This is a genomic window from Streptomyces sp. NPDC041108, from assembly GCF_055592645.1.
Genome location: NZ_JBVIYK010000002.1, coordinates 280,634 through 395,976, shown reverse-complemented (window position 1 = coordinate 395,976; position 115,343 = coordinate 280,634). Strand labels below are relative to the sequence as shown.

Annotated in this window: 88 protein-coding genes and 4 pseudogenes (2 of these 92 running past the window's edge); 56 read left to right on the top strand and 36 right to left on the bottom strand. The window is 71.4% G+C overall.

Annotated elements, in window-relative coordinates; genetic code table 11:
- The 3 genes from ACZ6BB_RS07685 to ACZ6BB_RS07675 form a co-directional block, all read left to right on the top strand.
- Positions 1–470 carry the 3' portion of a sugar phosphate isomerase/epimerase family protein gene (locus ACZ6BB_RS07685; RefSeq protein WP_471614397.1) on the top strand. It extends 448 nt beyond the left edge of the window, so 470 of the gene's 918 nt are visible here — the last part of the coding sequence; the start codon falls outside the window, past its left edge; its stop codon occupies positions 468–470.
- 352 nt (positions 471–822) lie between these two features.
- Positions 823–1,023, top strand: a complete 201-nt coding sequence (locus ACZ6BB_RS07680) for a helix-turn-helix transcriptional regulator (protein ID WP_037729589.1) — start codon at positions 823–825, stop codon at positions 1,021–1,023.
- 76 nt (positions 1,024–1,099) lie between these two features.
- Complete coding sequence (locus tag ACZ6BB_RS07675; RefSeq protein ID WP_471614396.1) at positions 1,100–1,714, top strand: GNAT family N-acetyltransferase; 615 nt, start codon at positions 1,100–1,102, stop codon at positions 1,712–1,714.
- Here ACZ6BB_RS07675 and ACZ6BB_RS07670 read toward each other — a convergent pair.
- Together ACZ6BB_RS07670 and ACZ6BB_RS07665 are read right to left on the bottom strand one after the other, a co-directional pair.
- Positions 1,695–2,792 (bottom strand): zinc-dependent alcohol dehydrogenase family protein, encoded by a 1,098-nt coding sequence (locus ACZ6BB_RS07670; RefSeq protein ID WP_471614395.1) that lies wholly within the window; start codon positions 2,790–2,792, stop codon positions 1,695–1,697. The genes ACZ6BB_RS07675 and ACZ6BB_RS07670 overlap by 20 nt on opposite strands.
- A gap of 380 nt (positions 2,793–3,172) precedes the next feature.
- Positions 3,173–5,416 carry an MMPL family transporter gene (locus tag ACZ6BB_RS07665; RefSeq protein WP_471614394.1) on the bottom strand — a complete coding sequence of 748 codons (2,244 nt, stop codon included), beginning with the start codon at positions 5,414–5,416 and terminating at the stop codon, positions 3,173–3,175.
- 188 nt (positions 5,417–5,604) lie between these two features.
- On the opposite strand from ACZ6BB_RS07665, the gene ACZ6BB_RS07660 reads away from it, so the two are divergent.
- The 3 genes from ACZ6BB_RS07660 (at position 5,605) to ACZ6BB_RS07650 (ending at position 8,959) form a co-directional block, all read left to right on the top strand.
- On the top strand, positions 5,605–6,273 hold the full coding sequence (locus tag ACZ6BB_RS07660; protein ID WP_471614393.1) for a TetR family transcriptional regulator: 669 nt from the start codon (positions 5,605–5,607) through the stop codon (positions 6,271–6,273).
- 116 nt (positions 6,274–6,389) lie between these two features.
- The gene (locus ACZ6BB_RS07655) at positions 6,390–6,629 is read left to right on the top strand and encodes a heavy-metal-associated domain-containing protein (RefSeq protein WP_471614392.1); all 240 of its coding nucleotides are present in this window, start codon (positions 6,390–6,392) and stop codon (positions 6,627–6,629) included.
- Positions 6,630–6,670: 41 nt separating this feature from the next.
- The gene (locus ACZ6BB_RS07650) at positions 6,671–8,959 is read left to right on the top strand and encodes a heavy metal translocating P-type ATPase (protein ID WP_471614391.1); all 2,289 of its coding nucleotides are present in this window, start codon (positions 6,671–6,673) and stop codon (positions 8,957–8,959) included.
- 771 nt (positions 8,960–9,730) lie between these two features.
- Here ACZ6BB_RS07650 and ACZ6BB_RS07645 read toward each other — a convergent pair.
- A complete protein-coding gene (locus ACZ6BB_RS07645; protein ID WP_390804141.1) occupies positions 9,731–11,020 on the bottom strand; it encodes a citrate synthase in 1,290 nt (429 codons plus the stop codon).
- Between the two features lie 258 nt (positions 11,021–11,278).
- Positions 11,279–13,537: an SF1B family DNA helicase RecD2 gene (gene recD2, locus ACZ6BB_RS07640; RefSeq protein ID WP_471614390.1), complete on the bottom strand. Its 2,259-nt coding sequence runs from the start codon at positions 13,535–13,537 to the stop codon at positions 11,279–11,281.
- 311 nt (positions 13,538–13,848) lie between these two features.
- Between recD2 and ACZ6BB_RS07635 the strand changes: the two genes are divergently transcribed.
- Positions 13,849–14,487, top strand: coding sequence for a calcium-binding protein (locus ACZ6BB_RS07635; RefSeq protein ID WP_471614389.1), 639 nt, complete (start codon positions 13,849–13,851; stop codon positions 14,485–14,487).
- On the opposite strand, the pseudogene ACZ6BB_RS07630 reads toward ACZ6BB_RS07635, so the two are convergent.
- Positions 14,397–15,292: pseudogene (locus ACZ6BB_RS07630) on the bottom strand (Scr1 family TA system antitoxin-like transcriptional regulator). The gene ACZ6BB_RS07635 and the pseudogene ACZ6BB_RS07630 overlap by 91 nt on opposite strands.
- A gap of 15 nt (positions 15,293–15,307) precedes the next feature.
- Between ACZ6BB_RS07630 and ACZ6BB_RS07625 the strand changes: the two are divergent.
- Positions 15,308–15,739, top strand: a pseudogene (locus tag ACZ6BB_RS07625) (ATP-binding protein).
- Positions 15,740–15,762: 23 nt separating this feature from the next.
- Here ACZ6BB_RS07625 and ACZ6BB_RS07620 read toward each other — a convergent pair.
- On the bottom strand, positions 15,763–16,326 hold the full coding sequence (locus tag ACZ6BB_RS07620) for a dihydrofolate reductase family protein (protein WP_471614388.1): 564 nt from the start codon (positions 16,324–16,326) through the stop codon (positions 15,763–15,765).
- 261 nt (positions 16,327–16,587) lie between these two features.
- On the opposite strand from ACZ6BB_RS07620, the gene ACZ6BB_RS07615 reads away from it, so the two are divergent.
- The 15 genes from ACZ6BB_RS07615 to ACZ6BB_RS07545 all read left to right on the top strand — a co-directional run bounded on the left by ACZ6BB_RS07615 (position 16,588) and on the right by ACZ6BB_RS07545 (position 36,948).
- The gene (locus tag ACZ6BB_RS07615) at positions 16,588–17,622 is read left to right on the top strand and encodes a LacI family DNA-binding transcriptional regulator (RefSeq protein ID WP_471614387.1); all 1,035 of its coding nucleotides are present in this window, start codon (positions 16,588–16,590) and stop codon (positions 17,620–17,622) included.
- Complete coding sequence (locus ACZ6BB_RS07610; protein ID WP_471614386.1) at positions 17,619–19,148, top strand: sugar ABC transporter ATP-binding protein; 1,530 nt, start codon at positions 17,619–17,621, stop codon at positions 19,146–19,148. The genes ACZ6BB_RS07615 and ACZ6BB_RS07610 overlap by 4 nt, the downstream gene beginning before the upstream one ends.
- The gene (locus tag ACZ6BB_RS07605; RefSeq protein WP_471614385.1) at positions 19,138–21,099 is read left to right on the top strand and encodes an ABC transporter permease/substrate-binding protein; all 1,962 of its coding nucleotides are present in this window, start codon (positions 19,138–19,140) and stop codon (positions 21,097–21,099) included. The genes ACZ6BB_RS07610 and ACZ6BB_RS07605 overlap by 11 nt, the downstream gene beginning before the upstream one ends.
- 154 nt (positions 21,100–21,253) lie before the next feature.
- Positions 21,254–22,159, top strand: a complete 906-nt coding sequence (locus tag ACZ6BB_RS07600; RefSeq protein WP_471614384.1) for a ribokinase — start codon at positions 21,254–21,256, stop codon at positions 22,157–22,159.
- A complete protein-coding gene (rbsD, locus tag ACZ6BB_RS07595) occupies positions 22,156–22,545 on the top strand; it encodes a D-ribose pyranase (RefSeq protein WP_471614383.1) in 390 nt (129 codons plus the stop codon). The genes ACZ6BB_RS07600 and rbsD overlap by 4 nt, the downstream gene beginning before the upstream one ends.
- Before the next feature lie 401 nt (positions 22,546–22,946).
- Positions 22,947–23,279: a hypothetical protein gene (locus tag ACZ6BB_RS07590; RefSeq protein ID WP_013003453.1), complete on the top strand. Its 333-nt coding sequence runs from the start codon at positions 22,947–22,949 to the stop codon at positions 23,277–23,279.
- A gap of 23 nt (positions 23,280–23,302) precedes the next feature.
- Entirely contained in the window at positions 23,303–23,614 is a 312-nt protein-coding gene (locus tag ACZ6BB_RS07585; RefSeq protein WP_005486398.1) for a pore-forming ESAT-6 family protein, read from the top strand.
- 60 nt (positions 23,615–23,674) lie between these two features.
- On the top strand, positions 23,675–23,980 hold the full coding sequence (locus ACZ6BB_RS07580; protein WP_471614382.1) for a hypothetical protein: 306 nt from the start codon (positions 23,675–23,677) through the stop codon (positions 23,978–23,980).
- 16 nt (positions 23,981–23,996) lie between these two features.
- Positions 23,997–25,379 (top strand): type VII secretion integral membrane protein EccD, encoded by a 1,383-nt coding sequence (eccD, locus tag ACZ6BB_RS07575; RefSeq protein WP_471614381.1) that lies wholly within the window; start codon positions 23,997–23,999, stop codon positions 25,377–25,379.
- A 733-nt stretch (positions 25,380–26,112) separates the two neighbouring features.
- The gene (locus ACZ6BB_RS07570; RefSeq protein WP_471614380.1) at positions 26,113–27,165 is read left to right on the top strand and encodes a type VII secretion protein; all 1,053 of its coding nucleotides are present in this window, start codon (positions 26,113–26,115) and stop codon (positions 27,163–27,165) included.
- A 40-nt stretch (positions 27,166–27,205) separates the two neighbouring features.
- Complete coding sequence (gene eccCa, locus ACZ6BB_RS07565) at positions 27,206–31,222, top strand: type VII secretion protein EccCa (RefSeq protein WP_471614379.1); 4,017 nt, start codon at positions 27,206–27,208, stop codon at positions 31,220–31,222.
- On the top strand, positions 31,219–32,676 hold the full coding sequence (locus tag ACZ6BB_RS07560) for a DUF6177 family protein (RefSeq protein ID WP_471614378.1): 1,458 nt from the start codon (positions 31,219–31,221) through the stop codon (positions 32,674–32,676). Before eccCa ends, ACZ6BB_RS07560 begins: the two co-directional genes overlap by 4 nt.
- 128 nt (positions 32,677–32,804) lie before the next feature.
- Entirely contained in the window at positions 32,805–34,013 is a 1,209-nt protein-coding gene (locus ACZ6BB_RS07555; RefSeq protein WP_471614377.1) for an ABC transporter substrate-binding protein, read from the top strand.
- A gap of 42 nt (positions 34,014–34,055) precedes the next feature.
- Positions 34,056–35,828 carry an ABC transporter permease gene (locus tag ACZ6BB_RS07550; RefSeq protein ID WP_471614376.1) on the top strand — a complete coding sequence of 591 codons (1,773 nt, stop codon included), beginning with the start codon at positions 34,056–34,058 and terminating at the stop codon, positions 35,826–35,828.
- The gene (locus ACZ6BB_RS07545) at positions 35,821–36,948 is read left to right on the top strand and encodes an ABC transporter ATP-binding protein (protein WP_471614375.1); all 1,128 of its coding nucleotides are present in this window, start codon (positions 35,821–35,823) and stop codon (positions 36,946–36,948) included. The genes ACZ6BB_RS07550 and ACZ6BB_RS07545 overlap by 8 nt, the downstream gene beginning before the upstream one ends.
- A gap of 32 nt (positions 36,949–36,980) precedes the next feature.
- On the opposite strand, the gene ACZ6BB_RS07540 is transcribed toward ACZ6BB_RS07545, so the two are convergent.
- From ACZ6BB_RS07540 to ACZ6BB_RS07505, 8 genes and pseudogenes are all read right to left on the bottom strand, one after another.
- Positions 36,981–40,607, bottom strand: a complete 3,627-nt coding sequence (locus ACZ6BB_RS07540; RefSeq protein ID WP_471614374.1) for a BTAD domain-containing putative transcriptional regulator — start codon at positions 40,605–40,607, stop codon at positions 36,981–36,983.
- A 266-nt stretch (positions 40,608–40,873) separates the two neighbouring features.
- Positions 40,874–41,479, bottom strand: a complete 606-nt coding sequence (locus tag ACZ6BB_RS07535) for a hypothetical protein (RefSeq protein WP_471614373.1) — start codon at positions 41,477–41,479, stop codon at positions 40,874–40,876.
- Between the two features lie 174 nt (positions 41,480–41,653).
- Positions 41,654–42,628, bottom strand: coding sequence for a sporulation-delaying protein SdpB family protein (locus ACZ6BB_RS07530; protein ID WP_471614372.1), 975 nt, complete (start codon positions 42,626–42,628; stop codon positions 41,654–41,656).
- Positions 42,622–43,164: an SdpA family antimicrobial peptide system protein gene (locus ACZ6BB_RS07525; RefSeq protein ID WP_471614371.1), complete on the bottom strand. Its 543-nt coding sequence runs from the start codon at positions 43,162–43,164 to the stop codon at positions 42,622–42,624. The genes ACZ6BB_RS07530 and ACZ6BB_RS07525 overlap by 7 nt, the downstream gene beginning before the upstream one ends.
- Positions 43,165–43,222: 58 nt before the next feature.
- The gene (locus tag ACZ6BB_RS07520) at positions 43,223–43,897 is read right to left on the bottom strand and encodes a hypothetical protein (protein ID WP_471614370.1); all 675 of its coding nucleotides are present in this window, start codon (positions 43,895–43,897) and stop codon (positions 43,223–43,225) included.
- A gap of 285 nt (positions 43,898–44,182) precedes the next feature.
- A complete protein-coding gene (locus ACZ6BB_RS07515) occupies positions 44,183–44,881 on the bottom strand; it encodes a hypothetical protein (RefSeq protein WP_471614369.1) in 699 nt (232 codons plus the stop codon).
- A gap of 449 nt (positions 44,882–45,330) precedes the next feature.
- Positions 45,331–45,924, bottom strand: a complete 594-nt coding sequence (locus ACZ6BB_RS07510; RefSeq protein WP_471614368.1) for a hypothetical protein — start codon at positions 45,922–45,924, stop codon at positions 45,331–45,333.
- Positions 45,925–46,157: 233 nt separating this feature from the next.
- Positions 46,158–46,526: pseudogene (locus ACZ6BB_RS07505) on the bottom strand (ATP-binding protein); the annotation flags it as partial.
- 388 nt (positions 46,527–46,914) lie between these two features.
- Here ACZ6BB_RS07505 and ACZ6BB_RS07500 point away from each other — a divergent pair.
- The 3 genes from ACZ6BB_RS07500 to ACZ6BB_RS07490 all read left to right on the top strand — a co-directional run bounded on the left by ACZ6BB_RS07500 (position 46,915) and on the right by ACZ6BB_RS07490 (position 54,623).
- Positions 46,915–49,851 carry a ricin-type beta-trefoil lectin domain protein gene (locus ACZ6BB_RS07500; protein ID WP_471614367.1) on the top strand — a complete coding sequence of 979 codons (2,937 nt, stop codon included), beginning with the start codon at positions 46,915–46,917 and terminating at the stop codon, positions 49,849–49,851.
- Positions 49,848–53,816, top strand: coding sequence for an eCIS core domain-containing protein (locus ACZ6BB_RS07495; RefSeq protein WP_471614366.1), 3,969 nt, complete (start codon positions 49,848–49,850; stop codon positions 53,814–53,816). The genes ACZ6BB_RS07500 and ACZ6BB_RS07495 overlap by 4 nt, the downstream gene beginning before the upstream one ends.
- Before the next feature lie 78 nt (positions 53,817–53,894).
- Entirely contained in the window at positions 53,895–54,623 is a 729-nt protein-coding gene (locus tag ACZ6BB_RS07490) for a hypothetical protein (protein WP_471614365.1), read from the top strand.
- Between the two features lie 15 nt (positions 54,624–54,638).
- On the opposite strand, the gene ACZ6BB_RS07485 is transcribed toward ACZ6BB_RS07490, so the two are convergent.
- Positions 54,639–55,139, bottom strand: a complete 501-nt coding sequence (locus tag ACZ6BB_RS07485) for an ATP-binding protein (protein WP_471614364.1) — start codon at positions 55,137–55,139, stop codon at positions 54,639–54,641.
- Positions 55,140–55,296: 157 nt separating this feature from the next.
- Here ACZ6BB_RS07485 and ACZ6BB_RS07480 point away from each other — a divergent pair, with 157 nt between their 5' ends.
- The 4 genes from ACZ6BB_RS07480 to ACZ6BB_RS07465 are packed head-to-tail and all read left to right on the top strand — an operon-like array spanning position 55,297 to position 57,706.
- A complete protein-coding gene (locus ACZ6BB_RS07480; RefSeq protein WP_471614363.1) occupies positions 55,297–56,151 on the top strand; it encodes a helix-turn-helix domain-containing protein in 855 nt (284 codons plus the stop codon).
- The gene (locus ACZ6BB_RS07475) at positions 56,148–56,348 is read left to right on the top strand and encodes a DUF397 domain-containing protein (RefSeq protein ID WP_471614362.1); all 201 of its coding nucleotides are present in this window, start codon (positions 56,148–56,150) and stop codon (positions 56,346–56,348) included. Before ACZ6BB_RS07480 ends, ACZ6BB_RS07475 begins: the two co-directional genes overlap by 4 nt.
- Positions 56,349–56,356: 8 nt before the next feature.
- Complete coding sequence (locus ACZ6BB_RS07470) at positions 56,357–57,337, top strand: helix-turn-helix domain-containing protein (RefSeq protein WP_471614361.1); 981 nt, start codon at positions 56,357–56,359, stop codon at positions 57,335–57,337.
- A 6-nt stretch (positions 57,338–57,343) separates the two neighbouring features.
- On the top strand, positions 57,344–57,706 hold the full coding sequence (locus tag ACZ6BB_RS07465; protein ID WP_471614360.1) for a hypothetical protein: 363 nt from the start codon (positions 57,344–57,346) through the stop codon (positions 57,704–57,706).
- 51 nt (positions 57,707–57,757) lie between these two features.
- Here the strand turns inward: ACZ6BB_RS07465 and ACZ6BB_RS07460 are convergent, their stop codons facing one another.
- From ACZ6BB_RS07460 to ACZ6BB_RS07440, 5 genes are all read right to left on the bottom strand, one after another.
- A complete protein-coding gene (locus ACZ6BB_RS07460) occupies positions 57,758–58,150 on the bottom strand; it encodes a PIN domain-containing protein (RefSeq protein WP_471614359.1) in 393 nt (130 codons plus the stop codon).
- On the bottom strand, positions 58,147–58,440 hold the full coding sequence (locus tag ACZ6BB_RS07455) for an Arc family DNA-binding protein (protein WP_471614358.1): 294 nt from the start codon (positions 58,438–58,440) through the stop codon (positions 58,147–58,149). Before ACZ6BB_RS07455 ends, ACZ6BB_RS07460 begins: the two co-directional genes overlap by 4 nt.
- A gap of 79 nt (positions 58,441–58,519) precedes the next feature.
- On the bottom strand, positions 58,520–59,317 hold the full coding sequence (locus ACZ6BB_RS07450) for a sugar phosphate isomerase/epimerase family protein (RefSeq protein ID WP_471614720.1): 798 nt from the start codon (positions 59,315–59,317) through the stop codon (positions 58,520–58,522).
- Positions 59,318–59,361: 44 nt separating this feature from the next.
- Positions 59,362–60,525, bottom strand: coding sequence for a dihydrodipicolinate synthase family protein (locus tag ACZ6BB_RS07445; RefSeq protein ID WP_471614357.1), 1,164 nt, complete (start codon positions 60,523–60,525; stop codon positions 59,362–59,364).
- A complete protein-coding gene (locus ACZ6BB_RS07440; protein ID WP_471614356.1) occupies positions 60,522–61,679 on the bottom strand; it encodes a Gfo/Idh/MocA family protein in 1,158 nt (385 codons plus the stop codon). Before ACZ6BB_RS07440 ends, ACZ6BB_RS07445 begins: the two co-directional genes overlap by 4 nt.
- A gap of 235 nt (positions 61,680–61,914) precedes the next feature.
- Between ACZ6BB_RS07440 and ACZ6BB_RS07435 the strand changes: the two genes are divergently transcribed.
- The gene (locus ACZ6BB_RS07435; RefSeq protein WP_471614355.1) at positions 61,915–62,958 is read left to right on the top strand and encodes a LacI family DNA-binding transcriptional regulator; all 1,044 of its coding nucleotides are present in this window, start codon (positions 61,915–61,917) and stop codon (positions 62,956–62,958) included.
- Between the two features lie 658 nt (positions 62,959–63,616).
- Here the strand turns inward: ACZ6BB_RS07435 and ACZ6BB_RS07430 are convergent.
- From ACZ6BB_RS07430 to ACZ6BB_RS07420, 3 genes are all read right to left on the bottom strand, one after another.
- Positions 63,617–65,902, bottom strand: a complete 2,286-nt coding sequence (locus ACZ6BB_RS07430) for an ABC transporter permease (protein ID WP_471614354.1) — start codon at positions 65,900–65,902, stop codon at positions 63,617–63,619.
- Positions 65,899–66,579: an ABC transporter ATP-binding protein gene (locus tag ACZ6BB_RS07425; protein ID WP_471614719.1), complete on the bottom strand. Its 681-nt coding sequence runs from the start codon at positions 66,577–66,579 to the stop codon at positions 65,899–65,901. The genes ACZ6BB_RS07430 and ACZ6BB_RS07425 overlap by 4 nt, the downstream gene beginning before the upstream one ends.
- Before the next feature lie 69 nt (positions 66,580–66,648).
- Positions 66,649–66,966, bottom strand: a complete 318-nt coding sequence (locus ACZ6BB_RS07420; RefSeq protein ID WP_319364639.1) for a hypothetical protein — start codon at positions 66,964–66,966, stop codon at positions 66,649–66,651.
- A 400-nt stretch (positions 66,967–67,366) separates the two neighbouring features.
- Between ACZ6BB_RS07420 and ACZ6BB_RS07415 the strand changes: the two genes are divergently transcribed.
- The 9 genes and pseudogenes from ACZ6BB_RS07415 to ACZ6BB_RS07375 all read left to right on the top strand — a co-directional run bounded on the left by ACZ6BB_RS07415 (position 67,367) and on the right by ACZ6BB_RS07375 (position 76,375).
- Positions 67,367–67,564 (top strand): CsbD family protein, encoded by a 198-nt coding sequence (locus ACZ6BB_RS07415; RefSeq protein ID WP_471614353.1) that lies wholly within the window; start codon positions 67,367–67,369, stop codon positions 67,562–67,564.
- Positions 67,565–67,738: 174 nt separating this feature from the next.
- Positions 67,739–68,731 (top strand): iron-containing redox enzyme family protein, encoded by a 993-nt coding sequence (locus tag ACZ6BB_RS07410; protein WP_471614352.1) that lies wholly within the window; start codon positions 67,739–67,741, stop codon positions 68,729–68,731.
- A gap of 95 nt (positions 68,732–68,826) precedes the next feature.
- On the top strand, positions 68,827–69,561 hold the full coding sequence (locus tag ACZ6BB_RS07405) for a methyltransferase (RefSeq protein WP_471614351.1): 735 nt from the start codon (positions 68,827–68,829) through the stop codon (positions 69,559–69,561).
- A pseudogene (locus ACZ6BB_RS07400) lies at positions 69,542–69,736 on the top strand (CDGSH iron-sulfur domain-containing protein); the annotation flags it as partial. The gene ACZ6BB_RS07405 and the pseudogene ACZ6BB_RS07400, both read left to right, overlap by 20 nt.
- A 117-nt stretch (positions 69,737–69,853) precedes the next feature.
- Entirely contained in the window at positions 69,854–71,389 is a 1,536-nt protein-coding gene (locus ACZ6BB_RS07395; RefSeq protein WP_471614350.1) for an FAD-dependent oxidoreductase, read from the top strand.
- Between the two features lie 67 nt (positions 71,390–71,456).
- Positions 71,457–72,263, top strand: a complete 807-nt coding sequence (locus tag ACZ6BB_RS07390) for a sugar phosphate isomerase/epimerase family protein (RefSeq protein WP_471614349.1) — start codon at positions 71,457–71,459, stop codon at positions 72,261–72,263.
- A 220-nt stretch (positions 72,264–72,483) separates the two neighbouring features.
- Positions 72,484–73,413 carry an MHYT domain-containing protein gene (locus tag ACZ6BB_RS07385; protein WP_471614348.1) on the top strand — a complete coding sequence of 310 codons (930 nt, stop codon included), beginning with the start codon at positions 72,484–72,486 and terminating at the stop codon, positions 73,411–73,413.
- A 276-nt stretch (positions 73,414–73,689) separates the two neighbouring features.
- On the top strand, positions 73,690–75,492 hold the full coding sequence (locus tag ACZ6BB_RS07380) for a glycoside hydrolase family 3 protein (RefSeq protein WP_471614347.1): 1,803 nt from the start codon (positions 73,690–73,692) through the stop codon (positions 75,490–75,492).
- A 220-nt stretch (positions 75,493–75,712) separates the two neighbouring features.
- Positions 75,713–76,375, top strand: coding sequence for a hypothetical protein (locus ACZ6BB_RS07375; RefSeq protein WP_471614346.1), 663 nt, complete (start codon positions 75,713–75,715; stop codon positions 76,373–76,375).
- Positions 76,376–76,463: 88 nt separating this feature from the next.
- Here ACZ6BB_RS07375 and ACZ6BB_RS07370 read toward each other — a convergent pair whose 3' ends face one another.
- The 5 genes from ACZ6BB_RS07370 to ACZ6BB_RS07350 all read right to left on the bottom strand — a co-directional run bounded on the left by ACZ6BB_RS07370 (position 76,464) and on the right by ACZ6BB_RS07350 (position 84,410).
- A complete protein-coding gene (locus tag ACZ6BB_RS07370; protein WP_471614345.1) occupies positions 76,464–77,894 on the bottom strand; it encodes a S28 family serine protease in 1,431 nt (476 codons plus the stop codon).
- 180 nt (positions 77,895–78,074) lie between these two features.
- Entirely contained in the window at positions 78,075–78,425 is a 351-nt protein-coding gene (locus ACZ6BB_RS07365) for a hypothetical protein (protein WP_471614344.1), read from the bottom strand.
- A 108-nt stretch (positions 78,426–78,533) separates the two neighbouring features.
- A complete protein-coding gene (locus ACZ6BB_RS07360; protein WP_471614343.1) occupies positions 78,534–82,274 on the bottom strand; it encodes an ABC transporter ATP-binding protein in 3,741 nt (1,246 codons plus the stop codon).
- A 114-nt stretch (positions 82,275–82,388) separates the two neighbouring features.
- On the bottom strand, positions 82,389–83,444 hold the full coding sequence (locus ACZ6BB_RS07355; protein ID WP_471614342.1) for an esterase-like activity of phytase family protein: 1,056 nt from the start codon (positions 83,442–83,444) through the stop codon (positions 82,389–82,391).
- A gap of 72 nt (positions 83,445–83,516) precedes the next feature.
- Positions 83,517–84,410, bottom strand: a complete 894-nt coding sequence (locus ACZ6BB_RS07350) for a serine hydrolase (protein ID WP_471614718.1) — start codon at positions 84,408–84,410, stop codon at positions 83,517–83,519.
- 564 nt (positions 84,411–84,974) lie between these two features.
- Here ACZ6BB_RS07350 and ACZ6BB_RS07345 point away from each other — a divergent pair.
- Positions 84,975–85,340: a DUF4180 domain-containing protein gene (locus tag ACZ6BB_RS07345; RefSeq protein ID WP_471614341.1), complete on the top strand. Its 366-nt coding sequence runs from the start codon at positions 84,975–84,977 to the stop codon at positions 85,338–85,340.
- 218 nt (positions 85,341–85,558) lie between these two features.
- Here the strand turns inward: ACZ6BB_RS07345 and ACZ6BB_RS07340 are convergent, their stop codons facing one another.
- On the bottom strand, positions 85,559–86,929 hold the full coding sequence (locus ACZ6BB_RS07340; RefSeq protein ID WP_471614340.1) for a phosphatase PAP2 family protein: 1,371 nt from the start codon (positions 86,927–86,929) through the stop codon (positions 85,559–85,561).
- 755 nt (positions 86,930–87,684) lie between these two features.
- Between ACZ6BB_RS07340 and ACZ6BB_RS07335 the strand changes: the two genes are divergently transcribed.
- The gene (locus tag ACZ6BB_RS07335) at positions 87,685–88,491 is read left to right on the top strand and encodes an endonuclease I family protein (protein ID WP_471614339.1); all 807 of its coding nucleotides are present in this window, start codon (positions 87,685–87,687) and stop codon (positions 88,489–88,491) included.
- Between the two features lie 218 nt (positions 88,492–88,709).
- A complete protein-coding gene (locus tag ACZ6BB_RS07330) occupies positions 88,710–90,200 on the top strand; it encodes a hypothetical protein (RefSeq protein ID WP_471614338.1) in 1,491 nt (496 codons plus the stop codon).
- A gap of 132 nt (positions 90,201–90,332) precedes the next feature.
- Here the strand turns inward: ACZ6BB_RS07330 and ACZ6BB_RS07325 are convergent, their stop codons facing one another.
- Complete coding sequence (locus tag ACZ6BB_RS07325; RefSeq protein ID WP_471614337.1) at positions 90,333–91,283, bottom strand: alpha/beta fold hydrolase; 951 nt, start codon at positions 91,281–91,283, stop codon at positions 90,333–90,335.
- Positions 91,284–91,370: 87 nt separating this feature from the next.
- Between ACZ6BB_RS07325 and ACZ6BB_RS07320 the strand changes: the two genes are divergently transcribed.
- A complete protein-coding gene (locus ACZ6BB_RS07320) occupies positions 91,371–91,985 on the top strand; it encodes a TetR/AcrR family transcriptional regulator (RefSeq protein ID WP_471614336.1) in 615 nt (204 codons plus the stop codon).
- A 12-nt stretch (positions 91,986–91,997) separates the two neighbouring features.
- Here ACZ6BB_RS07320 and ACZ6BB_RS07315 read toward each other — a convergent pair whose 3' ends face one another.
- Positions 91,998–93,683, bottom strand: a complete 1,686-nt coding sequence (locus ACZ6BB_RS07315; RefSeq protein ID WP_471614335.1) for a thiamine pyrophosphate-binding protein — start codon at positions 93,681–93,683, stop codon at positions 91,998–92,000.
- Positions 93,680–94,660 carry an agmatinase gene (speB, locus tag ACZ6BB_RS07310; protein WP_471614334.1) on the bottom strand — a complete coding sequence of 327 codons (981 nt, stop codon included), beginning with the start codon at positions 94,658–94,660 and terminating at the stop codon, positions 93,680–93,682. The genes ACZ6BB_RS07315 and speB overlap by 4 nt, the downstream gene beginning before the upstream one ends.
- 97 nt (positions 94,661–94,757) lie before the next feature.
- Here speB and ACZ6BB_RS07305 point away from each other — a divergent pair, with 97 nt between their 5' ends.
- Both ACZ6BB_RS07305 and ACZ6BB_RS07300 read left to right on the top strand, forming a co-directional pair.
- Positions 94,758–96,359, top strand: coding sequence for a PucR family transcriptional regulator (locus tag ACZ6BB_RS07305; protein WP_471614333.1), 1,602 nt, complete (start codon positions 94,758–94,760; stop codon positions 96,357–96,359).
- Positions 96,360–96,455: 96 nt separating this feature from the next.
- Positions 96,456–97,250: a phosphatase gene (locus ACZ6BB_RS07300; protein WP_471614332.1), complete on the top strand. Its 795-nt coding sequence runs from the start codon at positions 96,456–96,458 to the stop codon at positions 97,248–97,250.
- On the opposite strand, the gene ACZ6BB_RS07295 is transcribed toward ACZ6BB_RS07300, so the two are convergent.
- The 3 genes from ACZ6BB_RS07295 to ACZ6BB_RS07285 form a co-directional block, all read right to left on the bottom strand.
- Positions 97,237–98,115, bottom strand: coding sequence for an acyl-CoA thioesterase (locus tag ACZ6BB_RS07295; protein WP_471614331.1), 879 nt, complete (start codon positions 98,113–98,115; stop codon positions 97,237–97,239). The two genes, ACZ6BB_RS07300 and ACZ6BB_RS07295, sit on opposite strands and share 14 nt — an antisense overlap.
- A 35-nt stretch (positions 98,116–98,150) precedes the next feature.
- Positions 98,151–99,308 carry an acyl-CoA dehydrogenase family protein gene (locus ACZ6BB_RS07290; protein ID WP_471614330.1) on the bottom strand — a complete coding sequence of 386 codons (1,158 nt, stop codon included), beginning with the start codon at positions 99,306–99,308 and terminating at the stop codon, positions 98,151–98,153.
- 178 nt (positions 99,309–99,486) lie between these two features.
- Complete coding sequence (locus ACZ6BB_RS07285) at positions 99,487–100,083, bottom strand: SACE_7040 family transcriptional regulator (RefSeq protein ID WP_471614329.1); 597 nt, start codon at positions 100,081–100,083, stop codon at positions 99,487–99,489.
- Positions 100,084–100,188: 105 nt separating this feature from the next.
- Here ACZ6BB_RS07285 and ACZ6BB_RS07280 point away from each other — a divergent pair, with 105 nt between their 5' ends.
- From ACZ6BB_RS07280 to ACZ6BB_RS07235, 10 genes are all read left to right on the top strand, one after another.
- Positions 100,189–101,805: a carboxyl transferase domain-containing protein gene (locus ACZ6BB_RS07280; RefSeq protein ID WP_471614328.1), complete on the top strand. Its 1,617-nt coding sequence runs from the start codon at positions 100,189–100,191 to the stop codon at positions 101,803–101,805.
- Between the two features lie 19 nt (positions 101,806–101,824).
- The gene (locus ACZ6BB_RS07275) at positions 101,825–103,855 is read left to right on the top strand and encodes an acetyl/propionyl/methylcrotonyl-CoA carboxylase subunit alpha (protein ID WP_471614327.1); all 2,031 of its coding nucleotides are present in this window, start codon (positions 101,825–101,827) and stop codon (positions 103,853–103,855) included.
- A complete protein-coding gene (locus ACZ6BB_RS07270; protein ID WP_471614326.1) occupies positions 103,852–104,802 on the top strand; it encodes a hydroxymethylglutaryl-CoA lyase in 951 nt (316 codons plus the stop codon). The genes ACZ6BB_RS07275 and ACZ6BB_RS07270 overlap by 4 nt, the downstream gene beginning before the upstream one ends.
- A 5-nt stretch (positions 104,803–104,807) precedes the next feature.
- Positions 104,808–105,968, top strand: a complete 1,161-nt coding sequence (locus ACZ6BB_RS07265) for an acyl-CoA dehydrogenase family protein (protein ID WP_471614325.1) — start codon at positions 104,808–104,810, stop codon at positions 105,966–105,968.
- A 354-nt stretch (positions 105,969–106,322) separates the two neighbouring features.
- Complete coding sequence (locus ACZ6BB_RS07260; RefSeq protein WP_471614324.1) at positions 106,323–107,381, top strand: ABC transporter substrate-binding protein; 1,059 nt, start codon at positions 106,323–106,325, stop codon at positions 107,379–107,381.
- 200 nt (positions 107,382–107,581) lie between these two features.
- Complete coding sequence (locus ACZ6BB_RS07255; RefSeq protein ID WP_471614323.1) at positions 107,582–108,391, top strand: siderophore-interacting protein; 810 nt, start codon at positions 107,582–107,584, stop codon at positions 108,389–108,391.
- Positions 108,392–108,495: 104 nt separating this feature from the next.
- The gene (desA, locus tag ACZ6BB_RS07250) at positions 108,496–109,941 is read left to right on the top strand and encodes a lysine decarboxylase DesA (protein WP_471614322.1); all 1,446 of its coding nucleotides are present in this window, start codon (positions 108,496–108,498) and stop codon (positions 109,939–109,941) included.
- On the top strand, positions 109,922–111,208 hold the full coding sequence (locus ACZ6BB_RS07245; protein ID WP_471614321.1) for a lysine N(6)-hydroxylase/L-ornithine N(5)-oxygenase family protein: 1,287 nt from the start codon (positions 109,922–109,924) through the stop codon (positions 111,206–111,208). Before desA ends, ACZ6BB_RS07245 begins: the two co-directional genes overlap by 20 nt.
- On the top strand, positions 111,205–111,777 hold the full coding sequence (locus ACZ6BB_RS07240; protein WP_471614320.1) for a GNAT family N-acetyltransferase: 573 nt from the start codon (positions 111,205–111,207) through the stop codon (positions 111,775–111,777). The genes ACZ6BB_RS07245 and ACZ6BB_RS07240 overlap by 4 nt, the downstream gene beginning before the upstream one ends.
- Positions 111,774–113,546, top strand: coding sequence for an IucA/IucC family protein (locus tag ACZ6BB_RS07235; RefSeq protein ID WP_471614319.1), 1,773 nt, complete (start codon positions 111,774–111,776; stop codon positions 113,544–113,546). The genes ACZ6BB_RS07240 and ACZ6BB_RS07235 overlap by 4 nt, the downstream gene beginning before the upstream one ends.
- A gap of 294 nt (positions 113,547–113,840) precedes the next feature.
- On the opposite strand, the gene ACZ6BB_RS07230 is transcribed toward ACZ6BB_RS07235, so the two are convergent.
- A protein-coding gene (locus ACZ6BB_RS07230; protein WP_471614318.1) for a beta-N-acetylhexosaminidase crosses the window boundary here: on the bottom strand, positions 113,841–115,343 show its 3' portion. It continues 111 nt past the right edge of the window; the window shows 1,503 of its 1,614 coding nt (coding positions 112–1,614); its start codon lies off the right edge, out of view — the gene reads right to left on this strand; the stop codon is at positions 113,841–113,843.

The following is a 115,343-nucleotide window of genomic DNA, read 5'->3' as shown; positions in this document are numbered from 1 at the left end:
TCGGGCGGGAGGTGCGGGAGAAGTACGGCCTCCAGATCGTCGTCCACCCGCACGCCGACACCCACATCGACAGCGAGGAGAACGTCGTCCGCTTCCTGGACGGCACCGACTCCTCGGTGGTCTCGCTGTGCCTCGACACCGGGCACTACGCCTACTGCGGCGGCGACAGCGTCAAGCTGATCGAGACCTACGGCGAGCGCATCGGCTATCTGCACCTCAAGCAGGTCGACCCCGAGATCCTGGCGGACGTGCGGGCGAACGAGGTCCCCTTCGGGCCGGCCGTCGCCCGGGGCGTGATGTGCGAGCCGCCGAAGGGGGTGCCCGAGCTGGGGCCGGTGCTCGCCGCCGCCGCGAAGCTGGACGTGGACCTGTTCGCGATCGTCGAGCAGGACATGTATCCGTGCGAGCCGGACGCTCCGCTGCCGATCGCCCAGCGAACCCGGGCGTTCCTGAGGTCCTGCGGCGCGTAGGGGCTCCGCCGGGGGCCGGGCGTCGTCAAGCGCCGGGAAGCGCCGGGAAGAGTCGGGAACTGCGGGTTGCCGGCGGCCGCGGGTGGTTCGTGGCCGGTCGCGCAGTTCCCCGCGCCCCTTCGGGGGCACCGCACCTGAACGTCGCTTGAATTCGGCACGCGTGTCACAAAAGGCACCCTTCTGTCACATGTGTCACGTGTGTGCGGGTCTTTCGTCACGCGTGGACCACGGGCGCCCCCGCCGGTCACCGTGGGTCGTTGACCGGTCACAGGCTTGTGATCGCCAGCGCAGTGCCCGGCTCCCCCGACGGCTTCCCGGCCGCCTCCGTGGCGTGCGCGGGGAGGTTCCTCCGATGACCGACCGTCGGCTCTGGTCCTACCAGGACATCGCGGCGCACATCCGTGTGCGGCCCGACACCGTCCGCTCCTACCGCAAACACGGGCTGCTGCCGCCGCCCGACCACACGGAGAACGGCAAGCCCTACTGGTACGCCGACACCGTCCGGGCCTGGGTCGCCTCCAGACCGGGCAACCGGGGGCGCGGGGCCGACTGAGTCTCCCCGGCCGCTTCCGGCTTCCCGCAGCCAATTTCGTTTGTCCCCGGGTCCGTTCGCCGTCCAGGATCCGGGGATGAGCTTTTCCCGGAAACCCGTACTCACCGGTGAGCGAGCCGTCCTGCGGCCGTTCACCGTGGACGACGCGCCCGTGATGGCGCGGATCCTCGCCGACCCGGAGGTCGTGCGGCTCACCGGCAGTCCGGCCGAGGAGTTCGGGCCGGACCGGTTGCGTTCCTGGTACGGCAGCCGCAACGACCACGCCGACCGGCTCGACCTCGGCATCGTGGACCGGGCGAGCGGCGAACTGGTGGGTGAGGCCGTCCTCAACGAGTGGGACCAGGCCAATCGCAGCTGCTGCTTCCGCATCCTGATCGGTCCCGGCGGGCAGAACCGGGGGCTGGGCACGGAGGCCGTGCGGCTGACCGTCGGCCATGCCTTCGAGGAGGCCGGGCTGCACCGCGTCTCGCTGTACGTCTTCACCCACAATCCCCGGGCCCGGCGCGTCTACGAGAAGGCCGGGTTCGTGGCCGAAGGGGTCGAGCGGCAGACGCTCTGGCAGGGCGGGAAGTGGATCGACGCCGTGCGGATGTCGGTCCTCGCGCCGGAGTGGGCCGCCCATCGGGGGCGGCCCGACGGCGGCCACGGCGAGCGTCCCGACGGCGGTCGGGTCAGCTCCACGGGTCGATGACCGTCACACCGCCGCCCGGTGCCGTGCCCATCGCCGCGAGGGCGGCGGGGGCCGCGTCCAGCGGGATCGTGGACGTCACCAGGAGGTCGGGGCGCAGGACGCCCGCCCGGACCAGCTCCAGCATCCTCGGGTAGGCGTGGGCCGCCATCCCGTGGCTGCCCAGCAGCTCCAGCTCCAGGGCGACCGCCCGGGCCATGGGCACGGGCGTGGTGCCCTCCGGCGACGGGAGCAGGCCCACCTGGATGTGGCGGCCTCGGCGGCGGAGGCTGTTGACGGAGGCCGCGCAGGTGGCCGGGGAGCCGAGGGCGTCGAGGGAGAGGTGGGCGCCGCCGCCGGTCAGGTCGCGGACGGCCGCGGCCGTGTCGGTCGCGCCTGTGTGCGGTGTGCCCGTAGGCGGTGTGCCCGTGTCTCGGGTGCCCGTTCCGGCTGACGCGTCCACGCAGGCGGTCGCGCCGAACGTGCGGGCCAGTTCCAGTGCCTGGGGTGAGACGTCCACGGCGACCACCCTGGCTCCGGAGGCCGCCGCGATCATCACGGCCGAGAGGCCCACGCCGCCGCAGCCGTGGACCGCGACCCACTCCCCCGGCGCGACGCGGCCCTGCGCCACGACCGCGCGGAACGCCGTGGCGAAGCGGCAGCCGAGTGCGGCCGCCGTGGCGTACGAGAGTTCGTCCGGCAGCGCCACGAGGTTCACGTCGGCGTGGTCCAGGGCTACGTACTGGGCGAACGAGCCCCAGTGGGTGAACCCCGGCTGGGTCTGCCGCTCGCACACCTGCTGGTCCCCGGCGGCGCAGGCGGGGCAGGTGCCGCAGGCGCACACGAACGGGACGGTGACGCGGTCCCCGGGGTGCCAGGCCGTCACCGCCTTGCCGGTCGCCTCCACGATGCCGGCCAGTTCGTGGCCGGGGACGTGGGGGAGGGTGATGTCGGGGTCGTGGCCCTGCCAGCCGTGCCAGTCGCTGCGGCAGAGGCCGGTGGCTTCGACGCGTACGACGACTCCGTGGGGGGTGGGGGTGGGGGTCGCCACGTCCTTCACCGTGGGCGGCTCCGTGAACCGCTCGAACACTACTGCGCGCATGTGCGGCCGCCTCTCGCATGTGGCTGGTGATCCCTGCCGGGCCCGGTCAGCATCGCATTGTGGGGTGGGCGGGGTTTCTCGCCCCCGCCGCCCCTACCCTTCCCATCCACCAGGGGCTGCGCCCCTTCGACCCCCAGGCGCGGTTCGGTGGGGGTTCTCGCGCAGTTCCCCGCGCCCCTGAAAAGCAAGAGCTGCGCCCCTTCGACCCCCAGGCGCGGATTCGGTGGGGTTCTCGCGCAGTTCCCCGCGCCCCTGAAGGGCAGGGGCGGCGGACCCTTCGACGCCCAGGTGCGGGTTCGGTGGGGGGTGGGCGCGCCGTTTCCCGCGCCCTGAGAAGCAGGGCGTGCCCCGTCGAGGACCAGGGGCGTGCCTCCTGGGGGTCAGGAGTTGGAGACGGAGTGGGTGGGGGCCGGGTCGGGTTTCGGGGTGGGGGCGGGCTTCGGGGTGGGGGGCTGGTCGGCCTCGCTCAGGCCGAACCTCGTGTGGAATTTTTTCAGCGGGGCCGGGGCCCACCAGGTCGCGCGGCCGGTCAGTCGCATGACCGCCGGTACCAGGAGGCTGCGGATGACCATGGCGTCCATGAGGACGGCGAGGGCGATGCCGAGGCCGAGCATCTTGGTGTTGGTGACCCGGGAGGTGCCTATGGCGATCATGACGACGGCGAGGATCACCGCGGCGGCGGTGATGAGGCCGCCGGTGCGCTGGAGTCCGAAGCGGACGGAGGCGACGTGGTCTCCGGTGTGGTCGTACTCCTCCTTGATGCGGGAGAGCAGGAAGACGCCGTAGTCCATGGAGAGGCCGAAGGCCACGCAGAACATCAGGACCGGGAGAGTGGTCTCTATGGAGCCGGGGCTGGTGAAGGCGAGCACGCCGGAGAGGTGGCCGTCCTGGAAGACCCAGACCAGCGCGCCGAACATCGCGGTGAGGCTGAGGGCGTTCAGCAGGACCGCCTGGAGGGGGATCAGCACGCTGCCGGTGAGCAGGAAGACCAGGATCAGGGTGACCGTCGCGATGAAGGCGAGCGCCCAGGGGGTGCCTTCGCCTATCGCCGCCTTCGTGTCGACCAGGACCGCCGCCGTGCCCGTCACCGAGGTGTCGAAGGGGGTGTCCATCGCCCGGATGTCGTCCACCAGGCGTTGGGCGCCCTCGTCGACCGCCTCGCCCTCGGGCTGCACGGTGAAGTAGGCCCAGTCGCCCTGGACCAGGGGTCCCTCCACGCGGAGCACGTCGGGCAGGTCCGCCAGCTGCTGCTTGTAGGTGGCGTACTCCGTCTTCGTCGCCTCTCCCTCCGCCAGCACCGCCAGGCCGCCGCCGGGAGTACCGGGGAAGCCTTCGCGGAGGTGCTGCTGGACGACATGGGACTCGGCGTTCGAGGGGAGCTGGCGGTCGTCGGCCGTGCCGAACTTCGCGCCCAGGAAGGGCAGGCCGAGCAGCAGCAGGCCCGCTGTCGTGGCGATGGCGAAGTAGGGGGCCCGGCGCATGACGAGGGCCGCCGTACGGCCCCAGACCGCGCCCTCCTCCTTGACCGGGGACGCCTCCGTCTCGGTGCCCGCGGCCCTGCGGCGCCGGAACAGCTTGCGCAGGTCCAGGGCGTTGACGCGGTCGCCGAGCAGGATCAGGGCCGCCGGCAGCAGGATCAGGGCGGCCCCGGCGGCCAGCAGGACCACCGCGATGCCCGCGTAGGCGAAGGACTTCAGGAAGTACTGCGGGAAGACCATCATGGCGGCCAGGGAGACGGCGACCGTGAGGGCGGAGAAGAGGACCGTGCGGCCGGCCGTGCGGAGGGTGGTGGCGACGGCCGTCAGGGAGTCGGCGCCCCCCGCCAGTTCCTCACGGAAGCGGCGCACGATGAACAGGGCGTAGTCGATCGCGAGGCCCAGGCCCATGGCCGTGGTGAGGTTCAGGGCGAAGACCGAGACGTCTGTGACCTCGGTGAGACCGCGCAGGATCGCGTTGGTGCCGAGGATCGCGACGATGCCCACGCCGAGCGGCAGCAGGGCGGCGACTGCGCTGCCGAAGACCATGACCAGCAGGACGAGGGTCACCGGAAGGGCGATCATCTCGGCCCGCAGGAGGTCCTCCTGGATGGTCGTCTGCATCTCGTGGCGCACGGCGAGGACACCGCCGACCCTGACCTCGACCGGGCCGTGTGTGCCGCGCAGCTCGGGGGCTATGCGATCGAGTGTCTTGTTCGCCGCTGTCTCGTCACCCGTGAGGCGGGCCGCTATCAGCGCCTCGCCGCCGTCCTCGGCGCGCAGGGTCGGGGCACCGGTCCGCCAGTAGGAGGCGACACCCCTGACGCCCTTCTCGGCGGCGAGCCGCTCGGTCAGCCGCTTGCCCTCGGCGGCGACGGCCGGATCGTCGACCGACGCCCCGCCCGCGTCGACGAGCAGCAGGAGGTTCGGCTGGGAGTCGGGGAACTCGCGCTCCAGCGCCTTCGTCGCGTAGGTGGACTGGGCGGCCGGGTCCTCCCAGCCGCCGCTGCCGAGACGGTCGGCGACATCGCTGCCCGCCACCACCGCGAGAGCGGTGAGCACCAGGGCGACCAGCAGGGAGAGTCGGGGGCGGGCGGTCACGAACCGGGTCCAGCCTCCCACTCGGGGTGGCCGGTTGACTTCGGTCATGGTGCGGTGTCCCCTTCAGTCTGATCCGTTTCAGCCTGATCCGTCGCTCGATCCGTGCCGCGCGCAGCCCTACGGCACGGGAGCACCGAGCCATACACTGGAAAACACGAGAGATCGCTCGTGTTTCACCAGAATGCGAGCGACCACTCGTTTTTGTCAATCACGATCCGGAAAGCCGGTGACGACGCGTGCCCGTGAACCAGGAGAAGGAACAGCCGCGCCGCCGCCAGGCCCGCGGCGAGCGCCGTATCGCCCAGCTCCTCGAGGCCGCGGCCACCGTGTTCTGCTCGACGGGGTACGCGGCCGCCAGCACCAACGCCATCGCCCGCGAGGCGGGCGTCTCACCGGGCACGCTGTACCAGTTCTTCCCGAACAAGGAAGCGATCGCGATCGAGCTGAGCGGGCGGCTCATGCACGAGATGCGCGAGACGTACGGCGAGGCGCTCGCCCCGGTGGATCCGGCGACCCCGCTGGAGGAGGCCGTCGCGGCGGCCGTCGACCGCTTCATCGACTTCAACTGCCGGCACCCGGTGGTCTTCACCCTGATGCACGGGCCGGACGTCCCCGGCCGGATCGCCGAGCAGCACGACGCCGTGCACGCGGCCCTGCTCGCCCGGATCGAGACGCTGCTCACCCCGTTCCTCCAGGACGCCCCGGCCGCCGACATCTCGCGCACCGCGCACGTGTGCGTGGCCATGTACAAGGCCGGCCTGGAGCTGGTGCTCGCCCGCGAGGGCGACGAGCGCGCCGCCTACGTGCAGGAGCTGAAGAACGTGCTGTTCCGCTACCTGGAGCCTCTGGCCGGCAACTGCTCGCCGGAGAACCCGGCGAGCGCACCCGGAACCTCGGCCCCCTGACCCGTGCGCCCCGCCGGCCCGGCCGGACCTCTCTTTGATTCATACCCCTAGGGGGTATAAGCTGGACGCCAGGAAGGGTTACTCGAACCCCGTCCGCCCCGACAAGGAGCAACGACATGACCGCCGAGACCGACACCCAGGGTTCCGTCACCGCCGTCTACAAGGTGAGCGGCATGAGCTGCGGGCACTGCGAGGGCGCCGTTTCGGGCGAGATCACCCAGCTCTCCGGCGTCTCCTCCGTGAAGGCCGTCGCCTCCACCGGCGAGGTCACCGTGGTCTCGGCGGCCCCGCTCGACGAGGAGGCCGTACGCGCCGCCGTGGACGAGGCGGGCTTCGAGCTGGTCGGCACGGTCTGAGACCGGACACGGACACCGGCACCGATGCCACGGACACGGACATGACGAGCACGGACATGACGAGCACCGTCGCGGCAGCCCCCGCGGGCGAACCCGTCCGCGAGATCGAGCTGACCATCGGCGGGATGACCTGTGCCTCCTGCGCGGCCCGCGTCGAGAAGAAGCTCAACCGCCTGGACGGGGTCACCGCCTCGGTGAACTACGCGACCGAGAAGGCGAAGGTCACCTACCCCGCGGGGGTCGAGGTCGCCGAGCTGATCGCCACGGTCGTGAAGACCGGCTACACGGCGCAGGAACCACCGCCCCCGGCTCCCCCGGCGACCACCGCGGCTGCGGCGACCACCGGGAGCGACGAGGACCGCGCCGACCCGGAACTCGCCGCCCTGCGGCAGCGGTTCAGCGTCTCGGCGCTGCTCGCCGCACCCGTGATCCTCATGTCCATGGTCCCCGCCCTCCAGTTCGACAACTGGCAGTGGCTCTCGCTGACACTCGCCGCGCCGGTCGTCGTGTGGGGCGGGCTGCCCTTCCACCGGGCCACGCTCACCAACCTCCGGCACGGCGCGGCCACCATGGACACCCTCGTCTCGGTCGGCACGCTCGCCGCCTTCGGCTGGTCCCTGTGGGCACTCTTCCGGGGCCACGCGGGCATGCCGGGCATGCGGCACGGGTTCACGTTCACCGTCACGCGCGCGTCGGCCTCGTCGGCGATCTACCTCGAAGTGGCCGCCGGGGTCGTGGCGTTCATCCTGCTCGGCCGCTATCTGGAGGCCCGCGCCAAGCGGCGCGCGGGCGCCGCGTTCAGGGCGCTGCTGGAACTGGGCGCCAAGGACGTCTCGGTGCTCCGCCAGGGGCGCGAGGTACGGGTCCCGGTGGCGGACCTGGTCGTCGGCGACCGTTTCGTCGTCCGTCCCGGGGAGAAGCTCGCCACCGACGGGACCGTCGTCGAGGGCGCCTCCGCCGTCGACGCGTCCATGCTGACCGGCGAGTCGGTCCCGGTGGACGTGACGGTCGGCGACCCCGTCACGGGCGCGACCGTGAACGCCGGGGGCCGGCTGGTCGTGGAGGCGACACGGGTCGGCGCGGACACCCAGCTGGCACGGATGGCACGCCTCGTGGAGGACGCGCAGAACGGCAAGGCCCAGGCACAGCGGCTCGCCGACCGGATCTCCTCGGTGTTCGTCCCGGCCGTCGTCCTGATCGCGGTCGCCACCTTCGGTGTCTGGCTCGGCGCCACGGACGACACCACCGCCGCCTTCTCGGCCGCCGTCGCGGTGCTGATCATCGCCTGCCCGTGCGCGCTCGGCCTCGCCACCCCGACCGCCCTGATGGTCGGCACCGGCCGGGGCGCGCAGCTCGGCATCCTCATCAAGGGCCCCGAGGTCCTGGAGTCCACCCGCCGCGTCGACACCGTCGTCCTGGACAAGACCGGCACCGTCACCACCGGCCGGATGACGCTCGGGAAGGTGCACACCGCCGAGGACGTCACCGAGGAGGACGTCCTGCGTCTCGCGGGCGCCGTCGAGCACGCCTCCGAGCACCCGGTGGGCCGGGCGATCGCCGCCGGGGCCGAGGAGCGCCTGGGCCCGCTGCCGCCCGTCGAGGGTTTCGAGAACCTGCCCGGGAAGGGCGTACGCGGCCGCGTGGAGGGCCGCGCGGTCCAGGTGGGCCGGATCATCACCGACAGCCCCCTCCCCGAGCCCCTGAGGGCCGCCAAGGAGGCCGCCGAGGCCGAGGGGCGCACGGCGGTCGTGGTGACCCGCGACGGTGTGACACTCGGTGTCGTCACGGTGGCCGACGCGGTGAAGGAGACCAGCGCCGAGGCCGTACGGCGGCTGCGGGCGCTCGGGCTCACCCCGGTCCTGCTGACCGGGGACAACGCACGGGTGGCCCGGTCCGTGGCCGCCGCGGTCGGCATCTCCCCCGAGCACGTGATCGCCGAGGTGCTTCCCCAGGACAAGGTCGACGTCGTGCGGCGCCTCCAGGGCGAGGGCCGTACGGTCGCGATGGTCGGGGACGGGGTCAACGACGCGGCCGCGCTGGCCGCCGCCGACCTCGGGCTCGCCCTCGGCACGGGGACCGACGCGGCGATCGAGGCGGGGGACCTGACCCTCGTCCGCGGGGACCTGCGGGCGGCCGCCGACGCGATCCGGCTGTCGCGGCGCACCCTGTCCACGATCAAGGGCAATCTGGCCTGGGCCTTCGGCTACAACGTGGCGGCGCTGCCGCTGGCCGCCGCCGGATTGCTCAACCCGATGATCGCGGGGGCGACTATGGCCTTTTCGTCCGTTTTTGTGGTAACGAACAGCTTGCGACTCAGGACATTTTCGTGACCGCCGGGCAAAAGTCCCTCTAGAGTCCGGAAGCAGCCTCACATAAGCTCTTCACAAGGCTCGCGCATCATCCTTACGCTGGGGTCTCGATCACCGATTCGCGTCGCTTGCGTATCTTCAGGGGATATGGCGAGAGACGCAGATCACAGTGGTGTGAACGTAACCACCGAAGGGGTTCGTGAGTCTAAGTTGGCGATGTCAGAAGCGTCTTGGGGGGCGTGACTGACATCTGGGGATGTCTTGGGGGACGTTCCCGGAATTGCGTTGCCGGGGCACGTGCACCGGGGAGCTTTGAGCGGCCCTCCCGTACGTACGCGTCCCGGCAGACCGCACACCGCCGCGCACGCACAACAGCTTCATACACAAGCAGGCCGACTTCCGCTCGGCCCGCTCAGCGATTCAGGCGCTGGTCCACCAGACGCCCGGCCGGATCCCGTGGGGGGAATCCGCACCGGGACATGGGAAGGCGCCCTGCACGCCGGCCCGTGGGGGGACCAGCGTTGCAGGGCGCCTTCTCGCATGTTTTTTAGGCTCGGTTCGCCTCCGGGGCGCCTTTTGCCTGTGTCGAGAGCCCGACCGTGCTCGACCCTTCGGGCCTCCGCGCGCCCGGGCTCTCGACACAGGCGCGCCCCTTCGGCTCACTCGCCGTAGGGCGCCCTCTTGTACAGGGGGACGACATGCGGGGCGCGGCCGCCACAGGTCGGCCCGGCAAAGACAGTGGGCCCGTACGGACGGCTCTCCGTGCGGGCCCCTCTGCTACGGGTACTCGGCTCAGCGGGCCTCGACCGGGACGAAGTCGCGCTCGACCACGCCCGTGTAGATCTGGCGCGGGCGGCCGATGCGGGAGCCGGGCTCCTTGATCATCTCGTGCCACTGGGCGATCCAGCCGGGGAGGCGGCCGAGGGCGAAGAGGACCGTGAACATCTCGGTCGGGAAGCCCATGGCGCGGTAGATCAGACCCGTGTAGAAGTCCACGTTCGGGTAGAGGTTGCGCGAGACGAAGTAGTCGTCGGAGAGCGCGTGCTCCTCCAGCTTCAGCGCGATGTCCAGCAGCTCGTCGGACTTGCCGAGCGCGGAGAGGACGTCGTGCGCGGCGGCCTTGATGATCTTGGCGCGCGGGTCGAAGGACTTGTACACCCGGTGGCCGAAGCCCATCAGGCGGACGCCGTCCTCCTTGTTCTTCACCTTGCGGATGAAGGAGTCGACGTCGCCGCCGTTCTGCTTGATGCCCTCCAGCATCTCCAGGACGGACTGGTTGGCGCCGCCGTGCAGCGGGCCCCAGAGCGCGGAGATGCCGGCGGAGATCGAGGCGAACATGTTCGCCTGCGAGGAGCCGACCAGACGGACCGTGGAGGTCGAACAGTTCTGCTCGTGGTCCGCGTGCAGGATGAGCAGCTTGTCGAGCGCGGAGACGACGACCGGGTCGAGGTCGTACTCCTGGGCCGGGACCGAGAAGGTCATGCGCAGGAAGTTCTCGACGTAACCGAGGTCGTTGCGCGGGTAGACGAACGGGTGACCGATCGACTTCTTGTACGCGTACGCCGCGATGGTCGGCAGCTTGGCGAGCAGGCGGATCGTGGAGAGGTTGCGCTGCCGCTCGTCGAACGGGTTGTGGCTGTCCTGGTAGAACGTCGACAGGGCGCTGACCACGGAGGACAGCATCGCCATCGGGTGGGCGTCACGCGGGAAGCCGCGGTAGAAGTTCTTGACGTCCTCGTGCAGCAGGGTGTGCTGCGTGATCTCGTTCTGGAACGTGGAGAGCTCGTCGACGGTGGGCAGCTCGCCGTTGATCAGCAGGTACGCCACCTCAAGGAAGGTGGAGCGCTCGGCCAGCTGCTCGATCGGGTAGCCGCGGTAGCGGAGGATGCCCTGCTCACCGTCGAGATAGGTGATGGCGGATTTATAGGCAGCGGTGTTGCCGTAGCCGCTGTCCAGGGTGACCAGACCGGTCTGGGCCCGGAGCTTCCCGATGTCGAAGCCCGTGTCGCCGACGGTGCTGCCGATCACCGGGTAGGTGTACTCGCCGTCGCCGTACCGCAGTACTACAGAGTTGTCGCTCACGTCATCCCTCACCGACGTAGTGCCTCTTCTTCGAGGTGCCCTGACTGTCTCTACCATCCCCCAATTGGCTCTGGAGAGTGCACTCGGGGTCGACCATCGGGCCCATCGGCGGCACTGAGTGCCGCCAACTTGCTCATCCTGCCCCCTCCGTCCAACATCTGGAAGGGCTGTGTGACCTTTACGACTCGTTTGATCGATCAAATTTCACTCACGGGTCGCACGATCGGCACGAGAGGTTCTCACGAAGCGGGCCCAGGGCTACAAAACCCGTGGTGCGAGCCGGAAGTCGAGAGCCGTGCACCGACGGCCGGCGGAGACCGTGCGGACCGCCTGGCCGATCGCCTTGCGGGAGCCGACCAGGACCACCAGTTTCTTCGCCCTGGTCACCGCCGTGTAGAGCAGATTGCGCTGGAGCATCATCCAGGCTCCGGTGGTGACCGGGATCACCACGGCCGGATACTCGCTGCCCTGGGAGCGGTGGATGGTCACCGCGTAGGCGTGCGCCAGCTCGTCCAGTTCGTCGAACTCGTAATCCACCGACTCGTCCTCGTCGGTGAGGACCGTCAGCCGCTGGTCGACGGGGTCGAGCGCGGTGACGACGCCGACGGTGCCGTTGAAGACGCCGTTCTCGCCCTTGTCGTAGTTGTTGCGGATCTGGGTGACCTTGTCGCCGACGCGGAAGACCCGGCCGCCGAACCGCTTCTCGGGCAGGTCGGGGCGGGCGGGGGTGATGGCCTGCTGCAGCAGGCCGTTGAGGGTGCCCGCGCCCGCCGGGCCCCGGTGCATGGGCGCCAGGACCTGCACGTCCCGGCGCGGGTCGAGCCCGAATCTGGCCGGAATACGACGGGCGGCCACGTCCACGGTGAGCCGGCCGGCCTCCTCCGTCTCGTCCTCGACGAAGAGGAAGAAGTCCTTCATGCCGTCCGTGACCGGGTGCTGCCCGGAGTTGATCCGGTGCGCGTTGGTCACCACCCCGGACTGCTGGGCCTGGCGGAAGACCTTCGTGAGGCGGACGGCGGGGATGGGGCTGCCGTCCGCCAGCAGGTCCCGGAGCACCTCGCCGGCACCGACGCTGGGGAGCTGGTCGACGTCCCCGACGAAGAGGATGTGGGCCCCCGGCGCCACCGCCTTCACCAGTTTGTTGGCCAGCAGGAGGTCCAGCATGGATGCCTCGTCGACGACCACGAGGTCGGCGTCCAGGGGGCGGTCGCGGTCGTAGGCCGCGTCGCCGCCGGGCTTCAGCTCCAGCAGGCGGTGGACGGTGGAGGCGTCGGCGCCGGTCAGCTCGGCGAGGCGCTTGGCGGCGCGGCCGGTGGGGGCTGCCAGCACGACCTTCGCCTTCTTGGCGCGGGCCAGCTCCACGATCGAGCGGACGGTGAAGGACTTGCCGCAGCCGGGGCCGCCGGTGAGCACGGCCACCTTCTCGGTCAGCGCGAGCCGTACGGCCGCCTCCTGTTCGGGCGCCAGCTCCGCGCCCGTACGTCCCCGCAGCCAGGCCAGCGCCTTGTCCCAGGCCACGTCGTGGAAGCCGGGCATCCGGTCCTCGTCCGTGCGCAGCAGGCGCAGCAGCTGGGCGGAGAGGGAGAGTTCGGCGCGGTGGAAGGGGACGAGGTAGATGGCGGTGACCGGGTCACCGCCATCCTGGCCCGGCACCTTCTCGCGGACGACGCCGGGTTCGCCGGAGTCCTCGTCGGGCAGGGCGAGTTCGGCCAGGCACTCGATGACCAGGCCCGTGTCGACCTGGAGGAGCTTGACCGCGTCGGCGATCAGCCGCTCCTCCGGGAGATAGCAGTTGCCCTGGTCGGTGGCCTGCGAAAGGGCGTACTGCAGGCCCGCCTTGACGCGCTCCGGGCTGTCGTGGGGGATGCCCACGGACTGGGCGATCTTGTCGGCGGTGAGGAAGCCGATGCCCCAGACGTCGGCGGCGAGGCGGTAGGGCTGGTTCTTCACGACCCCGATCGACGCGTCGCCGTACTTCTTGTAGATGCGCACGGCGATCGACGTGGACACCTCGACGGTCTGGAGGAAGAGCATGACCTCCTTGATCGCCTTCTGTTCCTCCCAGGCGTCGGCGATCTTCTTGGTGCGCTTGGGGCCGAGCCCGGGGACCTCGATGAGGCGCTTCGGCTCCTCCTCGATGATCTGGAGGGTGTCCAGGCCGAAGTGCTGGGTGATGCGGTCGGCGAAGACGGGCCCGATGCCCTTGACCAGGCCGGAGCCGAGATAGCGGCGGATGCCCTGGACGGTGGCGGGGAGGACGGTGGTGTAGTTCTCCACCGTGAACTGCTTGCCGTACTGCGGGTGCGAGCCCCAGCGGCCCTCCATGCGCAGGGACTCACCGACCTGCGCCCCGAGCAGCGCGCCGACGACGGTGAGGAGATCCCCGCCGCCGCGGCCGGTGTCCACGCGCGCGACGGTGTAGCCGTTGTCCTCGTTGGCGTACGTGATGCGTTCCAGGACGCCTTCGAGTACGGCGAGACGCCGTTCGCCCGGGGGGTTCCCCGCCTGTTGAGCCATGATCCGACGGTACCGCCGGGATCTGACACCGAGGATCGCCCTTCTGCAACTCCGCGCCCTGGCCGCACTCCGGCCACGCCCCCGGCAGGTACCGAGTACATGGTGGCCCCGGAGCGCATCCACGACGCCGACCCTGTCGGACGTGCGTCGGCCGGACGGGAACAGCGGTGCGGCGACGGGCAGCGGACAGCGGACGCGCATAACTGGGGGCTCGTCCCCCATGCCCCTTCACCGCCCGGCGCGGACGCTGAACCCATACGCCGCCGCTTCGACCAGCGGTCGGCACGAGCGTGTCCAACGACAGGAGCAGCATGGCTATGTCGACCCGCAGGGGATTACAGGCGGCAGCGGCGGCAGCGGCGGGTGCCGCGCTGCTGGTGCCCACCGGCCCGGCGTCTGCCGCGACGGGGGTGGTGCAGGCGAGCGCGACGGTGGTGCAGGCCAACGACGCGTTCATCTTCATCAACGCAGCGGCCGGGGAGAGGAACAGGATCTTCATCAACCCGTCCGGCAGCACCGTCACCGTCATCGACACCGGGGCGTCCACTTCCGCGGGGGTGGGGTGCACGCTCAACAGTGACAGTTCCGTCTCCTGCCCGGCCGGCACCCGGACGATCCTCGTCGTAGCCGGCGACCAGCAGGACACCATCGCCCAGAGAACCGGCCTGCGTGCCTCGCTCGACGCCGGACCGGGCAACGACACGGTGTACGCCCAGGACGCCACCGGCCGTCAGTCCATCGCGGGCGGCGAAGGACGGGACACCCTGTTGAGCGGCAGCGGCGCCGACGTCCTCGTCGGGGGACCGGGCGTCGACCTTCTGAGCGGCGGGGCGGGCAACGACATCCTGGACAACGTCGATCAGGCTCCGGGCGACTCCGCCCAGGGAGGGGACGGCAGCGACAGCTGCACGTCGGACTCCGGAGACCAGGAGCTCGGCTGCGAGTCCTGACCTGGCCTCGGGCCGGTCCGTGCCTGTGCCTGTGCCTGTGCCTGTGCCTGTGCCTGTGCCTGTGCCTGTGCCTGACGGCACTCGCTGAGCCCGCCATCAGGCGTCAGATCCTGCCCGATGGGCCGCCCGCTCCGGTTGGCGGCCCATCTCGTCGCGGTGCCTGCTGGGCGGCGCCGCGCGGTACGACGGCCCGCGTGGTGGCGAACGACGGCACCTGGATTCACGAAGGTGTCGCCGCGACGACTCGGCCGAGACGGAACTCGAAGACACGGGCCCCCACGGCACCCCCTGGCCAGGCTGAGGCGCACGCTTGTCCGGAAGCCGTCCAGGTCGAAAGGGATGACGCGCACGAGGATGTGATCCGCTTCGGTGAGTTCGGGAACTCTGGACGAGAAGACCGCCCGTGCGTAATTCTCCGTCTGGAGCATGTCGGAGATGTACAGGATCGCCACTTCCGCAGGAACTCGGCATGATGCTCCAACTCGGCGAGATCCAGGAACGGCGTGGGCAACAGCCCCTGGTACTCCTCCCACCAACCCCGCGACTTGTGCGCGGCCATTGCCACCAGCGAGTCGATGAACCGCGTGTCGGTGCAGGCGTAGTGCGACGCGAGTCGACGCAGCGGCTCTTCGCTCACCCCGATGAGCCCCAGCTCGACGCGGCTGATCTGCACCCTGTTCGCCCCGAGAAGCGCCGCCGACTGCACGGTTGTCAGGCCGGCGGCCTCACGGAGCCTGCGCAGCTCGGCCCGCCGCGCCCGGCCGGGTCGGCAATGCCACCGTGCCCGAAATCTCCCCTCACCCAGCGGAGTTGATGGCCCGTGCCCGAAACCTGGGACTACACCCTCCAGATCCCCAACGACCCCAGAGCCGTCCCCGTCCGCCGTCGCACCCTGCGGTTGATCCTCACCGTGCACGGCTCATCGGGATCGTGGACCTCGCCGAGCTGCTCGCGACCGAGCTGATCTCCCACGCCGTGCGGCACACGAAGGGGCCCGCCACGCTGCGGGTACGGCGGTCGGCGGAGGGCGGTCGGCGGTCGGCGGTCGGCGGAGGGCACGGTGTGGTTCGGGGCGTGGGACACCGATCCCGAACCGCCCCCGCCGCCGCAGCCGTTGGAGGGGGTGGGCCAGCAGGAGGACGGGCGGGGGCTCGGGCTCGTCGTGGCCTGCACGCCGTGTTGGGGGTGGATGCCGTCGGCCCGGTTCGGCGAGCGGGGCAAGTACGTGTGGTGCGAGCCGGCGGCGGCGTGAAACCGGGGGCGGCCCGGGGCCGCCTACCGCGTCACCCGGTAGCGCAGCTGGACGAAGCGTGAGCCGAAGGTGCGGGTCTCCACGAGTTCGAGGTCCACCCGGCGCTCGTCCCGGGAGAAGAACGGAATGCCGCCGCCGACCAGCACCGGATGGACGATGACCTGGTACTCGTCGATCAGGCCCGCTTCGGCCGCCTGCGCGGCGAGCGTCGCGCCGCCGATCGCGATCTCCCCCTCTCCCGGCTCGGCCCGCAACCGCTCGATCTCCTCCGCCAGACCACCGGAGGCCAGGCGGGCGTTGCCCCGCACCTCCGACAGCGTGGTGGAGAACACCACCTTGGGAAGCGGGTTCCAGAGCGCCGTCCACTCACGCTCCGCGTCGTCGAGCATCGTGTCCTGCTCGGCCGTCTCCCAGTACAGCATCGTCTCGTACAGCCGACGTCCCAGCAGGTGGACGTCGACCCCGCGGATCTCGTCGATCCAGAAGCGGAAGACCTCCGGATCGGGGGCCGTCCAGTCGAAGCCGCCGTCCGGCCCGACGATGTAGCCGTCGAGCGAGACGCCCATCGAATAGGTCACTCTGCGCATCGGAAGTCCTCCTCGGTGACGGGGTTCGCCACTATGACCGCCGGACGCGGCCGGACTCATCGCGGCTCGCGGGATTCTCCCGACCGGTCACCTCACGAGCCTCGGCCGTCCGGTCACCTCACGAGCCTCGGCCGTCACCTCATGAGCCTCGGTCACGATTGGATTTCAGCCATCGCCGACCCCTTGTTCCACGCCGTGTAATCGATTCCAATCCTCCGTACCGATCCGATGTAATCGATTCCACAAGGAGGTGGAGCGGCGATGGCGAGCATCAAGGACGTCGCGGCCGAGGCGGGGGTCTCCGTCGCCACGGTGTCGCGGGTCCTGAACGACCATCCGTCGGTCAGTGAGGATGCGCGGGCGCGGGTGATGGCCGCCGTCGAGGCGCTGGGGTATCGGCCCAACGCCGTCGCCCGGTCCCTGCGCACCGACCAGACCCACACCCTCGGGCTCGTCATCAGTGACGTGATGAACCCGTACTTCACGGAGCTGGCGCGGTCCGTCGAGGAGGAGGCGCGGGCGCTCGGGTACAGCGTGATCATCGGGAACGCCGACGAGCGGCCCGAGCTGCAGGATCACCATGTCCGGACCCTGCTGGACCGGCGGATCGACGGGCTGCTCGTGTCGCCGACCGACGGGGGCTCGCCGCTGATGCTGGACGCCGTGCGGGCGGGGACGCCGATGGTGTTCGTGGACCGGTGGATCCCGGGGGTGGACGTGCCGGTGGTCCGCTCCGACGGGCGGGCGGCCGTGCGGGACCTCGTCGCGCACCTGCACGGGCTCGGGCGGCGGCGGCTCGCGATCATCGCCGGTCCGGCCGCGACCACGACCGGGCGGGAGCGTGTCGAGGCGTTCCGGGAGGCCCTCGCCGAGCACGGGCTGCCGTTGCCGGACGCCTACATAGGGCAGGGCGACTTCCAGGCCGAGAGCGGACGGCGGGTGACCGAGGGGTTCCTCGACCTGCCGGAGCCGCCCGAGGTCGTCTTCGCCACCGACAACCTGATGGCGCTGGGCGCGCTGGACGCCGTCCGCTCGCGCGGGATGCGGGTTCCGGAGGATGTCGGGCTGGCTGCCTTCGACGACATCCCGTGGTTCGTGCACACCGATCCGCCGATCACGGCGGTCGCCCAGCCCACGGGCGAGCTGGGACGGGCCGCCGTACGGGCCCTGGTCGACCGCATCGAGGGGCGGCCCCCGCAGTCCGTCACCCTGCCCGCCCGTCTCGTCGTACGCCTCTCGTGCGGCGAATCCCCTCCCTCGGAGAAATCCCCCGTGACGAACAGGAGCACGTCGTGAGCGACCCGGACGAGTTGCTGCGCATCGAAGGCATACGGAAAACCTTTCCCGGAGTGGTCGCGCTGGACGGCGTCGACTTCGATCTGCGCCGGGGCGAGGTGCACGTCCTGCTCGGCGAGAACGGCGCGGGCAAGAGCACGCTCATCAAGATGCTCTCCGGCGCCTACACACCCGACGCGGGACGGATCCTGGCCGGCGGCGAGGAGGTGCGCATCCATGGGGCGCAGGACTCCGAGCGGCTCGGGATCGCCACCATCTACCAGGAGTTCAACCTCGTACCGGATCTGACGATCGCCGAGAACATCTTCCTGGGGCGGCAGCCGCGCCGCTTCGGGATGATCGACCGCAAGCGGATGGAGGCCGACGCCGCCGCGCTGCTGGAGCGGGTCGGCGTGAAGGTGTCGCCGCGCGCGCGGGTGCGTGAACTCGGCATCGCGCGGCTGCAGATGGTCGAGATCGCGAAGGCGCTGAGTCTCGACGCGCGCGTGCTGATCATGGACGAGCCGACCGCCGTGCTGACGACCGAGGAGGTCGAGAAACTCTTCGCGATCGTGCGCCGGCTGCGCGAGGACGGGGTCGGCATCGTCTTCATCACGCACCACCTGGAGGAGATCGCCGCCCTGGGTGACCGGGTGACCGTCATCCGGGACGGCAGGAGCGTCGGGCAGGTGCCCGCCTCCACGCCGCAGGACGAGCTGGTACGGCTCATGGTCGGGCGGTCCATCGAGCAGCAGTACCCGCGGGAGCGGGGGGAGTCGGGCGAGGCGCTGCTCGTCGTCGAGGGGCTCACCCGGGACGGTGTCTTCCACGACGTGAGCTTCGAGGTGCGGGCCGGTGAGGTCGTCGGCATCGCGGGGCTCGTGGGCGCCGGCCGTACGGAGGTCGTGCGGGCCTTGTTCGGCGCCGACGCGTACGACAAGGGGGCCGTGAAGGTCGGCGGTTCCGCTGTTCCCAAGGACGACGTGGGCGCCGCCCTGGCCGCCGGGATCGGGCTCGTGCCCGAGGACCGCAAGGGCCAGGGGCTGCTGCTGGACGCCTCCGTGGAGGAGAACCTCGGACTGGTGACCCTGCGGGGCGCCACCCGGGGCGGGTTCGTCGACCTCAAGGGGCAGCGGGCGAACGCTGCCCGGGTCGCCGAGCGCCTCGGGGTGCGGATGGCCGGGCTGCACCAGCACGTGCGCACCCTCTCCGGCGGCAACCAGCAGAAGGTCGTCATCGGCAAGTGGCTCCTGGCGGACACCAGGGTGCTGATCCTCGACGAGCCGACGCGCGGCATCGACGTCGGCGCGAAGGTCGAGATCTACGAACTGGTCAACGAGCTGACGGCCGCAGGTGCCGCCGTACTGATGATCTCCAGTGACCTGCCCGAGGTGCTCGGCATGAGCGACCGGGTGCTGGTCATGGCCCAGGGGCGGATCGCGGGCGAACTCGCCGCCGCCGAGGCCACCCAGGACGCCGTGATGGCGCTCGCCGTCTCCAACCCCACCATCCTTATGACTGAAACGGAGGCCCCCGATGGCCGCTGACACGCTCAAGAGCACGCCGGGCGCGAGGGGCGCCTCGGGACCGTCGGGGCTTCGCCGGCTCCTGCTCGACAACGGCGCGCTGACCGCGCTCATCGTCCTCGTCGTCGCCATGTCGGTGCTCTCCGGCGACTTCCTGACGGCCGACAACCTGCTCAACATCGGCGTCCAGGCCGCCGTCACCGCGATCCTCGCGTTCGGTGTGACCTTCGTTATCGTCTCGGCGGGCATCGACCTGTCGGTCGGTTCGGTGGCCGCCCTGTCGGCGACCGTGCTGGCGTGGAGCGCCACGTCGGAAGGCGTACCGGTCCCGATAGCCGTGCTCCTCGCCGTCGTCACCGGCATCGCGTGCGGACTCGTCAACGGCTTCCTGATCTCGTACGGGAAGCTGCCGCCGTTCATCGCGACGCTCGCCATGCTGTCGGTGGGGCGCGGTCTGTCGCTGGTGATCTCACAGGGCAGCCCGATCGCGTTCCCGGAGTCGGTGTCGCACCTCGGGGACAACCTGGGCGGCTGGCTGCCGGTGCCGGTCCTGGTGATGCTCGTGCTGGGCGGTGTGACGGCCGTGATCCTGGGCCGTACGTACATCGGGCGTGCCATGTACGCGATCGGCGGCAACGAGGAGGCGGCCCGTCTCTCCGGTCTGCGGGTGAAGCGGCAGAAGCTCGTCATCTACGCCCTGTCCGGGCTGTTCGCCGCCGCCGCGGGCATCGTGCTCGCCTCCCGGCTCTCCTCCGCGCAGCCGCAGGCCGCGCAGGGCTACGAGCTGGACGCGATCGCGGCGGTCGTCATCGGCGGCGCCTCGCTGGCCGGCGGTACGGGCAAGGCGTCGGGGACGCTGATCGGCGCGCTGATCCTGGCGGTGCTCAGGAACGGCCTCAACCTCCTGTCCGTGTCGGCCTTCTGGCAGCAGGTCGTCATCGGTGTCGTCATCGCGCTGGCGGTGCTGCTCGACACCGTGCGGCGGAAGGCGGGGGCGACCCCGGTGGCGGCCGGTGCCGGGGGTTCCGGAGACCGGAAGAAGCAGGCGGTGACGTATGTGCTGGCCGCGGTGGTCGCGGCGGCGATCGTGGGCGCGACCTCCTTCCTGCACGGCGGGTCGTCGGCGGCGAAGAGCGAGAAGATCGGGCTGTCGCTGTCGACGCTCAACAACCCCTTCTTCGTGCAGATCCGGGCGGGCGCCCAGGACGAGGCGAAGAAGCTGGGCGTGGACCTGTCCGTCACCGACGCGCAGAACGACGCCTCGCAGCAGGCCAACCAGTTGCAGAACTTCACCAGTGAGGGCCTCGGCACGATCATCGTCAACCCGGTGGACTCCGACGCGGTGACCCCGGCGGCGAAGGCCGTCAACAAGGCGGACATCCCGCTGGTGGCCGTCGACCGCGCGGTGAACGGCGCGAACACGGCCGCGCTCGTCGCCTCCGACAACGTCAGCGGCGGCAGGCTGGCCGCCAAGTCGCTCGCCGAGAAGCTGGGCGGCAAGGGCGAGATCGTCATCCTCCAGGGCCAGGCGGGCACCTCCGCCAGCCGGGAGCGCGGCGCCGGCTTCGCCGAGGGGCTGAAGGACTACCCGGGCATCAAGGTCCTCGCCAAGCAGCCCGCCGACTGGGACCGCACCAAGGGCCTCGACGTGATGACGAACATGCTCCAGGCCAACCCCGGCGTCGACGGCGTCTTCGCGGAGAACGACGAGATGGCGCTCGGCGCGATCAAGGCGCTCGGCTCCAAGGCCGGGAAGTCCGTCCAGGTCATCGGCTTCGACGGCACCGCCGACGGGCTGAAGGCCGTCGAGGCGGGCACGCTGTACGCGTCGGTCGCGCAGCAGCCCGCCGAGCTCGGCAGGATCGCCGTGCGCAACGCGGTGAAGGCCGCCGAGGGCGAGAAGGTCGCGCAGTCGGTGATGGTGCCGGTGAAGGTGGTCACGTCGGAGAACGTGGCCGGGTTCGGCGGCTGACACGATGCGGTGGCCGGACGGGGAGCGCACGCGCCCCGTCCGGCCGCCTCGGCCGTTCCGGGCTCGCCGGATCTGCCGGGTGTTTCGATCGTTCCGCCCGTCGGCGTGACCGGCCGCCGGGCGGCCCCATTCCACCTGCACAGGGAGATGGATCATGTACGACTACGACCTCCTGGTCGTGGGATCGGCCAACGCCGACCTGGTGATCGGTGTCGAGCGGCGGCCGGGGGCCGGGGAGACCGTGCTCGGCTCCGACCTGGCCGTGCATCCGGGCGGCAAGGGCGCCAACCAGGCCGTCGCGGCGGCCCGGCTGGGGGCGCGTACGGCGCTGCTGGCGCGGGTCGGCGACGACGGCCACGGGCGGCTGCTGCTGGACTCGCAGCGCGCGGCCGGGGTCGACACGGCGGGGGTGCTGGTCGGCGGGGCGCCGACCGGGGTCGCGCTGATCACGGTGGACCCGTCGGGCGACAACAGCATCGTGGTGTCGCCGGGCGCCAACGGGCGGCTGACCCCCGAGGACGTGCGGGCGGCGGACGCGCTGCTGCGGGCCTCGCGGGTGGTCTCGGCGCAGTTGGAGATCCCGTTGGAGACGGTGGTGGAGGTCGTACGGCGGCTGCCGGAGGGCACGCGCTTCGTGCTGAACCCGTCGCCGCCGCGGGAGTTGCCGGCCGAGGTGCTGGCCGCCTGTGATCCGCTGATCGTCAACGAGCACGAGGCGCGGGTCATCGTCGGCGGTGACCCGGCGGGCTCGCCCGCGCCGGAGGACTGGGCGCGGGCGCTGCTGGCGCTCGGGCCGCGTTCGGTGGTGGTCACGCTGGGCGCGGAGGGGGCGCTCGTCGCCACCGCCGAGCAGAGCGTGCGGGTGGCGGCCGTGAAGGTGGACGCCGTGGACACCACGGGGGCCGGGGACGCGTTCACGGCGGCGCTGGCATGGCGGCTGGGGGCCGGCTCGGAGCCGGCCGAGGCCGCCGCCTACGCGGCCCGGGTGGGGGCCGCCGCCGTCACCAGGGCCGGGGCGCAGGTGTCGTTCCCGACCGCGGAGGAGGTCGCGGCGCTGTGAAGCGGGCCGGGATACTGAACCGTCATCTGGCGGGTGCCCTCGCCGAGTTGGGGCACGGGCACGGAGTGCTGGTGTGCGACGCGGGGATGCCGGTGCCGGACGGGCCGCGGGTGGTCGACCTGGCGTTCCGGGCCGGGGTGCCGTCCTTCGCGCAGGTGCTGGACGGGCTGCTCGACGAACTCGTGGTCGAGGGTGCGACCGCCGCGCGCGAGGTCCGGAGCGCCAACCCGGAGGCGACGGCACTGCTGGAGGACCGCTTCCCCGACCTGGAACTGGTCTCCCACGAGAAGCTGAAGGAGCTGTCGGCCGGCGCGCGGCTGATCGTACGGACCGGCGAGGCCCGGCCGTACGCGAACGTGCTGCTGCGCTGCGGGGTGTTCTTCTGAGCGGGTCGTTTCTGAGCGGGTCGTTTCTTCTGAGGGCGTCGCTGCTGAGCGGGTCGCTTCTGCGAGCGGCGGGCGCGAACGTTTCGAGGGGCCCGGTCCACTGGACCGGGCCCCTCGGCTTTCCCCTCCCGTCAGGACTCCCGCGATCCCCCCGGATCCCCCACCGGAACGTCCTGATGCCACTTACGACACACGGAGTGCCGGAAGGGTTGCACCGGGTGCGGAAATTCTTTGGTATGCCAACGCGGGGCGGTGATGCGACGGCGGAGTCGGCGGCACAAGACTGTTCGAATTATGTCCCGATGATGTCACTTCACCGGCAAGTGCGTTGCGGGTGCAACGGGTTGTGGGAGAGCATGTTCGAGACGTAGGTGAACCGGACACACGGGGGTGGACACGACGTGAAGTTCGACATGGGGTCGACGACCCTGGCGGACCTCGGCAAGAGCACGCTCGGATCGAGCGACGACCTCGGGACCCTGATCCAGCTGCTGATCAGCGCGGCGGAACCGCTGGAGGGCAAGTTCAACGGCGCGGGCAAGCTGGCGTTCGACTCGTTCAAGAACCGCGCGGACGAGATCACCGCCGATCTGAACGGCTCGCTCGCCGCGATCCTGGGCGGTCAGTCGGGCATGGACAACGCGTTCGGCACCGGTGACGTGGAGTCCCAGGACAACGCCAACCAGAACATGGGTCTGGCCAACTTCGACGCCGCCCGCTTCGGCGCCCGATAAGCAGCAACGAGGGGGAAGTACTCATGGCTCAGAACCAGGACCGCCGTTCGTACGACACCGGCGCCTCCGGCGAGGTGCAGACCGCGCTCGGCACGATCGTGGGACAGCTGGAGCGGGTGCTCGGCGACCGTGACGCCGCCGTCAAGGCCGCGATGACCGAGTTCCAGGCCGACGGCGTCTCGGACGACTACCACGGCAAGGAAGAGCGCTGGAAGAAGGCCGCGGGCGAGGTCCGCGAGATCATCCGCCTGGTACGCACCACGCTCGAACAGAACGACGGCACCGCCCAGTCGACACTGGCGAAGGCTCGCGCGGCGGTCGACCAGATCGGCTGACCGGGCGGATCGGCCGACCGGCGGATCGACTGACAGAGAAGTGAACGGGGTTCCGTAGCCGTGGCAGCGCAGGATTACGACAGCCAGTTGCTGGAGTCGGTGTCGGTGCGGCGTCGACGGCTGCGGGACGCCCTGCTGTTCGGGGCGCAGCGGCAGCGGCGCTCGGTGGACGAGCGGATCGGGAAGATCTTCACCGGGATCGTCATCGCGGCGGTGCTGTGCGCGGGGTGTGTGGGGTGGTCCTTCGTGTCGAACCGCATCATCGGCAAGAGCCCGTACGGGGGTTCGGTGCAGCCGTCCAACACCCCCTCCCCCTCTGTTTCCACAGCGGTTTCCACAGCCCCGACCAGCACTTCTACCCGGTGATAGGTTCGATCGCGTGATGTCTACGGGGACGTTGGGGCAGGCCGCGGGCGGGGCGCGGACCGCGCTCAGCCGGGTCACGCTGGTCGGTGAGCGGCGGCGGGTGGATCTCGTGCTGCCCTCCCGCGAACAGGTCGGACTGCTGCTGCCGGAGATCATGCGGCTGCTGGACGACCGGGTCGGCCGGCAGCCCGAGTTGCGGCATCTGGTCACCGCGGACGGTTCCGCGCTGGCCCACGACAGCACGCTGGAGTCGGCCGGGGTCGCGGACGGGGCCGTCCTGCGGCTCGTGCGGGCCGAGGACGCGCCCTCGGCGCCCGTCGTGCACGACGTCACGGACGAGGCGGCCGACGATCTCGACGCCCGCGGAGGGCGCTGGCGGCCGGCCGCGCGCCGGGTGACCGCCGGGTTCGCCACGGTCGGCTGGGCCGTGGCCGCCGGGGTGTTCGCACGGACCGCGTACGAGCCCGGGGTGGTCGCCGCCACGCTGCTGGGCGTCGCGCTGGTGGCCGCGCTCGCGGGCGCGCTGCTGGGGCGGGCCGGGAAGCGGGGCCTGGCGACGACCCTGATCGCGACGGCGGGTGCGCTGGGGCTGCTCGGCGCGTGGACGTCGGCGGAGGCCCAGGACTGGTCCGGGACGGCGCAGGTCGCGGCCCTGGCCACGGCCGGGGTCGGCACGCTCGCCCTGCTCGGGCTGTTCACCCCGCTCGGGCGGGGTGGGCTGGTCGGGGCGGGGGCGCTGGGCGGGATCGCGGTCTGCTGGCTGGGGGTCGCCGCGGCCGTGTCGGGAGCGGTGTCGGCGCCGGAGCAGGCCGAGGTGGGCGCCGTTCTCGCGGTGGTCTCCGTGGTCGTGCTCGGGCTGCTGCCCCGGCTGGCGCTGATGGCGTCGGGCCTCTCCGGCCTGGACGACCGGCGTTCCGGCGGCACCTCCGTGAGCCGCTTCCAGGTGTCGGCGGCGCTCACCGCCACTCACCGGGGGCTGGCGCTGGCGACGGTGACGATGGCGGTCTCCGCGACCGTGGCCGGGGTGTTCGCGCTGCGCGCGCCCACGAAGTGGACGGTGCTGCTCGCCGTGGTGACCATGGTCGTCCTCGCGCTGCGCGCGCGGGCGTTCCCGCTGGTCGCCGAGGTCGTGGTGCTGCTCGCCGCGGCGGCCGTGCTCGCGGTGCGGCTGGTATCGGCGTGGCTCGACCACTCCGGCGGGGCGGCCGGTCCGCTCGCCGTCCTCGTCCTGCTGGCCGCCCTTCCGCTGCTGGTGCTCGCCGTGCAGCCCGCCGAGCACGTACGCGTACGGCTCCGGCGCTTCGGCGACACCCTCGAATCCATCGGCGTCATCACTCTGTTCCCGCTGCTCATCGGAGTGTTCGGCGTGTACGGACGACTGCTCGACACGTTCGCTTAGGAGTTGGGGGCCGCACATGGCGCAGGCAGGGGACTGGCAGCGGGATGTGCTGCGCGAGCTGGGCCGGCAGGAACCGGCACCCGGGGGCGACCACACCGCCCCCGCCCCGCCGGCGCCCCCCGCCCGACGGGGCGAGCCGACGCTGAGGCTCGTGCGGTCGGTGCCGCCCGAGCCGACGGACGGGCCCGGGGAGGCGGATGGGCCTGGGGTGGTGAACGGGCCCGGAACGGTGGGTGTGCCTGGAGCGGCGGGCGTGCCCGGGTCGGCGGATGGGTCCGGAGCGGCGGGCCTGCCCGGGCCGGCGGATCGGTCCGGAGGGGCGGTGGCGCCCGGCGCGGCTGGGCAGCCGGGGTTCGCCGTGAGCGAGAGGTCCGCGCGGCCGGTACCGGGGTACGGCCCGGCGGCCGGAGAGGCGCCGGGGCCTGGCGCACAACCGCCGAGGCAGGCTGTGCCGACCGCGCAGCCCCCCGCACAGCCGGGGCACGGTACCTGGCCGTCGGGACAGGGCACGCCCGGCACACAGCAGCCCGTACAACCGGAGCCCACCGCACAGCAGCCCGGGCGGCAGGCACCCGCCGCGCAGCCGCAGCACGGCGCCTGGCCGCCGGTACAGGCAACCCCCCTCGGGCATCCGCCCGTACAGACGACACCCACCGAACAACCGCCGATTCCGCACTCCCCCACCGCACAACCGCCGGTGCAGCAGGCACCCGCCGCGCAGACGCCAGGCGGGGTGTCCGGCGCTGTGATGCGCGGCTCCGCCGCTCAGCCGCCGGAGGTGCCCGGTGGGGACGTGGCACCGGAGGCCGGGGCCTCCCCCGCCGCTCCCGCGCCCCGTGGTTCCCGGACACCCCAGACCCCCCTGCGTGCCCCCGACTCCGTGCCCACGATCGACCCCCGGCTCGCGCACGCGCTCGGGCGGCCGCAGCACGGGGACTCCGTGGTGCGGCGTACGGGGCGGTCGATCCGGAAGCTCGCCTCCTCCGCCGCGCAGGACGTGGCCGAGGAGACGCGGATCGCGCGGGAGTTGCAGCAGCCGGTGACGACCGGGCGGGTGATCGCCGTGACGTCGATCCGGGGCGGGGTCGGCAAGTCGACGACGGCCGCGCTGCTGGGGCGGACGTTCAACCACTACCGGCACGACCCCGTGCTCACGATGGAGGCGGACGCCGCCCTCGGGACGCTGCCGGTGCGGATGGGCGCCGACTCGGTGCGCTGGGCCGCGGCCGATCTGGCGCGGATCCTCAACCCGGCGATGCAGCTGACCGATGTCACCGGGTACCTGGTGCCGGTGTCCGACGGCGGCTGGCTGCTGCCCGGAAGCCAGGGCCGGGTCGGGGCCCCGCTGGACATCCGCACGTACCGCACGGTGACCCTCGCCCTGCGGCGCTACTTCGCGGTGACCGTGGTGGACTGCGAGACCCTGCCGGGCGAGGTGGCCCGTACGGCGATGGACACGGCCCACGCGCGCGTGGTCGTCGCGCCGATGACCGCCGAGGGCGTCAACGGCACCCGCCAGGTCCTGGACTGGCTCGGCCAACTGCCCCACGCCGCCCTCGGCTCGACCGTCGTCGCGCTGACCGCCAACTCCCCGGACGTCACCCTCGACCGCGACACGGCCGTCGCCCACCTCAAGGAGTCCGGCGTCCATGTCGTCCCCGTCCCCTACGACCGCCATCTCGCCCAGGGCGGCCCCATCCGGACCGCGCTGCTGGGCCGGGAGACCCGGGCGGCGGCGATCACGCTGGCGGCGGAGGCGATGACGCGAGCGGTGCGGATGCGATGAGCCCGGCCCGCATCGGAAAGACACGAGAAGGGGTCCGTCGGTGACCCAGCAGTTGATCCACCGGCCCGCGCGGAGCACCCGGCCGCTCGGAGCCGCCGGAGCCCGCACGATCGAGCCGCCGCCGAACCTCCCGGAGGGCAAGGCGGGTACGGCGGCGACCGCGCTGCTGCCGATGGCGGGCGTCATGGGCTCGGTCGTGATGATGACCGTGATCCGCAACAGCCAGTTCGCGGCGCTCGGCGCGATCGTGCTGGTGTTCGCGCTGCTCGGCGCGGTCGCCCTCTTCCTCTCCCAGCGCGGCAAGGCCCAGCGCACCCGGCGTACGCAGCGGGAGCGGTATCTGGAGTATCTGGAGGAGCTGCGCGAGGAGTTCGGGGCCGAGGAGCGGGAGCGGCGGGCGCTCGCGCGGGTGCTGAACCCGCCGCCGGAGGCGCTGTACGACCTGGTGCGCGACCCCGCCCGGCTGTGGGAGCGGCGGCGGCAGGACCCGGACTTCCTGCGGGTGCGGGTCGGCACCGGTGACGTCCCCGTGGCGGACCTGGCCATCGGGCAGAACCAGGGCGGGGTGCTGACCCCGCCGGACCCCTTCATGCTGAACGAGGCCCGCGCGCTGCTGGCCCGCTACTCCGTGGCCAACGACTGCCCGATCACCGTGCCGTTGGACCGCGCGGGCAACGTCAGCGTGGTCGGCGACCGGGAGGGCGTACTGCGGGTGGCTCGCGCGCTCCTCGTCCAGGTGGCCGTCTCGCACGCGCCGGACGACGTCGCCGTGGCGCTCGGTGTGCCGGGCGAGCGGCTGGCGGACTGGGAGTGGGCCAAGTGGCTGCCGCACGTGCTGGACGCGCAGGAGCACGACGGCCCGGTGGCGGCCCGCCGGATCGCGCCGAGCCTGCCGCAGCTGGCCCGGCACTTCCGTCACGAGCTGGGCCGGCGCGCGTCGTACGCGGCCGAGGTGCGCCGGGGACTCGCCGACCGCAAGGCGCTGGCGCTGGCGTCCCGCATGCTCGTCGTGAGCGACGAGTACGGGGAGACTGCCGCCGAACTGCCCCGGCCCGACACCGCGGTGGCGCTGCCGGACATGGGGGTCACCGTGCTGCACCTGCTCGCGGAGCAGGTGCACGAGCCCGACCAGGTGTCGGTGCGGATCACCGTGCGGGGCGATCAGGTGGTGGTGGAGGACCTGCGCGCTCCGGACCCCCTGGCCATCGCGGCCCCCACCGCCGCCCCGCCCGCGCACGGCACCTCCGACCGGGTCACCGCCGCCGGTGCCGAGGGCCTCGCCCGGCTGCTTGCGCCGCTGCGGCTGTCCGCCGAGTCGGCCGCCGAGGGCACCCCGGTCACCGGCCCCGTCGACTTCCCCGGCCTCCTCGGCGTCGACGACCCGGCCGTACTGGATCTCCACGACCTCTGGGCACCCCGGGGCGAGCGTGAGTTCCTGCGCGTACCCATCGGCCTGACGGACCGTCATGAGCCGGTGCTGCTCGACCTCAAGGAGTCCTCGGAGCTGGGCATGGGCCCGCACGGGCTGTGCGTCGGCGCGACCGGGTCCGGCAAGAGCGAGCTGCTGCGCACGCTCGTGCTGGCGCTGGCCGCCACCCACTCCCCCGAGGACCTGGCGCTCGTCCTGGTCGACTACAAGGGCGGCGCGACCTTCGCCCCGTTCACCGGACTCCCGCACGTGGCAGGCGTGATCACCAACCTGGAGAACCAGGCCGGGCTCGTCGAGCGCGTCCACTCCAGCCTCGCGGGCGAGGTCAAGCGGCGGCAGCAGGTGCTCAAGGACGCGGGGAACGTGGCCGACATCGGGCACTACGCCGCCCTGCGCGCCACCCGACGGCCCGACCTCGAACCGCTTCCACACCTCTTCGTGGTGATCGACGAGTTCGGCGAACTGCTCACCGCGAAGCCGGACTTCATCGACCTGTTCCTCTCCATCGGCCGTATCGGGCGGTCCATCGGCGTCCACCTGCTGCTCTCCAGCCAGCGCATCGAGGGCGGAAAGCTCAAGGGCCTGGACACCTACCTCTCCTACCGGCTGGGGCTGCGCACGTTCTCCGCCGACGAGTCGCGGACCGTGCTCGACACGACCGACGCGTTCCATCTGCCGCCGCTGCCGGGCTTCGGCTATCTGAAGGTGGACACCTCCACGTACGAGCGGTTCAAGGCGGGGTACGTGTCGGGCGCGTACCTGGGCCCGGCGCTGGTGGCGCAGGCGGAGGACGCCCCCCTGGCCCGGCCGTATCCGACGTACAACACGCTCGACAGCGGGCCCGTCGAGGAGGTGGCCGAGGAGCCCCGGGCGACCAAGCGGGAGACCGGGCCGACGGTGATGTCGGTGATGGTGGACCAGCTCGCCTCCGCCGCCCGGCCGGTGCGGCGGATCTGGCTGCCGCCGCTGCCGGACGCGATCACGCTGGACGCGGCGGCCGGGCCCGTACGGGTGGACGAGCGGGGGCTGCGGCTGGCGTCCGCCGAGGGCCCGCTGCGGGTGCCGCTCGGGGTGCTGGACGATCCGGCGCGGCAGTGGCAGGGGCACTGGGTGCTCGACCTGACGGTCGCGGGCGGGCACGCGGCGGTGATCGGCGGCCCGCAGTCCGGCAAGACGACCCTGCTGCGGACCCTCGCCCTCTCGCTCGCCGCGACCCACACGCCCGCCGAGGTGGCCGTGTACGGGCTCGACCTGGTCGGCGGCGGGCTGTCCGCGCTCTCCGGGCTGCCGCACGTCGGCGGGATCGCCGGGCGGGCCGACCGGGAGCGCGCCGCGCGCACGGTCGCCGAGGTGCGGACGATGCTGAACGAGCGGGAGGAGCTGTTCCGGGAGCACGGGATCGACTCCGTCGACCAGCTGCGGCACCTGCGGGCGCGGGGGAAGCTGCGCGAGCTGGGGTCCACCGACGTCGTGCTGCTCATCGACGGGTTCGGGGCGCTGCGCGACGAGTTCGCCGAACTGGACGACACGGTCGTGGACCTGCTCAAGCGCGGCGGCGGGTACGGCATCCATGTCGTAGGCGGCATGCTCCGCTGGAACGACGTACGGATCGCGACGCAGTCGATGTTCGGGACGCGGGTGGAGCTGCGGCTGAACGACCCCAGCGATTCGAGCGTCGACCGCAAGCTGTCCGAGACGCTGTCGCCGGACACCCCGGGTCGGGTCCTGACCGACGGCAAACTGTTCGCGCAGGCCGCTCTGCCCCGCCTCGACGGACGGCCGTCGACCGGCGATCTCGCTCCGGCGCTGGAGGACGCGGCCCGGACGATCCGCTCCACCTGGCACGGTGAACTGGCCGCGCCCGTGCGGGTGTTGCCGACCCGGCTGCCGTCCGGCCGGCTGCCGTCGGTGGTCGCCGAGCCGCGCCGGGTGCCGATAGGGGTGGACCAGGACGCGCTGGCGCCCGCGGTGCTGGACCTCTTCGGCGCCGACCAGCATCTGCTGATCCTGGGCGACAACGAGTGCGGCAAGACGAACCTGCTGAAGCTGGTCGCCGCGCGGCTCGTGGAGCGGTACTCGGACGAGGAGCTGGTCTTCGGCGTCTTCGACCCCCGGCGCGGGTTGCGGGGTGTGATCCCGGAACCGTACCGGGGCGGGTACGCGCACAACGCGAAGCTGGCGGCGGGTCTGTCGAGCGGGATCGCGGGCGAGCTGGAGAAGCGGATGCCGCAGAGCGCCGACCCGGACGCGCCGGGCGACGAGCCCGCGTTCACGGGTCCGCGGATCGTGATCCTGGTCGACGACTACGACATCCTCACCACGGCCGGGCAGCAGCCGCTGGCTCCGTTCCTGCCGTACGTCTCCTCGGCGCAGGACATCGGGCTGCACTTCGTGATCACCCGCCGGGTGGCCGGCTCCTCCCGGGCGATGTACGAGCCACTGCTGCAGACCCTGCGCGAGACCGGTACGGCCGCGCTGCTGATGACCGGTGAGCGCAGCGAGGGACAGCTCTTCCCCGGCCTGTACGCCTCGGCGCAGCCGCCGGGGCGGGGCACGCTGGTCCGCCGGGGGCGGGCCCACCAGTTGATCCAGACGGCACTCGACAGCGAGGAGGGCGACCGCCCGTGACCAGGGACGTCATCGCGCTCACCCCGAAGATGCCCGATGTGTGGGCCCTCATGACGAGTCTGTACGCCGGCGGCTCCGACCTGGACCTGTCGGCGGCGGCCGAGGGCGCGGTCGTCCAGCTGCACGGGCCGGGCGGGCGTCCGCTGGTGTCGGTGGAGTCGCCGGTGCTGGTGCAGGTGCCCGGTGAGGCGGAGCGGCTGCTCGGACAGGCCGTGCGGGCCCCGTTCTGGTGGACGGAGGCGCGGGCGTCCACGGCGGTGCCGGAGGCGGAGCGGCTGGCAGGGGTGGTGTGCGGGCGGCTCAACGCCCTGCTGGGGGGCTCCACCTGGCCGCCCGGCGCGGCGAGCACCAAGGCGGTGGACGTGTCCGCCGTACCGTCGGCGGGGGCGGGGCAGCCCGCCGTGGACGTGGTGACCGAGCACGCGGCCGTCGTCCTCGTCGACCGGCCGGTGGTGGCCCTGACCAGCTGGCTCGCGGAGATCATGCGGACGGCGGTGGCGTCCCGGCGGTCCCTGCAGATCGTCACGCCGCGCGGCGTACGCCTGACGCCCGTCGCCCGTACGACGCTGGCGCGCGTCCCCCACCGCTGGGTCGTCCAGGACCCGGAGTGCGGGTATTACGACGGTCTGTCGGGGGCGGTGCTGCGGTGGCGGGACGGGGCGTTCTCGCCCGCGTTCGCCGAGGACGGGACGGCGGCGGTGGCCGCCGCGTTCACGCGCCCGGCGGACGTGCCGGAGAAGGACACGGCGGGCGGCCCGGCGGACCAGGCGCCCGGACGGCAGCTGATCGTCGCCCTCCGTGCGGTGCACCGGCCGGACGAGCGGCTGTTGCTGGGCGGCGCGCTGGAGGCGGCCTGGCGGGAGCTGACGGGGGCGGCACCGGCGGGCTGGGGCACGGCCGAGCCGGTCAACCTCCCCTGGTCGCGACGGCAGTTGACCGACCTGACCCGGGAGCGGGCGCCCGAGCCGTCGCAGCTGGTCGTCGTCGGCGCCCCCGAGCGGCCGGCCATGGCGACGGTCCGGGTGACGCGGACGACGAAGGGCGTGGAGGAGGACGCGGTCCTGATCCTCGGGTACGCGGCGGGTGAGGAGCCGCCGCTGGACCGGATCGAGGCGCTGGCCGACACGCTGGTCCGGGAGCACGGGCTGAAGACCATGCTGACCTCGGTGCGTGCGGCGCGCGCCGACCTGACGACCGCGCCCCGCCTGGAGGGCCCGCCCCTGCCGGTGGCCTTCACGCTCGGCCCGGACGACGTGCACAGGATCGGCCTGGACCGGGCGCGGCGGCCCCCGGTCGAGGTCCGTGCCGTCCCGCTCGGCCCGGCGGCCCGTCCGGCGCTGCACTACCCCCTCGGGGACGGCGCGGACACCGAGGCGTGGGGGCGGCTCCAGCAGCTGACAGCACATCTGAAGGGCGATCGTTCCCAGCCATCCGCCGCTGTTCAGCGCGGGTGACTCGCGTCACTGACACAACGACCACTACGAGCAGTACGAGCTCTGACGGATTCGGCATTTACCGGCCTGACCTGGGTCCCTAACCTCCCGGCAACAGCTGCCAGCAGGCACGCGCCAGGAGGAGAACCATGGCCAGATCCAGCCACATCGGCACCGGGTACACCGCCGTGCCCGTCACCACGACGGCACCCGCGCACCGGCGTCCCGTCCGCCGCCCCCTCACGGCGGCGTTCGCCGCGACGCTCGCGCTCGGCACCCTGGCCGCCTGCGGCGGCGGTGACACCGACGCACCGAAGGTGGCGGAGAACAAGATCTCGGCGGGCAAGGTGCCGGACTACTACCCGGCGGACTACGCCGACCTGATCGCGGCCGCGGAGAAGGAGGGCGGCAAGCTCACCGTCTACTCCAACCTCGGCGACGAGAACATGGCGCCGATCGTCCGGGACTTCAAGAAGAAGTACGGCTTCGTCAAGACGGTCTCCGTCAACGAGCTGGACAGCGACGAGCTGTTCCAGAAGACCCTGTCCGAGAACGCGGCCGGTTCCTCCCCGGCGGATGTGCTGATCTCCAGCGCGGCGACCGCGTGGTCGGACTTCGCGGCCCGCAAGGACACGGTCCTCACGTACAAGTCGCCGGAGCTGAAGGAGCTGGGCGAGAGCGCCGAGCTGCTGCCGAGCGTGTACTCGCTGTCGCAGGACCCGATGACGATCGCGTACAACACCTCGCTGATGGAGACCCCGCCGACCACTCTGACGGACTTCGCCGAGATCGTGACTGGGGACGAGGGCAAGTTCAAGAACAAGGTGACGGTCCGCGACCCGGAGGGCTCGTTCGGCTTCACCGTCACGCGGGCGCTCACCGAGGGCAATCCGGAGGCGTGGGACGACCTGGAGAAGATCCTGCCGCTGACCCGCCCGGAGACCTCCTCCGGCACCCAGCTGGAGAAGATCGTCGCCGGTGAGTACACGGCCGGCTTCCTGATCAGCGCCTCCCCCGCGTACCCCGTGGTGGAAGACAGCGCGGGTCTTGTGAAGATCGTCTTCCCGAAGGACGGCACGGTCGTCCTGCCGCGCGGCATGGGCATCGCCGCCGAGGCGCCGCACCCGGCCACCTCGAAGCTCTTCATGGACTTCGCCCTCTCCGAGGAGGGCCAGCGCGCGGTCGCCGAGGGCGGTCTCGCCTCGTACCGCGACGGTGTGAAGGGCGAGGGCCTGCACACCTACCAGGAGGTCGTGGACGCGGTCGGCGAGGAGAACATCATCCACGTCGAGTACGAGCCGGTCTCCAAGGAGGACTCCGCGGCCTGGCAGGAGCGCTTCGACGGACTCCGCAAGTAGCCCCGCGCAGGAAGCCTTCCGGGACGATCGGAGTCACCTCACATGTCCACCCTCACCCAGCCGCCCCGCACACCGGCCGGCGCGTCACCCACGGAAACGTTCAGGCCGCCGCGCTACCGCCGCCCCCTCGGCATCGGACGGGACACGGCCGTCCAGTACACGGTCCTGGCGTTCCTCGCCGTGCTGGTGCTGGCCCCGATCGTCCCGACCCTCTACCAGAGCATCCGCAACCGCCCGCTCTACGAGGCGGGCGGGGCCTTCACCCTCAGCGGCTACACCGACCTGTTCACCAAGGCAGGCTTCGGTGAAGTCGCCCTGAACACCCTGCTGTTCGCCTCGCTGACGACGCTCCTCAGCCTGGCGATCGCCATCCCCATGGCAATCGTGGTGGTCCGCACGAAGCTGCCGGGCGGACGGCTGATCGCCCTCGCCATGCAGTGGCCGTTCTTCATCTCGTCGCTGATCCTGGGCTTCGGCTGGATCATCATGTACGGCCCGGCCGGGTTCGTCAGCGTCAAGGTGCAGCAACTGCTGGGGTCGGTGCCGTGGAACCTGTACTCGATCCCCGGCATGGCGCTCACGGAGGCCGTGGCGCTCGCCCCGATCGCCTACGTCTTCTGCGCCAACGCTCTCAGGCAGTCGGACGCCTCGCTCGAATCGGCCGCCCAGGTCTGCGGGGCGGGTCCCTTCCGGATCCTCGCGCAGGTGGTCGTGCCGCTGCTGCGGCCCCCGATCGTCTACAGCGCGATCCTCGTCTTCTCGGTCTCCATCGAGACGCTGAGCGTGCCACTGCTCTACGGCCAGCCCGTCAGCATCGACGTCTTCTCAACCTTCCTGTACCACAACGGACTTCAGTCGGTGGACCCCGACTACACGATGCTCGGCGCGGCCTCGACCGTGATCCTCGTGGTCACCCTGAGCCTGGTCGCCGTCCAGGCGAAGCTGCTGAAGGACGCGGCCCGGTTCGTGTCCGTGCGCGGCAAGGTCACCCGGCCGCGCAAGCTGGACCTGGGCTGGCTGAAGTGGGTCAGCATCGCGTGCATCTGGTTCTACGTGATCGTGGGCGCGCTCGTCCCGATCGCCGGCCTGGTGATGCGGTCCTTCACGCTCGTGTTCACGCCGCTGCAGTCGCCGTTCAGGACGGTCACGACGAAGAACTACGAGCTCGTCTTCGACTCCGACAACTACGTGCAGTCTCTGTACAACAGCATGATCGTGGCCGGGGTCGGTTCGGTGGTCGTGAGCGCGCTGGCCGTGTTCGCGGTGATGGTGGCCCGGCGGTCCACGTTCCGCTTCGGCCGGGCGGTGGAGTATCTGGCCCTGATCCCGCAGTCCCTCCCCGGCATCATCATCGGTATCGGCTTCTTCTGGGCCTTCGCGCTGGCGCCCTTCGGGATGGGCTCGGTCCTCCAGGGCACGATCTACGCCGTCGTCATCGCTTTCGGCATGCGGGCCCTGCCCAGCGCGTTCGGCTCGGTCGCCCCGGCGATCATGCAGATCGGCGGCGAGCTGGACAACGCGGCCCGGGTCTCCGGCGCCGACTGGCTGATGACCTTCTTCCGCGTCCTACGGGCCCTGATCACCCCGGCGTTCGCGGGCGCGCTGATCCTCACCTTCGTGATCATGCTCAAGGAGTACTCCCCGGCCGTCTTCCTCTCCTCGGCCGACAACAACATCCTCGGCACCACCATGCTCAGTCTCTGGACGCAGGGCAGGGCCGGATCCGTCGCCGCGCTGGCCACCCTCCAGATCGGCATCACCGCGGTCTTCGTCGCACTCGCGGGACTGCTCATGAAGGGAAAGCACCATGCCTGAGGTGACCGTCAAGAACCTCGCCAAGACCTTCGGCGACAACTCCGTCCTGCGGGACGTCACCTTCACCATCGAGGACGGCGAGTTCTTCACGCTGCTCGGCGCGAGCGGCTGCGGCAAGTCGACGACGCTGAACTGCATCGCCGGTCTGGAGCAGCCGACGGAGGGCTCGATCGCGGTGGGCGGCAGACCCTTCGTGGACGCGGGCGCGGGCATCTTCCTTCCTCCCGAGGAGCGCAACCTCGGCATGGTGTTCCAGTCGTACGCGCTGTGGCCGCACATGACCATCGCGAAGAACCTGGCCCTGCCGCTCAACATCCGCAAGGTGCCCAAGGAGAAGCAGAGGACGCTGATCCACGACGCCCTCGACAAGGTGGGCCTGGCCGCTCTCAGCGGCCGCTACCCGCACCAGCTCTCCGGCGGCCAGCAGCAACGCGTGGCCCTGGCACGGGCGTTGGTGTACTCCCCCACGGTCCTGCTCCTGGACGAGCCCCTCTCCAACCTGGACGCCAAGCTGCGCGAGCAGGCCCGCGCCTGGCTCAAGCGGCTCCAGGAGGAACTGGGCATCACCACCGTCTACGTCACCCACGACCAGGACGAGGCCCTCGCGCTCAGCGACCGGATCGCGGTCATGGAGGGCGGCAACATGATCCAGATCGGCACCCCGCACGAGATCTACGAGAAGCCCGCCGCGCCGGCGGTGGCGGCCTTCGTCGGCCGCTGCAACTTCCTCACCGGCAAGGTCGTGAGCGTCGACGGCACCCGGCACACCGTGCTCCTCGACGCCGGCGGGGAGGTCGTACGGGTCGACAGCGACCGGCGCGTCCCGACCGGAGACTCGGTCACGGTCGCGGTGCGCCCCGAACGCCTGGAGGTCGTGGCTTCGGCCGAGACCCCGGCCGGTATGAACAGGCTCGACACCCAGGTCATCACCAGCTCCTACGTCGGCTCCCGCTACGAGTACGACGTGCGCCTCGGCGACCAGGTGGTGCAGGTGCTGAGCGGCAACGGAGGGCTGGCGGGCGAGGTGGCGCTGGTCTTCGACCCGGGGCATGCGCTGCTGTACGCGGACCGGGTGGAACTGCCGGAGGATCAGCGGGAGTTGCTGACGGTGGCCACGTGACAGTGGCGGAGGTCGGGACCCTCACCGCCCGGTCACCGGGGGTCCCCCGGTGGGATGCCGAGGGCCCGGAAGATCTCCGCGGCCTCCTGGCGGTACGGGGCCGGGTCCTCCTCCCCGGTCGCGGCGACGGCGCGGCCGAGGACGTCGAGGGTCTCGGCCTGGGCCCTGCGGTGGCCGGTGCCACGGTGCACCGCGAGGGCGTCGCGGGCGCGGGCGGCGGCGGTGGCCGCTTCGCCGTGCAGCAGTTCGGCACGGGCCAGGGCGGTGAGGGCTTCGCCCTCCACCAGCAGGTGTTCCGTGCCGCGGGCGATCTCCAGCGCGCGGGAGACCTGCTCCCGGTCGGGTGGGTCGGTGACGGCGGCCAGTCCGATCAGGGCGCGTGCCCGGAGGTCGTCCGCGCCGGCTTCCTCGGCCAGCTTCAGCACCTCCTGGTAGACGGCGTCCGCCTCGTCGGCGCGGCCGAGGGCGAGCAGAACGCTGCCGAGGACGGTACGGACGCCCGCGCGGTAGTAGTAGTGCTCGCGGTCCTGGTCGGTGAGGTCGGTGGCGGTCGTCGCCAGGTCCAGGGCTGTGGTGAGGTTACCGGTATCGCGGTGGACGGACGCCTGGAACCGCAGCACATACGCCTCGCTGTCCTGTTCGCCGCTCTCCCGGGCCATCGTCAGGGCGGTTGTCAGGTGGTGCGTCGCCTGCGCGCGATCCCCGAGGAGGTGCAGGGTGCGTCCGAGGTTGGCGTGGGTCTGGATCCGGTTGTGCCGGGAGTCGAGTTCCTTCGGGGCACGCTCGGCCCGCTGGAGACGGTCCAGGGACTCGGTCAGACGGCCCAGGTCGCGCAGCGCGATCCCGAGTGCGAGCAGGGCGACCGGGTGCCCGTCCGGCATGCCGTTGCGGCGGTCGATCTCCGTGGCGTGTTCCAGGTGCTCCACGCTGCGTTTGAGGCGGCCGACGAGCCAGGTCACCGTGGCGAGATTGGTGTGCGCGACGGCGAGGCCGTCCAGCCAGTCGGCCGACTCGGCGAGGACGAGCATCTGCTCGTACTGGGCGATCGCCGGTTCCAGGCGGCCCTGCACGAGGTCCGCGCCGCCGAGCAGGTTGCACATGGCGGCCTCGGCCACGGGCTCGCCGGCGGCACGGGCGGCGGCCTGGGCAGCCCGGCCGAGGGCCGCCCAGTCCACGACGTGCTTGCGGGTCCAGGAGTGGCCGATGAGGGTGTAGGCGAGCAGCCAGGAGGCGGGGTGGATCTCGGCGGCGGCCTGGTGGACGACGGCGGCGAGGTTGGGAAGTTCGTCGTCCAGCCAGCGGATCGCCGCGGCGGCGTCGGGGATGCGAAGCGGGGGCACGGCGTCACTGCGGCCGGCGCCACCGTCGCCACCGCCGTCGGCGTCACCGTCGGGGCCGGTGGGGGGCAGGGGGGCCTGGCCGGGGTACAGGAGTTGGGCGCAGTGGCCCGTGGCGGTCAGGAGCCAGCGGTACAGGGCGTCCGAGGCGGCACGACGGTCGGCGTCGGTCTCCTCCAGACGCAGCCGCTCGGCCGCGTACAGGGCCACCAGGTCGTGGCGGCGGTACCGGCCGGTCCGGTGCTCCCGCAACAGATGGGCGGCGGTGAGCCGTTCCAGCAGCCCGGCGGCCTGAGCGGGGGTAACGCCCGCGACGGCCGCGGCGGCGTCCAGACCGGCTTCCGGGCCTGGCACCAGGGCCAGCAGCCGGAACATCCGCCGGGCCGGGGCGTCGAGGGCGTGGTACGACAGGTCGAAGGCGCTCCGGACAGCGGTGGTGGCGTCGCCGGTGACGGACAGGGCGGTCAGCCGGTCGCCCTCGCGCAGTTCGGCCGCCTGTTCCCTGAGGCTGCGCCACGGGGTGTGGTCGAGGTTGGCGGCGATGATCCGCAGGGCCAGGGGGAGGTGCCCGCAGGCATGGGCGAGTTCGGCCGCTGCCTGCGGATCGGCGTCGACACGTGCCGCGCCGAGGGTGCGCAGCAGCAGTGTCCGGGACTCGTCGGGGCTGAGCAGGTCCACCCCGATACGCCGGGCGCCGTCGCGGGCGGCGAGGCCGGCCAGCCGGTCGCGGCTGGTGACCAGCACCAGACAGCCGGGCCCCCCGGGCAGCAGCGGCCGCACCTGCTCCGCGTCCACGGCGTTGTCCAGCACGACCAGCAGCCGCCGCTTGGCGGCCAGCGTCCGGTACAGGTCCGCCGCGGTCTCCGGCGTCCCCGGAAGGGCTTCCGCGGCCACCCCGAGCGCCAGCAGGAACCGGGTCAGCGCCTCCACCGGGCGCACCGGGCCCTCCGGCGAGTGGCCGCGCAGGTCCACGAAGAGCTGGCCGTCGGGGAAACGGTCACGCACCCGGTGCGCCCAGTGCACGGCCAGGGCGGTCTTGCCCGCTCCGGCGGGACCGGTCAGGGCGCAGATCCCGCTGCCTCCAGCGGGCCCCTCCCCGTGGGCGGTCAACAGCTCGTCCAGACGGGTCAGTTGATCGGCACGTCCGGTGAAGAAGGCGGCGTCGTACGGCAGCAGGGCGGGCGCGATCGACGGGACGGCGGGTGCTGGTGCTGGTGCCACGGTCGCCTCGGCGGGTTCTGGTGACACGGTCGCTTGGGCGGGTACCGGTGCCGGTGCCGGTGACACGGCCGCCTGGGCGGGTGCCGGTGGCACGGTCGCCTCGGCGGTGGAGGCCTGCGGTATCTCCATGCGCAGGACACGCAGATGGACGTCGGTCAGCTCCGGGCCGGGGCTGACACCGAGCTGCTCGTCGAGGCGGTCGCGCAGGGCCGTGTAGACGCCGAGCGCCGCGGCCTGCTCGCCGGAGGCGGCGAGCGCGAGCATCAGCCGGGCGTGGACCCCTTCGTGCAGGGGCTCCAGGTCGGCCGTCCGCCGAAGTTCGTGGACGGCGTTCTCCGTCGTACCGGCGGCCAGGGCGCTGTCCGCGTACGCCTGGACCAGGGACAGACGCAGCCGGGTCAGGCCGACGGCGGAGGGGTGCTCGCGCAACCCCGGCGCCATGCCCTGGAGGACGGGGCCGCGCCACAGCCGCAGGGCGGCCTCGGCCTGTGCGTATGCCTCGGCCCGGTCGGCGGGCTCGCCCCCGCCGTCGGCGAGGGCGGGCAGGGCGCGCGAGGCCAGGACGGTGAACCGCGCCGCGTCCGACTCCTCCTCGCCCAGGTCCAGTACGTAGCCCGTCCCGGTCCGGCGCAGTAGGCCGCCGGGCGGGTCCTGGGGGCGTGTCGCTTGGGTGAGCAGCCGACGCAGCCGGGCCACATAGGTGTGGACCATGTTCGAGGAGCTGGCCGGGGGTCGGCCGTCCCACAGGGTGTCGACGATCTCGTCCTGCGACACGACGCTGCCCGGATGCAGACCGAGCAGGGCCAGCAGGGTGCTCTGTTTCGCCGCGCCGGGTTCGGCGGGCCGGCCCGCCACCTGGAGCAGGAGGGGACCGAGGACGTCGAGCCGGAGCCGCCGTTCGTCGCCGGGCTCCGGCTCGATGTGCGGCCCCAGTACCTCCATGAGTCTGAGCAGCGAGGGACTGCGCGGTGACCGTGCCCGGCCGCGCTCGATCTCGCGGATGGTGCGGGTGCTGACCCCGGCGAGTTCGGCGAGCTGCGGCTGACTCAGACCCAGCTGCGCCCGACGGCCACGGAGCCAGGCCCCAGACTGCTCAGGCATGCACCCCTGCTTCTCCCCGCATCACCGCCGCCCGGCACCGTCGGCGGTCTCACCAAGCGGAACCTCCCGCCACGGATGGATGACAGTACGTGTGCGAGCCGTCGCCTGGGGAGATCGTTCTCCGCCAACAACCGGCCGAAAATCTTCATGCAGAAATAATCTGATGCCATGTCAACTCATTTCCCATACAGGCGACTTGTACAGCCGAACCGCGTCAGCACGCAGGACGGCTCCGCCGCATACGGCGGAGCCACCCATTCGAAGATCTACTTGCCGGCCAGCAGCTTGGTCACGATCGCGACGGCCTTCTCGGTCGTCAGGCCGCTCTTGCCTTCCTCGAAGCCCTCCCTGAACAGCAGCTTCGTCACGGCCACGGCCAGATTCGCAACAACGACCACGTTCACGACCGCGACCTTGTTAGTCGTCACGAAACTGATCGTGCCGGCGCCCACGCCAGAGTTGGTGTTCTTGCCGGTCACGATCACCGCACCGGAGCCGGTGTCCGTCTCGGTGACTTCCTTGCCGATGGTCGCGGCCATGGTGTCCAGCCGCTCCAGCCCGTCACGGACCCGGTACGGGTCACCCGAGGTGACATCCGCGCGGAACTCCTCTGCGAACCCCGACTCCTTCAGCGTGGCCAGCGCCAGAAAGACCTCCACCTCCCTGGGGGTCGCCCCGACAACCTTCCCCTGCACCAGCGCCAGATCCGGATACTGCTTGGCCACCACCCCCTCACCCATGAACCCCAAGATGATCTCCGCCGCCGTGTACCCCGCACACTGCTTATCCACCTGCTTCGACTGCACCGCCGCCCACGACACACCCGCCGTACCCGTCGACGCCACCACGCCCACGGCCACCGCGAGCGCCACCGCACGCGCCCCCATAACCAGTCGACCTCGGCCCTTACGCATGATGAGTCCTCATCTCTTGTCGAAATCGGTTTCCACACGACGCGGAGCGCCCCCGCCCAGAGACGACCGACCGGGGGCGATGCACGAAAGGGGGCGGTGCCCCAAGGGAAGTTCGGGCCGCCGAAGCGTCCCTCAGCCGGGAACGAGAGTCGTGTCCCGCAGCGATGTCTCGGGCGCCTCGTCGTCACGGGCCGCGCGCCGCGCTCGTAGCGCCGCGAGCCGGGGAAGGGCGAGGTTCGTGGTCGGAACCCGGTAGGCGATGACCAGGGCGCCGAACATGATGAAAGCGAAACTGAACAGGCCCATGAAGAGCGCTATCCCCGCGTGCAGGGCGATCCCCAGCCAGAGCGTCTTCCGGCGTACCTCGGCCTTCCAGAAGAGGGAGAACGCCAGGGCGAGTTCCATGACGAGGACTCCCCAGGTGAGGGCGGTGACCGTGTACGCGTTCTCCAGCAGGGGCTGCATCACGGGCTGCCAGAACGGCAGGAGACCGAAGAACGGATCGTTGAGCCAGTAGGCGAGCGCGGTACCGTCGGCCCACTCCGCCACGCCGAACTTCGCCACGGAGGACTGGAAATAGATGCCGGCCACCTGGATCCGGATGGCCCAGTGAGTGACGTAGCAGAAGGCGGCGGCGGAACGGCCGAGTTGCTTCGCGCCACCCTCGGTACTCCAGTGCCACTTTCTGTCGTCCACCAGCCCGAAAGGAACAATGGACAGAGTGAGAATCACAGCCACCGCGTCTCCGCCCTCCGGCAGACTGAGCGAGGAGGCGATGCTGAACGCGACCCACCAGTGCGGTATCACCCAGAACCTCGGCCGCCAGCCGATCACCACGGGGATCAGAACGGCTGCCAGCAGATAGCGACGCACCTCCGGACTCAGGGCGTCCCCGCCGACGCAGAATCCCGAGATCGCGGACAGCCCGTCGCAGTACGGGGCGTCCTTCATTCCGATGACGGGATGGAAAAGGGCCGCCGCCGGGGTGAGGAACAGTGTGGCGAACATGCCCACGGCCATCAGCGTGCGCATCAGACCGTACACATTGGTGCGTGGGTCGAACCGTTCGGCGGCTTCGGGCACCGCCGGGATCCTGATTCTCAGCACTGGATGTTCACCTCCGCCGCCTTCGTGACCCGATACTGGCCGTCTGTCAGCTTTCGCCAAGCCCATGGAATCGGTTCCTCAAGGGTGAGCACGGCCTTCCCGCACAGCGTCGGGATCGGAGAATCGTTGCGGATCTTCGGAGCCTTGCCGAGATCGTCGAGGCCGCAGTCGGAGACCGTGTACCCCTTACATTTCTTCCAGGCCCGCCCCGGTGCGGCATACATCAGGGTTGCCAGCTCGGGGCCCTGGGCCCGCGCTCTTCTGCTGGCCCCGAACAGATTGGACGCGGTCGCGTTGGGTCCGATGAGCAAGCTCCGTGGCGGCCCGTCGGTGGAAACCCGGTAAGCACCGTTCGTCATGCTCCGAGGGCTCTTCGTGAAGAACGACCAGCCCTGGGGCCACACCTTGCTGACGTACTGACGCGATGCGACAACTCCCGGCGACGTGACGGCCGAACTCGGCAGGGCCACCAGCAGCGACGTCACACCGACCGTTGCCCACAGAACGGCTCCGCCGAAGAAACCTATGCGAGACATGTCTCTCCACCCCCAAGGGCGGCTCCGCCGCACGCAGCAGAGCCGCCCTTTCGAAGATCTACTTGCCGGCCAGCAGCTTGGTCACGACCGCAACGGCCCTGTCGGTCGTCAGACCGCTCTTGCCTTCCTCGAAGTCCGCATTGAATGAGACCAAGATCACGGTGTTACGGTCGCCGGTGCGCGAGTCCACGGGCCCCTCGGTACCTTCCTTGTCCGCATTGAAGTTGACCAAGATCACGGTGTTACGGTCGCCGGTGCCCGGGTCCACGGGCCCCTTGGTGACTTCCTTGTGGATGGCCACGCCCATGGCGTCCAGCCGCTCCAGCCCGTCACGGACCCGGAACGGGTCACCTGAGGTGACATCCGCGCGGAACTCCTCGGCGAACCCCGGCTGCCGCAGCGAGGCCAGCGCCAGAAAGACCTCCACCTCCCTGGGGGTCGCCCCGACAACCTTCCCCTCCACCAGGGCCAGGTCCGGATACTGCTTGGCCACGACCCCCTCACCCATGAACCCCAGGATGATCTCCGCCGCCGTGTATCCCGAGCACTTCTGCTCCGCCTTGGTCAGCTGCTCCGCGTGCGTCGGCTGCGCCGACGCCCACGACATGTTCGCGGTGCCCACCGACGCCGCCACGCCCACAGCCACCGCGACCGCCACCGCGCGCGCCCCCACGACCAGACGTCCCTGATTCATGCGCATGATTTCCTCATCTCTTTTCGAATCGGCTTCCACACGACACGGAGCCCGCATCCATTCGGCTGCGGCGTCTCCGCTCCTCGACTCTAGAAAAACGGGGTCAACAGAAAGCTGGACGGATTCTTGACCCACCCACCACCCACCTGACCTGCAAAAACACACCCGCCGGCCCGCACACAGGCAACCGCACCGGCAATTCCTTGCCGGTAACCGGAACACGCTTACCGCGCTGCGGCAATTGACCAGCGGACCGGGTGACTCGATATCCGGCATGGCGAAAGGGGCCGCATCGGGATGCGGCCCCTTTCGTGGTCTTGAGTATCAGCAGCTGGAGGCGCCCCCCGGACGGTTGTTGAGGAGATACGGCTTGCCCATGTCCTTCAGGACGGCGGGCGGGCAGGTCTTGATCCACGCGTTCCCTGCGTCATGGTTCTTGACCTTCTTGTCACTGCAGTACTCGACGCGCTCCAGGGTCTTGAAGCACTGGAACGCCGGGTAACCGCCGGCCTCCGGGGACTCTTCACCGGAGCAGCTGAGGGCGTCATCCGGACGGTTGTTGAGGAGGTACACCTTGTCCTTGTCCTTCAGGACGTCGGGCGGACAGGTCTTGATCCACGCGTTCCCTGCGTCATGGTTCTTGACCTTCTTGTCACTGCAGTACTCGACGCGTTCCACGGTCTTGAGGCACTGGAACGCCGGGTAACCGCCGGCCTCCGGGGACTCTTCACCGGAGCAGCTGAGGGCATCATCCGGACGGGGGTCGCGAAGGTACGGCTTGCTGGTGACGCCCTTCAGGACGTCCGACGGACAGGACCAGATCCACGTGGCCCCTTCCGCATCGTTCGCGACCTCCATGTCACTGCAGTACTCGCCGCCCACGGTCTCGAAGCACTGGTAGGCCGGGTAACCGCCGTCCTTCGGGGGCTCCTCGCCGATGCCGGCGGCGAAGGTGGTTCCCGTCCCGGCGAGGAGGCCGGAGACGGTCAGAAGGGCGGCGGGCAGGACGCTGCGGATACGCATGGCTCTCCTGTGGGTGTGATCGGAGTGGGAATCGGGCCGATTTCTTCTGGGCTTCTCGCGAAGCCCCGTCGGTCGGCCGCTTTCTGAGGCAGAGTCTAGGAAGCGGCCCCACAGAAAAGGCTGAAGTCGTTCTGGATCAGTCGAACCAGTCTGCCTATAGCTGCTGACCTGTGAAAACGCCGCTCATTGCGTGCGGCGGCGCATCGTGACCGGCAAAGCAGAGCGAGGAAACCGGCAATCGCCCGGCAACGCACGGCAGGGGCACGATGCCGGCGGCTGGCCCGGAGACCTGGTAAGCACCGTTCGACCGGCCCTGGGACCACACCTGGCTGACGTACTGACGCGATGCGCCCCCTGGCGACGTGCCGGCCGAACTCGGCAGGGCCATGTCTTTTACCCATGCAAAGGGGCGGCTCCGCGTCACGAGGCGGAGCCGCCCCTTCGAAGACCTACTTACCGGCCAGCAGCTTGGTCACGATCACTACGGCCTTTTCGGTCGTCAGATCACTCGTGCCCTCCTCGAACTCCGCCTGCATGACGATGTAAATGGCGATGTTGGTCGCCCAGGTGGTCACAATGGCGCCGTCGCCCGCCGTGGAGAGCGTGCCGGAGCCCGTGCCCGGGTCCTGGGGCCCCTTGGCGACTTCCTTCCGGAGGGCCCGGGCCGTGGTGTCCAGCCGCTCCAGCCCGCCCCGGACCCGGAACGGGTCACCCGAGGTGACATCCGCGCGGAACTTCTCGGTGAACCCCGGCTCCCGCAGCGAGGCCAGCGCCAGAAAGACCTCCACCTCCCTGGGGGTCGCCCCGACAAGCTTCCCCTGCAGCAGCGCCAGGTCCGGATGCTGCTTGGCCACCACTCCCTCACCCATGAACCCCAGGATGATCTCCGCCGCCGTGTATCCCGCACACCGCGCATCCGCGGGCTTCGGCTGCGCCGACGCCGACGACATACCCGCCATACCCGTCGACGCCACCACGCCCACGGCCACCGCGAGCGCCACCGCACGCGCCCCCACCACCAGACGACCTCGGCTCTTGCGCATGAGTCCTCATCTCTTCTCGAATCGGGGTTCTGCACGACACGGAGCCCGCCCGCTCATCCGCTGCGGCGTCTCCGCTCCTCGACCCTAGAAAACGGGGACCACAGAAAGCTGGACGGATTCTTGACCCACCCACCACCCACCTGACCTGCAAAAACACGCCGACGGCTCGCGCACAGGCAACCGCACCGGCAGTTCCTTGCCGGAATTCAGAACACGCGGGCAACCTCAAGGAGTCACGGGCCCGCGCCCCCGATCCGTCTCATCAGCGACGCCCATCCCGGCAGGTCGATCTCGGCCAGGACCGTCTTGCCCGGCGGGTCGCGGTCGACGACCTCCCAGCGGTCGCAGAGCGCGTCGACGAGGGCCAGGCCGCGTCCGTTGTCCGCCAGCGGGCACGCCTGCCGTACGGCGCCGGGGGCGGGTGGCAGGCGTTCGGCTCGGGTGTCGGCGACCTCGATGCGGAGCGAACCCGTGGGCAGGGAGAGGCGCAGCTCGAAGTCCCGGCCCGGGACACGGCCGTGGGTCACCGCGTTCGCGGCCGGCTCGGCCACGACCGCCGCCGCCTGGTCGGAGGGGTCCGAGCCGTACCGGATGCCCCTGGCGGGCGGTTGCGCGGGAGGTGGTCCATGGTGGCCGACACGCCAGGTGCTGCCGCCAACTGCCGTTCCCCGCGCCCGGCTTCCACCGGCTGCCGCACAACCGGCAACGGGTTGCCGCCCGGGGAGCCGGCACCGCGACCCGGAACAGTGCGTTCTCGCAGGTCGGCAACTGTCGTCTCGAACCGGACGAGACGGTTCTGACGGTCCAGAAGCGATACAGGTTCCGGCTGGGCGCCTTCCCTAGGGTCGAGCCGTCGGAGCCGGACCGCCACGCCGTCGCACCGCCGACCGTCCTGGATGCCCCGTATCCGCACTCCACGTACGTGTTTCCCATCAGCGGGAGGTCTCTGTGCCGAAATCGCCGACAGGTCATGCGCCACCCACGAGTTGGGTGGAGAGATGGCTGAGGAGCGTCACCGCCCTGGCGGTGCTGATCACCGCGACGGTCACAGTGCTCGTGCTGCCGGCGCGGCCGGCGAGTGCCGCCGTGGGCAATCATCACGCGCTGACCTGGAACTCGAACGGCGCCAACTGGGACACGGTCCGCCGCATGTCCCGCAATTTCGACGTGATCGCCGTACAGGAGAGCGGTGCCCGCCCTCCGACGGCGAGGCGGACCGTTCGGGCCCCTTTCGAGTTCGGGCGGTGGCAGGTCCTGGAGTACACGTGGCCCAGGGCGTCGTGGGACCCCAGACCGCTCTACCTCTACCACCTGAAGATGCGCACCGTCCGCAACAGCCTGGCGATCGTGTCGGCGCAGAAGGCGACCGCCTTCTACGGGATGGCGCCGCAGCCGTGGAGCGGCCGGAGAAACCCGAACCCGAGTGCGCGACCGGCCTTCGGGATCCAACTGGCCGACGGCTCCGCCTGGTGGACCTGGCATGCCGGAGCCGGGGCTTCGGATAGCCAGAGCAACGACGCCCGGAACATGATCTGGCAGATCAACACCAGCATGAGGCGTATCGACTCGTGGGCGCTCCTCGCCGACTTCAACCGGGACATGCTCAACCCCAGGAGCGGGTTCCTGACACGCTCGGGCGACTGGGCCCTTCCCGACGACGTCGGTCTGATCCTCCCGGAGGACGACCGGGGCAACGAGCAGATCACGCGCCCGGCGAGCGGGAAGATGCTCGACTACATGGCCACCAACGTCCTGAACGGGGGGCTGCGGGCCCGGACGGTCGGCCACTTCTCCGACCATCTCGCGGTCCAGTTCGGAACCACCCTGGTCGGGGACGATCCCGCCCTGGCCGGGGAGGATCGCGCCCCGGTCGGGAAGGATCCCGCCCCGGCGCCCGGTGCCGCGGACTCCGCCATCGGGCAGATCTCCCGGCGCGACGCCCCCGGCACCTGTCTTCAGGCGGCTGTGAAGGAGGGCGGGGACATCGTCCCCGGCACCCCGGTGCGGCCCGCCACGTGCGATCCGCTCGCCGACACCCAGTACTGGTCGATGGGGGCGGACGGTTCCGTGTCCCTCGACGGCACGTGTCTGACCAACCTCAAGGGCGGCACCGACGACGGCAACCCGGTCGTCCTCGACACCTGCGACGGCGGTGACGACCAGATCTGGGTGGACCGCGCGCACGGTGAGATGTACAACCCGGCCACCGGCAAGTGCCTGGACGACAGGCCGTCGAGCGCCCCGGGCGGCGGGCTGACCCTGCGCACCTGCGCCGGCAAGGACACCCAGTCGTTCACGGTCGCCGGGGTGCACGGCCCCTCCCCCTCCCCGCCCGTCACCGGCGCGCTCGAACTGCCCGACGACGGCGCCGCCTGCCTCGACCACGGCCGCTCCGGTGAGGGCGCCGACATCCGGGCGTGGGCCTGTGCGCCCGGCAGCGCCGACCAGCGGTGGACGGTGACGGACGACACCGTCCGGGAAGGGACCGACGACAAGAACAGCCGGTGTCTGACCAACCTCAAGGGCGGCACCGACGACGGCAACCCCATCGTCCTCGACACCTGCGACGGCGGCCCGAGCCAGCAGTGGCAGTTCCGCGACGACGGCAGTGTCCACAATCCCGCCTCCGACAAGTGCCTCGCCAACGCCGCCCAGCCGGTGATCCGGACCTGCGACGGCGGTGTGCTCCAGAGCTGGGACCACGACGCGGACGACGGGGTGATCGAGCAGACCGAGATCCCGACGTGCGCCGACCACCGCCGGACCGGACACGGCGCCCCCGTGCAACGCGCGCTCTGCATCCCAGGCGACGCCGGCCAGCAGTGGACCCGTGCCGGCGACGGCACCCTCCGCGAGGGCACCGCAGGGAAGACCGGCCGGTGTCTGACCAACCTCAAGGACGGCACCGACGACGGCAATCCCCTCGTCCTCGACACCTGCGACGGCGGCCCGAGCCAGCAGTGGTGGCTCCGTGCCGACGGGTCGGTCCACAACCCGGCCACGGACAAGTGCGCCGGCACCGACGGCGGCCCCTCCGTGGGAGCCCCCTTCGTCCTGCTGCCCTGCACCCCGGACACCGGTAGCTGGTTCTCCATCAAGGGCACGCTCGACCTGCCGAGCGACAACCCCGGCTGTCTGGACCACGGCCTCGCCGGCGCGGGAGCCTCCCCCGCCACATGGGAGTGCCGGCCCGGCAGCGCCCGCCAGCAGTGGACCCCGATGAAGGACGGCACCCTCCGCGAGGGCACCGCCGACCACGACGCCAACCGGTGCCTGGACACCGAGAAGGGCGCCCCGGACCCCGGCACCCCCGTCGTTCTGAACCGCTGCGACAAGAGCCCCGGCCAGCAGTGGCGGCTCCAGAAGGACGGGACTGTCCTCAACCTCGCCTCCAAGGCGTGTCTCACCACTGGCGCGCGGCCGACGATCCAGGTCTGCGGCGATGATCCGGCGCTGAAGCCGCTGCAGAGGTGGTCGTACCTCGTCAACGAGGCCGTGCTCCAGCAGACAGCCGCCCCGACCTGCGTCGATCACGGGCAGTCCGGCGAGGCCGCCCCCGTACGGCGTCAGCTCTGTGCCTCCGGCGCCGCCGGCCAGCAGTGGACCCCGATGAAGGACGGCACCCTCCGCGAGGGCACCGCCGAGAAGACCAGCCGGTGCCTGGACACCGGGAAGGACGCCCCCGGCGACGGCGCCCCGGTGGTCCTCGACTCCTGTGACGACAGCCCGAGCCAGCAGTGGCAGCCCCGCGACGACGGCACCCTCTTCAACCCGGCGTCCGGCAGGTGCGCGGGCACCGACGGCGCCCTCGCCCCGGGCACGCCCTTCGTCCTGCTGCCCTGCGAGCCCGACGTGCAGTGGCTGCTGACCGGGCCCGAACCCGCCGAGCAGCCCGCCGACCCGTCCCACCAGGAGGTCCAGCAATGACCGACCAGCTCACCCCACCGACCACGGACAGCCCCCTCACCGCGCCGGACGACGGCGGGCAGCGCCCGGCTCCCCATGTCCTGCGCCGCCTTGAGCGCGGTCTGCGCGCCGATCTGTCCGCGCTGCGCGTCCACACCGGACCGGCCGCCGACCGGCTGGCCCATGGCCTGGGCGCCGACGCGTTCGCCTGCGGCGCGCATGTGTTCTTCCGGCGGGGCGCCTACCGTCCCGACACCCCGGCGGGCTTCCGGCTACTGGCCCACGAGGCCGCCCACGTCGTCCAGCAGGCCCTCGGACACGTCGTCCAGCAGGCCCTCGGCCGCGTCGGCGGCACCGGGCGCGGCCCCCGAACCGTCGGCGAGCCCGGCCCATGGACCGTCAGCGAGCCGGGCGACCCCGGGGAGCGGGAGGCAGACCGCTGGGCCGACGCCGTGGTGCGGGGGCGGGCCCGCGAAGGGGAACGGGTCGTCGTCCCGTCCGGCGGCTCCACGACGATCCAGCGCCATGTCTCCTTCGAGCACCGCATCCTCGGCGACGTCCCGACCAAGAATCTCTTCTCCATCTCCACCGGTGGGCCGGATCGCGACAAGATCCTCGCCGAACAGATCAAGCTGATGAACCTGTGGCGCTCCGATCCGAGGTCGGTGACGAAGCAGCAGCTCGACGCTCTGGGCGTCGAGAGCCTGCGCATCGGCCCGGGCGAGGGTCTGCTGGTCACCTACGGCGAGCTGAACGCGCTCCCCGACTATCTCGCCAACGCCGGCACGTTCAACACCGTGCCCACCGACACCCTCCTCGGCATCCTCCAGTGCATCCGCCAGGAGGGGTTCAACCAGCTCACCGGCATCAGGACGGGCAAGTTCCCGAACGACGAGTTCGCGGACGCCGCCGCCGCGCCGTGGAAGCTCAGTCTGGTCAACACCATCGTCGAGACGGTCTCCCTCGACCAGTGGACCCGTGGCCTGGGCTTCCTCGGCGAGGACCACTACCAGGGGCTCCTGGCCCGCAACGCCTGCCATTTCGCGCCGTTCTCCTGGTACCGCTGGCAGTCCTCGCACCTGGTCGCCCGTGATCTGGCCCAGCGCTCCTACCTGGCCAAGCAGGATCCCGAACTGGCCCGGCAGGCGCTGGTGCACAACGGCTACGCCGACCACTTCCTCCAGGACTCCTTCGCCGCCGGGCACCTGATCAACAAGACCCTGATCATGCAGTGGTTCCTGGAGTGGGCGGCCAAGCAGAGCCTGCTGCCCGTCGTGGACTGGGACTCCATCAAGAACATGACCGAGGACCAGCAGCCGGGTCTGGCCGGGTCCGCTCTCTACGACCCCAAGTACACCGGGCCGTCGAACGATCCGCAGACCTCGCAGGAGGCCGCCACACTCGTGCGGCGGGTGCTGGGCAGCGGCCTCGTCGCGGACAAGAAGATCGGTCTCAGCGCCACCTACCAGAACTTCCTGACCTTCCTCACCAGCGCCACCGCCCAGCTCGCTTCGGGCCAGCTCCACGACCACTACAACGAGGCGTCGGTGTACGTCAGTTCCGACCAGCATACGAAGCCCTACCTCGTCTGGGGCGACGACACCCTGCTGACCGGCAGGAACGGCGGTGAGGGGGTCAAGGCCACCAGTACGGCGACCCGGTTGTCGCAGCAGGCGCTGCACGACATCCTCACCACCGGTGAGACCGGTATCTCGGTCCGGGACATCCGCGGTCACTTCCCGACCCGGGCGGGCACGGACCCGGGCGACCTGTCGGATCTGAAGTCGTGGAACACCGGGCAGAAGGAATCCTGCCTGGACATGTTCAGCAAGTTCGCGCCGAAGCTCAAGGAGGTGATGGTCGGGCTGGCCACGCCCCGGCTCGGTGTCGCCTCCCGGGACCAGGATTTCACCACCGTCTGGAGCACCGGCCTGCCCAACAAGAGTCTGACCTACGCCCCGGTCCGGCTCGCCCTGTCCGGGGGACGGGTGTTCGCGGGCTCCTACGGTTACGTCTACGAACTCGGCGCGACCTCCGGGAAGGTCCTGCACAGTCTGCTGGTCACCAGCGAGGTGGGCGTCGGCGACTACACGACCGAGGTGGTCACGGACGGTACCAACCTCTACGCGGGCGTCCACGGCAACGTCTACATCGTCTCCCCCGACTCCTGGAAGGTGACGGGCACGGCGTCCATCGGCGGCTCCGCGTACTTCGGGAAGGTCGATGTCCTCGCCGCCGGTGGACGGCTCTTCGCCGGCGGAAACGGCTCCGTCTACGAACTCGACCCGAGGAACGGGAAGATCCTTCGCAGCCTGCTGGTCACCAGCCGGATCGGGGTCGGCGACTACACCACCAGGATCGCCACGGACGGCACCAGCCTCCACGTCGGCGTCCACGGCAGCGTCTACGTCGTCTCCCTCGCCTCGTGGAAGGTGACGGGCTCGGCGCCCGTCGGCGGGCGGACGTCCTTCGCGCCGGTCGAGGTCCATGTCGCCGACGGACAGTTCTTCGCCGGCTCCAACGGCTATGTGTACCGGCTCGACCCGAAGTCCGCGAAGATCCTCGACAGTCTGCTCCTCAGCGACCAGGTCGGCGTCGGCGACTACACGACCCGGATCACCACGGACGGCACCAGCCTCTACGCCGGTGTCCATGGCTATGTGTACCGAGTCGCCCTCGACGACTGGGGGAAGCCGCAGTGGAACGGGGGCGTCGGGGGCGTCGGCGCCTTCCATCCGGTGAGCGTGTGCCTCGCCGCGGACCGGGTGCTCGCAGGCTCCAACGGCTACGTCTACGAGTTCGACCCGAAGACCGGCAAGCTGCTCAACAGCCGGCTGCTGACGTCCGTGCTGCCGACGGGCGGCGACTACGACACCACCATCGCCTCCGACGGAACGACCCTGTACGCGGGTGTCCACGGCTACGCCTCCAAGGTGCTGGTGAACAACACCTCGGAGCTGGACGGCGTCCTCTTCCTGGACACCCAGGACCCAGGCGGCACCTGGCAGGGCTGGCAGCGGGACTTCGACGGCGCGCCGAAGGCAGGGTCCGTCGCCGCGCTGGTGGGCCCCGCCCGGTCGCTGGAGGTCTTCGCCATCTCGGCGGACGCCGGTCTGTACCACAACTCGATGGACGACAAGGGCCGGTGGCAGGGCTGGAAGCCGCAGTTCGACGGCGCCCCGGACGGCATCCAGTCCGTGACGGGCATCGTGGGCCCCGCCCGGAGCCTTGAGGTCTTCGCCGTCGGGGCGGACGGCGCCCTGCACCACAACGCCCTGAACGACAAGGGTGACTGGCAGGGCTGGGACGCGAAGGGCTTCGAGGCACCACCGCGTCCGGTGGGGTCGGTCGCGACGACCCGGATCGCCGACCGGGCGGCGGTCTGGGCGGTGGCGACCGACGGCACGCTGTACCTCGCCCACCAGGACGAGACGGGCCGCTGGTCGGAGTGGGCGACCCCCTTCGACGACGCGCCGCCCGGCATCCAGTTCGTCTCCGCGTTCGAGTCGGCCGACGGCACTCCCGAGATTCTCGCCGTCGGGGCGGACGGCATCCTGTACTACAACTACGCGGGCTCCGGTGGCAAGTGGTTCGGATGGCAGCCCGACTTCGACGGCGCGCCGCCCGGCATACAGTCCCTGATCGCGACCAAGGGCCCCTCGGCGGACCTTGAGGTCCTCGCCCTGACCTCGGACGGCTCCCTCCTGCGCAACACGTTGAGCGGTGCGCATCAGTGGGCGGGGTGGCAGCCGGACTTCGACAAGGCGCCGTCCGAGATCCAGTCCGTCGCCGCGATCCTGACCGCCTCTCAGGGCTTCCAGGTCTTCGCCGTGACCGCCGACGGCACGCTGCACCAGAACGTCGAGACCGACGGCGGCACGTGGCGGGGCTGGCAGGCCGACCTCGACCAGGCGCCCCCCGGTGTCCAGTCCGTCACCGCCGCCGGGGTCGCGCGCGGCCTCCAGGTCATCGCCGTAGCGCTGTGACGAGACCCGCGTGGAGACCGCGTGGAGACCCGCGTGACGAGATCCGCCAGCAGAACACGCCAACAGGAGGAGAACGACATGCAGAAGCCGGACGGCCGAGTGTCCCTGAGCCGCAGGGGCCTTCTCAGGAGGTCCGCCGTGGTCGGTGGCGCGGCGACGATCGCCCTGGGTACGGGCCTTGCCGCTGCCCCCGCCGCCGGGGCCCGCGAGAACGGCCCGGACAGCGGCCCGGAGAGCCGTGTGGGCACCGTCGTCTACGCGCTGCCCGACAACGAGAGCGGCTTCGTCCGGGGCGGGGAGGTGTTCCACACGGACTGGTCCGACGGCTCGCCCCGGCCACTCGCCGCGCACTTCCCCACGCTCCCGACGCGTTTCGCGCACGGCGTCGACGCCGCCTACGTTCTGCCCGGCGGCATCGTCGGGTTCGTCAATGACGGAGAGGTGCACCACACCGACTGGGCCAAGGGCCGTACCCGGCAGCTCAGGGGGGAGTTCCCCACCCTCCCGAAGAGTTTCACGCGGGGTGTCGACGCCGCCTACGTCCTGCCCAACGGCGCCCATGGGTTCGTCAAGGGCGGCGAGGTGCACCACACCGACTGGGCCGAGGGTGCCACCCGGCGGCTCACCGACCGTTTCCCCACGCTGCCGGGTCATTTCGCGAGCGGGCTGACCGGGGTCCACGTCCGCCCGAACTGGGTGTACACGTTCGTCCGGGGCGACGAGGTGCACCACACGGATCTCGGCAGGAAGGCCGTCCGGAAGCTCGGCGACGAGTTCCCCGAACTGCCGGAGTCCTGGCGGCCGTGAGTCCGGTCGGGGCGGCTAGCCGCGCCTCTTGCGCGGCCGACGCTCCGGCAGCCGTCTGATCAGCGAGGCCCAGCCGGGCAGATCGATCTCCACGAGGACCGTCTTGCCCGGCGGGTCGCGGTCGACGACCTCCCAGCGGTCGCAGAGCGCGTCGACGAGAACCAGACCGCGCCCGCCCTCGTCCAGGGGGCGGGCCGGCCGTACGGTGCCGGGGCGTGGCGGCAGGCGTTCGGCGCGGGTGTCGGTGACCTCGATGCGGAGCGAACCCGTGGGGAGGGAAAGGCGCAGTTCGAAGTCCCGGCCGGGGACGCGGCCGTGGGTCACGGCGTTGGCGGCCAGCTCGGCCACGACCGCCGTTGCCCGGTCGGAGGCGTCCGAGCCGTACCGGATGCCCCACGCATGCAGCTGGTTCAGGGCCAGGTGCCGGGCCAGGCGGGCGCCCAGCGGGGTCGGGCTGAAGCGCTGCGTGAACGTCGGTGCCGTCAGCGTGTGGCGCGCGGCGGGCGGTGCGGTCATGACGCCAATGTGGCCTGCGGGAAGCCCGGTTCGCCAGCTTCGTGCCGCGTACGCCGGGACAGCGTACGCGGTCACTCACTGGACGGTACTGGTGACTTACTGTGACCATGGTCCGGGAACGGTGTGGTTCGGCGGGCGGGTGCGCGGGAGGTGGACCATGGTGGCCGACAGCGGCGGCATGACGGCGACGGGACTGGGCGGCGGGGAGCCGGAGGCGTCCGACAGCCTGCGGACATTCGGGGCGATGGTCCAGGCGTTGCGCGAGCACGCGGGGCTGGGCCGGGAGGAGCTGGCCGACGCGGTCGGGTACTCCAAGCACATGGTGGCGTCGGTGGAGTTGGGGAGGAGGATGCCGGATGCGGCGTTCGTGGAGGGGGTGGACCGGGAGCTGGGGGACACGGGTGCGCTGATCCGGGCGGCTCAGCATCTGGGGCGACAGCCGGGGTTGGCGGCTTGGTTCAGGAAATGGGCCAAGTTGGAGGCGGGGGCGATCACTCTCTATACGTACGAGTGCCGCATGATCCCGGGCCTGTTGCAGACCGAGGCGTACCTGCGGGCCATGTCCGCCGACCAGCTGCCGCCCATGGACGACCAGCAGATCGAGGAGCGTTGGGCCGCTCGTGCCGAGCGACAGCAGCGCTTCGCGGAACGTGCGAACACTGCTTTCAGCTTCATCCTCGAAGAGCACCTGTTCCTTCGACGCACAGGAGGGGGCACAGTCACGCGAGGGCTCCTTGACCGGGTGCTGCAAGTCGCCGAGCTGCGCAATGTCGATATCCAGATCATGCCTCTGGTGCAGGAGTCGCACTCCGGGTTGCACGGGCCGATCCGGCTCTCGGAGAGCCCCGAGAACCGGTGGTTCGCCTACAACGAGGGACAGGAAAGCGGTCAGCTGATCTCCGACGCGAAAGTGGTCAGCGTCCTTAAGCAGCGGTATGTCAGGATGCGTTCGCAGGCTCTCACCATCCAAGACTCCGTGAGCCTGTTGCGGCGGATGCGAGGGGACCTATGAGTGCGACCCAACTGGTCTGGTTCAAGAGCAGCTACAGCAGTGCTTCCGGCGACGACTGCGTCGAAGTGGCCGTAGCCCTCCCCCACGCCATCCACGTCCGCGACTCCAAGACGAACACCGCGCCCGGCCCCCGGCTCACCCTCTCCCCCGCAGCCTGGGCCGACTTCGTCCCGTACGCGGCCGTCTCCCGGGGCTGACCCACGTCATGATCGGAACGGTGTTCCGGAGCGACGACGTGCCGAAGGAGCACCGGTTCGAGTACTGGGGCGAGTTGATGCACCGGGCGATCGCGCCCAGTCACATGAGCAGCCTGTTCGCCGACGACTTCTGGGCGGAACAGCGGCTGATGGAGCTGGGCCCTGTGCTGGTGTGGCCGACGTCGCACCTGCCGACGGAGTTCCGGCGTACCGAGAAGCAGGTGCGGCAGTCCGACCCGGAGATGTACCACCTGTCGCTGGTGCTCGGCGGTGACCTGGGGTTCGAGCATGTGGGGCGGGCCGAAGCGTACGGCCCGAGCGATCTGTGGCTGAGCGACACCTCACGGCCGTACGAGGTGCACCTGCCGACCGACCGGGGCCGCCAGGTGATCACGGGGGTGGGTGTGGACTTCCCCAAGGCGCTGGTGCCCCTGCCGCCCGCCCGCATCCAGCAGCTGCTGGGACGGCGGCTGTCGGGGCGGGAGGGGGTGGGCGCCCTGCTGACGGGGTTCCTCACCGGCCTGGAGCAGCAGGGCGACGTTCTCCAGCCGTCCGACGCGCCCCGCCTCGGCACCGTCCTGATCGACCTGCTGTCGGCGTGGTTCGCGCAGGTGCTGGAGGCGGAGGACGCGCTGCCGCCGGAGACCCGCCAGCGGGCTCTGACGACGCGCGTACGGGCGTTCATCCGCCAGAACCTGCACGACCCCGAGCTGGCACCGCCCGTGATAGCGGCCGCGCATCACATCTCGCTGAGCTATCTGCACCGGATCTTCCAGGAGGACACCCCCGGCGAGACGGTCGCGGCCTGGATCCGCGTCCAGCGCCTCGAAGGCGCCCGCCGCGACCTGGCGGACCCCAACCTCGCCTCCACGCCCGTCCACACCATCGCCACCCGCTGGGGAATGGTCCGCGCCTCCGACTTCACGCGGGCGTTCCGGAGCGCGTACGGGGTGTCGCCCATGGAGTACCGCGCGCGGGAGACGGAGTAAAAGTTGTTGACCTTGTGGATCGCCGCCGCCGTGGCCGGTGTCGCCCTGGCGGTGGTGCTCGCGTCCCTGTTCCCCAGTACGCGGAGGGGCAAGTGGGAGGCGGTCCTGATCGTCCTCGCCGTGGCTGCCTACGCGGCCCTGCGGGCTCTGCCCGAGGACGTGGACGGGGAGCCCCGCATGGCCCTGCTGGTGTTCATCGCCGTCGCGATCAACTTCGCGCTCATGCACGTCGCCTTCACCGGATGGTCCAAGCGGCAGAACGAGCTGATCCGTCTGGGCCGCCCCATCGAGAAGCTGAAAGCCAGGCACTACGCGGTCATGCTCCTCAGTTTCGCCGTGAGCATGGCCATCGTGATCCCCCTCCGCTGAGCCCCCGAACGAGCACCGCGGCACCCATCGGAACGGACGAGCCCCCGTCCGTCAGCGATTCAGGTCCATGACCCCGACCCCGAGCCCCTCATAAGGCTCGGGCTCCACCGTGGCGACCAACGCGCCCATGGGGATCAGGTGGTTCGGCCTCGCCGCATGAACAGCGGCCGAAACGCTGTGGGCAACGCCCCCACGACCCAGCTCCGCAATGGTCACGGCCATCGCATAGTCGTCTTCGACGAGATGGAGTACGTCGACCAGCAGACCCACGTGGTCGACGATTCCCTCGCTGTGGCGCTCGGCCTCCAGAAGACAGAAGACGGGCGCCCACAGGCGTACGTCGTCGCTCGCGGCCGCGGCATGGATGAGGCCGGAGACCTGCTTGTTGCCCCCCATGGCCAGGAGGGTCGGAGCGTCGAGGACGTAGTGCTCGATCTGGTTCATCCGGACGCCTCCGACTCCGGCCCCGACTCCGCGAGGGCGGCTCGGTGAGCGGCCGTGGCCTCCCGCATCTTGCGGCGCATCTCGGCGGACTCCTCGTCCGACACGTAGTGGCCGAAGCGGTCGGCGATCAGAGCGCGCGTGCGATCGGCACGTTCCTTGATCTGCTCGGGTGTCAGTGTCTGCGCAGCTATGTCCTGCATGAGGGCACGAAGGCTCATCCCCCGGGCCTCGGCCACGGCGGCGAGCTGGTCACGGACTTCGGCGGGCACGCGGATCATGACGTCGGACATGAGGCCAGTATACGCGACGTATACGCCCGTTCGGGCGGCGAGCCCGGCACCGACCACTCTGCCGGGCTCGCCGCCGGAGCTACGCCGCGTGCTCCACGAACCGCTGCGTCGTCTGCGCGAGCAGCGCACGCCCGTCGCCCGCCCACAGCTCGTCGTTGAACAGTTCGACCTCGATGGGGCCGGTGTAGCCCGCCGCCTCGACGTACGCCTTCCACTCGCGCATGTCGATCGTGCCGTCGCCGATCTGGCCCCGGCCCGTCAGGACACCCTGCGGCAACGGGGTGATCCAGTCGGCGAGTTGGAAGGTGTGGATACGGCCGGTCGCGCCCGCGCGGGCGATGGCCGCGGGGGCCGTGTCGTCCCACCAGATGTGGTAGGTGTCCACGGTCACGCCCACCTGCTCCGCCGGGAAGCGTTCCGCGATGTCCAGCGCCTGGGAGAGCGTCGACACCACGCAGCGGTCCGAGGCGAACATGGGGTGCAGCGGCTCGATGGCGAGCCGGACACCGTTCGCCGCCGCGTACGGGCCCAGTTCGGCCAACGCGTCGGCGATGCGCTCCCGCGCGCCGTGCAGGTCCTTCGAGCCCGCCGGGAGGCCGCCCGAGACCAGGACGAGGGTGTCCGTGCCCAGGGTCGCCGCCTCGTCGATCGCCTTGCGGTTGTCGGCCAGGGCCGCCGCTCGCTCGGCCGGGTCGATGGCCGTGAAGAAGCCGCCCCGGCACAGGGTGGTGACCGCAAGACCCGCGTCGCGGACCAGCTTGGCCGTGGCGTCCAGGCCGTGCTCCGCCACCGGCTCCCGCCACAGGCCGACGCCCGTGATGCCCAACTCCACGCAACCCGCGACGAGTTCGGGCATCGACAGCTGCTTGACCGTCATCTGGTTGATGGAGAAGCGCTCAAGTCCGTTACTGGTACTGGTGCTCACTGGGCCACTCCATACACCGCGAGCAGGTTCTTCATCCGGGCCTCGGCCAGCGCCGGGTCCGGGAACAGGCCCAGGCCGTCGGCGAGTTCGTAGGCACGCGCGAAGTGCGGGAGGGAGCGGGCCGACTGGAGGCCGCCGACCATCGTGAAGTGCTCCTGGTGACCGGCCAGCCAGGCCAGGAAGACGACACCCGTCTTGTAGAAGCGGGTGGGCGTCTGGAAGAGGTGGCGGGACAGCTCGACGGTCGGGTCCAGGAGGTCACGGAAGCCCTGCACGTCGCCCGTGTCCAGGACGCGGACCGCCTGCGCCGCCAGCGGGCCCAGCGGGTCGAAGATGCCGAGCAGCGCGTGGCTGAAGCCCTTCTCGTCGCCCGCGATCAGCTCGGGGTAGTTGAAGTCGTCGCCTGTGTAGCAGCGGACGCCCTGCGGGAGCCGGCGGCGGATGTCGATCTCGCGCTGGGCGTCCAGCAGGGAGACCTTGATGCCGTCGACCTTGTCGGGGTGGGCGGCGATCACGGCGAGGAAGGTCTCCGTGGCCGCGTCGAGGTCGGAGGAGCCCCAGTAGCCGTCCAACGCCGGGTCGAACATGGGGCCGAGCCAGTGCAGGACGACCGGCTCGGCGGCCTGGCGGAGCAGGTGGCCGTAGATCTCCAGGTAGTCCTCGGGGCTCGTCGCGGCGGCGGCCAGTGCGCGCGAGGCCATCAGGATCGCCTGGGCGCCCGACTCCTCGACGAGCGCCAGCTGCTCCTCGTACGCCTTGCGGATCTCCGGCAGGGAGGCGGGGCCCGTGAGCTGGTCGGTGCCCACACCGCAGGCGATCCGGCCGCCGACCGCCTTCGCCTCGGCCGCGCTGCGGCGGATCAGCTCCGCCGCGCCCGCCCAGTCCAGGCCCATGCCGCGCTGCGCGGTGTCCATCGCCTCGGCGACGCCCAGGCCGTGCGACCACAGGTGGCGGCGGAAGGCGAGGGTGGCGTCCCAGTCGACGGCGGCGGGCGAGTCAGGGGAGACGTCCGCGTACGGGTCGGCGACCACGTGCGCCGCCGAGAAGACCGTACGGGAGGTGAGGGGGGTGCCCGGGGACACCACCAGGGGTTCGGTGCGGGGGGCGTAGGCCCGCAACTTCCCTCCAGTACCGGGGAGTTGGATGATCCCGTTCGTCACAGCTGGATCTCCGGTACGTCGAGACGGACACCCTCGGCCGAGGACTTCAGGCCCAGTTCGGCGAGCTGGACGCCGCGGGCGCCGGCCAGCAGGTCCCAGTGGTAGGGCGCGTCGGCGTAGACGTGCTTGAAGAACAGCTCCCACTGCGCCTTGAAGCCGTTGTCGAACTCGGCGTTGTCCGGCACCTCCTGCCACTGGTCGCGGAAGGAGTAGGTGGCGGGGATGTCGGGGTTCCACACCGGCTTGGGGGTGGCCGAGCGGTGCTGGACCCGGCAGTTGCGCAGGCCGGCCACCGCCGAGCCCTCGGTGCCGTCGACCTGGAACTCGACCAGCTCGTCGCGGTTGACGCGGACGGCCCAGGAGGAGTTGATCTGGGCGATCGCGCCGCCGTCCAGCTCGAAGATCCCGTAGGCGGCGTCGTCGGCGGTGGCGTCGTAGGGCTTGTCCTGCTCGTCCCAGCGCTCGGGGATGTGCGTGGCGGTGAGGGCCTGGACGGACTTCACCCGGCCGAACAGCTCGTGCAGCACGTACTCCCAGTGCGGGAACATGTCGACGACGATGCCGCCGCCGTCCTCCGCGCGGTAGTTCCAGGAGGGGCGCTGGGCCTCCTGCCAGTCGCCCTCGAAGACCCAGTAGCCGAACTCGCCCCGGATGGAGAGGATGCGGCCGAAGAAGCCGCCGTCGATGAGGCGCTTGAGCTTCAGCAGGCCCGGCAGGAACAGCTTGTCCTGGACGACGCCGTGCTTGATGCCGGCGGCGTTCGCGAGGCGGGCCAGCTCCAGGGCGCCGTCGAGGCCGGTGGCGGTCGGCTTCTCGGTGTAGATGTGCTTGCCGGCGGCGATGGCCTTCTTGATCGCCCCCTCGCGGGCCGAGGTGACCTGGGCGTCGAAGTAGATCTCGACGGTCGGGTCGGCGAGCACGGCGTCGACGTCCGCGGAGACGTTCGCCGGGTCCAGGCCGTGCTGCTCGGCGAGCGCCCTCAGCGCGCCCTCGCGGCGGCCGACGAGAATGGGCTCCGGCCACAGGACGGTACCGTCGCCGAGGTCCAGGCCGCCCTGCTCGCGGATGGCGAGGATGGAGCGGACGAGGTGCTGGCGGTAGCCCATGCGTCCGGTCACGCCGTTCATGGCGATCCGTACGGTTCTGCGTGTCACGGCCGGTCCTTTCGTTGGTGTGCGTTCGTGTCTGCGTACGCGTCCGGCGCCGCGTACGCCCGACGAAAGGGTGAGCGTCACAGCAAGCGCTTTCTATCCAACAAGAAGCTAGCCTCTGAGCAGCGGTCTATACAAGACCGCGAGGGGGTCGAGTTGTTCGAGGGGGCGAACGGCGATCGCGGTCGTAAGGTTCCCCGACAGCCCGAACATCACGCGCACCGGAGGACGAGCAACGATGACTGTGACCCTGGCGGACGTGGCGGCCCGTGCGCAGGTGTCGCCCGCGACCGTCTCCCGGGTGCTGAACGGCAACTACCCGGTGGCCGCGACCACGCGCGAGCGGGTGCTGAAGGCCGTGGACGAGCTGGACTACGTCCTCAACGGCCCCGCCAGCGCGCTCGCCGCCGCCACCTCCGACCTGGTCGGCATCCTCGTGAACGACATCGCCGACCCCTTCTTCGGGATCATGGCCGCGGCCATCCAGTCCGAGATCGGCGGGCCCGGCGGGCGCGCGGGCGGGGAGCGGCTGGGCGTGGTGTGCAACACGGGCGGCTCCCCGGAGCGCGAACTGACGTACCTCACGCTCCTGCAGCGGCAGCGGGCCGCCGCCGTCGTGCTGACCGGTGGGGCCATCGAGGATCCGGCGCATCTGAGCGCCGTCGGCAACAAGCTGCGCAAGCTGATGGAGGCCGGGACGCGGGTGGTGCTGTGCGGACGGCCGCCCACGCCGGAGGCCATCGCGATCACCTTCGACAACCGGGGCGGCGGACAGCGGCTGACCGAGCATCTGATCGGACTGGGCCACCGGCGCCTCGGCTACATCGCCGGGCCGCAGGAGCGGACGACCACCCGGCACCGCCTGGAGGGCCACCGGGCGGCACTGGCGGCGGCCGGCATCGAAGACGACCCCCGGTGGACGGTGTACGGGCGCTACGACCGGCTCTCCGGCTACGAGGCGACGCTGGAGCTGCTGCGACGGGACCCCTCCTTGACCGCCGTGCTCGCCGCCAACGACACGGTGGCGCTCGGCGCGTGCGCGGCCCTGCGCGACTCGGGCCTGCGCATCCCGGACGACGTCTCCGTGGCCGGCTTCGACGACCTCCCGTTCAGCATCGACGCGGTGCCCGCGCTGACGACGGTACGGCTGCCGCTGTCGGAGGCGGGCGCCCGGGCCGGCCGCATCGCGATGGGCCGCGAGGAGCCGCCGCCGGGCGGAATCGCCACGGTGCGGGGGGAGTTGATGGTGCGGGGGTCGACCGGGGGGCCTCGGGAGACCTGAGGGGAAAAGGAAGGGCACGGAACGCATCCGCAGACGGACGCGGACCCCGCCCTCCTCGGCCGTGGACCGCCGAGGGCGACTGTGTGCGGTCCACGGTGGACGGGAGTGGCTTGTGCCGCCTGCGGCGCAAGGGCGGGGCTGGATGACGTCCGCGGCGGGCCGGGTCGGGCGCATGACGTCGGTGGGGACGAGAACGGGATCGGGCGCGTGACTCCGTGACGGACGGGGTGGGGCGTGTGACTCCGTGACGGACAGGATCGGCTGTGTGACGTCCGGGGCGTTCGGGGCCGGCTTCGTGAGGTCCGTGGCTCACAAGGCCGGCCGCGTGAGATGCATGGTGGGCGACAGGACAGCCGTGAGTGAACGTCCGTGGCGGACGGCGACCGGACGTGTGACGTCCGTGGCGTATGAGGCCGGAGCGCCCTGCGAGGGGGGTGGCCAGGAAATCTCGGCGTGGTCGGGTCGCCGACCGTGATCATTGCCGCTCGCCGGGCCCTGCCGTGCATGGTGTCACCTGGTGAAGCGGCGGCGAAGGCGGGAGGGCGGCCGCACCGACGCTCCTCGGCATGTCGAGCCAGACGGCGAGACACCCCACCGGCTCGACTGCACGAGGCAGTGCAAGCCGAGCCGGTGAACGCTGGTGTTCGAGCGCCTGTGATCAGTCGCGGCGGATCAGTTCCGGGTCGATGCGCCGTCCTACGAGCGGAAGTGTTCCGACGGCGGACAGCGCGGCCACGCCCGCTGCCGCGAGGGCGAGCACCGGGAGGCCGGCGAAGTCCCAGTAGATCTCGCTGCCTCCGGTGATCAGGTAGCAGGCCTCGGCCAGCTTGCCCGTGACGAGCGCCAGCGCGAGCCCGATACTCAGGGGGAGCGCGACCTGCACGCACTGCACGGCCCGCATCGTCCGCGCCCGCGCGCCGATCAGCGTGATGGCGGTGACCTGCGCGCGCCGCTCCACCGCCCGGTCGGTCGCCGACACGACGAAGGCCGCGGTTCCGATGACCAGGCCCATGATCATGCCGACGGCGAGCAGGGTTTCGAGGACGGCGATCTGCTGGAGGCCCTCGATGTTCACGCCGACCAGCTCGATCTCGGCGATCGGGGCGACGGCGGCGATCCCGTCGAGGACCTTGCGCACCTGGTCGGGTTCGGAGGAGCTGGTCAGAAAGTACTGCCCCGACTCGGGACGGGCCCTCGCAGGGAGGTCGGACGGCGGGACGAGTACGGTTGCGCCGCCGGCCACGGACGGGTCGAACGGGACGTACATGACCTTGTCGGCGGGGAGGGTGATGGGCAGGTTCTTCAGCCGGCCGCCTTCTCGCAGGCGGAAGTCGAAGGACACTCCGGGACGAATGCCCGGGTCGACGCCCGAGTGGGGGTTGACGAGCATCAAGGTCTTGCCGTCCACGCAGCCTTCCGAGTGCCGCACCATTTGTTCCAGTTGGGCGCAGGTGGCCACCAGGGCGGTGGCCACCGTCTGGACTTCGGAGCTGTCGTCCTCGGGGTCCACCCAGGAGTTCATCGTCAGGGCGTGGGCCAGTACTCCCGGTGCGTCGGTGAGCCTGCGCTGTTGCTCGGTGGTGATGGTGGACAGGGCGACGTTGTAGTCCTGCACGGGAGCGGACGGCCGGGTGACCTGTTCCAACTGGATGAGGACGCCCTGGGCCAGGGACGCGGAGAAGACGAGCAGAACGAGACCGGTGACGACCCGCATGGTGCTGCCCGGCTCGACCTCGTTGCGGCGCATCGCCAGGTTCAGGGTGAGCGACTGGGTGGTCCGCGCCAGACGGCGGGCGAGGGTGTAGGAGATCAGGGGAAGCGTCAGCACCAGCCCGAGGCCCGTCAACAGAATGCCGGCCGGCATCATCAACGCGTTCAGGCCGAGGCCGTTGGCGGGATGGTCCGTGAAGCCGGTGGCGCAGTAGCCGACGACGATACCGAGGCCGGTCACCAGCAGCAGGCCGCCCCACTTGGTGGGGCGCTTGGGCGCGGCTGTGCGGCGTACCGCCAGTGGATTGGCGGCGGCATCGCGTGCGCTGGCCCGGCCGACGAACCAGGCGAGCAACGGGGAGCCGATCAGGCAGACGGCGACGGTCGTCACGGACAACGCGCCGTCGGCCGGGTACCACCGCAGGCTAGGCAGCCCGGTCCGGGTCATCACCTGGTTGAGGACCCAGTACTCGCCGAGGCCGAGAACCGCGCCGAGCAGCGCCGCGACGACGGTTTCGGCGGCGTTGACCCGCTGGGTTCCCTTGGTGCTCAGGCCCAGCAGACGCAGGGAGGCGAGGCGGCGGTTCCGGCTGGCGGCGGAGAGCCGGGCGCAGACGGAGAGGAAGATGCCGAGAGGGAGCAGGACGAGCGATCCCAGGGCGAATCGTATGTACGTCAGGGTCGAGGGTTCGACGGCAGGGAAGGGGGCGTAACTGTATCCCCAGCCCTTCAGGGCACGGCCCTCGTCGGCGATCTTGTCGCGGGTGGTGCCGATGTAGGCGAACAGCTCGTCGGGGTGAGCGAGCCCTGCCGGGCCGATGAGGCCCTTCTCGTGCCCGGGCAGGAGCCCCCCGACCGCGGGGCGGTCACGCAGCAGTTCGTGCGCGCGGGGCGAGAGGAACACTTCGCCCGGGTCCGGAAGTCTTCTCAGCCCCGGCGGGACCGTGGCGGCATCCTTGGTCCCCTTGGCGATGAACACCCGGATGAACGATTTGGAGCCGTAGGGGTCGGCACGCTGAAGGACCAGCGTGGAGCCCGGGGGCTGTGCGGAAGCGGACCGTGGCTGCCGTGCGGCGGCCCTGCCGTCGTGTGCATCGAGGATCTGCGGAATGGTGAGAACGAGGGCGAGACAGCAGACACCGAGGGAGCCGCCGACCGCCATGAGGAAGAAACGTATGCGGTTGCCGCGGCCGGCGCCGAACAGCAGGCGCAGACCGAGCAGGAACTCCCTCACGCCGCCCCCCGTGGGGTGAGGATTCCGTCGGACATCGTGTAGTGGCTGTCGGCCTGCGCGGCGACGGCCGGATCATGGGTGACGAGGATGACGGCGGTGCCCTGCGAGCGCGCCAGGTCGAGGAACTCCTTCAACACGGTGGAGGCGTTGGCGCTGTCCAGGGACCCGGTCGGCTCGTCCGCGAACACGACGGTCGGACGGTGGACCAGTGCGCGGGCGACGGCGACGCGCTGGCTCTGTCCGCCGGACACCTGCGACGGCCGGCGCTCGCGCAGTTCGCCGAGACCCAGCCGGGTGAGGACCTCTCCGGCGGCCGCGAGCGCGGGCTTCTTGCGCTGCCCGGCCAGGCGCAGCGGCAGGGCGGTGTTCTCCTCGATGGTCAGCTCGGGGAGCAGTTCGCCGTATTGGAAGACGAAGCCGAAGCGTTCACGGCGCAGCGCACTGATCTCGTCGTCGGTGAGATCGTTCAGCGACTGCCCTTCGAACCGCACCTGCCCGCGCGCGGGAGGCAGCACTCCGGCGAGGCAGTACAGGAGCGAGGACTTGCCCGAACCGCTCTGGCCGGTGATGGCCACGACCTCGCCCCGGGAGATCGAGAGGTGCGCGTCACTGACAGCCAGTTGATCGCCGTAGCTGAGGTCGACACCTGTGGCCGAAAGGACTTCTGACGTACTGATGGCTTCCCCCAAAGAAGCGACCGGGCCCAGAGGTCGCTCCGGGCCCGGTACTTGGCGGTGTGCTTTCGCTTACCGCTGGTAGTGCTTGGTGGGCGAGCAGTTGTCCGGGTTGAGCGAACCCTTGTCACGGCAGACGCGGATGTAGGCGTCGTCGGTGTACTGCTGCGCGGGCGCCCAGTTGAGGAAGTTCAGAGGAACGCTCTTCTTCTGCTTCCCGTTGTAGCGGCTCCAGTCGTAGCCCTCGACCTTCACCTGCATGTACACGTTGTGGTCGTCGCCATCACTCGTGTCCTTCAGGTTGCCCTTCCACTCGAAGGCGCCGTGATTCGTGCCCGACGGGTGCCACTTGTACTGGGCGCTGTTGAACTCGGCGCCCGAGGTCGTCATCGTCGGAATGGTGTGCCACGAGGCGGCAACCGCCGAGCCCGCCCCCAGGGCGAAGAGGCCCGCCGCAAGGGCGCCTACGGCCAACTTACGCATTTTTCCTCCCGTTTTTTATTCTGTTATGCGGCCCTGGCGGTCAACCAGAGCGGATGTGAAGCTAACACCGGGCAAGGAGTGGGATCGGGGTGGTCAGTTCGATCTTGCCCCCATCTGCCCGATCTCCCGGCAGACGCTCTTTGACGTAACTTTGCCCCCACCTTGCATGAACATGACGTTCCGCTGCGCCCGCCACCACAACCGCCACGACCATCACCATCACGCAGCGTGACGCTTCCGCTCGCAGTGGTTACCGGCGCGCCGTACGTTGGGCGGGACAGTCCCTCCACCCACGAAGGAGAAGATCATGGCCGCCAAGGACAAGGGCAGCATGGACAAGATCAAGGGCAAGGCCAAGGAGATGTCCGGGAAGGTCACCGGCAACCGCGAGCAGCAGGCCGAGGGCAAGATGCAGCAGGCGCGCGGTGAGGCCAAGAAGATGAAGGGCAAGGCCCAGGAGCGCGCGCAGCAGACCCGGCGCCCGGCGCAGCGCGACGGAGTGTGAGGACGCGCGGCGCGCGGGCGGGCCACCGCCGACCGGTGGTCCGCGGTCCGCGCGGCCGGCTCCCCTGACGAGGGGGCTCCCATGACGGGAGCCCCCTCGTCATGTCCGCCTCCCCGGGCCCGCCCCGCGCGGACACACAGGTGCAAACTCACGCATCACGGGTACCCGGCGGCCATGGAGTCACCGGTGACAGGACCGGCCCTGCCGGAGAGCAGAGGCCCCATCTCGGCAGCCGTCACGGCGTTCCTGCGGGGCGAAGGACCCCCGCCGGGCAGCCGTGCGATCGCCGGGGCCGACCCCTTCGGGGACGATCTCCAGCTCGCCCTCTACCTCTGCTACGAACTGCACTACCGGGGCTTCGCCGGCGTCGACGCCGGCCTCGAATGGGACCCGGAACTGCTGCGCTGCCGGGCCGCGCTGGAATGGCCGTTCCTGGAGTCGCTGCGCGACCGGGCGACCCGGCACATGAGTGCCGAGGAAGCGCTGGACGACCTGCTCGTGGAACCGGCCGCCGACGACGGCGGCGTCAGCGGCTTCCTCCAGGACCGGGGCGAGCTGTGGCAGGTGCGCGAGTACGCGGCGCAGCGCTCGCTCTACCACCTGAAGGAGGCCGACCCGCACGCCTGGGTGCTGCCCCGGCTGTGGGGGCGGGCGAAGGCGGGGATGGCCGCGGTGGAGTTCGACGAGTTCGGCGGAGGCCGGGCCGAACGGGTGCACGCGCGCCTCTTCGCCGACCTGATGACCGACCTCGGCCTCGACCCGGAGTACGGACGCTATGTGGACGCGGCCGGCGCCGAGGCGCTCGCCCTCGTCAACCTGATGTCCCTCTTCGGCCTGCACCGCGCCCTGCGCGGCGCCCTGGTCGGGCACTTCGCGACGGTCGAGATCACCTCCTCCCCCGGCTCCCGGCGGCTCGCGCGTGCCATGCGGCGGACCGGGGCGGGCCCCGCCGCCGAACACTTCTACGACGAACACGTGGAGGCAGACGCCGTGCACGAGCAGGTCGTCCGACGCGAGGTCGTCGCCGGGCTGCTGGAGGAGGAGCCGCAGCTGGACGCCGACGTGGCCTTCGGCGTCGACGCCACCAACCATCTGGAGGACACCCTCGCCGACCGTCTCCTCGGAGCATGGCGGGCGGGCCGTACGTCCCTGCGCGCGCCGGTCTGACGACCCCGCCGTCCACCCGTCCGCCCGTCCGCCCGCCCGTCCTCCCCCCGTCCTCTCTCCCTCCCGCCGACCCGCCTGCCAGGAGGCCCATCCCCGTGAACCCCCTCTCCCTCCCCGTGTCCCTGCCCGGCGTCTACGCCCCGCAGGACGACACCGAACTCCTGGTCCACGCCCTGGGGCGCGAACCCCTCGCGCCGCGGGCCCGTGTGCTGGACGTCGGTACGGGGACGGGAGCCGTCGCGCTGGCCGCGGCGCGGCGCGGCGCGGACGTCACGGCGGTCGACATCTCCTGGCGGGCCGTGCTGAACGCCAGGGTCAACGCCCTGCTGGCGCGGCTGCCGATGACCGTCGTCCGAGGGGACCTGCTGGGGCCCGTGGCCGAGCGGTCCTTCGATCTCATCCTGTCCAATCCGCCGTACGTGCCGGGCCCGGCTGGGGCGCGGCGGCGCGGGCCCGGCCCGGGGCCGGGCGCGGCGCCGAGACCCGACAGGCTCGGCCACGCCCGGGGCGCCGCGCGTGCCTGGCACGGCGGCTGGGACGGCCGGCTCCTGCTGGACCGGATCTGCCGGGACTCGCCGGGGCTGCTGCGGCCCGGTGGCGTCCTGCTGCTGGTCCACTCGGCGCTGAGCGACGCGGAGCGGACGCTGACGCAGTTGCGGACGGCGGGGCTGCGGGCCGGGGTCGTGGACCACCGCCGGGTCGCGTTCGGGCCCGTCCTGCGGGAGCGGAGCGACTGGCTGCGCCGGCGCGGGCTGCTGGGGGCCGAGGGTCACGCCGACGGCGACGAGAAGGAAGGGCTGGTGGTCATCCGTGCCGAACGTCCCCGCTGAACGCCGCCGCGTCACGCTGCAACGCCCCGGCCCGCTGCTGGTCGAGGGACCGGTCGAGGTCGCCCTGGACGACGGTACGACCGTGTCGTCGGACCGTTTCTGCGTGGCCCTGTGCACCTGTCGCCGCAGCCGGATCTACCCCTGGTGCGACACCAGCCACCGCCGCCGCGCCCAGCCACAGCCTCAGCCGTCCCGGCCCCCACAGCCCACACAACCGGCACGGGGCTCGCAGCCGACCGGCACGGACGGCTCCCGCCCGACGCCGCCGCCCTCCTGAAAGGACCCCGACAGCATGCAGCCCGAGGAGCACACACGGCCGGAGCAGCGGTCGTACTGGATCGAGAGCGCGCCGAACGAGGACGAACACCCGGCGCTGGACGGTGATCTGAACGTCGACGTTGCGGTGGTGGGCGCGGGCATCGCGGGGATCAGTACCGCGTGGGAGCTGGCGCGGCGCGGGCGGCGGGTGGCGCTGCTGGAGGCGGACCGGGTCGCGGCGGGGGTCACGGGGCACACGACGGCCAAGGTGACGGCGTTGCACACGCTGGTCTACGACCGGCTGCGGCGGACCCGGGGCGCCGAGGCGGCCGCGCTGTACGCGCGGTCGCAGAGCGAGGCGATCCGGCATGCCGCCGCGGTGGTGGAGGAACTGGGCATCGCGTGCGACTGGGAGGACGCGGCGGCCTACACGTACGCCGAGGACGAGGGGCGCGTGGCGGAGCTGCGGGCCGAGGCGGAGGCGGCGCGGGAGGCCGGGCTGCCCGCCGAGTTCGTGACGGAGACGGGGCTGCCCTTCCCGGTCGCGGGGGCGGTGCGGGTGGCGGACCAGGCGCAGTTCCATCCCCGTAAGTACCTGCTGGCGCTGGTCGGGGACCTGGTGCGGCAGGGCGCGTCGGTCCATGAGCGGACGCGGGTGACACGGCTCAAGGAGGGCTCGCCGTGCCGGCTGACCACCGACGCGGGGTTCACCGTGACGGCCGAGGACGTCGTGGTCGCCACGCACTACCCCGTCTTCGACCGGGCGCTGCTGTTCACCCGGCTCTCCCCGCGCCGCGAACTCGTGCTCGCCGCGCCGGTGCCCGCCGCGGCGGACCCGCACGGCATGTACATCACCCAGGAGCAGCGCACCCGCTCCGCGCGGACCGCCCCGTACGGGGACGGACAGCGGCTGCTGATCGTCACCGGGGAGCACTTCACGCCGGGGACGGCCGGTGTCGAGGAGCGGTTCGAACTCCTCGCGGACTGGGCCGTCGAGCGTTTCGGGCCACTCGGCTTCACCCACCGCTGGGCGACGCAGGACAACGACTCCACCGACTCCGTGCCGCTCGTCGGCCCCTTCCACGCGGGCAGCCGGCACACCTGGGTGGCGACCGGGTTCGGCGGTTGGGGCATGAGCGGCGGCATCATGGCCGGACGGCTGCTGGCCGAGTCGATCACCGGGCACAAGGCCGCGTGGAGCGACCTGTACGACCCGCGCCGGGTGCTCAGCGCGGTGCGGGAGGCGCCGAGCTTCCTCAAGCATCAGGCGCAGGTCGCCCGTCACTTCGTCGGCGACCGGATCAGCCCGCCCGGGAACGCCTCCGTGGACACGATCGCCCCGGGGGACGGCGCGGTCGTCCGCGTCGGCGCCCACCACCACGCGGTCCACCGGGACGAGGACGGCTCGCTGCACGCCGTCTCCGCCCGCTGCACCCACATGGGCTGCCTGGTCGGCTTCAACCGCGCCGAACGGACCTGGGAGTGCCCCTGCCACGGCTCCCGGTTCGACGTGGAGGGCCGGATCGTCCAGGGACCCGCGACGAAGCCGCTGGAACGGCGGGACATCTGAGGCGAGGCCGCCACCCACGCCCGGCGGGGTGCCGCACCTCGCCGGACGGCGTGTACGGTCCGAAGGCATGAAACTCGCGTTCTCCACTCTCGGTGTCCCCGGTCTCCCCGTCGCCGACGTCGTACGGCTCGCTGTCACGCACGGCTATCACGGCGTCGAGTTGCGCGCCCATCCCGAGGAGCCGGTGCATCCGGGGATCGGGGCCGGCGAACGCGCCGAGGTGGCCGCCGAGTTCAAGGCGGCGGGGGTGGAGATCCTGGGACTCGCCGGGTACGCCCGCGTCGCCGCGCCGGGCGAGGACGGTCCCGTACTGGACGAGATCCGCGGCCTCCTGGACCTGGCCCGGGACTTGGGCGCCCCCTTCGTCCGCGTCTTCCCCGGCGCCGACCCGGCCGGCGGCCAGAGCGCGGACGAGGCCGACGCGATCGCGGCGCGGCGGCTCGGCACGGCCGCGGAGGACGCGGCCGACCGGGGCGTCCGGATCCTGCTGGAGACCCATGACTCGCACCGCACCGGCGCCGACGCGATCCGGGTGCTCGGCCCGGTCGGCCACGGCAGTGTCGGCTCGCTCTGGGACGTGATGCACACCTGGCTCGGCGGCGAACAGCCCGCCGAGTCCTACGCCGCCCTCTCCCCCTTCCTCGGGTACGTCCAGGTCAAGGACATCGCCTCCCCCGAGGACACCACCCCGCTCCCGCTCGGCGCGGGCGTCCTGCCGCTCGGCGAATGCGTCGAACTGCTGTCCCGCAAGGACTGGGACGGGTGGCTGTGCTGGGAGTACGAGAAGCGGTGGTACGAGGAGGCCGCGCCGCTGCCGGAGCTGCTGGCGGCGGGCCGGGAGCACCTCGGACGACTCCTCAACGACGCCGCGTAAAGCAGGGGCCTGAGCTTGAAACGTCAAGCTCAGGCCCCTGTCCTTTGCGGTGGCGCGGATTTTGACCGCGAATCAGTATCCACTCACCCAAAGTCGATCACGCCCCGAACAAGTACCGACAGTAACTCCGGGAAAACGGAGCGCTGCGACCCGCCCTTACAGCAGACTTACCTCCCGCGACGGCTGGCGCAACTGGCCACGTATCGGGGGTATTTGGCATATGCAAGGCACGGTCGACGGTTTCAGCTACGGCGCGGTCACCCCGGTGGCCGCCTATGTCATGGCCTGCCTGGGCGCGGCGCTCGGCCTGCGCTGCGTCGTGCGGTCGGTCTACAACGAGCAGTCCTGGAAACCCGGTTGGCTGGCCCTCGGGGCCGCCTCGATCGGCTGCGGCATCTGGACGATGCACTTCATCGCGATGCTCGGGTTCCGGGTCAAGGAGAGCGAGATCCACTACGACGTCGGGCTGACCGTGCTCAGCCTCGTCGTGGCCGTCTCCGTCGTCGGCATCGGGGTCTTCGCCGTGGGCTACCGCGGGGTCAGCACGGCCTCCCTGTGCTCGGCGGGATGCGTCACCGGCCTCGGGGTGGCGGCCATGCACTACCTGGGCATGGCCGCCATCCAGCTGAACGGCTACATCCGCTACGACCTCGCCGTCGTCGCCCTCTCCATCGGCATCGCCATCGTCGCCGCGACCGCCGCGCTCTGGGCGGCCGTGTCGATCCGGGGCTTCCTGACCAGCCTGGGCGCCAGCCTGGTGATGGGGGTCGCCGTGTCCGGGATGCACTACACGGGCATGGCCGCGGTGGGGGTGCATCTGCACAGCACGGCCCCCGGCACGCCCACCGGCGAGTCGCCCACGTCGATCCTGCTGCCCATGCTCATCGGGCCGGCCATCTTCCTGCTGCTCGCCGGGGTGGTCGTGATGTTCGACCCGATGCTGGTGCTCGGCGAGGGCGACTGGGACCGGTCCGCCGCGCGCGGCCGGCAGCGCGAGCCCGACGCCCCGCGGCAGTCCCGGCTCGCCGACCGCCCCGACGTCCCGCTCCCGCACCCCGACGACGACTCCACCGGCTCCCTCTTCGACCCCCGCCCCCGCCGCGCCGAGCCCCAGCCCCGCCGGACCGGAGACCGCGCCCAGCAGTGGTGACGAGGGGGGTGCGTGAAGACACGGCCCCGCGGGCCTGAAAAGCACGGGGCGCAGCCCCTGCTTCCCAGGGGCGCGGGGAACTGCGCGAGAAGCCCACCGGACCCGCCCCCGAGAACGCACCCGAACCCACCCCCACCCGCTCCACCCCACCCTGCTCCGCCCCGCCGAGCACCCCCGTTCCCTTGACCGGAAGAAACTTTCCGGATAATCGTGGCACCCTGGAAGTTTTCTTCAGTCCGCAGCTCCCTCTCTCCCCCTCCGGAAGGAGCGCCGCACGTGCCCTCCAGACGAACCCTTCTCGCCGCCACGGCGGGCGTCACCACGGCCCTGGCCCTCGGCACCGACGCACAGGCCGGCAGCGGCCCCGACGACAAGCGACTCCGCCGTCTCATCTCGCGCATGCCCCTGGAGGAGAAGGTCGGCCAGCTCTTCGTGATGCGGGTCTACGGGCACTCGGCGACCGCGCCCGACCAGGCCGACATCGACGCCAACCTCCAGGAGCTGGGCGTCCGGACGGCCGCCGAGCTGCTGGCGAAGTACCGGGTCGGCGGGATCATCTACTTCTCGTGGGCGCACAACACCCGCGACCCCCACCAGATCGCCGCCCTGGGCAACGGCATCCAGCGCGCCTCCCTCGCCCTCCCCCGCGGCCTGCCCGTGCTGGTCTCCACCGACCAGGAGCACGGCATCGTGGCCCGGGTCGGCAGGCCCGCCACGCTGCTGCCGGGCGCGATGGCCCTCGGCGCGGGCGGCTCCGGGACCGACGCCCGCGAGGCCGGCCGCATCAGCGGCGCCGAACTGCGCGCGCTCGGCGTCCGGCAGGACTACGCGCCGGTCGCCGACGTGAACGTCAACCCCGCCAACCCGGTCATCGGCGTACGCTCCTTCGGCGCCGACCCGAAGGCCGTATCGAAGCTGGTCGCCGCGCAGGTGAAGGGGTATCAGGAGGCCGGGGTCGCGGCCACCGCCAAGCACTTCCCGGGGCACGGGGACACGGCCGTCGACAGCCACTACGGCTTCCCGGTCATCGAGCACACCCGGAAGCAGTGGACGGCCCTCGACGCCCCGCCGTTCCGGGCCGCGATCCGCGCCGGGATCGACTCGATCATGACCGCGCACATCATGGTCCCCGCCCTGGACCCCTCCGGCGACCCGGCCACCCTGTCCCGCCCGATCATCACCGGCATCCTGCGCGGCGAGCTGGGCTACGACGGGGTCGTGGTCACCGACTCGCTCGGCATGCAGGGCGTCCGGGAGAAGTACGGCGACGACCGGGTGCCGGTGCTGGCACTGAAGGCCGGTGTCGACCAGCTGCTCAACCCGCCCTCGATCGACGTGGCATGGAACGCGGTCCTCGCCGCCGTGCACGCCGGTGAGCTGACCGAGGCCCGTCTCGACGCCTCGCTCCTGCGCATCCTGCGGCTCAAGGCGAAGCTGGGGCTGTTCGAGCGGCCGTACGTGAGTGACGCCGGGGTCGACCGGGTGGTGGGGACCGCGCGGCACCTCGACGCCGCCGACAGGATCGCCGAGCGGACCACGACCCTCCTGGCCAACGAGGGCGCGCTGCTGCCGCTGAACCGCCGCAGGCACCGCAAGGTGCTGGTGGTCGGCGCCGACCCGGCGTCCCCGACGGGCACCACGGGACCGCCGACGGCCGTCCTCGCCGCCGAACTCACTTCCCTCGGCTTCACGACGACCCGGCTGTCGACCGGTACGGCCCCCACCCAGGCGGTCATCGATCAGGCCGTCGCGGCGGCGGCCGGCCAGGACGCGGTGGTCGTGGCGACGTACAACGTGACGGCGACCGGTACGCAGAAGACCCTCGTCGCACGGCTCCTCGCCACCGGGGTCCCGGTGGTGGCGGTCGCGGTCCGCAACCCGTACGACGTGGCCCACCTTCCCGGGGTGAAGGGCTGCGTGGCGTCGTACTCCTGGACGGACGTGGAGGTGCGGGCGGCGGCACGGGTGCTGGCCGGGCGGGTCGCGCCGCGCGGGAAGCTGCCGGTGCCGGTGCAACGGGCCGACGACCCGGCGCGGGTGCTCTACCCGATCGGGCACGGTCTGACGTACGGAGCCTGAGCCGCGGAGCCTGAGCCGCGGAGCCGACGCACGGGCCCAGACGTACGCCTCCTGACGTAGGGGGCCTACGCCGCACGATTCGCACACCGCCCCCAACTGGCGCAAAGCGCACGATATGTCCGGCGTGACCCCTCTCCCGAGGTCACGCTGGACGGGGGTTCATCGGGGGGTGGCCATGCGAGGGGTGCGTCGCGTTCGAATGGTGCGCGCAGGAGTGCTGATGTCCGCGGTCGTCCTGACGGTCGCCGCGCTGTCGGGGTGCCAGGGCTGGTCCGGCGGGACGGGTGAGGAGTCCGGGGAGCGGACGACCACGGCCGTGCCGACCCTGCCGTCCGGGTACGGGACGGTGTTCCTCGGCGTCGACGAGTGCAGTTCGTTCGGGACGACCAGCTACACCGAGGTGCCCTGCGCGGGCGAACGGGCCGCGGCCCGGGTGGTGGCGCGGCACGACGACCGGGTCGGTCAGGGGCCGCCCTGCCCGCCGACCACCGACTTCGTCCTCCACATCAGCGAGTCCCGGCCCGCCCCGGACGGGTCCGACGGGCCCGGTGCGTCGGGTGCGTCGGGTGCGTCGGGTGCGTCCGGCGAGGACGAGGACGGCGACGGTTCCGTGCCGCAGGGCTACGCCTGTATGCGCAAGCTGCAGCCGCCGCACCCGGGCGATCCCGGCGGCGGAGGCGGCCCCCGCACCATCGTGGGCGACTGTGTCTACGGCGCCGGGCGGGGCGAGGTCCGCGAGACGGCCTGCGACGGCCGGGGCAGGCACGACCCGGAGTACGAGGTGACGACGGCCGTCGACACGAGGACGCGGTGTCCGGCCGCCACGGACCTGTACGTACGACTGGGCGGGGAGTGGCCGGTGGGCTGCGCGGTGCCGGTGTGAGGGGCCGGTGCGAGGGAGGGGTAACGACAGGGCCCGGCTGCCACCGGACGGTGGCAACCGGGCCCGACCCGCCTGCTGCTCCCGCAGGTTACGGCCGGAGCGTCATCTCCCGCTCGACGTCACGCTTGTCGAGCTTGGAGTCGAACTTCGCCAGCGGCTTCGCCTTGCTCGGGTCGGCCTGGACGGCGGCCGGGGCGACGCCCGCCCACTTCAGGATCCGGGCCGTGGCCAGGTCCTTCTGCGCCTTGACGAGACCGGCGACGTTGGCACCGTGGTTGGCGCCGGGTGCCGTGAAGACGTACGAGTCGCGCGCCTTCTTGCCCAGGTGGAACGGCTCGGAGCCCCACGGGTCGTTCTGCCCGTAGACGAACAGCATCTGCTTGGCGTTGTTCCGGACCCAGGTGTCGACGTCGTGCATCGCGTTCGGGTCGAACGTCATCTTGATGTCGCGCGGGACGAAGTTCCGGGGCGGCTGGTAGCCGTAGCGGATGTACTTCTTCTCGATGTGCGGGAACTTGATGTCGGGCGCGCCCAGCTGCGTACCCGCCTGGTAGTAGTACGGCGTGTACGGCTCCAGGCCCTGGTCGGCGTAGGCGGAGAAGCCGGAGATCGTGTCGATGGACGTCCAGATCTCGTCGTCCGTCGCGGCCTTGGCGTCCTTCGGGATGACGTCGCCGTCGCAGTCGGCGAGCAGGCTGTACTGCCAGAAGCCCCACACGTAGTCGAGGACGACCGCCTCGTACGCCTTGTCGAGGCTGCCGATCGTGTCGAAGGTGAGGCCGTCGGCGGCGGCGACCTCCGCGTACTTCTTCTCCAGCGGCTCACGGCGCACCAGCGCCTCGCGCTGCACGGCGTTCAGCCGGTCGCGGCACTCCTTGGTGCCGACGTTCGCGAAGAACCGGTCGTACGCCGAGTCCTCGTCGTTGACGACGTCGTTGGGGGCGACGTACGCGACGACGCCGTCCATGTCGTGCGGGTAGAAGCGCTCGTAGTAGGTGGCGGTCATGCCACCCTTCGAGCCGCCGGTCGAGATCCAGTTCTCGCGGTAGATCTTCCTGAACGCCCTGAAGATCCGGTGCTGGTCGCTGGCCGCCTGCCAGATGTCCAGCTTCGACCAGTCGGCCGGGTTGGGGCGGGAGGGGTTGAAGAACCGGTACTCCATGGAGACCTGGTTGCCGTCCACGATCTGGGTGGGCTCGCGGCGGCCGGGGTTGGTGGAGACGTTGTAACCGCCGGTGTAGAAGACCGTCGGCCGGGCCGTGTCCTTGTGCAGCACGGTGATCCGCTGCTGGAACGTGCCCTTCTTCGGGTTCCTGTGGTCCACCGGCTGGGTGAAGTTGAGGACGAAGAAGCGGTAACCCGGGTACGGCTTCTCCTGGATCAGGCTCACGCCCGGTATGGCGAGCAGTCGGTCCTTGATGTCGGCGGTGTCCGACCCGGCGGCCGTGGCCGCCCCCGCCGTGCTCAGTGTGCCGATGAGCACCACGAGCGACAGCACCCACCTGAGTGCTTTGCGCATGCGTTTCTCCCCTATGCAGCGGCTGTGCGCCGGAAGCTATCGGAGCCACCGCCGGGGCACCAGGGAAGAATGGGGCCAACTGGACTGCTTTCGGCCGCAGATGGGAGGGATAGGGAAAACCCTGTGTGGGACACCGACCCGACGGAGCCCCCGGCGCGGGCCGGGGCGAGGCGGGGCGGTTCAGCGCAGGATCCAGCCGGAGTCGTAACTCCGGCCGCCGGCCTTCGCCTTGATCCACACCGGGCGCCGGCCCGCGTGCACGGTCACGGGACCGGCGGGGTGCTTCTCGTTGCGCACCCACTGGCCGCCCCGGGCCCGGATGCGCAGGGTCCCCTTGCGGGCCTGCTTCCGCGGCACGAGCACGGCACACACGTACCGGCCGCCCTTGCGGTAGACCCGTACGGTGCCGGTGTCGAACGTCAGGGTCCGCACCTTGCGCCCGGGGCACGACGCCGCCGCCTCCGCGCTCGCCGGCGGCCCCGCCAGGGACAGCAGCCCGGCGGCCGTCAGCACGGCCAGTACGAGCGCCACGCGCCGACGTATCCTCCGCCCGCTCACTGCAGCCCCTCCCGCCACCCATCCGTACTGATGTACGGACGCGTAACCCCCCTCGAACGGTTGCGCGCTCAAGGGGACACGCTACGGATTCAGAACCGGCTCGCCCACGAACGTGCGCCACAGTGCCGCGTACCGGCCCTCGCGGGCCAGGAGTTCGTCGTGGGTGCCGTCCTCCACGACCCGGCCGTGGTCCATGACGACGACGCGGTCGGCGCGGGCGGCCGTGGTGAGCCGGTGGGCGACGACGAGGGTCGTACGGCGCCCGGCGAGGCGGTCGGTGGCGTGGTTGACCTGCGCCTCGGTGGCCAGGTCGAGCGCAGCCGTCGCCTCGTCGAGGAGCAGGACGTCCGGGTTCACCAGCTCCGCGCGGGCCAGGGCGATCAGCTGCCGTTGCCCGGCGGAGAGGTTGCGTCCGCGCTCGGCGACCTCGTGCAGGTAGCCGCCGTCGAGCGTGGCGATCATGTCGTGGGCGCCGACCGCGCGGGAGGCGGCCTCCACCTCGGCGTCGGTCGCGTCGGGGCGGCCGTAGGCGATGGCGTCCCGGACCGTGCCCTGGAAGAGGTACGCCTCCTGGGGGACGACGCCCAGCCGGTGCCGGTACGAGGTGAGGTCGAGATCGCGCAGGTCGGTGCCGTCGACCGTGACCCGGCCGCCGGTCGGGTCGTAGAAGCGGGCGACGAGCTTGACGAGCGTCGACTTGCCGGCGCCGGTCTCGCCGACGAAGGCGACGGTCTGACCGGCGGGGACGGTGAGGTCCACACCGCTCAGGGCCGCTTCCCCCTCGGTGGAGGCGCCGTACGCGAAGTCCACGTCCTCGAACCTGATCTCGCCGCGCAGCGAGCGGACCCGGCGCGGCTCGGCGGCGGACTTCGTGGACGTCGGCTCCTGGAGGAGTTCCTGGATGCGGCCCAGGGAGACGGTGGCCTGCTGGTAGCCGTCGAAGACCTGGGAGAGCTGCTGGACGGGGGCGAAGAACAGGTCGATGTAGAGGAGGTAGGCGACCAGCGCGCCGGTCGTCAGGGTGCCCGCGTCGACGCGGTGGGCGCCGACGATCAGGACGGCCGCGGCTGCCGCCGAGGACAGGAACTGCACGAACGGGAAGTAGAGGGAGATCAGCCACTGGCCGTGGACCCGGGCCCGGCGGTAGCTGTCGCTGCCGGCCGTGAACCGCTCGCCGCCCGCGCGCTCGCCCCGGAACGCCTGCACGATCCGCAGCCCGGCCACCGACTCCTGGAGGTCCGCGTTGACCACGGAGACCCGCTCGCGGGCCAGCTCGTACGCCTTCACGCTCGCCCGCCGGAAGAAGACCGTGCAGACGATCAGCGGCGGAAGCGTGGCGAAGACGACGAGGGCGAGCTGCACGTCGAGCACGAGCAGGGCGCCCATGATGCCGAAGAAGGTGACGACGGAGACGAAGGCCGTGACCAGGCCGGTCTGCAGGAACGACGACAGAGCGTCCACGTCGGTCGTCATCCGGGTCATGATCCGGCCCGTCAGCTCCCGCTCGTAGTAGTCGAGTCCGAGGCGCTGCAGCTGGGCGAAGATCTTCAGGCGGAGCGAGTAGAGGACGCGTTCGCCGGTACGGCCGGTCATGCGCATCTCGCCGATCTGGGCCGCCCACTGCGCGAGCACCGCGACCAGGCCCAGCAGGGACGCGGCCCAGACCGCGCCGAGGGCCGCCTGGGAGACGCCGTCGTCGATGCCGTGCCGGATCAGCACGGGCAGCAGCAGGCCCGTGCCCGCGTCGACGGCGACGAGCGCCAGGCTGATCAGCAGGGGCAGGCCGAAGCCGCGCAGCAGCCGCCTCAGGCCGTACGACTCCTCCGGCGCGACCGCGCGGGCCTCGTCGATGCCGGGGGTGTCGGTCGCCGGGGGCAGCGCCTCGACCTGGGCGAGGAGTTCGGGGGTGGCGGGGGTGCCGTCGAAGGCGGTGTCGCGGGGCTCGCGGTCACCGGTCCACAGCCGGGGCGTGATGCCGCGCTCGGCGTCGAACTCGGCGTCCAGCTCGTCCCTTATCGAGTCGCGTACGGGGGTGTCGTCGGCCTTGGTGAGGGAGGCCGGGGGGATGTGGCCGGGTGAGACGCCGCCGAGTTCGTCGGGGTCGGTGAGCAGCCGGCGGTAGAGGGCGCAGCGGCGCTCCAGCTCCTCGTGGGTGCCGATGTCGGCGAGGCGGCCCCCGTCGAGGACGGCGATGCGGTCGGCGAGGTTCAGGGTGGAGCGGCGGTGGGCGATCAGGAGGGTCGTGCGGCCCTCCATGACGCGGGTCAGGGCCTCGTGGATCTCGTGCTCCACGCGGGCGTCCACGGCGGAGGTCGCGTCGTCGAGGACGAGCAGGCGGGGGTCGGTGAGGATCGCGCGGGCGAGGGCGACGCGCTGACGCTGGCCGCCGGAGAGAGTGAGGCCGTGTTCGCCGACCTTGGTGGCGTAGCCGTCGGGCAGCTCGGCGATGAAACGGTCCGCCTGGGCGGCGCGGGCGGCGGTCTCGATCTGTTCGTCGGTCGCGTCGGGGCGGCCGTAGGCGATGTTGGCGCGGACCGTGTCGGAGAAGAGGAAGGAGTCCTCGGGGACCAGGCCGATCGCGGCGCGCAGCGAGTCGAGGGTGAGTTCGCGGACGTCGTGGCCGCCGATGAGGACGGCGCCGCGGGACACGTCGTAGAAGCGAGGGAGGAGGAGGGAGACGGTGGACTTGCCGGAGCCGGAGGAGCCGACGACGGCGAGGGTCTCGCCGGAACGGATCTCGAAGCTGAGGCCGTCGAGGACGGGGCGCCCGTCGGCGTAGCCGAAGGACACGTCGTCGAACTCGACGGTCGCGGGCGCGTCGGCGGGGAGGTCCTTGGTGCCGTCGGCGAGCGTGGGCTCGGTGTCGATCAGCTCCAGGACGCGCTCGGTGCCGGCGCGGGCCTGCTGGCCGACGGTGAGGACCATGGCGAGCATGCGGACGGGGCCGACGAGCTGGGCGAGATAGGTGGAGAACGCGACGAACGTGCCGAGCGTGATGTGGCCGCGCACGGCCAGCCAGCCGCCGAGCGCCAGCATCGCGACCTGGCCGAGGGCGGGGACGGCCTGGAGGGCGGGGGTGTACCGGGAATTGAACCGGATGGTCCGCAGCCGGCCCGCGTAGAGCCGCCGGCCGACCTCCCGCAGCTTCCCGGTCTCCTGCTCCTCCTGCCCGAACCCCTTGACCACGCGGACGCCGCTGACGGCGCCGTCGACGACACCCGCGACGGCGGCGGCCTGGGCCTGGGCGTACCAGGTGGCGGGGTGCAGCCTGACGCGGCTGCGCAGGGCGATCCACCACAGGGCGGGGGCGACGGCGATCGCGACCACGGTGAGGGGCAGGGACAGCCACGCCATGATCACGAGGGAGATCAGGAACAGCAGGATGTTGCCGATGGTCATCGGCAGCATGAAGAGCAGGCCCTGGATCAGCTGGAGGTCGCTGGTGGCGCGGCCGACGACCTGACCGGTGGACAGCTCGTCCTGCCGCCGCCCGTCGAGGCCGGTGATCGTCCCGTACATCTCCGTGCGCAGGTCGTGCTGGACGTCGAGCGCGAGGCGGCCGCCGTAGTAGCGGCGGACGTAGGTGAAGACGTACACCAGGAGGGCGGCGCCGATCAGGGCCGCCGCCCAGGGGGCCATGTCCCGGGTCCGGTCCCCGATCACGTCATCGATGATCACCTTGGTGATCAGGGGGACCAGGGCCATCACGGCCATACCGCCGAGGGACGAGCCGAGGGCGAGGATCACGTCCCTGGGATGCCGCCAGGCGTATCCGGCGAGTCTGCGCGCCCACCCTCGGTCGCCCCCCTGCTGCGCTGTCACGCCGGTGCCCTCCGCTCGTCCTGGTCTCCGCTGGAGACCAACACGCGGGGCCGCGGATTTCATCCCGCCGCAACAATCGGGGAGCGGGGTCTCGGGGGTCCTCAGCCCAGGGCCTCAGGCCATCCGCACCCGCAGGGAGTAGAAACGGGTCGTCTGGACGGCGTTCTGGTTGTCGTCGCTGACCAGCAGCACGTCCAGCCGTCCCGGCCCGTGTCCCCCGTGCCACCGCTGCCCGGTGACGGTCATCCCCTCGATGTTGTCGAGCAGCGGGTTCGGCTGGGGCTGTCTGGCGGTGGCGCCCAGGGTGGGGCAGTCCACGAGGTCGGCGAGGAGGGTCTTGCCGACGAGCCGTCCGCCGTCGCCGTCCCGCCCGGTGAGGACGTCCGTGCGGGAGGTGTCCGTGGCGCGGCGCGTGTCGGCGGCGTAGAGGCGGACCGTGTTGCCGACCCCGGCGGTGAAGCCCCGCTCCAGCACCAGCAGCCGCCCGCCGGGCAGGCCCGCCACCTCGACGACGCCGAGTCCGGTGTCGGCGCGGTAGCCGTACTGGGCGGCGAGCCGGAAGTCCGGTGCGCCGCCGTGCCGCCGCCAGGTCTGGAGGCGGACGACCCCGGCGGCGTCCCCGTCGAGCGCGCCCTCCATCGAGGCGAGCAGCGTGCGCCCGCCGGGCAGGAGGGTGAGTCCCTCGAAGGTCTGGTTGGCGACGGCCCGCCCGGCCGGGGCGACGCGCAGCGCGGCGGGCACGGGCAGGGTGCCCAGGAGCCGGCCCTCGCGGTCGTAGCGCCGGACCGACGGTTCGGTCTCGGAGGTGACGAGCCGGGTGCCGTCACGGTCGACGGCCAGCGCCTCGGAGTCGAGCGCGGCGCCGCTCTCCGTGGCGAGCGGGACGACGCCCCGCGGCCGGAGCGTACGGCGGTCGAGGGTGAAGAGGGAGGACCGGTCGGAGACGGCGAGGAGCGAGCCGTCGCGGTCGCGGGCGAGACCGGAGAGGTTGCCGACGTAGGTGCCCTCGTAGGTCGTCCTGTCGAGGGCGTCGGAGTACGCCTCGATCGACACGGACGGCGAACAGGCGTGGCCGCGCGGCGAGTCGGCGTGGACGGGGCCGGCGGCGGCCAGGGTGGTGGCCGCCGCCAGACCCGCGGTCAGGGACGCGACGAGGCTTCTGAGAGACATGGCGTCACGGTAGGACGACGCCGGTGATCCGCGGATGGCCTCGTCGTGAACGTCCGGATGCCGACGGCGGCGTCACCCGTTCCCGGGCACCGGGACGGTCGCCTCCTGGGGCCGGTCGGTGGGCACGTAGCGCTGCACGCTCGGCGCACCCGAGGCGCTCGGGGCGACGGGCACGAGATCCTTGTGGATCACCTTGGCGACCCCCTGGATGGTGTTGACGCCGTACTGCATGTCCGGGTTGCCGTGGGTGAGGACGGTGATCGTGTAGTCCCGCCCGCCGCCGCTGAACGTGCCGACGCTGTGCACCCGCCAGCCGTGCGTGGCACGGGACAGCCACCCGTTCTTGACGTGCACCTTCACGGTGGAGGGCGCCCCGGCCGGGGTGCCCCAGCGCTGCGAGGCGACGACCTTGTTCATGAGCTTGAGGACGTAGGCGCGGGCGTTGTCGCTCAGCACGGTGTTCTTCGCGGTGAGCAGCGCGAGGAGGCGCTGCTCGTCCCGGACGGTGATCTGGGTGAGGCCCCAGTAGTTGTCCGCGCCCGGCTTGGTCTGGGTCATCTTGGCGGCGGTCAGGAACGCCTTGATCTTCTTCATGCCGAGCTGCTTCCACAGGGTGCTGGTGGAGGCGTTGTCCGACTTGGTGATCATGGCGGTGGCGAGCTTGGTCTCACGGTCGGTGAGATAGCGGTTCGTCTTCTTCGCGTCGAACAGCAGCGCGGCGAGCACCGTCACCTTGACGACGCTGGCCGAGTCGAAGGCCGTGTCCCCGCGCAGCGTGCAGGTGGTGCCGGTGGTCCGTTCGGACAGCCCGACGGCCACCGTCCCCTTCCGCTTCGCCAGCGCGGCGGTGATGTCCTTCTGCAGCTTGTCGGCCAGACCGGCCTGCTTCGACGTACAACTGACCTGCGGGGCCGGCGCCGCCGCGGCGGCCGGCGCGAACGCCACCGCCGCCGACGACACGACCATCCCGGCGCCGATCCCCGCAGCTATCACACGCGCACCTCTGGACGTACGCGACACCCGGGATACCCCCGATATCCGGTGAGTCATCTACCTTTTCCCATCCCCTATGAGCGACTGGAACCCGCCAAGGGCGGGTTCACCACAGTCGACTCGTGAGAATGCACGATAGTTGTACGTCAGTTCGTTTCTGAACCGTGCGGAAAGTTCGAGGACCGTGCGGAGAGTTCGAGGACCGTTCGGGAGGTCCGCGGGCCTCCGGGAAGGAGTGCGGGCCGGCACCTGCTCGCCGCCCACGCGCGCGGGGCCCGAGGTACGGGAAGGTCGCCACGGCCCTGTTCCGGGCGATACCGGACCTCCTCCCGCCCGACGGTCTGCTCCCGCAGTACCTGCACGGAAGGCGGCAGGACGACTTCCACGAGGGCTTCCGTCACCAGCACGGTGAGCACGTCGTCGCCCACGGCGATCTGGTGCGGTGACCCGGCCCCCGGCGGCGGGTGGGGGGCGACGGGTGGGGGCGGCGGCGGGAAAAGCGCCCCCGCTCCGCCGCCGGACCATAGGGTCGGCGTCATGACGACCACCCTGGAGACGATCCACGACGTGCCCGTGCTGATGTGCGCCCCCGAGGGCGGGACGATCGCCCGCGAGAGCGACGCCCTGGATCTCATCGGGGACGCCGGGTACCAGGGCGCCGGCTGGGTCGTCGTCCCCGTCGAGCGGTTCGACGAGGCGTTCTTCCAGCTGCGTACGCGCGTCGCCGGCGACATCGTCCAGAAGTTCGTCCAGTACGGCGTCCGCCTCGCCGTGATCGGCGACATCTCCCGTCACACGGAGGCCAGTTCGTCCCTGCGGGACTTCGTCCGTGAGTGCAACCGCGGTCGTCAGACGTGGTTCCTGACCGACATCGACGAACTGCGCGAGCGTCTGCGAGCCTGAGGACCTCGGCGCGGCCCCCGCGGCTCCCGCGGGGGCCGCCGTGATCGGAAACCGGCCAGGATCTCATGCGCGTACGCGTCCGTACGCGTCCGTACGCGTCGCGTCCCGCGGGCCGAGGGCCGGACGGCCCGGTGGGCCGCCCTCGGCGCGGCCCCCGCGCGTCGCCCGCCGAACTCCCCCGGACCACGCCCAGCAGCCGCTGTCGAGGACCATGCCCTTCATCCGACCAGTTCGTGCTGCCGCTCCGCCGAAGGCTCCGGCTGCCGTGCCGGCGCGGCCTTCCCGGCCCATCGTCTTTCGTTGCGTACGTAGCCGTAGCCGACCGAGGCCATCATCAGCAGGAGGAGCGGTCCGAACACCCACGGGTACCGGGCCATGTCCAGCGCCAGGAAGCGATAGGCCAGCAGCAGCGCGGCGAACACGGTCGTGCCGTGGACGATCAGCCACACGCCCGACCGGTCCCAGCCGCGGTCGGCCGTGCGCAGCCCCGCCTCGATGGTGAGCGTGAAGACGACACCGGCGATGAGATCCACGCCGTAGTGGTATCCGAATCCCAGCGTCGCGGTGAGCGTGGCGATCAGCCAGAAAGTGCCCGCGTGGCGCAGGAAGCGCGGGCCGCCGCGGGAGTGGATGAAGATCGCCGTGGCCCACGCCGTGTGCAGACTGGGCATGCAGTTGCGCGGGGTGATCTCGTCGTACGGCATCGAGTGCGGGACCCCGACCGGCGGCGGAACGTCGGGCCACAGGTGGGCGAGCGCCCACTGCCCGCCGCCGGTGCCGAACGCGCCGGGACCGTAGGCGAAGACCGGTCCGACCACCGGGAAGATCATGTAGATGCCCGGCCCGAGGAGGCCGATCACCAGGAACGTGCGCACCAGGTGGTGGCGCGGGAAGCGGCGCTCGGCGGCCACATGACGCAACTGGTAGAGCGCGACGGCGACCGCGGCCACCGCGAGTTGGATGTAGACCCAGTCGAGGAGATGGGTGCCGACCGGGCCGGTGGCCCGGACCATCCGGCCCACCAGCCACGACGGGTTGCCGAGCGCGTGGTCGGCGGTCGCCAGGTACGGATCGAGCACCGTGGGGCGGGTCTTGGACGTGATCAGCAGCCAGGCGTCCCCGGTCTTGCGGCCGGTCACCAGCAGCAGGCCCAGCCCGACGCCCTTCAGCAGCAGCAGCCGTTCACGGCCGGTGCGGCGCGTGAGGGCGATGACCACGCAGCCCAGCAGCACCCACAGCGCACCGTTGCCGAACATCATCTTCGCGTCGAGGGCCCACCGCACCAGGAAGAAGACGACGTCGATCCCGATCGCGACGCCGGCCGCGACGAACCGTTGCCGCCAGGTGAGCACCACCATCGTCAACGCCATACTGGCGTACAGCAGCGGTCCCGACTTGGGGGCGAATATCACCTCTCGCGCCTGGTTGGTGATCGGACCCGGCAGCCCGTAGCCACGCGAGACGATCTCCAGCGCGAGTATGAATCCGAGGGTCGCGACACCCGCCACGGCCCACAGAATCACCCTCGGCCGACGCGACTTGTCGGACGCGAACACGCTTCTTATTCGCGGGACCACCCGCGAGACCATGGATATCAATTATCCGGCCGTCGTCTCGTTCGCGGGGCCGGGTCTCTTCTCGGTGTGCAACATGGCTTTCCGGTGGCTGGTGGGGGCGGGTGGACCGTTCCCGACGGGCGGGACCGCGCACGCGATCCGGGACCACGGGCGCGGGATCAAGGATCACGGGCACGATCAAGGATCACGCACACGGGTTCCGGGATCACGGGCGGGATCCCGGCGACCACGAGCGGGATCTCGGATCACGAGCGGGATCGCCCCTGGGAAGACCGCCGGCCGCCTCTTGAGGTTGCTCGCGGCAGGACACGCGGGCACCACGTCCGCCGCGCGACGCGGAGCCGGTCCACGGCTCGTCCACTGATCCACCCCCACTCGCCCCCAGCCCGCCCTCGCGTTCCCCACCAGCATCGGGGACAGCCGCGAGAAGGCATAGAGCGCGCCGCACGCTCGGGCGGACCAGCCCGGCCCCGGCCCGCGACCGGCCGAGGGACGTACCGGCCAGCCACCCCGCCTCGCACCCGCCCAGCACACCTGATTTCCCACGTCAATTGGGGTCTCCCCGCGGACCGGGGCACGCGAGAGGGGCCTGGGGCACGAGGGTTGTCCCGTTGGCCAGAACGTCACCGAATCGCCTTCTCTCCGTAACACGCGAGCTGACCCGTCCATGCCAATCTCTCGATTGCCCACACAGTCAACCCGCGTAGAACGAGACTCCCCGAAGCAACTCCTCGTGCTGCGCGGCCCTCTGGGAAGGGACACCCCTCATGCCCGCTGCGCGGATACGCAGTTGGAAGTCGGTCGCTCTCGCAACGTCGGCCGTGCTCGTCGGTATCGTCCTCCCCGCCGCCACGGCCTCCCCCGCCTCGGCGACGACCACCGCCTACGACGCGACGTACTACAAGAACGCGGTCGGCAAGACCGGCACGGCCCTGAAGTCCTCCCTGCACACGATCATCAGCGCCAACGTCTCCAAGATCTCGTACTCCGCGGTCTGGAACGCGCTCAAGGTCACCGACCAGGACCCGAACAACACCAGCAACGTGCTCCTGCTGTACAGCGGTGTCTCCCGCAGCAAGTCCCTCAACGGCGGTGACGTCGGCGACTGGAACCGCGAGCACACCTGGGCCAAGTCCCACGGCGACTTCGGCGAGGCGATCGGCCCCGGCACCGACCTGCACCACCTGCGCGCCTGCGACGTGACGGTCAACAGCACCCGCGGCAACCTGGACTTCGACAACGGCGGCAGCTCCGTCACCAACGGCGGCGGCAGCACCGTCGACTCCGACTCCTTCGCGCCGCGCGCCGCGGACCGGGGCGACGTGGCCCGCATCATCCTCTACATGGCCGTCCGCTACGAGGGCGACGACGGCTGGCCCGACCTGGAGCCCAACGAGAAGGTGGGCAACGGCAGCAACCCGTACATGGGCAAGCTCTCCGTCCTGAAGGCCTGGAACGAGGCGGACCCGCCGAGCGCCTTCGAGGAGCGGCGCAACCAGGTCATCTACGACACCTACCAGCACAACCGCAACCCGTTCATCGACCACCCGGAGTGGGTCGAGGCGATCTGGTAGCCGCCCGCCGAGCGCGGTGGCCCCCCGGCCCGTACATCCCCCACGTACGGGCCGGGGGTTCGCCGTTTCCCCGGCCGCAGCCACCCGCCCCGATCGGGATCGCTCAGTTACCGACCCATGACATTCGCACGTACAACCGATGAAGGCCCGGTCGAGTCGGACTACACGGACGCGGCTCCTCCGCCACGCCGGACCACATCGACCCGAAAGGCACGTGCATGTCACGAGCACGAGCACGACACAGCATCCGCGCGACACGGCTGAGCGCATCCATGGCGGCGGTGGCGCTGCTGACAGGGGGCCTGACGGCGCTGTCGCTCGGACCGGCCTCGGCGGCCCCCGCGAAGGTGGGCGTGGCGGACGACTTCAACGGCGACGGATACGCCGACCTGGTCGTCGGCGCCCCGAACGCCAAGGTGTCCGGGAAGGCCAAGGCGGGCTACGTGACCGTCCTGTACGGCTCGAAGAGCGGGGCGTCGGCGGCGAAGAAGAAGCTGATCAGCCGCTCGACGAGCGGTGTGCCGGGTGCCGCCACCGCGAACCAGCGCTTCGGCTCGACGTTCACCAAGGGCGACCTGGACCGGGACGGCTACGGCGACCTGGTGATCTCCGGCGGCACGGCGGGCTCGGTGATCGTCTGGGGGTCGGCCTCCGGGCTGACCGGCGGTACGAGCATCGCCAAGTACGGGGCGGCCCCGCAGGCGGGTGACTTCGACGGCGACGGCAAGACCGACCTCGCCCTCTTCTCCGTCCAGGACATCAGCGGCGACGACCCCGAGGGCGCACCGGCGGCCCTGTGGAAGGGGCCCATCTCCCGCGCGGCCAAGCCCAAGGCCGTACTCCCGCTCCTCGACAAGTCCCTGTGGTGGGGCTGGTACGAGGAGGACGCCTCCTGCGCCACCGGCCACGGCTGCGAGAACGGCCCGTCCTCCATCACCGGCCCGGTCGTCTCCGGCCAGGTCGGGGACGTCAACGGCGACGGCCGCGACGACCTGGTCCAGTGGCACTACACGGGTGACGGCACCTACGGCAACCGGCTCCTCCTGGGCGGCGCCTCGGGCTTCAAGCGCGGCTTCGCCCCCGGCGACGACACGACCCGCACTCCGGCCGGCACGGGCCTGGGCGACGTGAACGGCGACGGTTACGACGACGTGGTCGTGGGCGCCGACGGCTGGACCGACCAGGTCCGCGTGGCCTACGGCTCCGCCACCGGCACCTCGGAGTCCAACGTCCAGACCTTCGACCAGAACCTGCCCGGCTTCCCCGGCGCGCAGGAGGACGGCGACCTCGTCGGCTCGGCGGTCTCGGTCGCCGATGTCACCGGCGACGGCTACGCCGACCTCGCCCTCGGCATCGCGTACGAGGACGTCGGCGACATCACCAACACCGGCGCGGTCGCCCTGGTCCCCGGCAGCGCCGCCGGCATCACCGGCACCGGGACGACGGTCTTCCACCAGAACACCGCCGGGGTCCCCGGCGCCGCCGAGGCGGAGGACAAGTTCGGTACCACCACGGCTCTGGTGGACCTCGACGGCAACGGCCACCCCGACCTCGCCGTCGGCGCCCCCGCCGAGAACAGCGACAACGGGGCCGTCTGGGTCCTGCCCGGCACCGCGACGGGCGTGACCACCACGTCGGCGCTCTCCTTCGGCCCGGGCGACGTCTCGGCGCCGGCGACGGACGCGATGTTCGGCGCGTTCCTGCGCTGACCGCTCCCCGGTCCGGCGTGACGGCCGCGCGCGGTCACGCCGGACCAGGTGGGGTGCCTGGGCCTGGGCCTGGGCCTGTGAGGCTGCCGTCCGGGTGCCTGTGAGGCTGCCGTGCCGGTGCCGTGGCGCCGGTCAGGCCGTGTGCCGCAGGATCTCCTCGGCCAGGCGGGCGTCCAGGGCCGTGGGCAGGGTGTGCCCCAGCCCCTCGACCATGACCAGCCGGGCGCCGGGGATCGCGGCGGCCGTGGCCTCGCCGTGCGCCGGCGGGAACATCGGGTCCTCCGTGCCGTGCAGCACCAGCGTCGGCGCGGTGACGGAGGCCAGGGCCGCCGTGTCGTCCCCGCCGGCCGACCCTGCGAGGGTGTGGTGGAACCCGGCCGCCAGATCGCGCGCCCGCTCGTACACCCGCCGCTCCATGCGCCGGTACTCCTCCTCGTCGAACGGCAGCACCGAGCCGTGCAGCACCCGCCACAGCGGGAGCCGCACGGCGAGGTAGTGGTCCGCTCCCGCCTCCGGGTCGGGCAGCGTGGTGGCGAGCACGGCCAGCAACTCGGCGCTGGGCGGGGGCAGTTCACCCGGCTCCGGAGGCTCTCCCGCCAGGGCCCGCCCCACCGCGGCCGCCGTGTCCGTACCGAGCGGCTGGGACGACAGGCTCGTCAGGGTCAGCACGCGCTCCGGATCCGTGACGGCGATCCGCTGGGCGATGATCCCGCCCAGCGACGCCCCGACCAGATGCGCCCGCTCCACCCCGAAGGCGTCCAGTACGGCGAGCGCGTCGCAGGCCATGTCGGCCACGGTGTACGGCCGGACGGCGAAGTCGACGACGGAGGAGCGCCCCACGTCGCGGTGGTCGTACCGGACGACCCTGCGCCCGCCCTCGACGAGCCGCCGCACGATCCCGTCGTTCCACTGGACCCCCTGCGCCTGCGCGCCCATCACCAGCAGCACGGCCGGATGCTCCGGCGCGCCGAACTCCTCCGCCCACAGGTCGAGCCCGTCCACGCGGACGACGCGCTCGCGGCCGGTCATGTACGCGCAGTCGTATGCGTACGCGTTCTCGTTGTCCCTCTTATTTTCCTGCATGGTCGTTCAAGATAATGGGCCGACGGAGATCACGCACGAGGTTTTCCGAGGTGGACGCGCCGCCGCCCCACCCGGCACCCTGATCGCATGGCCGGAGTCAAGGGACAGGTGCAGCAGCGGGGCGTGGAACGCCGTCGCGCGATGGTGGACGCGGCGATCACGCTCTTCTCCCAGCAGGGCGTACGAGGGACCGGCGTCGCCGCGATCGCGGAACGGGCGGGCGTGACCCCCTCCGCCCTCATCCACCACTTCGGCAGCAAGGACGGCCTGGTCCGGGCCGTCCTGGAGGAGGCCGACCGCCGCGCCCTGGCCCGCCTGTCGGCCACCCCGGCCTCGGAGCCCACCCTCGACGAGGCCTTCGACTGGTTCGTGCGGGACGCCGAACACACGGCGGCCGGCGAACGCGAACTGACCGCCCTGCACACCACCCTGACGGCCGAGAACCTGGAACCGGGCTATCCCCTCCACACCTGGTTCCGCGACCGGGGCCGAGCCCTGCGCGCCCACCTCACGGCCCTCTTCACCCGAGCGGCCGCCGACGGCACGGCCCGCCCGGACCTGAACCCGGACCTCCTGGCGACCGAGGTGGCCGCCTTCCTCGAAGGCGCCCACCTCCTGTGGCTCCTGGACCCCGGCGAGGTGGACCTGCCGGCCGTGCACCGTGGTTACTTCGAGGGCCTGGCCACCCGCCTGCGCCCCTGACCCCGGCCCGCGTCAGACGTGCGTCGGCGCGAACATCCGCAGCACCGCCGGGAGGACGACCACCGAAGGCCCCGGTGCGGCGAGGGACTTGGCCAGGTCGGCCGCGAGGGACTCGGGGGTCGTCCGTACGCCCGGTACGCCGAAGGACTCCGCGAGGGCCACGTAGTCGGGGCGGGACAGCTCCGTCCCCGTCGTCTCGCCGAACGCGTCGGTCATGTACTCGCGCAGGATGCCGTAGCCGCCGTCGTCGACGATCAGCCAGGTGACGTTCAGGTCGTACTGCCGGGCGGTGGCCAGCTCGGCGATCGAGTAGAGCGCGCCGCCGTCGCCCGAGACGGCCAGCACCGGGTGGGTGGGGTCGGCCGCCGCCGCGCCGAGGGCGGCCGGGAAGGCGTAGCCGAGGCCGCCCGACCCCTGGGCGGAGTGCATGGTGTTGGGGCCCTTGGGGTCGAACGCCGACCAGGCCCAGTAGGACAGGATCGTCATGTCCCAGAACGACGGCGCGCGGGACGGGAGGGCCCGGCGGACGGACGCCAGCAGGTCCTGTTCCAGGGTGAGTTCCTGGGAGTCGATGCGTGCGCGGACACGGTCGAGCACCGCACGGACGCGCTCCGGCGCGGACGCGTCCTCACGGGTCTCCTCGATCGTCTCCAGCAGGGCCGTCAGCGCCAGGCGCGCGTCCGCGTGGATGCCGAGCGCCGGGTGGTTGGACTCCAGCTTCCCGAGGTCCGCCTCGATCTGGACCACCCGGCCGCGCGGCCTGAACGTGTGGTAGTTCGAGGACAGTTCACCCAGCCCCGAGCCGACCACCAGCAGCACGTCCGCGTCCTCCAGGAAGTCCGTCGTGTGCCGGTCCTCCAGCCAGGACCGGAGCGACAGCGGATGTGTCCACGGGAAGGCGCCCTTGCCCCCGAACGTCGTCACGACCGGTGCCGACAGCCGCTCCGCCAGCTGCCGCAGCTTGCCGGAGGCGTCCGCCCGGACGACCCCGCCGCCCGCGATGATCGCCGGGCGGGTGGCGGTGGACAGCAGGTGGGCGGCCAGGGCGGTCAGTTCGGGGCGTGGGGGCAGTTCCTCGGGGAAGGCGTCGCCGCCCGTCACCACCGGGATCAGGGTCTCGGCCGTCAGCACGTCCTGCGGGATCTCCACCCACACCGGGCCGTGCGGGGCGGTCAGCGCGGACTGCCAGGCGGCGGCGATCGCGGACGGGATCTGCGACTGCGTACGGACCGTGTGGACGGACTTCACCACGCCCCTGAACGAGGCCGCCTGGTCGGGGAGTTCGTGGAGGTAGCCGTGGCGACCGCCGCCGAGGCCGGCCCGGGGGACCTGGCTGCTGATCGCCAGCACCGGCGCCGAGGCAGCCGCCGCCTCCTGGAGCGCGGCGAGCGAGGTCAGCGCACCCGGGCCCGTCGACAGCAGCAGCGGGGCCGCCTCGCCGGTGATCCGGCCGTACGCGTCCGCCGCGAACCCGGCGTTGTTCTCCACGCGCAGGCCGATGTAGCGCAGGCCGGAACGGCGCAGCGCGTCGAACACGGGCAGCGCGTGCTGGCCGGGGAGCCCGAAGACCGTCGTCGCGCCGAGCCCGGCCAGCGTCTCCACGACCAGGTCTCCGCCGTGGCGGCCGGCGGGAGGGTTCAGCGCGGCCTCCGTCTGGGCGGCGGTCGGGCGGAGCACCAGGTCGTGGTCGTGGGTCACTTGCCCTCGTTCTCCTTACGGGCCTCGGCGATCTGGCGGGACATGATCGTGGTGAGCTCGTACGCCGTGTGCGAGGCGGCCACCGCGGTGATCTCGGCGTGATCGTACGCGGGCGCCACCTCGACGACGTCGGCGGAGACCAGGTGGCAGGAGGCGAGGCCGCGCAGGATCTCCAGGAGCTCCCGCGAGGTCATGCCGCCGGCCTCCGGCGTGCCCGTGCCCGGTGCGTGGGCCGGGTCGAGGCAGTCGATGTCGATGGAGATGTAGAGGGGCCGGTCGCCGATGCGCTGCCGAAGCTGGTCGGCGACCTCGTCGACGCCGCGCCGCATCACGTCCGCCGAGGTGACGATCCCGAAGCCCATCTTCGCGTCGTCGGTGAGGTCCTGCTTGCCGTACAGCGGGCCGCGCGTGCCCACGTGCGAGAGCGCCTCGGTGTCCAGGATCCCCTCCTCGACCGCCCGCCGGAACGGGGTGCCGTGCGTGTACTCGGCGCCGAAGTACGTGTCCCAGGTGTCCAGGTGCGCGTCGAAGTGGAGCAGCGCCACCGGGCCGTGCTTCTTGGCGACCGACCGCAGCAGCGGGAGCGCGATGGTGTGGTCGCCGCCGAGGGTCATCAGCCGGGCCCCCGTCCCGAGCAGCTCGTCCGCCGCCGCCTCGACCGTCTCCACCGCCTCGTTGATGTTGAACGGGTTGGCGGCGATGTCACCGGCGTCCGCGACCTGGGCGAGGGCGAAGGGGGAGGCGTCCTGGGCCGGGTTGTAGGGGCGCAGCAGCCGGGACGCCTCGCGGATCGCGTTGCCGCCGAAGCGGGCGCCCGGCCGGTAGGAGACACCCGAGTCGAACGGCACGCCCACGACCGCCACGTCGGCGCGGCCCACCTCGTCCAGACGGGGGAGCCGGGCGTAGGTCGCGGGACCGGCGTAGCGCGGGATGCGCGAGGAGTCGACGGGGCCGCGGGGCGTCTCGTTGCCGCTCATGATGCTCTGCCTTCTTTCTGCGGGGTGACGGGCATCGACCCTAGGTCGCCGTCGCACGCCTGCGAAGTGTACGTTTCCTCCATTCGAGCGGGATGAAATGGAGGAAACGCACATGATGTCGGACCCGGCGGTACCCCCCGCCCCCGCCGTCCCTCCCACCCCGCCCGTGCCCCTCTCGGCGCTGCTGGCCCACGGCGAGCTGGGCCTGCGGCAGATCGCCGGCCCGGTGGACGCGGACACGGTGGTCCACTGGGCGCACACCTCGGAGATGTCGGACCCGTACCCGTATCTGCTGGGCGGAGAGCTGCTGCTGACGGCCGGTGTCCACATCCCGGAGGCGGCCGGCTCGGGCGGCTACTTCGACACGTACGTCTCCCGCATCGTCGCGGCCGGCGGTGCGGCCCTCGGTTTCGGCGTCGCCCCGGTGCACGACATGGTGCCGCCGGAGCTGGTGGCCTCCTGCGACGCCCACGGGCTCCCGCTCGTCGAGGTCCCGCCCCGGACGACCTTCTCCGGCGTCGCCCGCGCGGTCTGGCAGCTCATGGCCCGCGCCCGCCACGCCGAACTCCGCCGCGTGACGGAGGCCCAGCAGGGCCTGGCGGCGGCCGCGTCCCGCCCGGACCCGGTCCGCGCGGTGCTCGGGCAACTGGCCCGGCGGATCGACGGCCGGGCGGTGCTGTACGGCCCGGAGGGGACGGAACTGGCGTCGTCCGGGCGCGAGCACGGTGCGGCGGTCGCGCGAGCACTGGCCTCCCTCGCGACCGTGGTCCTCCCTGCCCCGGGCGCGGGGCCGAGTCGGCAAGGGCCCGGTCGCGCTGGGCCGACCGGCCCCGGCGAACCCGCCCCGTCCCCCGCCCCGCACACGCCGACCCCCGCGTCCGCCACGGACACGGTCGACGGCACCCACCTCACCGCCTACGCCCTCTCCTCCTCTGGTCACGGCTTCGCCCTCGGCGTGGCCGCCCCCCACCGCACCCCCGGCGACCACACCATCGTCTCCGTCGCCGCCGTCCTCCTCTCCCTCCTCACCGGCGAACGCCAGAGCGGCACCGGCGCGGCCCGCGCGTCGGCGCTGGTGCGGCTCCTGCTCGGCGCCGAGCCGCGGGAGGTCGCTCCCCTCCTGGGCACGGCCACCCACTGGCACGTCGTCCACGCCCGGCCCGCCGAGGGCGGCGCCCGGCCGGAGGCCCTCGCCGCCGCCGCGCTCGGCGCCGCCCTGGGCTCCGCGCTGGTCGACGCGCACGGCGACGTCGTCCGCGTCCTCGTCCCCGCCGACCGCGAGGTCACCGGGCAGCCCGGCTGGACGTGCGGCGTGAGCGCGCCCGCCGAGCCGCACGCCTGGCCGGCGGCCGACGCGCAGGCCGCCCGCGCGCTGGCCCGGGCCGCGGCGACCCGGGCGGCGCTCGTCCGGCACGGCTCCCGTACCGCCCTGTCCGACCTGGTTCCGGCGGCGGACGCGACCGCCCACGCCCGGGCCCTGCTGGCCCCGCTCGCCGACGCGTCGGGCGCCGCCGCCCTCACCGAGACGCTGCGCACCTGGCTCTCCCTGCACGGAAGTTGGGACCGCACGGCCGTGGCTCTGGCCGTGCACCGCAACACGGTCCGCCAACGGATCGGCCGGTGCGCGGCGTTGCTGGGCGCGGACCTCGACGACCCGGACGTACGGATGGAGTTGTGGTTCGCGCTGCGGCAGGCGTGAGCGGCGGCGGAGGCCGTCCGTCCGCCGGAGAGTGACGCAGGTCGCAGCGGCGGGGACGCCCGCGACTCCCGCGGCCGTCTGCCTCACAATGGGGCCATGCCGATATCCGGGACCCCCAGCCGCGCCGAGCTGATCGAGCACCTCGTACGGACGCGTATCGCGGGTGATGTGGCCACGCCGCGCGAGAACAACCTCTCCCACTACCGCGAACTGGCCAACGGCAACCGCCACTACTGGCTCGGGCTGGAGCTGGGGGACCGCTGGAGCGACGAGCAGGACGTGCTGGCCGTGATGGCGGAGCGTGTCGGCGTCAACGACGACCCGGGGTACCGCTACGGCCAGGACACCATCGACCCGGACCTGACCGTCGACGCGCTGGAGCGCATGGCGGCCCGGCTGCGCAAGGCGGCGGAGGGCGGGCAGCGCGTCCTGTTCGCCACCGGGCACCCCGGCGGGCTGCTGCAGGTGCACAACGAGACGGCGCGGGCCCTGCGCGCGGCGGGCTGCGAGATCGTCGTCATCCCGGACGGCCTGCAGACGGAGGAGGGGTACGTCATGCAGTTCGCGGACGTCGCCGTCCTCGAACACGGCGCCACGCTCTGGCACACCCACTCCCCCGAGCCGATGCGGGCCATCCTGCGGGGCCTGGAGGGCGCCGGCCGCCCGCTGCCCGACCTGGTCGTCGCCGACCACGGCTGGGCGGGCTGCGCGGGCCAGCTCGGCGTCGACTCCGTCGGCTACGCGGACTCCAACGACCCCGCCCTCTTCCTCGGCGAGTCCGAGGGCACCCTCCAGGCCGTGGTCCCGCTCGACGACCACGTGGTCAGCCCGCGTCACTACGACCCGATGTCGGCGTACCTGCTGCTGCAGGCGGGGCTCAGCGAGGCGTAGCCCTCGGTACGCGGACGACGCCCTCCTGGATCACGGAGATCGCGAGCCGTCCGTCCTGCGTGTAGATCCGGCCCTGGCCGAGGCCCCGGCCGGCCGACGCCGACGGTGACTCCTGGTCGTACAGGAGCCACTCGTCGGCGCGGAACGGCCGGTGGAACCACATGGCGTGGTCGAGCGAGGCCCCGACGACGTCGCCGACGGCCCAGCCGCCGCGCCCGTGCGCGAGCAGGATGGAGTCCAGGAGCGTCATGTCGGAGACGTAGGTGGCGAGGACGACGTGCAGGAGCGGGTCGTCGTCGAGCTTGCCGTTGGCGCGGAACCAGACCTGGGAGCGCGGTTCACGGGGCTCGCCGTAGCGGCCGTAGGGCGGGTCGTCGACGTAGCGCAGGTCGACGGCGGCCCGGGCCTCCAGCATCTTCTCCACGACGGCCGGGTCGAGGTCGTACGCCGGGAGCCGCTGCTCGGCGGTGGGCAGGGACTCCGGGTCGGGCGCGGCGGGCATCGGGGCCTGGTGGTCGAGGCCGTCCTCGTACCGTTGGAAGGACGCGGAGAGGGCGAAGATCGGCTGCCCGTGCTGGACGGCGACGACGCGGCGCGCGGTGAAGGAGCGGCCGTCGTTCATGCGCTCCACGGTGTACACGATGGGCGCGCCGGCGTCCCCGATGCGCAGGAAGTACGCGTGGAGGGAGTGCGGGAGCCGGTCGGCGGGGACCGTGCGCCCGGCGGCGACGAGCGCCTGGGCCGCGACCTGCCCGCCGAAGACCCTCGGGACGATGGCGGGCCGGGACCGGCCGCGGAAGATGTTCTCCTCGATCTGCTCGAGGTCGAGCAGATCGAGGAGGGACTGCAGTGGTTCCTGACTCATGGGGTCAGTTGTACAGAGCCGGGTTTTCCGGGACCTTACAGACCCATGTCCTTGGCGATGATCGACTTCATGATCTCGCTGGTGCCGCCGTAGATGCGGTTCACGCGGTTGTCCGCGTACAGGCGGGCGATCGGGTACTCGTTCATGAAGCCGTAGCCGCCGTGCAGCTGGAGGCAGCGGTCGATGACGCGGTGGGCGACCTCGGTGCAGAACAGCTTGGCGCTGGCGGCCTCGGCGGGCGTCAGCTCACCGGCGTCGAGGGCCTCCGTGGCGCGGTCGGCGACGGCCTCGGCCGCGTCCACCTCGGCCTGGCAGGCGGCCAGCTCGAACTTGGTGTTCTGGAAGTGCGCGACGGGCTTGCCGAAGACGGTGCGCTCCTGCACGTACTGCTTGGCGAACCGGACGGCGGCCTTGGCCTGCGCGTAGGCGCCGTAGGCGATGCCCCAGCGCTCGGAGGCGAGGTTGTGGCCGAGGTAGTAGAAGCCCTTGTTCTCCTCGCCGAGGAGGTTCTCGACGGGCACCTTGACGTCGACGAACGCCAGCTCGGCGGTGTCGGAGGTCTTCAGGCCGAGCTTGTCCAGCTTGCGGCCGATCGAGTAGCCCTCGGACTTGGTGTCCACCACGAGGAGGGATATGCCGTGCCGGCGGTCCTCGGCGCTGGGCGCGGCGGTCCGGGCGCAGACGATCATCTGGTCGGCGTGGACGCCGCCGGTGATGAAGGTCTTGGAGCCGTTGAGGACGTAGTGCGTGCCGTCCTCGCTGAGCTTGGCGGTGGTCTTCATGCCCGCGAGGTCGGAGCCGGTGCCCGGCTCGGTCATCGCGATCGCCCACATCTCCTCGCCGGAGACGAACTTCGGCAGGTAGCGCTTCTTCTGCTCGTCGGTGGCGAGCAGCTTGACGTAGGGCAGGCCGAGCAGCACGTGCACGCCGGAGCCGCCGAAGGTGATGCCCGCGCGGGCGGTCTCCTCGTACAGGATGGCCTCGAACTTGTACGAGTCGATGCCGGCGCCGCCGTACTCCTCGTCCACGCGGATGCCGAAGACGCCCAGGTCGGCGAGCTTGTAGTAGAAGTCCCGCGGCGCCTGACCGGCGGCCAGCCACTCGTCGTACTCGGGCACGACCTCGGCCTCGATGAAGGCACGCAGGGTCTCCCGGAACGCCTCGTGATCCTCGTTGAACACCGTACGACGCACCGCCGCCACCTCCACCTGAGTACCTTCGGATGTGCCCAAGCTCCCGCCGCGCACGGCTAAGCGCTTGCTCAGATCAAAAGGTACCGGCGGGTAGGGACACGCGTCCAGATGCTCCACCCCGTAACGCTCGTCACGCTTGCGGCGGACCGCCCGGGCCGCACGGACCGCCACCCGCCGCTCAGCCCGCGGCCGCCGCCCCGAACGCCCCCCGGGCCATCCGGTGCAGCAGCTCCGCCGTGACCGCGCGGCCGGGCAGCGACCCCGCCCGGCCCAGGTGCGGGGTGGAGTTCAGCAGTCCGAACACCGAGTGGACGGCGGACCGCGCGGCGGGCTCCACCAGCCCGGGATACACCTCCCGCAGCACCCCGACCCACAGTTCGACGTACTGCCGCTGCAGCTGCCGCACGAGCTTGCGGTCGCTGTCGCGCAGGCGGTCCAGCTCGCGGTCGTGCAGGGTGATGAGGGGGCGGTCGTCGAGGGCGAAGTCGATGTGCCCCTCGATGAGCGAGTCCAGGACCTCCGTCCCGGGCACCCCGTCGGCCTCCGCCACCCGCCGCTTCGCACCGGTCAGCAGCTGCCCGCTGATGCCCACCAGCAGCTCCGCGAGCATCGCGTCCTTGCCCGCGAAGTGCCGGTACAGACCCGGCCCGCTGATGCCGACGGCCGCGCCTATCTCGTCGACGCCGACGCCGTGGAAACCGCGCTCGGCGAAGAGGCGGGCGGCTTCCCTGAGGATCTGCTCGCGGCGCGTGGGCGCGTCGGTTCTCGTGGCCATGGAGCCAATTCTAGACAGGGAGGTTAGCGGTCGTTAACCTGAGGGAAACGGGTTAACGCTCATTAACAGGTGACCACCGTAATCACTGGGTGAGGGGACCGCACGATGGACCAGGCACCGGAGCTGACGACCGCGGCAGATCCCGCGGCGGAGGCGTATCGGGCCAACGAGGCCGCGCACCGCGCGCTGGGCGAGGAGCTGCGGGCCAGACTGGCCGCGGCACGGCTCGGCGGCGGCGAGAAGGCCCGCGCCCGGCACACCGCGCGCGGCAAGCTGCTGCCGCGCGACCGGGTGGACACCCTCCTCGACCCCGGCTCGCCCTTCCTGGAGCTGGCACCGCTGGCGGCCGACGGGCTGTACGACGGCCAGGCCCCGGCCGCGGGCGTCATCGCCGGGATCGGCCGGGTCTCCGGCCGCGAGTGCGTCGTCGTCGCCAACGACGCCACCGTCAAGGGCGGCACGTACTACCCGATGACGGTGAAGAAGCATCTGCGGGCCCAGGAGGTGGCCCTGGAGAACCGCCTGCCCTGCCTCTACCTCGTGGACTCCGGCGGCGCCTTCCTGCCCATGCAGGACGAGGTCTTCCCCGACCGCGAGCACTTCGGCCGGATCTTCTACAACCAGGCGCGGATGTCGGGGGCGGGCATCCCGCAGATCGCCGCCGTCCTGGGCTCGTGCACGGCCGGAGGAGCGTACGTCCCGGCCATGAGCGACGAGGCCGTCATCGTGCGCGGCCAGGGGACGATCTTCCTCGGCGGTCCCCCGCTGGTGAAGGCCGCCACCGGCGAGGTCGTCACCGCCGAGGAGCTGGGCGGCGGCGAGGTGCACTCCCGGATCTCCGGCGTCACCGACCACCTCGCGGAGAGCGACGCCCACGCCCTGCGGATCGTGCGGACCATCGTCTCCACCCTCCCCGCCCGGGGCCCGCTGCCCTGGTCGGTCGAGCCGGCCGTGGAGCCCAAGGTCGACCCGTACACGCTGTACGGCGCCGTGCCGGTCGACTCCCGCACCCCCTACGACGTGCGCGAGGTCATCGCGCGCGTGGTCGACGGTTCGCGGTTCGCGGAGTTCAAGGCGGAGTTCGGGCAGACCCTGGTCACCGGCTTCGCCCGGATCCACGGGCACCCGGTCGGGATCGTCGCCAACAACGGCATCCTCTTCTCCGAGTCCGCCCAGAAGGGCGCCCACTTCATCGAGCTGTGCGACCAGCGCGGCATCCCGCTCGTCTTCCTGCAGAACATCTCGGGCTTCATGGTCGGGCGGGACTACGAGGCGGGCGGCATCGCCAAGCACGGCGCCAAGATGGTGACGGCCGTGGCCTGCACCCGCGTCCCCAAGCTGACCGTGGTGATCGGCGGTTCGTACGGCGCGGGCAACTACTCGATGTGCGGCCGGGCCTACTCGCCGCGCTTCCTGTGGATGTGGCCGAACGCCAAGATCTCTGTGATGGGCGGCGAACAGGCCGCGTCCGTCCTCGCGACCGTCAAGCGGGACCAGCTGGAGGCGCGCGGCGACGTCTGGTCCGCCGAGGACGAGGAGTCCTTCAAGGACCCGATCCGCGGCCAGTACGAGCGCCAGGGCAGCGCCTACTACGCCACCGCCCGCCTCTGGGACGACGGCGTGATCGACCCGCTGGAGACCCGGCAGGTCCTGGGCCTCGCCCTGACCGCCTGTGCCAACGCGCCCCTGGGTGACCCCCAGTTCGGCGTCTTCCGGATGTGAGGGGGCTCTCAAGGTGAGCATGTTCGACACGGTCCTCGTGGCCAACCGGGGCGAGATCGCCGTCCGCGTCATCCGCACCCTGCGCGCCCTCGGCGTCCGCTCCGTCGCGGTCTTCTCCGACGCGGACGCCGACGCCCGGCACGTCCGGGAGGCCGACACGGCGGTACGGATCGGTCCGGCGCCGGCGTCGGAGAGCTATCTGTCGGTGGAGCGGCTGCTGGAGGCCGCCGCCCGCACCGGCGCCCAGGCCGTCCACCCCGGGTACGGCTTCCTCGCGGAGAACGCCGCCTTCGCGCGGGCGTGCGCCGACGCGGGCCTGGTCTTCATCGGCCCGCCCGCCGACGCCATCTCCCTGATGGGCGACAAGATCCGCGCCAAGGAGACGGTACGGGCGGCCGGGGTGCCGGTGGTGCCCGGTTCGAGCGGCAGCGGGCTGACCGACTCCCAGCTCGCCGACGCCGCCCGCGAGATCGGCATGCCGGTCCTGCTGAAGCCCAGCGCGGGCGGCGGCGGCAAGGGCATGCGGCTGGTCCGGGACGCCGGGCAGCTGGCCGAGGAGATCGCCGCCGCCCGCCGCGAGGCCCGCGCCTCCTTCGGCGACGACACCCTCCTCGTGGAGCGGTGGATCGACCGCCCCCGGCACATCGAGATCCAGGTCCTCGCCGACGGCCACGGCACGGTCGTCCACCTCGGGGAGCGCGAGTGCTCCCTCCAGCGCCGCCACCAGAAGATCATCGAGGAGGCGCCCAGCGTCCTGCTCGACGAGGCCACCCGTGCCGCGATGGGCGAGGCGGCCGTCCAGGCGGCCCGCTCCTGCGGGTACTCCGGCGCGGGCACGGTCGAGTTCATCGTCCCCGGCGGCGACCCCTCCTCGTACTACTTCATGGAGATGAACACCCGCCTCCAGGTCGAACACCCGGTGACCGAGCTGGTCACGGGTGTCGACCTGGTGGAGTGGCAGCTGCGGGTCGCGGCGGGCGAGCGGCTGTCCTTCGGGCAGGAGGACGTCACCCTCACGGGGCACGCGGTCGAGGCCCGGATCTGCGCCGAGGACCCTTCCCGGGGCTTCCTCCCCTCCGGCGGCACGATCCTGCGCCTGCGCGAGCCGCAGGGCGACGGCGTCCGCACGGACTCCGGCCTGACCGAGGGCACGGAGGTCGGCTCGCTGTACGACCCGATGCTCTCCAAGGTCATCGCCTACGGCCCCGACCGCCCCACGGCCCTGCGCCGGCTCCGGGCGGCCCTCGCCGGGACGGTCACGCTGGGCGTGCAGACGAACGCGGGGTTCCTGCGACGGCTGCTGGCCCACCCGGCGGTGGTGGCGGGCGAGCTGGACACGGGGCTGGTGGAGCGCGAGGCCGGGGAACTGGTCCCGCGCGAGGTCCCGGCCGAGGTCCACGCGGCGGCGGCCCTGCTGCGCCAGGCGGCACTGACCCCGGCCCGCGGCGACGGCACCGGGCCCGGCACCGGCTGGACCGATCCGTTCGACGCGGCGGTCGGCTGGCGGTTGGGCGGCGAACCGGCCTGGACGGCCCACCATCTGCGGCTGCCGGGCCACGAGCCGGTGACCGTACGGGTGCGCAGCACACCGGACGGCGGGACCGAGGTGCTGCCGGACGGGGCCGACACCCCGCTCCGGGGGTCCGCCGGCACCCCCCGGGCGGAGGGGGACCCGGGCCGGTTCACCTTCCTCCTCGACGGCCTCACCCACACCTTCCAGCACGCGGGCGACTGGCTGGGCCGCGACGGCGACGCCTGGCAGGTGGCCGACCACGACCCGGTGGCCGCGTCACTGGAGGGGTCCGCCCACGCGGGCGCCGACTCGCTCACGGCCCCGATGCCCGGCACCGTCACCGTCGTGAAGGTCGCCGTGGGGGACGAGGTGACCGCCGGGCAGAGCCTGCTGGTGGTGGAGGCGATGAAGATGGAGCACGTCGTCTCCGCACCGCATGCCGGGACGGTCGCCGAGCTGGACGTCACGCCGGGCGCGACCGTCGCCATGGACCAGGTGCTGGCGGTCGTCACTCCCCACGAGGAGGTGGAGCGGTGACCCTGCCCATGACGGTCCCCGAACCCGGCCTGCCGGCCCGGGTCCGCATCCACGAGGTCGGCGCCCGCGACGGCCTGCAGAACGAGAAGTCGACCGTGCCCACCGAGGTCAAGGCGGAGTTCGTCCGCCGGCTGGCCGACGCGGGGCTGACGACGATCGAGGCCACCAGTTTCGTCCACCCCCGCTGGGTGCCCCAACTGGCCGACGCGGAGCAGCTGTTCCCGCTCGTGAGCGACCTGCCGGTGGCCCTGCCCGTCCTCGTCCCCAACGAGCGGGGGCTGGACCGCGCCCTCGCCCTCGGCGCCCGCCGCGTCGCCGTGTTCGCCAGCGCCACCGAGTCCTTCGCCAAGGCCAACCTCAACCGCACGGTCGACGAGGCGCTGGCGATGTTCGCGCCGGTCGTCGGCCGGGCCAAGGCGGAGGGCGTGCACGTGCGCGGCTATCTGTCGATGTGCTTCGGCGACCCCTGGGAGGGCGCGGTCCCGGTCCCCCAGGTGACCCGGGTCTGCCACGCCCTGCTCGACATGGGCTGCGACGAACTCAGCCTCGGCGACACCATCGGGGTCGCCACACCGGGCCACGTACGGGCGCTGCTGAGCGAACTCGACGTCCCCGTGGAGAAGCTGGGCGTGCACTTCCACGACACCTACGGCCAGGCGCTCGCCAACACCTACGCGGCGCTGCGGCTCGGCGTCACCACCGTGGACGCCTCCGCGGGCGGCCTGGGCGGCTGCCCGTACGCGAAGTCCGCCACCGGCAACCTCGCCACCGAAGACCTCGTCTGGATGCTGCGCGGCCTCGGCATCGACACGGGCGTCGACCTCGGCCGCCTCGTCGCCACCAGCGCGTGGATGGCCGGACACCTGGGCCGACCCAGCCCGTCCCGCACCGTACGAGCCCTGTCCCACAAGGACGACGAGGGCCACCAGGACGACAAGGAGCAGTGACGTCCATGAACCACCGCCTCTCCCCCGAGCTGGAAGAACTCCGCCGCACGGTCGAGGAGTTCGCGCACGAGGTCGTCGCCCCCAAGATCGGCGACTTCTACGAGCGGCACGAGTTCCCGTACGAGATCGTGCGCGAGATGGGCCGCATGGGGCTGTTCGGGCTGCCGTTCCCCGAGGAGTACGGCGGCATGGGCGGCGACTACCTGGCGCTGGGCATCGCGCTGGAGGAGCTGGCCCGGGTGGACTCGTCCGTGGCCATCACCCTGGAGGCCGGGGTCTCCCTGGGGGCCATGCCGATCCATCTCTTCGGCACACCGGCCCAGAAGGCGGAGTGGCTGCCGCGGCTGTGCTCCGGCGAGGTACTGGGCGCGTTCGGCCTCACCGAGCCCGACGGTGGCTCGGACGCGGGCGCGACCCGGACGACGGCCCGCCTGGACGCGTCGAGGAACGAATGGGTCATCAACGGCAGCAAGTGCTTCATCACCAACTCGGGCACGGACATCACCGCCCTGGTCACGGTGACGGCGGTGACCGGCCGCACCCCGGAGGGCAAGCCCCTCATCTCCTCGATCATCGTCCCGTCCGGCACCCCGGGCTTCACGGTGGCCGCGCCCTACTCGAAGGTCGGCTGGAACGCCTCCGACACCCGTGAGCTGTCCTTCGCGGACGTCCGGGTCCCGGCGGAGAACCTGCTCGGCGAAGAGGGCCGCGGCTACGCGCAGTTCCTGCGCATCCTCGACGAGGGCCGCATCGCCATCTCGGCGCTGGCCACGGGTCTCGCCCAGGGCTGTGTGGACGAGTCGGTGAAGTACGCCAAGGAACGGCACGCCTTCGGGCGCCCGATCGGCGCCAACCAGGCCATCCAGTTCAAGATCGCCGACATGGAGATGAAGGCCCACACGGCCCGCCTCTCCTGGCGTGACGCGGCCTACCGCCTCGTCGCCGGTGAGCCCTTCAAGAAGGAGGCGGCGCTGGCGAAGCTGTACTCCTCCACCGTGGCCGTCGACAACGCCCGCGACGCCACCCAGATCCACGGCGGCTACGGCTTCATGAACGAGTACCCCGTCGCCCGCATGTGGCGCGACTCCAAGATCCTGGAGATCGGCGAGGGCACCAGCGAGGTGCAACGCATGCTGATCGCGAGGGAGTTGGGCCTGAGCAGCTGACCGACAGCTGATGTTCGAACGATGGCCGGAACCCGCCCCGACGACGCGGCTCCGGCACCCCGTCACCCGGTTCGCCCCTCGCGAGCCGGGTGCCTTTTTGTCCGTCGTGGGCAGCCATCGAGCCGGACCTGAAAAGCCTTCACATCAGCGGCACAAACTAGTGCAGCAAAGACCAACAACCCCTCACATGCCCCACCATCCTTCGATTCACAGGCAATTCAAAGAATGAGCGGAGACGGACCCGGGAACTCCACTTCACGGGGCCGCCCGCTGGACAACCAGTGAGGTTAGGCTAACCTACCTTCGAACTCGCCCATGGGCGGCCCTCCGCCCCGTTCGAAAGTAGCCACACACATGTCCAACGCCAGAGCCGCTCACCTCACCCGCCGTGGCATCCTCGCCGCCGGTGGCGCACTCGGTCTCGGTGCCGTGCTCGCCGCCTGCGGCGACGAGGACGCGACGAGCAGCGGCGCCGGCACCGGCAAGGAGACGGCTGCCGCCAAGTCCGGCCCCTGGTCGTTCAAGGACGACCGCGGCGAGACCGCCAGGACGGACAAGGTCCCGGCGAACATCGTCGCGTTCGTGGGGGTCGCCGCCGCGCTCCACGACTACGGCATCGGCGTCAAGGGCGTCTTCGGCCCGACCAAGGCGGCCGACGGCAAGCCGGACGTCCAGGCCGGCGACCTCGACATCAGCAAGGTGACGATCCTCGGCAACGTCTGGGACGAGTTCAACGTCGAGAAGTACGCGGCCCTCGCCCCCGACGTCCTGATCACCACCCTGTTCGACGCCGCCGGCACCCTCTGGTACGTCCCCGAGACCTCCAAGGACAAGATCGCGGGGCTCGCCCCCAGCGTCGGCATCTCCGTCTACGACCGCCAGATGACCGAGCCCCTGCAGCGCATGCTGGAGCTGGCCGGGTCGCTCGGCGCGGACACGGGGTCGCAGAAGATCACCGCCGCCAAGAAGCGCTTCGAGGACGCGGCCGCCCGGCTGCGCGCGGCCACCAAGGCCAACCCCGGCATCAAGGTGCTCGCGGGCTCCGCCAGCCAGGACATCTTCTACGTCTCCGGGTCCAACCTCTCCATCGACCTGGAGTACTTCAAGGCCCTCGGCGTGGACTTCGTCGAGCCGAGCGCCGCCGCGCTGAAGGCCAGCGGGGGCTGGTTCGAGAACCTCAGCTGGGAGAACGTCGACAAGTACGACGCGGACCTCATCATCATGGACAACCGCACCTCGGCCATCCAGCCGGACGCGATCGAGGAGGCGACGTGGAAGAAGCTGCCGGCGGTGAAGGCCGGGCAGGTCATCGGGCGTAACCCCGAGCCGATCCTGTCCTACGACAAGTGCGCGCCGCTTCTTGAGGAGCTGGCCGAGGCGATCGAGAACGCGAAGAAGGTCAGCAAGGGCTGAGGCCGGACGTCGACTGCGGCTCGGTGGGGGCTGATCGCGCAGCTCCCCGCGCCCCCGAGAAGCGGGGGCTGCGCCCCCTGCCTTTCAGGCCCGCAGGGCCTGGGCTTTCAGGGGCGCGGGGAACTGCGCGAGAAGCCCCACCGGACCCGCACCCGCCCACGAACCCCGCACACGCTCCCGCCCCCTTTCCAGGAGCCCCCATGACGACGGCCGTAGCCGCCCCCTTCCGCTTCTTCTCTCTCCAGGTCGCGCGGACGGAGCGGCTGGGGCCGTCCGTCGTGCGTGTCTCCTTCGCAGGGGACGATCTGCGGTTCTTCCGCTCCGACGGCAGGGACCAGTCGTTGTCGCTGTTCCTGCCGCACCCCGGGCAGGAGGTCCCGGCCGTGCCCCACGAGCTGGGCGACGGCTGGTGGCAGGCGTGGCGGGAACTGCCGGACGACGTGCGGGCGGTGATGCGGTCGTACACCCTGCGGGGACTGCGCCGGAATCCCGATGAGGTCGACATCGACTTCGTGCTGCACACCCCGGCCGGCCCCGCCTCCTCCTGGGCCTCCCGCGCCGCCCCCGGTGATCGCGTCCTGCTGCTCGGCCCCGCCGTCGCCGACAACCGGGCCATCCGGTTCCGGGCGCCCGAGGACACCGATCTCGTGGTGATCTGGGGGGACGAGACCGCCGTACCGGCCGTGTCCGCCATCCTCGAATCCCTGCCCGCCGGCACCCGGGCCCGGGTGTGGCTGGAGCTGCGTGACGCCGGGGACATCCAGGACCTGGCGACCGAGGCCGACGCCGAGATCACCTGGCTCGTGGGGGAGGACGGGCTCGACGCCGTCCGCGCGGCCCGGCTCCCGTCCGCCGAGCACCCGTACGTCTGGATGGCAGGTGAATCCGGCCGGGTGAAGGCGCTGCGCCGGCACTTCGTCGGTGAGCGCGGGATCGACCGGCGCCGGGTCACCTTCGTCGGGTACTGGCGGCACGGCATGACCGAAGAACAGCTGCGCGCCGCAGAGTAGTTGCCCCTGTGACCGGAGTGATCACGGTCACGGCCGAGGCAGCCCTGAACCCTCGTTATTTAGGTTAGGCTAACTTAAGTTGATCCCCATCGGAGGACCTCCCCATGCGCTCGCACCTGCTCAATGACACGACCGCGGAGCGGTACCGCCGCACCGTGACCGAAGGCGTGGAGCGGGTGGCGGCCAGAATCGCCACCACCGACCGGCCGTTCACCGGTGTCACCGTCGACGCCCTCGCTCCCGCCATCGAGAAGATCGACCTCGACAAGCCGCTGCACGACACGGCCGCCGTCCTCGACGAGCTGGAGGAGGTCTATCTGCGCGACGCGGTCTACTTCCACCACCCGCGCTACCTCGCCCACCTCAACTGCCCGGTCGTCATCCCCGCCGTGCTCGGCGAGGCCGTCCTGTCCGCCGTCAACTCCTCCCTGGACACCTGGGACCAGTCGGCGGGCGGCACCCTGATCGAGCGGAAACTGGTCGACTGGACCAACGAACGCGTCGGGTTCGGTCCCTCCGCCGACGGGGTGTTCACCTCCGGCGGCTCGCAGTCCAACCTCCAGGCGCTGCTCCTCGCCCGTGAGGAGGCCAAGACCGACAGCACCGCCAAACTGCGGATCTTCGCCTCCGAGGTCAGCCACTTCAGTGTGAAGAAGTCGGCGAAACTGCTGGGCCTGGACCAGGACGCGGTCGTCTCCATCCCCGTCGACGGCGACAAGCGCATGCAGACCATGGCGCTCGCCCGTGAACTGGAGCGGTGCAAGAACGACGGCCTCGTCCCCATGGCCGTCGTCGCCACCTCCGGCACCACCGACTTCGGCTCCATCGACCCGCTGCCCGAGATAGCCGAGCTGTGCGCCCAGTACGACACCTGGATGCACGTCGACGCCGCCTACGGCTGCGGCCTGCTCGTCTCCCGAAAGCGGCGCGGCCTCCTGGACGGCATCGAGCGCGCCGACTCCGTCACCGTGGACTACCACAAGTCCTTCTTCCAGCCGGTGAGTTCCTCCGCCCTGCTCGTCCGGGACGGGGCCACCCTGCGCCACGCGACCTACCACGCGGAGTACCTCAACCCGCGCCGCATGGTCACCGAGCGCATCCCCAACCAGGTCGACAAGTCTTTGCAGACCACCCGCCGCTTCGACGCGCTCAAGCTGTGGATGACCCTGCGCACGATGGGCGCCGACGGCGTCGGACAGCTCTTCGACGAGGTCTGCGACCTGGCGTGGGAGGGCTGGCGGCTGCTCGCCGCCGACCCGCGCTACGACGTCGTCGTCGAGCCCCAGCTCTCGACGCTGGTCTACCGCTACATCCCCGAGGCGGTCACCGACCCCGCCGAGATCGACCGCGCCAACCTGTACGCCCGCAAGGCCCTGTTCGCCTCCGGCGACGCCGTGGTCGCGGGCACCAAGGTCGGCGGGCGTCACTACCTCAAGTTCACCCTGCTCAACCCCGAGACCACGGCCGAGGACATCGCCGCCGTGCTCGACCTGATCGCCGGCCACGCCGAGCAGTACCTGGGAGAATCCCTTGACCGCGTCGCTTCCTGAACCCGCCGTGAAGACCTACGACTTCATCGGCATCGGACTGGGACCCTTCAACCTCGGCCTCGCCTGCCTCACCGAGCCCATCGCCGAACTCGACGGGATCTTCCTGGACTCGAAGCCGAACTTCGAGTGGCACTCGGGGATGTTCCTCGACGGCGCCCACCTCCAGACCCCGTTCATGTCGGACCTGGTCACCCTCGCCGACCCGACCTCCCCGTACTCCTTCCTGAACTACCTGAAGGACTCGGGCCGCCTGTACTCGTTCTACATCCGCGAGAACTTCTACCCGCTGCGGGTCGAGTACGACGACTACTGCCGCTGGGCCGCGGGCCGGCTGAGCAACGTCCGCTTCGGCACGACGGTGACGGAGGTGACGTACGAGGACGCGGACGAGGTCTACGCCGTACGGACGGCCGGCGGCGACGTGCTGCGCGCCCGGCACCTCGTCCTCGGCACCGGCACTCCCCCGTACGTCCCGGAGGCCGTCCGGGGCCTGGACGGCGACTGGATCCACAACTCCCGCTATCTGACGCACAAGCGGGAGCTGCAGCGCAAGAAGTCGATCACCATCGTCGGCTCCGGGCAGTCGGCCGCCGAGATCTACCGGGACCTGCTCGGCGAGATCGACGTCCTCGGCTACCAGCTGAACTGGGTGACGCGCTCCCCGCGCTTCTTCCCGCTGGAGTACACCAAGCTCACGCTGGAGATGACCTCCCCGGAGTACGTCGACTACTTCCACGCGCTGCCGGAGCCGACCCGCCACCGGCTGACGCAGGAGCAGAAGGGCCTCTACAAGGGCATCGACGGAGACCTCGTCGACGAGATCTTCGACCTGCTCTACCAGAAGAGCCTCGGCGGCCCGCTCCCCACCCGGCTGCTCACCAACTCCGCCCTGCACGGCGCGCGGCACGAGAACGGCACCTTCACCCTCGGCCTGCGCCAGGAGGAACAGGAGAAGGACTTCGAGCTGCACACCCAGGGCCTGATCCTCGCCACCGGTTACCGGTACACCGAGCCGGAGTTCCTCGGGCCCGTCCGCGACCGCCTGTGCTACGACTCCCGGGGCAACTTCGACGTCGCCCGCAACTACGCGATCGACACCACCGGCCGGGGCGTCTTCCTGCAGAACGCGGCCGTCCACGCCCACAGCGTCACCTCCCCCGACCTGGGCATGGGCCCGTACCGCAACGCGTACATCATCCGCGAGCTGCTGGGCACCGAGTACTACCCGGTGGAGAAGACCATCGCGTTCCAGGAGTTCGCCGTATGAGCGGCCCGAACGGCACGTCCTTCAGCTTCCGTCCCCTCGACCCGCTGCACGACGCCGAGCTGCTGCACCGCTGGGTGACCCACCCCAAGGCGGCGTACTGGATGATGCAGGACGCCCGGCCGGAGGACGTCGAGCGCGCCTACCTGGAGGTCGCCGCCGACCCGCACCAGCAGGCCCTGCTGGGGCTGCTGGACGGCGAGCCCGTGTTCCTCATGGAGCGGTACGACCCCGCCCACCGTGAGCTGGTCGGCCTGTACGAGCCCGAGCCCGGAGACGTCGGCATGCACTTCCTGGTACCGGCGACGGACACGCCGGTGCACGGCTTCACCCGGGCCGTGATCACCGCCGTGATGGCGCACCTCTTCGAGGACCCGGCCACCCGCCGCGTCGTCGTCGAACCGGACGTGTCCAACAAGGCCGTGCACGCCCTCAACGAGGTCGTCGGTTTCGTCCCCCACGGCGAGATCGACAAGCCGGAGAAGCGCGCGCTTCTGAGTTTCTGCACGCGAGAGCAGTTCGCCGACAGCCTGTGCGGCCGGAGCCTGGCTGCCCGAGGAGTATCCGTATGACCCTGTCCGATGCCGTCGCGCATCTGTCCCCCCACCACTGGGCACGGGCCGAGCGCCTGCTGATCCGCAAGGCCCTCGCCGAGTTCGCCCACGAGCGGCTCATCACGCCGGAGGCCACCGCCGACGGCCGCTTCGAGGTCCGCAGCGACGACGGCTCGACCCGCTACGGGTTCACCGCCGTCCGGCGCGCCCTCGACCACTGGCAGGTCGACGCCGACTCGATCACCCGTCGACGGGACGGCGTCGACCTCCCTCTGGCCGCCCTGGACTTCTTCGTCGAACTGCAGGGGTCCCTCGGCCTGAGCGACGAGATCCTCCCGGTCTACCTGGAGGAGATCTCCTCCACCCTGGCCGGCACCTGCTACAAGCTCACCAAGCCGAAGACGCCGGTCGCCGAGCTGGTGGACGCCGGCTTCCAGGCCGTCGAGACCGGGATGACCGAGGGCCACCCCTGCTTCGTCGCCAACAACGGCCGCCTCGGCTTCGGTGTGCACGAGTACCTGGCGTACGCCCCCGAGACGGCGAGCCCGGTCCGCCTGGTCTGGCTGGCCGCGCACCGCTCACGGGCGGCGTTCACGGCGGGCGTGGGCATCGAGTACGAGGCGTTCCTGCGGGACGAGCTGGGCGCGGAGACGGTCGCCCGCTTCCACGCCGTCCTCACCGGCCTGGGTCTGGACCCCGCCGACTACCTCTTCATCCCGGTCCACCCCTGGCAGTGGTGGAACAAGCTCACCGTCACCTTCGCCGCCGAGGTGGCGCAGCGGAACCTGGTGTGTCTGGGCGAGGGCGACGACGAGTACCTCGCCCAGCAGTCGATCCGGACCTTCTTCAACAGGTCCGCCCCCGAGAAGCACTACGTCAAGACGGCCCTCTCCGTCCTCAACATGGGCTTCATGCGCGGCCTGTCGGCGGCGTACATGGAGGCGACCCCGGCCATCAACGACTGGCTCGCCGGGCTCATCGACAACGACCCGGTCCTGAAGTCGACGGGCCTGTCGATCATCCGCGAGCGCGCGGCGGTCGGCTACCGGCACCTGGAGTACGAGGCCGCCACCGACAAGCACTCCCCGTACCGCAAGATGCTGGCCGCACTGTGGCGCGAGAGCCCGGTCGCCTCGCTCCGGGAGGGCGAGTCCCTGGCGACGATGGCCTCCCTGGTCCACGTCGACCACGAGGGCAACGGCTTCGCGGCTGCCCTGATCACCCGCTCGGGCCTGACCCCGACGCAGTGGCTGCGCCGCTACCTTCGGGCCTACTTCACCCCGCTCCTGCACAGCTTCTACGCCTACGACCTCGTCTTCATGCCGCACGGCGAGAACGTGATCCTGGTCCTGAAGGACGGCGTGGTCGAGCGGGCGGTCTACAAGGACATCGCCGAGGAGATCGCGGTCATGGACCCGGACGCGGTGCTCCCGCCGACGGTCGAACGCCTGCGCGTGGACGTCCCCGAGGACATGAAGCTCCTCTCGGTCTTCACGGACGTCTTCGACTGCTTCTTCCGTTTCCTCGCGGCGAACCTCGCGGAGGAAGGGGTGCTGGGCGAGGAGGAGTTCTGGCGCACGGTCGCCGAGTGCGTCCGCGACTACCAGCACTCCATGCCCGAACTCGCCGACAAGTTCGCCCGGTACGACATGTTCGCCCCCGAGTTCGCGCTGTCCTGCCTCAACCGCCTCCAACTGCGCGACAACAGGCAGATGGTCGACCTGGCCGACCCCGCGGGCGCACTCCAACTGGTCGGCACCCTGAAGAACCCCCTCGCGGGCCTGTAGCCCCCGGCGGTCCCCAGGACAGACGGGCACCTCGGAGTACGGTCCTGCGAGGTGCCCGTCGTTTCACGGTAGATCGTTCAGCCGCGCCCCGGCGGGGCTTCTCGCGCAGTTCCCCGCGCCCCTGAAAGACCAGGCCCTGCGGGCCTGAGGGGCGACGGAGCTGCGGGCCTGACAGGCGACGGGGCTGCGGGCCTGAAAAGCACGGGGCGCAGCCCCTGCTTTCAGGGGCGCGGGGAACTGCGCGAGCAACCACGACGCACCCGCACCCGCCGACGCACCCAACCCCCCACCCCCCTACCGCCCCACCGCCGGAGGCCACGGCACCCCCGGCGCCCGGAAGTACCCCACCCCCAACGCCTCCCACCGAGCAGCCTGCGCGGCAAGCCGCACCCGATACCCGCCCCACCCATGCGCGGACGCCGGCGACCATCCCAGCTCCGCGACCCCCGGCAACCGTGGAAACACCATGTACTCCACGTCCGCCGAGGAATCGATCGTCTCCGTCCACAGCGGCGCCTCGACCCCCCGCACCGCGGCCCCCTCCACCCCCGCCAGGTACGCCCCCGGATCCCAGTCGTACGCCCGCCGCACATCCACGTACCCGGCCCAGTCGAGCCCCAGCGGCGTGTCCTTGTCGTACTTCATGTCGAGGTAGATCCGGTCGGCCGGCGACAGGATGATCCCCGTCCCGTTCCGTGCGGCAGCGGCCACCCGCTCCTTCTCCTGCGCGTCCGTACTGTCCAGACCCCAGTACTGCGCGAGAGCGCCCCGCACCGGAGTGGCCCCGGTCAGCTGGTGCCACCCGATGACCGTCTTCCCGTACTTCTCGACCACCGGCTGCACCCGGTCCATGAACGTCGCGTAGTCCTCGGGGCTGGTGGAGTGCGCCTCGTCACCGCCGATGTGCAGATACCGCCCCGGCGTGAGCGCGGCCAGCTCCCGTACGACGTCCTCCACGAAGTCGTACGTCACGTCCTTGCCGACGCACAGGGAGCTGAAGCCGACCTCGGTGCCGGTGTAGAGCGGGGGCGCGACCCCGTCGCAGTTCAGCTCGGCGTAGGACGCGAGGGCCGCGTTGGTGTGGCCGGGCAGGTCGATCTCGGGGACGACCTCCAGATGGCGGGAGGCCGCGTACCGGACGATCTCCCGGTAGTCGGCCTTCGTGTAGTACCCGCCGGGACCGCCGCCGACCTGCGTGGAGCCGCCGTACGAGGCCAGACGCGGCCAGGAGTCGACGGCGATGCGCCAGCCCTGGTCGTCGGAGAGGTGCAGGTGCAGCTTGTTGAACTTGTAGAGCGCCAGCTGGTCGATGAAGCGCTTGACCTGGTCCACGCCGAAGAAGTGGCGGGAGACGTCCAGCATCGCGCCGCGCCAGCCGTAGCGCGGGAGGTCCCTGACGGTGCCGCCCGCGACCAGCCAGGGGCCCGGCTGCACGGAGTCCTTCTCGACGGCGGCGGGCAGCAGCTGACGCAGGGTCTGCACGGCGTGGAAGAGACCGGCGGGCGCGCGGGCGGTGAGGGTCACCCCGGAGGGGCGGCTCTCCAGGCGGTAGCCCTCCTGGCCGAGACTCGTCTCCTCGGCGGCCAACCGCAGGCGGATTCCGGCCTCCTGGCGCTCGGTGACCGGCAGCCGGTATCCCGTCGAGGGCCGCAGGATGCCCGCGAGGTACTCCCCGATCCGGCGGGCCTCGGGGCCGCCGTCCACGACGATGCGCGCGGCGCTCGTCAGCCGGTACGGCGGTCCGTCCGGCCGGACCGAGGCGGGGGCCGGGATCACCTGCCCGAGCGGGATCGTGAC

Bases quoted from the DNA above. Each gene is read 5' to 3' on its own strand.
- ACZ6BB_RS07680 (WP_037729589.1), top strand. From the start codon at position 823: ATGACCGACCGTCGGCTCTGGTCCTACCAGGACATCGCGGCGCACATC.
- ACZ6BB_RS07675 (WP_471614396.1), top strand. From the start codon at position 1,100: ATGAGCTTTTCCCGGAAACCCGTACTCACCGGTGAGCGAGCCGTCCTG.
- ACZ6BB_RS07670 (WP_471614395.1), bottom strand. From the start codon at position 2,792: ATGCGCGCAGTAGTGTTCGAGCGGTTCACGGAGCCGCCCACGGTGAAG.
- ACZ6BB_RS07665 (WP_471614394.1), bottom strand. From the start codon at position 5,416: ATGACCGAAGTCAACCGGCCACCCCGAGTGGGAGGCTGGACCCGGTTC.
- ACZ6BB_RS07655 (WP_471614392.1), top strand. From the start codon at position 6,390: ATGACCGCCGAGACCGACACCCAGGGTTCCGTCACCGCCGTCTACAAG.
- ACZ6BB_RS07650 (WP_471614391.1), top strand. From the start codon at position 6,671: ATGACGAGCACGGACATGACGAGCACCGTCGCGGCAGCCCCCGCGGGC.
- recD2 (WP_471614390.1), bottom strand. From the start codon at position 13,537: ATGGCTCAACAGGCGGGGAACCCCCCGGGCGAACGGCGTCTCGCCGTA.
- ACZ6BB_RS07635 (WP_471614389.1), top strand. From the start codon at position 13,849: ATGGCTATGTCGACCCGCAGGGGATTACAGGCGGCAGCGGCGGCAGCG.
- ACZ6BB_RS07620 (WP_471614388.1), bottom strand. From the start codon at position 16,326: ATGCGCAGAGTGACCTATTCGATGGGCGTCTCGCTCGACGGCTACATC.
- ACZ6BB_RS07615 (WP_471614387.1), top strand. From the start codon at position 16,588: ATGGCGAGCATCAAGGACGTCGCGGCCGAGGCGGGGGTCTCCGTCGCC.
- ACZ6BB_RS07605 (WP_471614385.1), top strand. From the start codon at position 19,138: ATGGCCGCTGACACGCTCAAGAGCACGCCGGGCGCGAGGGGCGCCTCG.
- ACZ6BB_RS07600 (WP_471614384.1), top strand. From the start codon at position 21,254: ATGTACGACTACGACCTCCTGGTCGTGGGATCGGCCAACGCCGACCTG.
- ACZ6BB_RS07585 (WP_005486398.1), top strand. From the start codon at position 23,303: ATGGCTCAGAACCAGGACCGCCGTTCGTACGACACCGGCGCCTCCGGC.
- eccD (WP_471614381.1), top strand. From the start codon at position 23,997: ATGTCTACGGGGACGTTGGGGCAGGCCGCGGGCGGGGCGCGGACCGCG.
- ACZ6BB_RS07555 (WP_471614377.1), top strand. From the start codon at position 32,805: ATGGCCAGATCCAGCCACATCGGCACCGGGTACACCGCCGTGCCCGTC.
- ACZ6BB_RS07550 (WP_471614376.1), top strand. From the start codon at position 34,056: ATGTCCACCCTCACCCAGCCGCCCCGCACACCGGCCGGCGCGTCACCC.
- ACZ6BB_RS07545 (WP_471614375.1), top strand. From the start codon at position 35,821: ATGCCTGAGGTGACCGTCAAGAACCTCGCCAAGACCTTCGGCGACAAC.
- ACZ6BB_RS07540 (WP_471614374.1), bottom strand. From the start codon at position 40,607: ATGCCTGAGCAGTCTGGGGCCTGGCTCCGTGGCCGTCGGGCGCAGCTG.
- ACZ6BB_RS07525 (WP_471614371.1), bottom strand. From the start codon at position 43,164: ATGTCTCGCATAGGTTTCTTCGGCGGAGCCGTTCTGTGGGCAACGGTC.
- ACZ6BB_RS07515 (WP_471614369.1), bottom strand. From the start codon at position 44,881: ATGCGTATCCGCAGCGTCCTGCCCGCCGCCCTTCTGACCGTCTCCGGC.
- ACZ6BB_RS07510 (WP_471614368.1), bottom strand. From the start codon at position 45,924: ATGCGCAAGAGCCGAGGTCGTCTGGTGGTGGGGGCGCGTGCGGTGGCG.
- ACZ6BB_RS07495 (WP_471614366.1), top strand. From the start codon at position 49,848: ATGACCGACCAGCTCACCCCACCGACCACGGACAGCCCCCTCACCGCG.
- ACZ6BB_RS07490 (WP_471614365.1), top strand. From the start codon at position 53,895: ATGCAGAAGCCGGACGGCCGAGTGTCCCTGAGCCGCAGGGGCCTTCTC.
- ACZ6BB_RS07485 (WP_471614364.1), bottom strand. From the start codon at position 55,139: ATGACCGCACCGCCCGCCGCGCGCCACACGCTGACGGCACCGACGTTC.
- ACZ6BB_RS07480 (WP_471614363.1), top strand. From the start codon at position 55,297: ATGGTGGCCGACAGCGGCGGCATGACGGCGACGGGACTGGGCGGCGGG.
- ACZ6BB_RS07475 (WP_471614362.1), top strand. From the start codon at position 56,148: ATGAGTGCGACCCAACTGGTCTGGTTCAAGAGCAGCTACAGCAGTGCT.
- ACZ6BB_RS07470 (WP_471614361.1), top strand. From the start codon at position 56,357: ATGATCGGAACGGTGTTCCGGAGCGACGACGTGCCGAAGGAGCACCGG.
- ACZ6BB_RS07460 (WP_471614359.1), bottom strand. From the start codon at position 58,150: ATGAACCAGATCGAGCACTACGTCCTCGACGCTCCGACCCTCCTGGCC.
- ACZ6BB_RS07455 (WP_471614358.1), bottom strand. From the start codon at position 58,440: ATGTCCGACGTCATGATCCGCGTGCCCGCCGAAGTCCGTGACCAGCTC.
- ACZ6BB_RS07450 (WP_471614720.1), bottom strand. From the start codon at position 59,317: ATGACGGTCAAGCAGCTGTCGATGCCCGAACTCGTCGCGGGTTGCGTG.
- ACZ6BB_RS07435 (WP_471614355.1), top strand. From the start codon at position 61,915: ATGACTGTGACCCTGGCGGACGTGGCGGCCCGTGCGCAGGTGTCGCCC.
- ACZ6BB_RS07420 (WP_319364639.1), bottom strand. From the start codon at position 66,966: ATGACGACCTCGGGCGCCGAGTTCAACAGCGCCCAGTACAAGTGGCAC.
- ACZ6BB_RS07415 (WP_471614353.1), top strand. From the start codon at position 67,367: ATGGCCGCCAAGGACAAGGGCAGCATGGACAAGATCAAGGGCAAGGCC.
- ACZ6BB_RS07410 (WP_471614352.1), top strand. From the start codon at position 67,739: ATGGAGTCACCGGTGACAGGACCGGCCCTGCCGGAGAGCAGAGGCCCC.
- ACZ6BB_RS07395 (WP_471614350.1), top strand. From the start codon at position 69,854: ATGCAGCCCGAGGAGCACACACGGCCGGAGCAGCGGTCGTACTGGATC.
- ACZ6BB_RS07390 (WP_471614349.1), top strand. From the start codon at position 71,457: ATGAAACTCGCGTTCTCCACTCTCGGTGTCCCCGGTCTCCCCGTCGCC.
- ACZ6BB_RS07385 (WP_471614348.1), top strand. From the start codon at position 72,484: ATGCAAGGCACGGTCGACGGTTTCAGCTACGGCGCGGTCACCCCGGTG.
- ACZ6BB_RS07375 (WP_471614346.1), top strand. From the start codon at position 75,713: ATGTCCGCGGTCGTCCTGACGGTCGCCGCGCTGTCGGGGTGCCAGGGC.
- ACZ6BB_RS07370 (WP_471614345.1), bottom strand. From the start codon at position 77,894: ATGCGCAAAGCACTCAGGTGGGTGCTGTCGCTCGTGGTGCTCATCGGC.
- ACZ6BB_RS07355 (WP_471614342.1), bottom strand. From the start codon at position 83,444: ATGTCTCTCAGAAGCCTCGTCGCGTCCCTGACCGCGGGTCTGGCGGCG.
- ACZ6BB_RS07350 (WP_471614718.1), bottom strand. From the start codon at position 84,410: ATGGTCGTGTCGTCGGCGGCGGTGGCGTTCGCGCCGGCCGCCGCGGCG.
- ACZ6BB_RS07345 (WP_471614341.1), top strand. From the start codon at position 84,975: ATGACGACCACCCTGGAGACGATCCACGACGTGCCCGTGCTGATGTGC.
- ACZ6BB_RS07340 (WP_471614340.1), bottom strand. From the start codon at position 86,929: ATGGTCTCGCGGGTGGTCCCGCGAATAAGAAGCGTGTTCGCGTCCGAC.
- ACZ6BB_RS07335 (WP_471614339.1), top strand. From the start codon at position 87,685: ATGCCCGCTGCGCGGATACGCAGTTGGAAGTCGGTCGCTCTCGCAACG.
- ACZ6BB_RS07330 (WP_471614338.1), top strand. From the start codon at position 88,710: ATGTCACGAGCACGAGCACGACACAGCATCCGCGCGACACGGCTGAGC.
- ACZ6BB_RS07325 (WP_471614337.1), bottom strand. From the start codon at position 91,283: ATGCAGGAAAATAAGAGGGACAACGAGAACGCGTACGCATACGACTGC.
- ACZ6BB_RS07320 (WP_471614336.1), top strand. From the start codon at position 91,371: ATGGCCGGAGTCAAGGGACAGGTGCAGCAGCGGGGCGTGGAACGCCGT.
- speB (WP_471614334.1), bottom strand. From the start codon at position 94,660: ATGAGCGGCAACGAGACGCCCCGCGGCCCCGTCGACTCCTCGCGCATC.
- ACZ6BB_RS07305 (WP_471614333.1), top strand. From the start codon at position 94,758: ATGGAGGAAACGCACATGATGTCGGACCCGGCGGTACCCCCCGCCCCC.
- ACZ6BB_RS07300 (WP_471614332.1), top strand. From the start codon at position 96,456: ATGCCGATATCCGGGACCCCCAGCCGCGCCGAGCTGATCGAGCACCTC.
- ACZ6BB_RS07295 (WP_471614331.1), bottom strand. From the start codon at position 98,115: ATGAGTCAGGAACCACTGCAGTCCCTCCTCGATCTGCTCGACCTCGAG.
- ACZ6BB_RS07285 (WP_471614329.1), bottom strand. From the start codon at position 100,083: ATGGCCACGAGAACCGACGCGCCCACGCGCCGCGAGCAGATCCTCAGG.
- ACZ6BB_RS07280 (WP_471614328.1), top strand. From the start codon at position 100,189: ATGGACCAGGCACCGGAGCTGACGACCGCGGCAGATCCCGCGGCGGAG.
- ACZ6BB_RS07275 (WP_471614327.1), top strand. From the start codon at position 101,825: ATGTTCGACACGGTCCTCGTGGCCAACCGGGGCGAGATCGCCGTCCGC.
- ACZ6BB_RS07265 (WP_471614325.1), top strand. From the start codon at position 104,808: ATGAACCACCGCCTCTCCCCCGAGCTGGAAGAACTCCGCCGCACGGTC.
- ACZ6BB_RS07260 (WP_471614324.1), top strand. From the start codon at position 106,323: ATGTCCAACGCCAGAGCCGCTCACCTCACCCGCCGTGGCATCCTCGCC.
- ACZ6BB_RS07255 (WP_471614323.1), top strand. From the start codon at position 107,582: ATGACGACGGCCGTAGCCGCCCCCTTCCGCTTCTTCTCTCTCCAGGTC.
- desA (WP_471614322.1), top strand. From the start codon at position 108,496: ATGCGCTCGCACCTGCTCAATGACACGACCGCGGAGCGGTACCGCCGC.
- ACZ6BB_RS07240 (WP_471614320.1), top strand. From the start codon at position 111,205: ATGAGCGGCCCGAACGGCACGTCCTTCAGCTTCCGTCCCCTCGACCCG.
- ACZ6BB_RS07235 (WP_471614319.1), top strand. From the start codon at position 111,774: ATGACCCTGTCCGATGCCGTCGCGCATCTGTCCCCCCACCACTGGGCA.